General features: G+C 71.1%; 102 protein-coding genes and 2 pseudogenes (1 of these 104 running past the window's edge). 44 read left to right on the forward strand and 60 right to left on the reverse strand.

Annotated features, from left to right (window positions below):
* Positions 1-903: the 3' portion of an NB-ARC domain-containing protein gene (locus ACFYPS_RS04440; protein WP_387322693.1), read on the forward strand. The gene continues 69 nt to the left of window position 1, outside the view; 903 of the gene's 972 nt are visible here — the last part of the coding sequence; its start codon lies off the left edge, out of view; its stop codon occupies positions 901-903.
* Between the two features lie 46 nt (positions 904-949).
* Positions 950-1,819, forward strand: coding sequence for a tetratricopeptide repeat protein (locus tag ACFYPS_RS04445; protein WP_354965313.1), 870 nt, complete (start codon positions 950-952; stop codon positions 1,817-1,819).
* Between the two features lie 645 nt (positions 1,820-2,464).
* Here the strand turns inward: ACFYPS_RS04445 and ACFYPS_RS04450 are convergent.
* Positions 2,465-3,973, reverse strand: a complete 1,509-nt coding sequence (locus tag ACFYPS_RS04450; protein ID WP_354965314.1) for an aminotransferase class I/II-fold pyridoxal phosphate-dependent enzyme — start codon at positions 3,971-3,973, stop codon at positions 2,465-2,467.
* A gap of 144 nt (positions 3,974-4,117) precedes the next feature.
* On the opposite strand from ACFYPS_RS04450, the gene ACFYPS_RS04455 reads away from it, so the two are divergent.
* Entirely contained in the window at positions 4,118-4,777 is a 660-nt protein-coding gene (locus ACFYPS_RS04455; RefSeq protein WP_354965394.1) for a DNA alkylation repair protein, read from the forward strand.
* Between the two features lie 48 nt (positions 4,778-4,825).
* On the opposite strand, the gene ACFYPS_RS04460 is transcribed toward ACFYPS_RS04455, so the two are convergent.
* Entirely contained in the window at positions 4,826-5,638 is an 813-nt protein-coding gene (locus tag ACFYPS_RS04460; protein WP_354965315.1) for a hypothetical protein, read from the reverse strand.
* 37 nt (positions 5,639-5,675) lie between these two features.
* Positions 5,676-6,035 carry a MerR family transcriptional regulator gene (locus ACFYPS_RS04465; protein WP_354965316.1) on the reverse strand — a complete coding sequence of 120 codons (360 nt, stop codon included), beginning with the start codon at positions 6,033-6,035 and terminating at the stop codon, positions 5,676-5,678.
* 58 nt (positions 6,036-6,093) lie between these two features.
* Here ACFYPS_RS04465 and ACFYPS_RS04470 point away from each other — a divergent pair, with 58 nt between their 5' ends.
* Complete coding sequence (locus ACFYPS_RS04470; protein WP_354965317.1) at positions 6,094-7,062, forward strand: NAD(P)-binding domain-containing protein; 969 nt, start codon at positions 6,094-6,096, stop codon at positions 7,060-7,062.
* A gap of 86 nt (positions 7,063-7,148) precedes the next feature.
* On the opposite strand, the gene ACFYPS_RS04475 is transcribed toward ACFYPS_RS04470, so the two are convergent.
* Positions 7,149-8,102: an NAD(P)-dependent alcohol dehydrogenase gene (locus ACFYPS_RS04475; RefSeq protein WP_354965318.1), complete on the reverse strand. Its 954-nt coding sequence runs from the start codon at positions 8,100-8,102 to the stop codon at positions 7,149-7,151.
* 222 nt (positions 8,103-8,324) lie between these two features.
* On the opposite strand from ACFYPS_RS04475, the pseudogene ACFYPS_RS04480 reads away from it, so the two are divergent.
* Positions 8,325-8,504, forward strand: a pseudogene (locus ACFYPS_RS04480) (transposase); the annotation flags it as partial.
* A gap of 15 nt (positions 8,505-8,519) precedes the next feature.
* On the forward strand, positions 8,520-8,819 hold the full coding sequence (locus ACFYPS_RS04485) for a hypothetical protein (RefSeq protein WP_387322843.1): 300 nt from the start codon (positions 8,520-8,522) through the stop codon (positions 8,817-8,819).
* A 30-nt stretch (positions 8,820-8,849) separates the two neighbouring features.
* Here the strand turns inward: ACFYPS_RS04485 and ACFYPS_RS04490 are convergent, their stop codons facing one another.
* Together ACFYPS_RS04490 and ACFYPS_RS04495 are read right to left on the reverse strand one after the other, a co-directional pair.
* Positions 8,850-9,269, reverse strand: a complete 420-nt coding sequence (locus ACFYPS_RS04490; protein WP_354965320.1) for a hypothetical protein — start codon at positions 9,267-9,269, stop codon at positions 8,850-8,852.
* 164 nt (positions 9,270-9,433) lie between these two features.
* On the reverse strand, positions 9,434-9,727 hold the full coding sequence (locus ACFYPS_RS04495) for a hypothetical protein (RefSeq protein WP_354965321.1): 294 nt from the start codon (positions 9,725-9,727) through the stop codon (positions 9,434-9,436).
* Between the two features lie 355 nt (positions 9,728-10,082).
* On the opposite strand from ACFYPS_RS04495, the gene ACFYPS_RS04500 reads away from it, so the two are divergent.
* Both ACFYPS_RS04500 and ACFYPS_RS04505 read left to right on the forward strand, forming a co-directional pair.
* On the forward strand, positions 10,083-10,721 hold the full coding sequence (locus ACFYPS_RS04500) for an HD domain-containing protein (RefSeq protein ID WP_354965322.1): 639 nt from the start codon (positions 10,083-10,085) through the stop codon (positions 10,719-10,721).
* A 160-nt stretch (positions 10,722-10,881) separates the two neighbouring features.
* Positions 10,882-11,742, forward strand: coding sequence for an NADP-dependent oxidoreductase (locus tag ACFYPS_RS04505; protein WP_354965395.1), 861 nt, complete (start codon positions 10,882-10,884; stop codon positions 11,740-11,742).
* A 66-nt stretch (positions 11,743-11,808) separates the two neighbouring features.
* On the opposite strand, the gene ACFYPS_RS04510 is transcribed toward ACFYPS_RS04505, so the two are convergent.
* The 3 genes from ACFYPS_RS04510 to ACFYPS_RS04520 all read right to left on the reverse strand — a co-directional run bounded on the left by ACFYPS_RS04510 (position 11,809) and on the right by ACFYPS_RS04520 (position 15,059).
* Complete coding sequence (locus ACFYPS_RS04510) at positions 11,809-14,163, reverse strand: M48 family metalloprotease (protein ID WP_387322831.1); 2,355 nt, start codon at positions 14,161-14,163, stop codon at positions 11,809-11,811.
* A 12-nt stretch (positions 14,164-14,175) separates the two neighbouring features.
* Positions 14,176-14,322 carry a hypothetical protein gene (locus ACFYPS_RS04515; RefSeq protein WP_387322697.1) on the reverse strand — a complete coding sequence of 49 codons (147 nt, stop codon included), beginning with the start codon at positions 14,320-14,322 and terminating at the stop codon, positions 14,176-14,178.
* A 197-nt stretch (positions 14,323-14,519) separates the two neighbouring features.
* Positions 14,520-15,059 (reverse strand): hypothetical protein, encoded by a 540-nt coding sequence (locus tag ACFYPS_RS04520; RefSeq protein ID WP_354965324.1) that lies wholly within the window; start codon positions 15,057-15,059, stop codon positions 14,520-14,522.
* 232 nt (positions 15,060-15,291) lie between these two features.
* Between ACFYPS_RS04520 and ACFYPS_RS04525 the strand changes: the two genes are divergently transcribed.
* A complete protein-coding gene (locus ACFYPS_RS04525) occupies positions 15,292-15,633 on the forward strand; it encodes a metalloregulator ArsR/SmtB family transcription factor (RefSeq protein ID WP_354965397.1) in 342 nt (113 codons plus the stop codon).
* A gap of 154 nt (positions 15,634-15,787) precedes the next feature.
* Here the strand turns inward: ACFYPS_RS04525 and ACFYPS_RS04530 are convergent, their stop codons facing one another.
* Positions 15,788-17,431 carry an MDR family MFS transporter gene (locus ACFYPS_RS04530; protein ID WP_354965325.1) on the reverse strand — a complete coding sequence of 548 codons (1,644 nt, stop codon included), beginning with the start codon at positions 17,429-17,431 and terminating at the stop codon, positions 15,788-15,790.
* On the reverse strand, positions 17,428-17,895 hold the full coding sequence (locus ACFYPS_RS04535; RefSeq protein WP_354965326.1) for a MarR family winged helix-turn-helix transcriptional regulator: 468 nt from the start codon (positions 17,893-17,895) through the stop codon (positions 17,428-17,430). Before ACFYPS_RS04535 ends, ACFYPS_RS04530 begins: the two co-directional genes overlap by 4 nt.
* Before the next feature lie 110 nt (positions 17,896-18,005).
* Between ACFYPS_RS04535 and ACFYPS_RS04540 the strand changes: the two genes are divergently transcribed.
* The 3 genes from ACFYPS_RS04540 (at position 18,006) to ACFYPS_RS04550 (ending at position 20,534) form a co-directional block, all read left to right on the forward strand.
* Positions 18,006-18,617, forward strand: coding sequence for a TetR family transcriptional regulator (locus tag ACFYPS_RS04540; RefSeq protein WP_354965327.1), 612 nt, complete (start codon positions 18,006-18,008; stop codon positions 18,615-18,617).
* Positions 18,618-18,825: 208 nt separating this feature from the next.
* The gene (locus tag ACFYPS_RS04545) at positions 18,826-19,776 is read left to right on the forward strand and encodes an alpha/beta hydrolase (RefSeq protein WP_354965328.1); all 951 of its coding nucleotides are present in this window, start codon (positions 18,826-18,828) and stop codon (positions 19,774-19,776) included.
* Positions 19,776-20,534, forward strand: a complete 759-nt coding sequence (locus ACFYPS_RS04550) for an HAD family hydrolase (RefSeq protein ID WP_387322701.1) — start codon at positions 19,776-19,778, stop codon at positions 20,532-20,534. Before ACFYPS_RS04545 ends, ACFYPS_RS04550 begins: the two co-directional genes overlap by 1 nt.
* 75 nt (positions 20,535-20,609) lie before the next feature.
* On the opposite strand, the gene ACFYPS_RS04555 is transcribed toward ACFYPS_RS04550, so the two are convergent.
* Positions 20,610-21,221 carry an alpha/beta fold hydrolase gene (locus ACFYPS_RS04555; RefSeq protein WP_387322703.1) on the reverse strand — a complete coding sequence of 204 codons (612 nt, stop codon included), beginning with the start codon at positions 21,219-21,221 and terminating at the stop codon, positions 20,610-20,612.
* Positions 21,222-21,526: 305 nt separating this feature from the next.
* Here ACFYPS_RS04555 and rph point away from each other — a divergent pair, with 305 nt between their 5' ends.
* Positions 21,527-24,124 carry a rifamycin-inactivating phosphotransferase gene (gene rph, locus ACFYPS_RS04560; protein ID WP_387322705.1) on the forward strand — a complete coding sequence of 866 codons (2,598 nt, stop codon included), beginning with the start codon at positions 21,527-21,529 and terminating at the stop codon, positions 24,122-24,124.
* Positions 24,125-24,190: 66 nt separating this feature from the next.
* Here the strand turns inward: rph and ACFYPS_RS04565 are convergent, their stop codons facing one another.
* The 5 genes from ACFYPS_RS04565 to ACFYPS_RS04585 all read right to left on the reverse strand — a co-directional run bounded on the left by ACFYPS_RS04565 (position 24,191) and on the right by ACFYPS_RS04585 (position 29,716).
* Entirely contained in the window at positions 24,191-25,018 is an 828-nt protein-coding gene (locus ACFYPS_RS04565) for an SAM-dependent methyltransferase (RefSeq protein ID WP_354965398.1), read from the reverse strand.
* A 129-nt stretch (positions 25,019-25,147) separates the two neighbouring features.
* On the reverse strand, positions 25,148-26,428 hold the full coding sequence (locus ACFYPS_RS04570; protein ID WP_354965332.1) for an MFS transporter: 1,281 nt from the start codon (positions 26,426-26,428) through the stop codon (positions 25,148-25,150).
* Between the two features lie 100 nt (positions 26,429-26,528).
* Positions 26,529-28,268: a multicopper oxidase family protein gene (locus ACFYPS_RS04575; RefSeq protein ID WP_354965333.1), complete on the reverse strand. Its 1,740-nt coding sequence runs from the start codon at positions 28,266-28,268 to the stop codon at positions 26,529-26,531.
* The gene (locus ACFYPS_RS04580; protein WP_387322708.1) at positions 28,265-28,717 is read right to left on the reverse strand and encodes a DUF6220 domain-containing protein; all 453 of its coding nucleotides are present in this window, start codon (positions 28,715-28,717) and stop codon (positions 28,265-28,267) included. The genes ACFYPS_RS04575 and ACFYPS_RS04580 overlap by 4 nt, the downstream gene beginning before the upstream one ends.
* A 9-nt stretch (positions 28,718-28,726) precedes the next feature.
* Positions 28,727-29,716 carry a carboxymuconolactone decarboxylase family protein gene (locus ACFYPS_RS04585; protein WP_387322709.1) on the reverse strand — a complete coding sequence of 330 codons (990 nt, stop codon included), beginning with the start codon at positions 29,714-29,716 and terminating at the stop codon, positions 28,727-28,729.
* A 143-nt stretch (positions 29,717-29,859) separates the two neighbouring features.
* On the opposite strand from ACFYPS_RS04585, the gene ACFYPS_RS04590 reads away from it, so the two are divergent.
* The 4 genes and pseudogenes from ACFYPS_RS04590 to ACFYPS_RS04605 all read left to right on the forward strand — a co-directional run.
* Complete coding sequence (locus ACFYPS_RS04590; RefSeq protein ID WP_354965336.1) at positions 29,860-30,990, forward strand: sensor histidine kinase; 1,131 nt, start codon at positions 29,860-29,862, stop codon at positions 30,988-30,990.
* On the forward strand, positions 30,987-31,649 hold the full coding sequence (locus tag ACFYPS_RS04595; RefSeq protein WP_354965337.1) for a response regulator transcription factor: 663 nt from the start codon (positions 30,987-30,989) through the stop codon (positions 31,647-31,649). Before ACFYPS_RS04590 ends, ACFYPS_RS04595 begins: the two co-directional genes overlap by 4 nt.
* Positions 31,650-31,919: 270 nt before the next feature.
* On the forward strand, positions 31,920-33,410 hold the full coding sequence (locus ACFYPS_RS04600; RefSeq protein WP_354965338.1) for a SulP family inorganic anion transporter: 1,491 nt from the start codon (positions 31,920-31,922) through the stop codon (positions 33,408-33,410).
* Positions 33,410-33,841: pseudogene (locus ACFYPS_RS04605) on the forward strand (MerR family transcriptional regulator); the annotation flags it as partial. The gene ACFYPS_RS04600 and the pseudogene ACFYPS_RS04605, both read left to right, overlap by 1 nt.
* A 107-nt stretch (positions 33,842-33,948) precedes the next feature.
* Here the strand turns inward: ACFYPS_RS04605 and ACFYPS_RS04610 are convergent.
* The 3 genes from ACFYPS_RS04610 to ACFYPS_RS04620 are packed head-to-tail and all read right to left on the reverse strand — an operon-like array spanning position 33,949 to position 36,550.
* Positions 33,949-34,512, reverse strand: a complete 564-nt coding sequence (locus tag ACFYPS_RS04610) for a GerMN domain-containing protein (RefSeq protein WP_387322712.1) — start codon at positions 34,510-34,512, stop codon at positions 33,949-33,951.
* On the reverse strand, positions 34,509-35,864 hold the full coding sequence (locus tag ACFYPS_RS04615; protein ID WP_387322713.1) for a sensor histidine kinase: 1,356 nt from the start codon (positions 35,862-35,864) through the stop codon (positions 34,509-34,511). The genes ACFYPS_RS04610 and ACFYPS_RS04615 overlap by 4 nt, the downstream gene beginning before the upstream one ends.
* Positions 35,861-36,550, reverse strand: a complete 690-nt coding sequence (locus ACFYPS_RS04620; RefSeq protein ID WP_354965341.1) for a response regulator transcription factor — start codon at positions 36,548-36,550, stop codon at positions 35,861-35,863. The genes ACFYPS_RS04615 and ACFYPS_RS04620 overlap by 4 nt, the downstream gene beginning before the upstream one ends.
* Before the next feature lie 154 nt (positions 36,551-36,704).
* Between ACFYPS_RS04620 and ACFYPS_RS04625 the strand changes: the two genes are divergently transcribed.
* The 4 genes from ACFYPS_RS04625 to ACFYPS_RS04640 all read left to right on the forward strand — a co-directional run bounded on the left by ACFYPS_RS04625 (position 36,705) and on the right by ACFYPS_RS04640 (position 38,529).
* Positions 36,705-37,121 carry an STAS domain-containing protein gene (locus ACFYPS_RS04625; RefSeq protein ID WP_387322715.1) on the forward strand — a complete coding sequence of 139 codons (417 nt, stop codon included), beginning with the start codon at positions 36,705-36,707 and terminating at the stop codon, positions 37,119-37,121.
* Positions 37,122-37,254: 133 nt separating this feature from the next.
* Positions 37,255-37,857 (forward strand): STAS domain-containing protein, encoded by a 603-nt coding sequence (locus ACFYPS_RS04630; RefSeq protein ID WP_387322717.1) that lies wholly within the window; start codon positions 37,255-37,257, stop codon positions 37,855-37,857.
* A gap of 65 nt (positions 37,858-37,922) precedes the next feature.
* Entirely contained in the window at positions 37,923-38,198 is a 276-nt protein-coding gene (locus ACFYPS_RS04635) for a GlsB/YeaQ/YmgE family stress response membrane protein (RefSeq protein ID WP_387322719.1), read from the forward strand.
* Positions 38,199-38,229: 31 nt separating this feature from the next.
* On the forward strand, positions 38,230-38,529 hold the full coding sequence (locus tag ACFYPS_RS04640; RefSeq protein WP_354965345.1) for a BON domain-containing protein: 300 nt from the start codon (positions 38,230-38,232) through the stop codon (positions 38,527-38,529).
* Between the two features lie 27 nt (positions 38,530-38,556).
* Here the strand turns inward: ACFYPS_RS04640 and ACFYPS_RS04645 are convergent, their stop codons facing one another.
* The 4 genes from ACFYPS_RS04645 to ACFYPS_RS04660 all read right to left on the reverse strand — a co-directional run bounded on the left by ACFYPS_RS04645 (position 38,557) and on the right by ACFYPS_RS04660 (position 44,226).
* Positions 38,557-39,918, reverse strand: a complete 1,362-nt coding sequence (locus ACFYPS_RS04645) for a permease prefix domain 1-containing protein (RefSeq protein ID WP_387322721.1) — start codon at positions 39,916-39,918, stop codon at positions 38,557-38,559.
* The gene (locus tag ACFYPS_RS04650; RefSeq protein ID WP_387322722.1) at positions 39,915-40,289 is read right to left on the reverse strand and encodes a PadR family transcriptional regulator; all 375 of its coding nucleotides are present in this window, start codon (positions 40,287-40,289) and stop codon (positions 39,915-39,917) included. The genes ACFYPS_RS04645 and ACFYPS_RS04650 overlap by 4 nt, the downstream gene beginning before the upstream one ends.
* 84 nt (positions 40,290-40,373) lie before the next feature.
* Positions 40,374-41,258: an MHYT domain-containing protein gene (locus ACFYPS_RS04655; protein ID WP_387322724.1), complete on the reverse strand. Its 885-nt coding sequence runs from the start codon at positions 41,256-41,258 to the stop codon at positions 40,374-40,376.
* Between the two features lie 166 nt (positions 41,259-41,424).
* Positions 41,425-44,226 (reverse strand): DEAD/DEAH box helicase, encoded by a 2,802-nt coding sequence (locus tag ACFYPS_RS04660; RefSeq protein WP_387322726.1) that lies wholly within the window; start codon positions 44,224-44,226, stop codon positions 41,425-41,427.
* A gap of 86 nt (positions 44,227-44,312) precedes the next feature.
* Here ACFYPS_RS04660 and ACFYPS_RS04665 point away from each other — a divergent pair, with 86 nt between their 5' ends.
* Positions 44,313-45,083 carry an HAD family hydrolase gene (locus ACFYPS_RS04665; protein WP_387322728.1) on the forward strand — a complete coding sequence of 257 codons (771 nt, stop codon included), beginning with the start codon at positions 44,313-44,315 and terminating at the stop codon, positions 45,081-45,083.
* Between the two features lie 55 nt (positions 45,084-45,138).
* Here the strand turns inward: ACFYPS_RS04665 and ACFYPS_RS04670 are convergent, their stop codons facing one another.
* Complete coding sequence (locus ACFYPS_RS04670; protein ID WP_387322730.1) at positions 45,139-45,537, reverse strand: hypothetical protein; 399 nt, start codon at positions 45,535-45,537, stop codon at positions 45,139-45,141.
* Positions 45,534-45,842 carry a hypothetical protein gene (locus ACFYPS_RS04675; protein ID WP_387322732.1) on the reverse strand — a complete coding sequence of 103 codons (309 nt, stop codon included), beginning with the start codon at positions 45,840-45,842 and terminating at the stop codon, positions 45,534-45,536. The genes ACFYPS_RS04670 and ACFYPS_RS04675 overlap by 4 nt, the downstream gene beginning before the upstream one ends.
* A 115-nt stretch (positions 45,843-45,957) precedes the next feature.
* Here ACFYPS_RS04675 and ACFYPS_RS04680 point away from each other — a divergent pair, with 115 nt between their 5' ends.
* On the forward strand, positions 45,958-46,875 hold the full coding sequence (locus tag ACFYPS_RS04680) for a DMT family transporter (RefSeq protein WP_387322734.1): 918 nt from the start codon (positions 45,958-45,960) through the stop codon (positions 46,873-46,875).
* Here ACFYPS_RS04680 and ACFYPS_RS04685 read toward each other — a convergent pair.
* The 6 genes from ACFYPS_RS04685 to ACFYPS_RS04710 form a co-directional block, all read right to left on the reverse strand.
* Complete coding sequence (locus ACFYPS_RS04685) at positions 46,838-47,776, reverse strand: diacylglycerol kinase family protein (protein WP_387322834.1); 939 nt, start codon at positions 47,774-47,776, stop codon at positions 46,838-46,840. The genes ACFYPS_RS04680 and ACFYPS_RS04685 overlap by 38 nt on opposite strands.
* A gap of 172 nt (positions 47,777-47,948) precedes the next feature.
* Positions 47,949-48,902: a twin-arginine translocase subunit TatC gene (tatC, locus tag ACFYPS_RS04690; RefSeq protein WP_387322736.1), complete on the reverse strand. Its 954-nt coding sequence runs from the start codon at positions 48,900-48,902 to the stop codon at positions 47,949-47,951.
* 18 nt (positions 48,903-48,920) lie between these two features.
* Positions 48,921-49,214, reverse strand: coding sequence for a Sec-independent protein translocase subunit TatA (gene tatA, locus ACFYPS_RS04695; RefSeq protein WP_089021067.1), 294 nt, complete (start codon positions 49,212-49,214; stop codon positions 48,921-48,923).
* 203 nt (positions 49,215-49,417) lie between these two features.
* A complete protein-coding gene (locus tag ACFYPS_RS04700) occupies positions 49,418-49,663 on the reverse strand; it encodes a hypothetical protein (protein WP_354965354.1) in 246 nt (81 codons plus the stop codon).
* A gap of 10 nt (positions 49,664-49,673) precedes the next feature.
* Complete coding sequence (locus tag ACFYPS_RS04705) at positions 49,674-50,738, reverse strand: YafY family protein (RefSeq protein ID WP_354965355.1); 1,065 nt, start codon at positions 50,736-50,738, stop codon at positions 49,674-49,676.
* Positions 50,735-51,733 (reverse strand): helix-turn-helix transcriptional regulator, encoded by a 999-nt coding sequence (locus tag ACFYPS_RS04710; protein WP_387322739.1) that lies wholly within the window; start codon positions 51,731-51,733, stop codon positions 50,735-50,737. Before ACFYPS_RS04710 ends, ACFYPS_RS04705 begins: the two co-directional genes overlap by 4 nt.
* A gap of 126 nt (positions 51,734-51,859) precedes the next feature.
* Here ACFYPS_RS04710 and ACFYPS_RS04715 point away from each other — a divergent pair, with 126 nt between their 5' ends.
* Both ACFYPS_RS04715 and ACFYPS_RS04720 read left to right on the forward strand, forming a co-directional pair.
* Positions 51,860-52,861, forward strand: coding sequence for a cation diffusion facilitator family transporter (locus ACFYPS_RS04715; protein ID WP_354965357.1), 1,002 nt, complete (start codon positions 51,860-51,862; stop codon positions 52,859-52,861).
* Positions 52,862-52,920: 59 nt separating this feature from the next.
* Complete coding sequence (locus tag ACFYPS_RS04720) at positions 52,921-54,006, forward strand: DUF3866 family protein (RefSeq protein ID WP_387322741.1); 1,086 nt, start codon at positions 52,921-52,923, stop codon at positions 54,004-54,006.
* A 24-nt stretch (positions 54,007-54,030) separates the two neighbouring features.
* Here ACFYPS_RS04720 and ACFYPS_RS04725 read toward each other — a convergent pair whose 3' ends face one another.
* The 3 genes from ACFYPS_RS04725 to pafA all read right to left on the reverse strand — a co-directional run bounded on the left by ACFYPS_RS04725 (position 54,031) and on the right by pafA (position 56,950).
* The gene (locus ACFYPS_RS04725; protein WP_387322743.1) at positions 54,031-55,176 is read right to left on the reverse strand and encodes a cupin domain-containing protein; all 1,146 of its coding nucleotides are present in this window, start codon (positions 55,174-55,176) and stop codon (positions 54,031-54,033) included.
* A 153-nt stretch (positions 55,177-55,329) separates the two neighbouring features.
* Positions 55,330-55,524, reverse strand: a complete 195-nt coding sequence (locus tag ACFYPS_RS04730) for a hypothetical protein (protein ID WP_354965360.1) — start codon at positions 55,522-55,524, stop codon at positions 55,330-55,332.
* A gap of 67 nt (positions 55,525-55,591) precedes the next feature.
* The gene (pafA, locus tag ACFYPS_RS04735) at positions 55,592-56,950 is read right to left on the reverse strand and encodes a Pup--protein ligase (RefSeq protein ID WP_354965361.1); all 1,359 of its coding nucleotides are present in this window, start codon (positions 56,948-56,950) and stop codon (positions 55,592-55,594) included.
* Between the two features lie 192 nt (positions 56,951-57,142).
* Between pafA and rfbB the strand changes: the two genes are divergently transcribed.
* Positions 57,143-58,126, forward strand: a complete 984-nt coding sequence (rfbB, locus tag ACFYPS_RS04740; protein ID WP_387322745.1) for a dTDP-glucose 4,6-dehydratase — start codon at positions 57,143-57,145, stop codon at positions 58,124-58,126.
* A 4-nt stretch (positions 58,127-58,130) separates the two neighbouring features.
* On the opposite strand, the gene prcA is transcribed toward rfbB, so the two are convergent.
* The 6 genes from prcA to arc all read right to left on the reverse strand — a co-directional run bounded on the left by prcA (position 58,131) and on the right by arc (position 64,268).
* Entirely contained in the window at positions 58,131-58,955 is an 825-nt protein-coding gene (gene prcA / locus ACFYPS_RS04745; protein WP_387322747.1) for a proteasome subunit alpha, read from the reverse strand.
* A gap of 61 nt (positions 58,956-59,016) precedes the next feature.
* The gene (gene prcB, locus ACFYPS_RS04750) at positions 59,017-59,856 is read right to left on the reverse strand and encodes a proteasome subunit beta (RefSeq protein ID WP_354965364.1); all 840 of its coding nucleotides are present in this window, start codon (positions 59,854-59,856) and stop codon (positions 59,017-59,019) included.
* Positions 59,775-60,065 (reverse strand): endonuclease VII domain-containing protein, encoded by a 291-nt coding sequence (locus tag ACFYPS_RS04755; RefSeq protein ID WP_387322750.1) that lies wholly within the window; start codon positions 60,063-60,065, stop codon positions 59,775-59,777. Before ACFYPS_RS04755 ends, prcB begins: the two co-directional genes overlap by 82 nt.
* 386 nt (positions 60,066-60,451) lie before the next feature.
* Positions 60,452-60,667: a ubiquitin-like protein Pup gene (locus ACFYPS_RS04760; protein WP_067366797.1), complete on the reverse strand. Its 216-nt coding sequence runs from the start codon at positions 60,665-60,667 to the stop codon at positions 60,452-60,454.
* A gap of 117 nt (positions 60,668-60,784) precedes the next feature.
* A complete protein-coding gene (dop, locus tag ACFYPS_RS04765; RefSeq protein WP_387322753.1) occupies positions 60,785-62,302 on the reverse strand; it encodes a depupylase/deamidase Dop in 1,518 nt (505 codons plus the stop codon).
* 184 nt (positions 62,303-62,486) lie between these two features.
* Positions 62,487-64,268 carry a proteasome ATPase gene (gene arc, locus ACFYPS_RS04770; RefSeq protein ID WP_387322754.1) on the reverse strand — a complete coding sequence of 594 codons (1,782 nt, stop codon included), beginning with the start codon at positions 64,266-64,268 and terminating at the stop codon, positions 62,487-62,489.
* 178 nt (positions 64,269-64,446) lie between these two features.
* On the opposite strand from arc, the gene ACFYPS_RS04775 reads away from it, so the two are divergent.
* Positions 64,447-64,737, forward strand: a complete 291-nt coding sequence (locus ACFYPS_RS04775; protein ID WP_074309704.1) for a ferredoxin — start codon at positions 64,447-64,449, stop codon at positions 64,735-64,737.
* Between the two features lie 44 nt (positions 64,738-64,781).
* Here the strand turns inward: ACFYPS_RS04775 and ACFYPS_RS04780 are convergent, their stop codons facing one another.
* Genes ACFYPS_RS04780 through ACFYPS_RS04795 form a run of 4 tightly spaced genes read right to left on the reverse strand, consistent with a single transcriptional unit; the run spans position 64,782 to position 67,654 of the window.
* On the reverse strand, positions 64,782-65,354 hold the full coding sequence (locus tag ACFYPS_RS04780) for a hypothetical protein (protein WP_354965368.1): 573 nt from the start codon (positions 65,352-65,354) through the stop codon (positions 64,782-64,784).
* Positions 65,351-65,479, reverse strand: a complete 129-nt coding sequence (locus ACFYPS_RS04785) for a hypothetical protein (RefSeq protein WP_354965369.1) — start codon at positions 65,477-65,479, stop codon at positions 65,351-65,353. Before ACFYPS_RS04785 ends, ACFYPS_RS04780 begins: the two co-directional genes overlap by 4 nt.
* Before the next feature lie 22 nt (positions 65,480-65,501).
* Positions 65,502-66,503 (reverse strand): tRNA (adenine-N1)-methyltransferase, encoded by a 1,002-nt coding sequence (locus ACFYPS_RS04790; protein ID WP_387322757.1) that lies wholly within the window; start codon positions 66,501-66,503, stop codon positions 65,502-65,504.
* Entirely contained in the window at positions 66,500-67,654 is a 1,155-nt protein-coding gene (locus ACFYPS_RS04795; RefSeq protein ID WP_387322759.1) for a site-2 protease family protein, read from the reverse strand. Before ACFYPS_RS04795 ends, ACFYPS_RS04790 begins: the two co-directional genes overlap by 4 nt.
* A 77-nt stretch (positions 67,655-67,731) precedes the next feature.
* Between ACFYPS_RS04795 and ACFYPS_RS04800 the strand changes: the two genes are divergently transcribed.
* The 4 genes from ACFYPS_RS04800 (at position 67,732) to ACFYPS_RS04815 (ending at position 73,214) form a co-directional block, all read left to right on the forward strand.
* Entirely contained in the window at positions 67,732-68,646 is a 915-nt protein-coding gene (locus tag ACFYPS_RS04800) for a RecB family exonuclease (protein WP_387322761.1), read from the forward strand.
* A gap of 204 nt (positions 68,647-68,850) precedes the next feature.
* Positions 68,851-69,537: a response regulator gene (locus ACFYPS_RS04805; RefSeq protein WP_387322763.1), complete on the forward strand. Its 687-nt coding sequence runs from the start codon at positions 68,851-68,853 to the stop codon at positions 69,535-69,537.
* 354 nt (positions 69,538-69,891) lie between these two features.
* The gene (locus tag ACFYPS_RS04810) at positions 69,892-70,659 is read left to right on the forward strand and encodes an ABC transporter ATP-binding protein (RefSeq protein WP_354965373.1); all 768 of its coding nucleotides are present in this window, start codon (positions 69,892-69,894) and stop codon (positions 70,657-70,659) included.
* Entirely contained in the window at positions 70,659-73,214 is a 2,556-nt protein-coding gene (locus tag ACFYPS_RS04815; RefSeq protein ID WP_354965374.1) for an FtsX-like permease family protein, read from the forward strand. The genes ACFYPS_RS04810 and ACFYPS_RS04815 overlap by 1 nt, the downstream gene beginning before the upstream one ends.
* Before the next feature lie 62 nt (positions 73,215-73,276).
* On the opposite strand, the gene ACFYPS_RS04820 is transcribed toward ACFYPS_RS04815, so the two are convergent.
* Positions 73,277-73,933 (reverse strand): HAD family phosphatase, encoded by a 657-nt coding sequence (locus ACFYPS_RS04820; RefSeq protein ID WP_354965401.1) that lies wholly within the window; start codon positions 73,931-73,933, stop codon positions 73,277-73,279.
* Positions 73,934-74,055: 122 nt separating this feature from the next.
* Positions 74,056-74,799, reverse strand: coding sequence for a neutral zinc metallopeptidase (locus ACFYPS_RS04825; protein ID WP_387322766.1), 744 nt, complete (start codon positions 74,797-74,799; stop codon positions 74,056-74,058).
* Between the two features lie 166 nt (positions 74,800-74,965).
* On the opposite strand from ACFYPS_RS04825, the gene ACFYPS_RS04830 reads away from it, so the two are divergent.
* Positions 74,966-75,343: a hypothetical protein gene (locus ACFYPS_RS04830; RefSeq protein ID WP_387322768.1), complete on the forward strand. Its 378-nt coding sequence runs from the start codon at positions 74,966-74,968 to the stop codon at positions 75,341-75,343.
* A gap of 5 nt (positions 75,344-75,348) precedes the next feature.
* Here ACFYPS_RS04830 and ACFYPS_RS04835 read toward each other — a convergent pair whose 3' ends face one another.
* A complete protein-coding gene (locus tag ACFYPS_RS04835) occupies positions 75,349-75,558 on the reverse strand; it encodes a hypothetical protein (RefSeq protein WP_354965377.1) in 210 nt (69 codons plus the stop codon).
* Positions 75,559-75,804: 246 nt separating this feature from the next.
* On the opposite strand from ACFYPS_RS04835, the gene ACFYPS_RS04840 reads away from it, so the two are divergent.
* Complete coding sequence (locus ACFYPS_RS04840) at positions 75,805-76,197, forward strand: YciI family protein (RefSeq protein ID WP_354965402.1); 393 nt, start codon at positions 75,805-75,807, stop codon at positions 76,195-76,197.
* A gap of 2 nt (positions 76,198-76,199) precedes the next feature.
* The gene (locus ACFYPS_RS04845) at positions 76,200-77,441 is read left to right on the forward strand and encodes an RNA polymerase sigma factor (RefSeq protein ID WP_387322770.1); all 1,242 of its coding nucleotides are present in this window, start codon (positions 76,200-76,202) and stop codon (positions 77,439-77,441) included.
* A 10-nt stretch (positions 77,442-77,451) separates the two neighbouring features.
* Here the strand turns inward: ACFYPS_RS04845 and ACFYPS_RS04850 are convergent, their stop codons facing one another.
* The gene (locus ACFYPS_RS04850; protein ID WP_354965379.1) at positions 77,452-78,549 is read right to left on the reverse strand and encodes an ionic transporter y4hA; all 1,098 of its coding nucleotides are present in this window, start codon (positions 78,547-78,549) and stop codon (positions 77,452-77,454) included.
* A 316-nt stretch (positions 78,550-78,865) separates the two neighbouring features.
* Here ACFYPS_RS04850 and helR point away from each other — a divergent pair, with 316 nt between their 5' ends.
* A complete protein-coding gene (gene helR / locus ACFYPS_RS04855) occupies positions 78,866-81,010 on the forward strand; it encodes an RNA polymerase recycling motor ATPase HelR (RefSeq protein ID WP_387322837.1) in 2,145 nt (714 codons plus the stop codon).
* Positions 81,011-81,016: 6 nt separating this feature from the next.
* Here the strand turns inward: helR and mug are convergent, their stop codons facing one another.
* A complete protein-coding gene (mug, locus tag ACFYPS_RS04860) occupies positions 81,017-81,592 on the reverse strand; it encodes a G/U mismatch-specific DNA glycosylase (protein ID WP_354965380.1) in 576 nt (191 codons plus the stop codon).
* 100 nt (positions 81,593-81,692) lie between these two features.
* Between mug and ACFYPS_RS04865 the strand changes: the two genes are divergently transcribed.
* The 3 genes from ACFYPS_RS04865 to ACFYPS_RS04875 all read left to right on the forward strand — a co-directional run bounded on the left by ACFYPS_RS04865 (position 81,693) and on the right by ACFYPS_RS04875 (position 84,346).
* Complete coding sequence (locus ACFYPS_RS04865) at positions 81,693-82,436, forward strand: SAM-dependent methyltransferase (protein WP_387322772.1); 744 nt, start codon at positions 81,693-81,695, stop codon at positions 82,434-82,436.
* A 37-nt stretch (positions 82,437-82,473) separates the two neighbouring features.
* Complete coding sequence (locus ACFYPS_RS04870; RefSeq protein WP_387322774.1) at positions 82,474-83,316, forward strand: CPBP family intramembrane glutamic endopeptidase; 843 nt, start codon at positions 82,474-82,476, stop codon at positions 83,314-83,316.
* A gap of 109 nt (positions 83,317-83,425) precedes the next feature.
* Positions 83,426-84,346, forward strand: a complete 921-nt coding sequence (locus ACFYPS_RS04875; RefSeq protein ID WP_354965383.1) for an NAD-dependent epimerase/dehydratase family protein — start codon at positions 83,426-83,428, stop codon at positions 84,344-84,346.
* A gap of 9 nt (positions 84,347-84,355) precedes the next feature.
* Here the strand turns inward: ACFYPS_RS04875 and ACFYPS_RS04880 are convergent, their stop codons facing one another.
* Positions 84,356-84,796: a VOC family protein gene (locus tag ACFYPS_RS04880; RefSeq protein WP_354965384.1), complete on the reverse strand. Its 441-nt coding sequence runs from the start codon at positions 84,794-84,796 to the stop codon at positions 84,356-84,358.
* A 199-nt stretch (positions 84,797-84,995) separates the two neighbouring features.
* Here ACFYPS_RS04880 and ACFYPS_RS04885 point away from each other — a divergent pair, with 199 nt between their 5' ends.
* Positions 84,996-85,730 (forward strand): methyltransferase, encoded by a 735-nt coding sequence (locus ACFYPS_RS04885; RefSeq protein WP_387322777.1) that lies wholly within the window; start codon positions 84,996-84,998, stop codon positions 85,728-85,730.
* A gap of 390 nt (positions 85,731-86,120) precedes the next feature.
* Here the strand turns inward: ACFYPS_RS04885 and ACFYPS_RS04890 are convergent, their stop codons facing one another.
* Entirely contained in the window at positions 86,121-87,740 is a 1,620-nt protein-coding gene (locus tag ACFYPS_RS04890) for an IS4 family transposase (RefSeq protein ID WP_387322779.1), read from the reverse strand.
* Between the two features lie 32 nt (positions 87,741-87,772).
* On the opposite strand from ACFYPS_RS04890, the gene ACFYPS_RS04895 reads away from it, so the two are divergent.
* The 3 genes from ACFYPS_RS04895 to ACFYPS_RS04905 all read left to right on the forward strand — a co-directional run bounded on the left by ACFYPS_RS04895 (position 87,773) and on the right by ACFYPS_RS04905 (position 90,251).
* Entirely contained in the window at positions 87,773-88,156 is a 384-nt protein-coding gene (locus tag ACFYPS_RS04895) for a transposase (RefSeq protein WP_387322781.1), read from the forward strand.
* The gene (locus tag ACFYPS_RS04900) at positions 88,153-88,977 is read left to right on the forward strand and encodes an IS3 family transposase (protein ID WP_387322783.1); all 825 of its coding nucleotides are present in this window, start codon (positions 88,153-88,155) and stop codon (positions 88,975-88,977) included. Before ACFYPS_RS04895 ends, ACFYPS_RS04900 begins: the two co-directional genes overlap by 4 nt.
* Before the next feature lie 74 nt (positions 88,978-89,051).
* Positions 89,052-90,251 carry an IS30 family transposase gene (locus ACFYPS_RS04905; protein ID WP_387322785.1) on the forward strand — a complete coding sequence of 400 codons (1,200 nt, stop codon included), beginning with the start codon at positions 89,052-89,054 and terminating at the stop codon, positions 90,249-90,251.
* Between the two features lie 70 nt (positions 90,252-90,321).
* On the opposite strand, the gene ACFYPS_RS04910 is transcribed toward ACFYPS_RS04905, so the two are convergent.
* The 4 genes from ACFYPS_RS04910 to metH all read right to left on the reverse strand — a co-directional run bounded on the left by ACFYPS_RS04910 (position 90,322) and on the right by metH (position 96,219).
* Complete coding sequence (locus ACFYPS_RS04910; RefSeq protein WP_387322787.1) at positions 90,322-90,858, reverse strand: isochorismatase family protein; 537 nt, start codon at positions 90,856-90,858, stop codon at positions 90,322-90,324.
* A gap of 318 nt (positions 90,859-91,176) precedes the next feature.
* Complete coding sequence (locus ACFYPS_RS04915; protein WP_354968740.1) at positions 91,177-91,728, reverse strand: NUDIX hydrolase; 552 nt, start codon at positions 91,726-91,728, stop codon at positions 91,177-91,179.
* A gap of 1 nt (position 91,729) precedes the next feature.
* On the reverse strand, positions 91,730-92,434 hold the full coding sequence (locus tag ACFYPS_RS04920) for a hypothetical protein (protein WP_354968741.1): 705 nt from the start codon (positions 92,432-92,434) through the stop codon (positions 91,730-91,732).
* Between the two features lie 284 nt (positions 92,435-92,718).
* Positions 92,719-96,219, reverse strand: coding sequence for a methionine synthase (gene metH / locus ACFYPS_RS04925; RefSeq protein ID WP_387322839.1), 3,501 nt, complete (start codon positions 96,217-96,219; stop codon positions 92,719-92,721).
* Between the two features lie 276 nt (positions 96,220-96,495).
* On the opposite strand from metH, the gene ACFYPS_RS04930 reads away from it, so the two are divergent.
* Entirely contained in the window at positions 96,496-97,365 is an 870-nt protein-coding gene (locus ACFYPS_RS04930; RefSeq protein WP_354968743.1) for a PAC2 family protein, read from the forward strand.
* 137 nt (positions 97,366-97,502) lie between these two features.
* Positions 97,503-98,294: a GntR family transcriptional regulator gene (locus ACFYPS_RS04935; protein WP_354968744.1), complete on the forward strand. Its 792-nt coding sequence runs from the start codon at positions 97,503-97,505 to the stop codon at positions 98,292-98,294.
* Between the two features lie 237 nt (positions 98,295-98,531).
* Here the strand turns inward: ACFYPS_RS04935 and mshC are convergent, their stop codons facing one another.
* The 4 genes from mshC to ACFYPS_RS04955 form a co-directional block, all read right to left on the reverse strand.
* Positions 98,532-99,770 carry a cysteine--1-D-myo-inosityl 2-amino-2-deoxy-alpha-D-glucopyranoside ligase gene (gene mshC / locus ACFYPS_RS04940; protein WP_354968746.1) on the reverse strand — a complete coding sequence of 413 codons (1,239 nt, stop codon included), beginning with the start codon at positions 99,768-99,770 and terminating at the stop codon, positions 98,532-98,534.
* Positions 99,771-99,836: 66 nt separating this feature from the next.
* Complete coding sequence (locus ACFYPS_RS04945) at positions 99,837-100,655, reverse strand: SCO1664 family protein (protein WP_387322791.1); 819 nt, start codon at positions 100,653-100,655, stop codon at positions 99,837-99,839.
* Positions 100,652-101,230 (reverse strand): DUF3090 domain-containing protein, encoded by a 579-nt coding sequence (locus ACFYPS_RS04950; RefSeq protein ID WP_354968748.1) that lies wholly within the window; start codon positions 101,228-101,230, stop codon positions 100,652-100,654. Before ACFYPS_RS04950 ends, ACFYPS_RS04945 begins: the two co-directional genes overlap by 4 nt.
* A 139-nt stretch (positions 101,231-101,369) precedes the next feature.
* A complete protein-coding gene (locus ACFYPS_RS04955) occupies positions 101,370-102,074 on the reverse strand; it encodes an MSMEG_4193 family putative phosphomutase (protein WP_354968749.1) in 705 nt (234 codons plus the stop codon).
* Positions 102,075-102,321: the final 247 nt, after the last annotated feature.

The following is a 102,321-nucleotide window of genomic DNA, read 5'->3' on the forward strand; positions in this document are numbered from 1 at the left end:
TACCTCGATCTCGACAATGACATCCCGGCGACGGTGGCACTGGCCAGGGCCCTCGTCGATCTCGGCATCGCGCCCGACGACGTGCCACAGCAGGCAGAGACACGCGCCGCGCAGCTGCGCTCGCTGCTGTCCAGCCGCACGGTGCTGATGGTCCTGGACAACGTGAGCAGCGCCCAGCAGGCCCGGCCGTTCTTCCCCGGCGCCGGTGACAGCATGCTGGTGATCATCAGTCGGAACCGGCTTGACGGGCTCATCGCCCGCGAAGGCGCTCACCTCCTGGTGCTGAACCCGCTGCACGGCGAGCCGGCCACCCGTCTGCTCCGGGCGATCGCCGAGATGTCCCACTCCGCGACCGACGACGTCCGTACCCTGGTGGCGCTGTGCCACGGGATGCCGTTGGCCATCCGGATCGTGGGCGCCCACCTGCGGCTGGGAGCCCGGCCGGACGCCCTGGTCGACGCCCTGCACGATGAGCGCACCCGACTCGCCCGGCTCACCACCACCGATGGCGACGCGAGTGTGCGCGCCGTCATCGCGGTGTCGTACCGCCGGCTGGACGCACCGGCACGTCGGCTGTTACGCCGCCTCGGCCTGTTGGACGCCCGTGCGATCCCGCTCGGCGCCATGGCCGCACTGGCCGGCATCTCCTGCGGCACCGTCCTGACGGACCTGGTCGACACGCTCGCCGCGGCCAATCTCGTCACCGTCGAAGCGGACAGCCTGGTCAGCCTCCATCAGCTGACGCGCATGTTCGCCCATCAGCCAGGGCCAGCTCGACGACACCTCGGCCGATCGCGCGGCCGCCGAACGGCAGCTGCTCCGCTGGTATGGGCACGCAACCCGCCAAGCACAGCACAGCATCAGGCCGACCGCAGGCGGAGCCGGCGGTGGTGCCGTCCCTGACGCGCAGCACCTCTTCCTGCCTGACCTGACCGGAACCGTCGCAGCGGTGAGCTGGGTCGACACCGCGGCGGAAACGATCATCGGGCTGATCGACCAGCACGTCCGGATCCACCCTGATCTCGTCTGGCCCCTCGCCGTCAACATACGCGGCTGGCTGCAACGCCGGGCCCCCCGCGACACCTGGATCGCCGTGATCGAGCAGGGCATCCGATCCGCCGCCCTGGTCGGCAGCAGCACCGGCGAGGCCACCCTGCGTGGAAGCCTGGGCGTCGCACACTGCCTCCTGCTGCAACGTACCGAGGCCCGGGCCGCGTACCAGCGCGCCAGCGCACTCTTCGGGCAGAGCGGCGACCATGCCGGCAAGGCCGACGTCGAGGCGAGCCTAGGTGCGATGCTGGCTGACAGCGGGGCACTTGACGAGGCACTCCCACCACTGCTGCGGGCGCGGCATCTCGCGACCCTGCTGAACGACCCCGATCTCATCTTCAAGGTCGAACTCAACCTTGGCTACCTGCATCGACGGGCCGACCGCCAGCAGGAGGCACTCGACGCCTACACGTCGGCGTTGTCGGCCGCGGAGCGGTCCAGCAACCGTGACTGGTTGTCGGCGAGCGTCCACACGAATCTCGGCCGCCTGCATCTCCTTCAGGGCAACCTCGATCAGGCCGGACACCACTACGACACAGCGGTCCGGCTCGCCCGGAGCACCGGCGACCGCATGCGGGGAGCATGGGCACTGCACGGATGCTCCGACATCTCCGCGGCCCGACGAGACCTTCCGGCCGCCGTCGCAGCCCTGCATGAAGCCGTCACGATCCTCGAACCCCTGGGCGATCGTCGCCTCGACGAGATGCGCACCCGGCTGTCCGAGTTGCTCTCCGACGACACCGCCGGGCAGTCACCGCCGCAGGCTTGAGGGCGTGTTTCGCACCCTCGCCGGCGCATCCGGCGCCGTTGGCGTCTCCGCGGTCTGGCCAACATCGAGCCAACATTCTGCTGGAAGACTGCGCCATCAGTAGTCAGCCAAGGCTCGCCGGGAGGGAGACCGTGACATCTGTACGAGCCAAACGGGGGTGCGCGGCCAGGCCCGAGGGCGCCGGCGCGCTCACGCAGACCGATTCACGTCAGAACGGAGCCTGGAAATGTCACCTGGAACGAGAAGCCGGAGGCGCAGCTTCGCCGCCGCGGCGATGGCAACGGTGACGTGCGCCAGCGTCCTGGGGATCGCATCCCCGGCGGCAGCCGCTACGACATCGGGAGGATCGTCCGTCAGTGCCGTCGCCGAGGGCGACATGGTGGCTCAGAGCTGGGCCTTCGTCGCTTCCTACCCGGGCAACTCCATGGGGTTGGCCGCCTGCGCATTCCACGCGAGCTTCCTGCGCTCACAGACGGGTAGAAACTACCTGTGCAGCCGGGCGGGCTCCTACTACCACCTCCTGAAGGAACTCTGACCCGCGGTTCCCCGCTCAGCTGGTCACCATCGTCGGGCCCCACCGTCTCCCCGGGTGGGGCCTACGTCAGTCGGTCGGGGTGCGACACGCCTTCGGTGCCACGCTGCTCTTCAGCGCGTCTCCTCGGTCGCCTGCTCGGCAGCACGGCGTACGTCGTCGAGCAGGATCCGCATGTCGCGTCGGGTGGTGCGGTAGTTGACCACGCAGCCGCGCAGCGCGAAGCGGCCGTTGATGGTCGCGTTCGACAGGTACGAGCTGCCGGCCTGCTGCAGTAACACCATGATTCGTTCGTTGAGTCGGTCGAGTTGCTCCTCATCGGTCTGCGACCGCGAGCCGGCCTGCGCGCTCGGCGGCAGGTAGCGGAAGCAGAAGATGGAGAGTTCGACCGGGGCGAGCAGCTCGAAGTCGACGCTGTCGTCGATGAGCTCGGCCAAGTGGCGGGCGCAGTCGAGGTTGCTCTCGATCGCATCGCTGACAGCTTGCGACCCGGCGTGCGCCAGCGTCATCCAGACCTTGAGCGCCCGGAATCGCCGGGACAGGTCGGGGCCGTAGTCCCAGAACGCGAAGGCCTCGGCCGGCTCGGCCCGCATGACCCGGATGTAGTCGGCGTCCAGGCTGAAGGCGGGCCGTACCGCCTCGGGGTCCCGGTAGATGAGGCAGCCGCAGTCTGCGGGCAGGTAGAGCCACTTGTGTGGGTCGAGGGAGATGGAGTCGGCCTCCGCCAAGCCGTCGAAGAGCGCACGGGCCGACGGGGCGAGCCGCGCGAAGCCGCCGTAGCACGCGTCGACGTGCATCCAGAGCCCGTACTCACGCGCGACCACCGCGATGTCGGCGAGCGGGTCGACCGCGCCGGTGACGACGGTGCCGGCGTTCGCCACCACGCAGAACGGTTCCGCCCCGGCGGCCCGATCCTCCTCGATGGCACGGACTAGTGCGCCGACGTCCATTCGGAAACGGGCGTCCACTGGAATCTCGCGGACGTTCATCCGCCCTATGCCGAGCAGCGCGGCGGCCTTGTGGATCGAGTGGTGGGTGTCGGTGGAGGCGTAGACGCGCAGTTGCGCCGGGTGGGCGGCCATACCCTGGGTGGCGACCGTGTCGCCGCAATGGCGGTGTCGGGCGGCGGCCAGCGCGGTGAGGTTGGCCATCGAGCCGCCACTCATGAACAGGCCTCCGGCGCTCGGATCGCAGCCGATGGCCTCCTTGATCCAGTCGATGGCCACGTGCTCCAGCTCGACGGGAGCCGGTGCGGAGCGCCATGCGGGGAGATTCGCATTCAGCGCCGACGCGAGGAGGTCGGCCACCACGGCGACGGCGGTACCCGGCGCCGAGACGTACCCGAAGAAGCGGGGATGCCCGTTGTGCCGGCTGCCGGGCACGACCACGTCCCGGAAGACCCTCAGCAGGTCGGCGAAGTCGCGGCCCTCGGCGGGCAGCGGCTCGGCGAGTAGCTCCTTCAGCACGGCTGCGGAGGTTCGCGGGCTGATCGGCAGATCCCCGATCGAGTCGTGGTGGGCGGCGATCCACTCGACGGCGCGGCCACCCATGTCCCGGATCTGCTCCGCCGAGGGGTCCAGGGCGGAGTCGACGCCGCGTCCGTCGGATGAGATCGAAGTCATGACCCGGAGGATAGTGTGGATCATGTCCTGGCGTTCGCCCGCGAGTACGAGCGGCAGCAACGAGTGGTCGACTACCGTCGTACGCTGCATCTCGCATGTGACGAGCAGGAGGCTGCGGTGGCCGAGACGACGCCGACCGAGACGATGGTGGCCGAGGTGAGGGCCGAGCTGGCCGAGCTCGAGGACCCGAAGACTCGCGAGGTGAACGAGAGACACGGTGACGATCACGGTGTGCACCTCGGCAGTCTGCGCGCGCTCGCGAAGCGACTGAAGACGCAGCAGGAACTCGCGTGCCAGCTCTGGGCGACGGGTGACACCGCGGCGAGACTGCTGGCGATTCTGATCTGCCGACCGAAGGCGTTCGGACGTGGCGAGTTGGACGTCATGTTGCGCGAGGCGCGCACACCCAAGGTGCACGACTGGCTCGTGAACTATGTGGTGAAGAAGAATCCGCACTCCGAAGAGCTGCGCCTGGCCTGGTCCGCCGATCCGGATCCAGTGGTCGCGAGTGCCGGCTGGGCGCTGACCACCGAACGCGTGACGAAGAAGCCCGAAGCCCTCGACCTACCGGGGCTGCTCGACGTCATCGAGGCGGAGATGAAGGACGCCCCGGATCGCCTCCAGTGGGCCATGAACCACTGCCTGGCTCAGATCGGGATCGAGCACGCCGAGCACCGCGCCCGTGCAATCGGCATCGGTGAGCGCTTGGAGGTGCTCAAGGACTACCCGACTTCCCCGGGCTGCACGTCCCCGTTCGCGCCCATCTGGATCAACGAGATGATGCGCCGCCAGCACGACAGGTAGGACGCACCTCCAGCCGCCATGGTGACACCCGATCGTGGATCAGGCCGGTCAGACGGCCGGTTCCCTGGTGGACGACCGCTGGCCGCCGTGGCACGCGACCAACGCGTCCGCCACGATGTCAGCGTCAGCCTCCGCGACGTCCGCCGGGTACTCCGGCAGCAGGTCGTCCCAGACGACCAGCCACGACCCGTACAACTGGGCCTGCCCCTCGGGCCGGGCGAAGAACCAGACGTGCAGATGGGCGCCACCATCTCCGATGCGGTACACGTGTGCCCGCGAGATGTGCGGCAGTGCCTGCACGTGGCGAACGATGCGAGTGCTCAACAGCCCCAGCTCGGCGGCCAGTTCGTCGGGCAGATCCGCCATGTCGTAGTGATCGCGCGGATACAGCATGAGCACCAGCGGAACGCCCACGCCCGAAATCCGCGCCAGCCGCCAGTGATCGTTGAACCAGATCCCCTCGTCCCGGTCACGACAGGCGCTGCAGTCCGACGGATCCTCGCCGTGCCGCGCGGGTTCCGGGAGCACCGGCGGGCGCAACGGCGCAACGCGGAGCCCATCCGGTTCGAACGGACTGATCTCCCAACCCGTCATGCGTGCCAACGGGAGCCGACGCTCGGCGTCCGCGACGGCGACGGCGTGGTCATAGAACTCGTCCGGTCGCAAGGCCATGCGGCGAAGACTAGTACCCGCAAAAGCAGGAAGCCGCCGGTAGGGGTGAGTGCTCAGCGCAGTTGGGGTTTGTTCTGAGCCGGTCGGATGACCGAGGAAGAGCCCCGGGCCGCGGGTCATGCGAGCTATCAGCGGCAGATGCGCGCACCTGATCTTGGCCAGGTTGGGCTGACTCTCCCTCCGGTTCATGGCATGAGCACGGAAGGTTCAGGTTGCCCGGGTTCGGTCAGCAAGGGTCGGGCGTGCCTCGGATGAGGCGGTCCAGGATGTCACGGGCCGCAGCGAGCGTCTCGATGGACCTGGTGATTCGGGTGCGCTCCTCGGCCAGGGCGTCGAGGAGTTCGGGGCAGGTGGGTGCGAGCACCGTCGTGTCGTCGGGGACGCAGGGCAGGATCTCGGCGATCGCGGTGGTGCCCAAGCCGGCGGAGAGCAGCAGTTGGATGTGCCGCACCGTGCGCACGGCTTGCCCGTCGTAGTCCCGGTAGCCGCTCGCGCGACGGGCGGGCTTCAACAGGCCCTGCTCCTCGTAGTAGCGCAGGGCGCGGGGGGTGGCGCCGGTCTGTCGGGCCAGTTCGCTGATCCGCATGTCCAGAGCACATCAGGACTTGACCTTCACGTCAACGTGAAGGTTTACCGTCACCGCTGTGACAGACAACAACGTTGAGCACGAACAGCGCCCCGCTATTGCCATCCTGGGGCTTGGCCCGATGGGCCGGGCGCTCGCCGCCTCGGCGCTCGCCGCCGGCCACCCCACGGTGGTCTGGAACCGCACGCCGGACAAGGCGGAAGCACTCGTGGCCCATGGTGCCGTGCTCGCGCCCACGGTAGCCGATGCAGCGCGTGGGGCATCGATCACCATCGCGTGCATGATCAACTATGGCGCCGTCCGCGCGAGCGTGGCCGACCTCGCCGAGTGGCCCACGGGCACGCTCGTCAACCTCAGCAGTGGCCACGCCGGAGAAGCACGCGCCATGGCGGGCTGGGCCGCACAGCGCGGCATCAACTACCTGGATGGCGCCATCCTGACGCCGGCCCCCACGATCGGTACACCCGCGGCAACGATCCTCTACAGCGGCCCGCACTCCCCGTTCGATCGCAGCCGCGCCCTTCTGGAGAGCTTCGGCGGCACCAGCGTCTACCTCGGCGACGACATTGGTATCGCGTCGGCGTACGAGATGGCCTTGCTCGACCTGTTCACCATGTCCGTCGGCGGACTCGCGCACGCCTTCGCCCTGGCCATCGCCGAGGGCATCGAGCCTGCCGCGTTCGCCCGCTTCGCCAAGGGGATCGGCGGCCTGCTGCCCGACATGGCCGACCGGTTTGCCGATCAGCTTGCTGCCGGCGGTTTTCCCGCCGACGTCTCCAGTATCGCGTCGGCAGGCTCCGCTGTGGCCCACGTCATCGACGCCGCCGCCGCTCGCGGCATCGACACCACACCGCTGCAAGCCGTACAACGGATCATCGGCCGGGCCGCCGCGGCGGGCTATGGCGGCGACAGCTACGCCCGGCTCGCCCAGCTTCTCGCCGAAGCCGACCACGCGGACGCCTGGGCCGAGCTGGCCACGCCAGAGCCGTCGCAGCCCCACCCGTCGCACCGATCCGCGGACAACTGAACCGGCCAGCGGCGGCAGGCGTCCGTCCGCTCATCGACAGATCCGGTTGTTCGCGGCGCCGATCGCGGAAAATCTGCGGTCGCTGGTCAGTTGACGCTCACGACGACCTTTCCAAGGGCGCGTCCCTTACCCACGTGGGCCAACGCCTCGGGCGTCTCGTCGAGCGTGAAGGCCCGGTCGATGTGGATGACGAGGTCACCCGCCACGCAGAGATCGGCCACCGGTTCGAAGTGGGTCGGCCCTTCCCGGACGGCGAGCACGCCCAGCCGGCGGTGGGTGAGCCGGCCGGCCACCGCGCCGATCGTCAGGACGCGCAGCAGCGCCGAGACCGATCCGCCGACGCACCGGTAGCGGCCGCCGGGGGCCAGTGCCCGGCGGTAGGCGAACACCGATCGGTGCGCGACCAGATCGAGGATGAGATCGTACGGGCCGCTGCGGGTGAAGTCCCGGCTGCGGTAGTCGATCACCTCGTCCGCGCCGACGGACCGCATGAAGTCGAGCTTGCCCGCGCTGTCGACGCCGGTTACCTGGGCGCCGAGTCGTTTGGCTAGCTGGATCGCGAATGCGCCGGATCCTCCGCCGGCGCCGTTGATCAGGACCCGGTTGCCGGCTGCGGCGCCCGCGGTGCCCTGCTGTGCGATCACGCCCGCCTGTGGGATCGCCGACGCCTCGGCGAAGGTCAGGGCGGCGGGCTTGCGGGCCAGGACCGATTCGGGCGCGATCGCGTACTCGGCGAAACCGCCCTTGAGCATGAGGTTGTCGCCATACACCTCGTCACCGGGTCGGAACCGAGTGACGGCGGAGCCCACCGCGTCGACCCATCCGGCGATGTCCGAGCCGAGGGTCCGGCGTGCCGGGGAGCGCAGCCCACCGATGCGCGAATACAGTGGCGAACCTCGCAGAGTCTCCCAATCGCTCAAATTCACCGAGGTCGCCGCAATCTTGACGAGCACCTGTCGGGCAGCGGGGGAGGGCTTGGGGAGATTCTCGATTCGCAACCCATCCGGAGGCCCGTACCGGTCGTACACGACTGCTCTCACCTGGTACCACCAGCCCTTCGGGAAAGTAGGCCAGCCGCAGCACCCGATGCGTTCAGGGCCAGCAGCCTACGCCTCTTACTTAGCACGGCGGGACAAGCGGCTGGTCGACAAGGAGGCTGCACGGAGGGCCGGGGTTCCTTCCACCAGGCGAATGAGGAACAACGCCGTGGCGGGCAGCCTGACTTGAAGAAGTCCTTGAGCACGCCTCTGTTGAGCCACACCATGGACCTGCACGGCATCGGACCCTCCGGCGCCGCCCGGCTGCTGGCCGAAATCAGCGACATCACCCGGTTCCCGAACCGAGCCCACTTCGCCTCCTGAAACGGCACCGCCCCCATCGACGCGTCATCCGGCGAGCAAGTACGCCACCGCCTCTCCCGCGCCGGGAACCGACAGATCAACCGGGTACTGCACATCATGGCCACGGTCCAGCTACACAACCCCACCGAAGGCCGCGCCTACTTCGATCGGAAGAAAGCCTCCGGGAAGACATCAATGGAAGCGATGCGCGCGTTGAAACGACGCCTGTCCGACATCGTCTACCGACAGATGATCAACGACGCCACGACGGCTACGGCGGCGGGCCCGGAAGGACAACGGGAGACGACTACTGACTCCAGCGTGACCAGCTCACATCCCCATGCCGGCTCTTCGGAGAAGTCACTTCCCGGACCCGCCGCCACCCAGGATAGAACCCCGCTCCCCGCGATGGCTTGACACAGAGGGGAGCCAGAAGCGGACGTTCCGTCAGCGACCTCCACGGCGTGCCGTCAGGGTGACGAGGACGAGGACGGCAACGCCGAACATGGCGGCTCCGACAGCCCACCACCAGAAGAATCCCGAAAAGACCGAGGCGATCAGAAGGCCAATGCCGAGGCCGGCCAGCAGGCCGAGTCCGAACAAGGCCCGTGGGGGCAGCGCGAGGTACGGCAGGCGCCGCACCACGAGCACTTCCAGCCAGGTGCCGCCCACCGCTAGCAGTGCCGCGCCCACCCCGTCCACCGCGGACAGTCCGTGACCCTCGCTGATCGGCACGAGGACTCGACCCTCGTCACCGGCGGGAACGAAGAGAATGAGCACGCCGGCGACGACGAGCAGGACCGTGATTGCCACCTGGGTGCGCGGCACACTCCCGACATCGTGCGACATCGCTTCAGTCTTGGTCATCCGCCGGGCTCTCGACAGGAGCCGAATCGCCGAACATCGAAGCACGAAGATCAGGTTGTACGGACGGCCGTCGACCGCCGGCCCAGAGCTCACCACGAAGGATCCGGCGTTCAGCGCGTTGCCGGTGGAATCCGGGTCTCATTCGGCGGGACCGGGAACGGTTTTCACATGGTGACGCGACGGGCCGTGCTGAACCGGCGTTGGTAGGCGGCGGGGCTGATCGACATCCTCCTGGCGAAGAGCGTGTCGAAGGCCGGTTCCGAGGAGACGGCGCCCTCGACCGCGATCCGGACCCCGAGGTTCGATGTGACGTCCGCGCCGGCCGGCGACAGCAGCACGATCCGGTAGTCGGCGCCGAACCGGTTCGCCTCCTTGAACACCTGCGCGGGACCGGCAACGTCCAGCAGCGTCACTCCGTCGTAGACGAGGATCGCGACGCGATGGGGGCCAGCGTTCACCGCTCCGGTCCCTTTGTAGCCGGATCCGCGGGGTCAGCGATCCGTTCCCGCGGCACTGGCCTCAGTCCGGTCGGCGGAACAGAAGGCCCGGGCACCGTCTATTGGTAGCACGCTCCTACCGGAGATGACGGGGATCCTCGTGGGCGGGGTAACTCACGTCACGACTATTGCCGGTAACAAACTCCGCGGAATCTCGTCCCGCAACCGATGCCCGGTTGACCCATGCTCCCAACCCGGCATTCCGGTCCGGATATGAGTGATTCCTGGCCGGACGAGGGCGGCGACGACGACGATCGGTGGGCAGCATGGAGGTCAGACACACGGTCCGCACACATACCGCGGAAGGTCAGAGATCATGTCAGAGGTCATCGCGGGGTTGGAGATTCCTGAGACAGCGGCGGTCGCCGAAGCGACCAGGCGTATCCAGGAGACGACCAGCCCCCTCATCTACCACCACTCCCGACGGGTCTTCTTCTTCGGCCTGATTCACGCTGACCGGCTTGGCGTGAAACCGGACCCGGAACTGCTCTATCTGGCGGCCATGTTCCACGACACCGGCCTGCTGACTCCCTTTTCCGACGTCGAGCAGCGCTTCGAAGTCGATGGCGCCGACCACGCGCGCACGTTCCTCCTGGAACGGGGTTTCTCGACGGCCGCGGCCGAGACCGTGTGGACGGCGATCGCGCTGCACACCACGCCGGGCATCCCCGACCGGATGGCCCCGGAAATCGCGACCACGTACCTCGGTGTCCTGACCGACGTGCTCGGCCTGGGCCTGGACGGACTGGAACACGATCAGCTGGGCGAAATCCTCGCCGTCCATCCGCGAGGGGACTTCAAGAACGAGTTTCTGCGAGCCTACGTCGACGGGCTGAAGAACCGCCCCGAAACCACGAACGGCACCGTGAACTCCGACGTGCTCGAACACTTCATCCCCGGCTTTCAGCGCGTGACGACGGTCGAGCGAATCGTCGGATCGCCCTGGCCGAGCTGATTGGACACCGGCTCACCAGCGCACCGACGACGGGCGATCAGCAAGCCGAGCCCCCCACAACCACTCCATACCGACGAACCTTCCTGGAAAGGAATCGAGCATGCGAGCGATCACCGTGAGAGACCGTGACGCGGGTGTCGGCGGCCTCACCCTGACCGACATGCCCTACCCGCACGCTGCGGAGAACGACGTCATCGTGCGCGTGCACGCCGCAGGCTTCACACCCGGAGAGCTCGACTGGCCTGCAACGTGGTCCGATCGGGCCGGTCGGGACCGGACACCCACCATCCCCGGGCACGAACTGTCCGGAGTCGTGGTCGAGCTCGGCTACGGAACCACCGGCCTCACCGTGGGCCAGCGGGTGTTCGGACTGACCGACTGGGCCCGCAACGGATCGCTGGCCGAATACACCGCGGTGGAGGCTCGCAACCTCGCTCCCCTCGCGGCCGACATCGACCACACCGTGGCCGCCGCGCTGCCCATTTCCGGACTGACCGCATGGCAGGGACTGTTCGACCACGCCCATCTCACGACCGGCCAGACCGTCCTCATTCACGGCGCCGCGGGCGGCGTGGGCTCGATCGCCGTTCAACTTGCGCGGGAGGTGGGCGCCCGCGTGATCGGCACCGGCCGAGCCGACGACCGTGACGTCGCGCTCGGCCTCGGCGCGCAGACCTTCCTCGACCTGCACGCCGACGATCTGCGGCGCGTCGGCGAGGTGGACGTGGTGTTCGACGTCATCGGCGGCGACATCCTCGTGCGATCGACCGAGCTGGTGCGTCCGGGCGGCACCATCGTCACGATCGCCGTGCCACCCACGGTGCAGCCCAAGGACGGGCGAGCCATCTTCTTCGTCGTCGAACCGGATCGCGCCCGGCTGACCGACCTCGCCCAACGCCTCCGTACCGGACGGCTCAACCCCATCGTCGGCGGCGTGCGACCGCTCTCCGAAACGGCGTCCGTGTTCGCGCGCCACCGCCGCATGCCCGGCAAGACGATCATTCAGGTCGCGGACGAGTGACTACGCTCCGGCGGGTCCTCGAACCGACGCCTCGAAAAGCTCACCGGCCGCGAGCACTCCGTGCTGTCAGGCGCTGCTTCGCACGAAGGTCTCCTCGCCCCATGATCCGTCGTCAGCGTCCAGCCGGATGATCAGCCGGTCGCTGGCGCAGCGGTACGACCCCTCCGAATCCGCCATCACCGAGCTGATGTCCAGCTCCCTGGCGCCGACCCGTACCACGTTGACGTCACCTGCCGTCACGCCGTCACGCTGCCGGTACCGGCCGTCTTCGGCCGTCCACCGATACGTCTGTATGCCCCGCCGGACGTTGCGCACGGTGTGGCCGTTGAGGGAGCCCTCGGCGACGGCCAGGTCGAACAGGTCCGTAGCGGTGCCGTCCGTCCGGTAGGCGCTGGCGAAGCCGGTCTCCGGACCGCTGGTGAGGTCCACGCTGGCGTCCTGCCGCAGCCCGGCCATCGTGCCCAGCGGTGAGTCGGCGGGGACCGGCAGGTGGTAGCGACCGGAGGCAAGCCGCCACACCCCGACGAGGCAGCCATCTTGTCCGGTCGCTGCCGCCCGCCCAGGATTCCGGTGTACGGCGGCGGAGGCGCCGAGCAGCGTCAGGACGGCGGCCCCGGAGATCAGCCACCGGCGGTGTCGGGCGCGCCCGACCGCGGACAGCGCCGCCACCGCGGCGCCGAGCGCCGCCGCGACGGTCGCGAACACCGGCGCGACAAGCAGGGCGTGACTGATCGCCCGCACCACGAGGACCTGCTCGGTAGGGCGGACGCAGCCGGGCCCCGCGGCGGTGCCCAGGCAGGGCAGCGCCGCCGTGACGGCCACCAGCACCGGTAGCAGAAGCAGCCCCGCCGCGCCGGCGGCGAGTAGCGCGTGCCACATCGACAGCCGCCGATTGGCCACCGCGACCGTCGCGACCGTCGCCTCGACCAGCGTGACCGGCAGCAGCGTGTGGCCGTCGACCAGACTCCGCAGCGCCGCCGGCCCGAGCCCCGGGTCCCGGGCCCCGACCGCGATGCCGACCACCACCAGAGGCAGCGCCGCCGCGCCGACGGCCCCCGCGACGATGCCGAGCCGCAACGCCCGCCGGGTCGCGTGCCGGTCGGCCAGGACCGGATGCAGCGCGGCGGCCAGTGGCAGCGCGAGCAGGTACGGGGCGTGGTCGGCCAGCATGCGCACGTACCAGCCGAGGGTGTCCACCAGGGTGAGTACCGTGACGTGTTCGGGATGACCCTCGCGTGCGGCGAGCACCCGGAGCATGCTCACCTCGGCGTCCACCGACCACGCGTCCAGAACCAGGATCGACGCCACGAACGCGGCGATGAGCACGGCCGTGGCCGTGGCGGCGCCGGCCCACGCCAGACGGGTACGGCCCGCGTCGGTCACCGGGAGCCGCCGCAGGTGCGCCCGAGCGCCGAGGGCCACCCAGCGGCCGAGCAGGACCCCACCGGCGATCCCGAGCACGGCCCACGCCAGCTCGACCCACCAGGCCGGCCGGTCGCTGGCGTACCGCGCCGACCAGGCCAGCCGGCGGCCCACGAGCAGCCCGGCGGCCAGTGCGGCGCCGAACAGACCGCCCCCGGCCGCCGTGCCGCCACCGTGCCGCGCCCACCAGGCCGACCGCCACAGCGCGCCGGTGGTGACCAGGGCCAGCGGCACGCCGAGCAGCAGCCCCACCAGGAACGCGCCACCGGTGAGCGGATCAGGACCGCCGAGGGTGCGTGGCAGTTGCGACATCAGGTCCGTCAGCGGTGGCGCGGCGATCCCGGCGGCCAGGCCGGCGCCCAACGCCTCGACAGGGCGGGCAGAGACCCGACGCACCGGTCGGTCCAGTTCGTCGGCGCGCGCCCGGGCCAGCGGCTGGAACCGGAACATGGCGGCGAGGCGGGACCAGCGTCCGTCGCGGACGGGTTTGGTCGCGAGCAACGCCCGGATGGTCGCCGCGTCGGCCCCGGTCAGCCGGGCGTCCGCGGCGAACTCCCGGGCCCGCAGCACGGACCAGGCCGAGACCTGCACCACCAGCGCGAACGCCGCCAACCGCCAGGCGTCACCAAGCAGGTGCGTGGCGGGCACGGCGCCCGCGTAGTTGACCGCGACGGGCACGAGCACGGCCAGCGGGAAGGCCCAGGCCAGCGCGATGGTCAGCCGGGTCAGGGTCACGTCCGCGTTGCGTAGGTGGGCCAGTTCGTGCAGTACGACCGCCCGGAACACGCCCGGGGCCACCCGGTGGGCGTGCACGAGTCCCAGGTCGAGCCGGACGTAGCGGACGGGGAACGCGCCGAAGGTGTTGCCGCTGACCCGTGCGGAACGCGACACCACGAACGTCGGCGCGCGGCGCAGCCCCGCCTCGCGTACCAGATCGGACAGGTCCGCCCGCAGCGCTTCCGTGCCCGGCGTCCGGTCCAGGCGGCGCAGGTCGCGCAGCCGGCGTTCGCACTACGGCGCAGCCAGGTAGATCGCGGCTGTCACCACCGCCAGCACGGCCATCCCGACGAGCATCTGACGGACCGCGTCGGCGTGCAGCGTGCCGAGACAGTTTCGCACCGCCGCCGCCGACTCCTCGTTGACCGTGCCGGCCCGCACGTCGATCGGCGGCCGGCAGCCCGCGCAGTCCGTCGATGCACTCGGCCCGCTGGCGGGTGAGCGCCGCGTCGATGAGCACCGTCTGCCAACCGAACACGCTCGTACCGACGACCGCGGTCACCACGGCGACGAACCGGCCGAGGGCCGGTGACGGCAGCGGAGGGGGCACCCCGGCCAGGGCGGGGCCGGCTGTCGTGTCACTCACCGTCGATGTTCCCGCCGTCCACCCCGAACCGGGCGACGAACGCCTCGCGCACCGCGTCGCGCAGCACCGCGACCTGGTCCTCGGTGAGCGCCCAGCGCGGGTCGCGCGCTGCGGCCGTGACCGCCTCCTCGATACGCAGCACCTGACCGGGGCGCAGCCGCACCGTCCGCGGCGGCGCCTCGCCCGGGCGGCTGGCACGCCACCGCCGGCCGAGCCGGCGCAACCCTCCGCGCACCGCGTCCGTGGCCTGCGCCTGCACCGCGTCGCGCAACCCGGCGAGCGCGACGCCGGTCAGCACCATCACGTACGGCAGCAGCGGCTCAACGACCTCCGGGAAGCCCCCGCCGCCGGCCTCGCCGCCCCCCACCCGCAGAAGATCGCGCGGGTCGTCCCGCCACCGCGACGGCCGACGCTGGTACGCCGGTTGCAGAAACACCAGCAGCGGCTCCTCCTGCGGAGCCACCGCCCGGATGGCCAGGCGGACGAGATCCTCCTCGACGCCGCCGCCGGCGGCCTGCCTGGTCGGGCTCATTGCGATCGTGTCTCCTGGCAGGTGGGTCGGGGCGCGGTGCGACGATCACGTTAGGGCCGGGCGCCCGATCAGCGCGATCAGCAATCAGACAGTCACGGTTGGTGAGATGGATGGTTTACCGCCCTCGGACCTCTGGTCAGTTCGGGTAGCCATCGGGGTTTTCGTCCCGATTCATCGACCTGTCGATGGTGTTGATGAAACGATGGGACGCGTGGGAGCTGCGAAAACTGCGATGCCTGCTATCTCGCCACTGGCTGGCGAGCCGATCAAGCGTGCCGATGCCGAGCGGCTCGCGGGGGTGCTGAAGGCATTCGCCGATCCAGCCCGGCTGCGACTGCTCAGTCTGATCCAGTCCGCGCCGGAGGGCGAGGCGTCCGTGAGTGACCTCACCGCGCCGCTGGGGCTCTCCCAGCCGACCGTGAGTCATCACCTCAGGATCCTCACCGAGGCCGGCCTGCTCGAGCGCGAGAAGCGCGGCGTCTGGGCGTACTACCGCCTGGTGCCGTCCGCGATCGCGACGATCGCGGAACTGCTGACGCCCCCTCGCAAGCGGGCGACGAAGAAGACCCGCTGAGCGGCACTGTCGGAGGCCACGCCGTCGTCGAGAGTCGGCGGTGTCGCGGCTCGCCGGTCAGCTCGGTGTTCGTCTGCCCGTCCGGTACGACCAGATGGCGGCGGGGCCGCCGCCGTCCTTGGACGGCAGCGGCCCCGGGTGGTACGGCCCGACGTCAGCGCCGGTCGGTCGTTCCGTTCCGTGCGGCGTCGACGGACACCTGGTCGAAGGCCGGTGCGCCGTCGACCGCGTCGGCGGCGACGGCCGCCGACGTGGCGCTGTCCGGCAGGTCCAGGCTGGTCCGCAGGGTGACCGGCTTGAGCAGGAGCGCGGCGATGACGCCGACCACCGCGATGGCGGCGGAGATGAGGAAGATGTGTCCTGTGGCGTCGCCGTACGCGGCCCGGACGATGTGCTGGATCCCCTCGGGCAGAGCGGTGATGTTGAGATTGCTGCTGCCACCGGCGCTGTCGGAGGCGGGGATCCCGGCGGCGGTGAGGTCGCGGGTGATCTGGTCGGTGACCCGGTGGGCGAGGACGGCGCCGAGCACCGAGACGCCGATGGTGCCGCCGAGCGACCGGAAGAAGGCGACGCTGGAGCTCGCCGCGCCGATGTCCTTGAGGGAAACCGTGTTCTGGACGGCGAGAACCAGGTTCTGCATGGTCATGCCGACGCCGGTGCCGACGATGAACATGGCGGCGCCGACCAGGACGAGCGACGTCTCGTGGTCGATGGTGCCGAGCAGCGCGAACCCGGCGACCAGAATGATCGAACCGGCGACGATGTACGGCTTGATCCTCCCGGTCTTGGTGATCAACCGGCCGGCGATGATCGAGGAGCCTAGGACCCCCGCCATCATCGGGATGGTGAGCAGGCCTGCCTCGGTCGGGCTGTAGCCGCGGCCGATCTGGAAGTACTGGCCGAGGAAGACGGCGCCGCCGAACATGGCCATGCCGACCGCGAGGCTGCCGAGGATGGCCAGCGCGGTGGTGTGCTGGCGCACGATACTGAGCGGGACGACCGGCTCGGCCGCCCGCGACTCGACCCAGACCGCCAGGGCGAGCAGGATGAGCGCGCCGCCGACCATGGCCACGGTCTGCCAGGAGAACCAGGCGAACGAACCGTCGACGAAGGAGATCCAGATCAGCAGCACGCTGACGCCGGCGGCGATCAGGCTGGCACCCAGATAGTCAATCTTGACGTTTTCCCGCCGCAGGGTGGGCAGGTGCAGGGTGGCCTGGAGCAGGATCAGCGCGATGATGGCGACGGGCACGCCGACGAAGAAGCACCAGCGCCAGCCGAGCCAGGACGTGTCGACGATGAGGCCGCCGAGCAGTGGGCCGCCGACCGTCGCGACCGCCATGACGCCGCCGAGGTAGCCGTTGTAGCGCCCCCGCTCGCGCGGCGGGATCATGGCGGCGATCGCCACCTGGACGAGGGCCTGCAGACCGCCAACCCCGATGCCCTGGAACGCGCGGGCGGCGATGAGCTGGCCGGCGCTCTGCGAGAAGCCCGCAACGACGGAGCCGAGCAGGAAGACCACGATGGCGACCTGGATGAGGATCTTCTTGTTGAACAGGTCGGCCAGCTTGCCCCAGATCGGGGTGGTCGCGGTCGCGGTGAGCAGGGTCGCGGTGACCACCCAGGTGTACTGGTTCTGCGAGCCGTTCAGCGCTCCGATGATCTTCGGTAGAGCGGTCGAGACGACGGTGCTGCTCAACATCGCGACGAACAGCACCAACAGCAGGCCGCTGAGCGCCTCGAGCGTCCGCCGATGGGTCATCGGCTCAGCGCCGGTCATGGTGGTGGGTGCGCTCATCGCGCGGCCTCCAGCTTGTCGTGGTTTGCGAGTGCGACCTCGATGTCGCGGGTGAACCGGTCGAGTGCGGCGCTCAGCGCCTCCACCTCGCCGGGAGTCCAGTCGGCGAGTGCCCGCTCGAGCAGCTCGCCGTACCAGCTGTGGGTGTCGGCCAGGGCGATCCGGCCGGCGGGGGTGATCGCCAGGAGGCTCGCCCGCTTGTCGGTCGGATCGGGCCGCCGTTCGATCAGGTCGTGCGCGACGAGCGCGGCGACGGAGCGGCTGACCGTCGACGGGTCGAGCCGGGTGCGCTGAGCCAGTTCATGGGCGTGGCAGCCGCTGGACAGCTGGTCGATATGCCGGAGAATCCCGACCAGGCCCAGTGGAACGGCCGGCCGCTCGTCAGCCCGACGCTGTCTCAGCAACCGGACAGTCCGCACCAGGCCGTGCAGTCGAAGGCCGAACTCACGAACGGCGTTGTCCACGTCTGCTCCCACCCCCGGTTGTTGGTTGCCCCAAGCAAGCATCTACCGATCTTGCACAACAGGCAAGTTTGCCCATTGAGAAGCGCGTCACCCCACGTACGCTGAGGGCGATGGACGAGACCACCGGGCTACGGGAGCGCAAGAAGGCGGCCACCCGCCTCGCCCTGCACGAGGCCGCCCTGCGCCTCGCCGCCGAACAGGGGCCCGACGCCGTGACAGTCGAAGCGATCGCCGACGCGGCGAACGTCTCCCGGCGGACGTTCTCCAACTACTTCTCCAACAAGGAAGAGGCCCTCTTCCACGGCGACACCACGCGCCTGCACAGGCTGTTGCAGCTGATCCGCGAGCGGCCCGCCAGCGAGCCGCCGTGGACAGCACTGAGCCGGGCGGCCGAACGCTTCGCCGAGGAGGCGTTCGGCGATCGCGACCACGCCTGGCTGACCCGACGCCGGCAGCTGCGCGGGCACCCTGGCCTGGCCGCACAGCAGGTCGCGGCGTACACCGCGATCGAGCGCGAGCTGGCCGGCGACCTCGCACACCGGCTCACCGGCGCCGACGTGGCACTGCGTTCCCGCCTCCTGGCCGCGACCTTCCTGGCCATCCTGCGCGTCGCCGTCCAGCACTGGATCAACCACCCGGGCGGCCAACTGCAGCGGACCATCCGGACCGCGCTCGCCGAAGCCACTCCCCCGACAGGTCACCGGACGCTCACGGGCGACTAGGGCGCGTTTCAGACGAGCGCCCGACCGGCGGCATGCCCGGAGGGGTCCTGGGGATCCGGGTACGCCACCGAGGCGGCCACGGCGGCCCTGCGGTTCGGCTTCGTCGACCGCGGCCTGCCGCCGCCGCGTCAGCTCCCGGCTCTCGTGCGGGCCGGGAGCTGACGCCTTCGTCGGCGGCGATCGTCCGATTAGTGGCATTCTTTCCCGCATGGCCGAACGGATCGATCTGCCGCTTGCCGATGCCGAACTGGCCGCCTTCATCGAGGCCGGTCGGCGGAACCCCGGCCCTCCTGCCAGAGCTGTGGGAGCGGCGGAGCTACGGCGCGCGCAACGGCTCCGTGTCGAAGCCCGACCCCCAGGCCCGGAGATCGCCTGGGTTGAGGACCTGACGGTCGGTGCGACGGATGTGCGAACCCGCCTCTACCGGCCATCGGCGGCGACTCGGCCGCTGGTGGTGTTCCTCCACGGCGGGATGTGGACGATCGGCGATCTTGAGTCGCACGACCGGGCGTGCCGCCGTCTGGCGGTCAAGACCGGGACGGCGGTACTGAGCGTGGACTTCCGTCGAGCGCCGGAGCACCCGTGGCCGGCGGCCGTCGATGACTGCGTTGATGTGCTCCGATGGGCCTCGACCAGCGGGGGTTCGAGCGCTGGCATCGGTGGCCCGACAGTCGTCATGGGCGACAGCTCGGGCGGGAACCTCGCCGCGCTCACCTGCCTGCGCCTGCGCGATGAAGGCGGACCACTGCCCGCCGCCCAGATCCTGCTGTATCCCAACACCGATCTGACGCTCTCCTATCCGAGTGTGCGGACGTACGCCACGGGTTGGGGCCTGAACGCCGACGACGTCGCGTGGGGGGCTGAGCAGTGGGTCCCGGACCCCTCTCAGCGCGCCGACCCCGACGTCAGTCCGGTGTTCACCGCCGACCTTCGTGGGCTACCGCCCGCCGTTGTCGTCACCACGGAGCACGATCCGCTTCGAGATGAGGGCGACGCCTACGCGGCTCGGCTGGCGGCCGCCGGCGTTCCGGTCACCCATCGCTGCGAGCCGGCGATGGTGCACGCATTCCTCACCCTCGATACCGTCTCACCCGCCGCGGCGGCGGCCGGAGACCGGGTCTTCGCCGACGTCGCCGATCTGGTCGACCGCCTCCGGTGATGTCGCATCCGGCGGGCCTTGAGACGCTCCACCGAGATGTCGGCGCCTGCGTCGCGGCCGGGATACTGGCCGCTGTGACGATCAAGGCGCTGATCCTCGACTTCGACGGCCTGCTGATGGATACGGAGACCACGCTGCTGGAAAGTTGGCGGTGTGAGTGGCGTCGGCACGGTTTGCAGCTCGACCCGGCAGGCTTCTTCGCCGATCATGGTGGCGACGCGAACGAGACGCGTTACGCCGCGCTCGAAGCGGCGGTCGGGCTGACCTACGACCGCGCGTCCAGCCACGCGCTGCGGATGGCGCACCGCGCAGAACTGAACTCGGCGCTGGAGCCGGCGCCCGGCATCGTCGGATGGCTGGACCGGGCCGCAGAGCTGGGGCTGCGGCTCGCCGTGGCGAGCAGTTCCCCGATCACTCATGTGGGCCCCATGCTGGAAAACGCGGGGCTGCTGGCGCGGTTCGAGGTGGTGGCAACCGGCGAGGAGGTGCCGGCGCACAAGCCGGACCCAGCCGTCTATCTGCTGGCGCTGGATCGGCTCGGGCTGCCCGCGGATGAGGCGGTCGCCTTCGAGGACACCGCGCACGGCGTGGCCGCGGCACATGCCGCTGGGCTTCGCTGTGTCGCGGTGCCGAACCCACACGCGGACCACGCCCGCTTCACGGCCGCGGACCTCCTGCTGCACAGCGCCGCGGACCTGTCCCTGGACGCGCTCCTGGCCAGACTCGCGCGGTGCGCGAGCCGTCCCCCAACAGCGTGAGTCGGCCCACACCAGGGGAATTCGCAGATGCCTCGCTGGTCGCGGTCGCACCGCTTCCGCCAGGACCGCGGCCGTTCATTGGCCGTTGTTCAGCCTGATCACCTTCGCCACCTCGCTCAGATCGTTGTCCAGCTGGTGATCGCGTCGGGGCAGCCGATGCAGCTGCGCCTGCGGGATGACGCGCGCGTACAGGTCGGCATGCGACGGTGGGGCAGTGTCGTCCTGGAGCCCATGGAACACATGTACCGGCACGCCTTGCGGCAGCCTCGCGCCGAGGTTGTGCGGCAGCTCGAACTCGTCGCCGGGCCAGCCGCCCGCGCCGACGAACGGAGCGGCGATCAGCACGATCGCCCTGAGCTTCCGCTCCGGTGGCCGCTCGGCGAGCGCGTTGATGAGGATCGTCCCGCCCACCGAATGGCCCGCGACGACCGCCCCGCCGTCCAAGGCCGCGATCTCCCGCCGGATGGCCGCGCTCCAGGTGGCGTAGCTCGGGTCGTCCTCGTCGGGCATGCGCGGGTAGCGGACCTCGTACCCGTCCCCGAGCTCCCGCCTCAGGCTGTCGACCAGCTCGTTGTCCCATTCGTCGTGCGTGCCGGCGCCGCCGCCCTGGATGAACAAGATCTGCCCGGTCCCCGCCATGACGATCGTCTCCCACACATCCTGCTGTCCGTGCTCGGCGTTGACCACTACTGAGGGTCGACGCGTGCGGCATCCGAGATGGTTCAGCGGCCGGAGTGGGGCATCGCCTGCGGGCAGACCAGCGACCGGCCTCGCGGAGGTGGAGAACTCGCCGCGCCACCGCTTGCCGGGAACGGCATCATCCCACAGCGGCAAGTGGTCCCACTTGAACGTATATCGCACCGCGGGGCTTGCCGCAAGACCCCGGTCCTGCCGCAGAATCGTCGGCCGGAGCCGAGAACGGACGAGGAAATGGGGCACGACGTGGGTCTGACGTTGTCGATGCGGAGGACGGCTGCCTCGGAGGTATCACGATGATCGAGCAGTACGTATTGGGCTTCCAGGAGGTCGACGAGACGCAGGTCGCGATCGTCGGCGGCAAGGGCGCGCACCTGGGAGCGTTGTCGCGGATCGACGGCATCCGCGTACCGGACGGCTTCTGCGTGACGACGGACGCCTTCCGGCGGATCATGGCCGAGGCGCCGTCGATCGACGATCGGCTCGACTGGTTGTCGCGTCTGGACCCGGACGACCGGGCGGCGGTCCGCGAGCTCAGCGCGGAGATCCGCCGGGCCATCGAGGGGGTCGTCCTCCCCGATGATGTGGCGGGGGCGATCACCCGGGCTCTCACTCAGCTCGGTGAGCGAGCTGCCTACGCCGTCCGGTCCAGCGCGACGGCCGAGGACCTGCCGACGGCCTCCTTCGCCGGCCAGCAGGACACGTACCTGAACGTCATGGGGCTGGCGGCGATCCTTCAGCAGGTCAGCCGGTGCTGGGCCTCGCTCTTCACCGAGCGGGCCGTGACCTACCGTCAGCGCAACGGCATCGACCACCGCGGCGTCCACATGGCCGTTGTCGTGCAGAGAATGGCCTTCCCGCAGGCGGCCGGCGTCCTGTTCACGGCCGACCCCGTCACGTCCAACCGGAAGGTCGCCTCCGTGGAGGCCAGCTTCGGCCTCGGCGAGGCACTGGTCTCCGGGCTGGTGAACGCGGACGCCTACCAGGTGCGGGACGGGAAGATCATCGACAGGGCGATCGCCACCAAGCGGCTGGCCATCCACGCCCTGCCGACCGGCGGGACGACGGAGCAGGCGATCGACCCGCAGCGGCAGGAGCAGGCGGCGCTGACGGACGCACAGGTCGTGCGGCTCGTGCAGCTCGGGCGACGGATCGAGGCACACTTCGGCCACCCCCAGGACATCGAGTGGTGCCTGGTCGACGATGACTTCCAGATCGTCCAGAGCCGGCCGATCACCACGCTGTTCCCCGTCCCGGAGACCGGCGACGGAGAGAACCACGTCTACCTCTCCGTTGGTCATCAGCAGATGATGACCGACCCCATGAAGCCACTGGGTGTCTCCATGTGGCAGCTGACGGCCATGGCGCCGATGCAGGAGGTCGGCGGGAGGCTGTTCGTCGACGTCACCCGGCGCCTGGCCTCGCCCGCGAGCCGCGCCGGTTTCCTGGAGATGGCGGGCAGGGACGATCCGCTGACCAGGGACGCGCTGGAGACCGTCCTCGACCGCCACGACTTCGTCCCGGCGCTCCCGGACACCGGCCCCGGCGGGCCGCCGGTCGGCGGCGCGCCCGCGCCGATCGAGACCGACCCGGCCATCGTCACCGAGCTGATCGAATGCAGCCAGGTGTCCATCGCCGCCCTGCGGAGCAACATCCGGGCGAAGACCGGACCGGCGCTGTTCGACTTCCTGTTGGAGGCCCTCGACGAGCAGAAGCGGGTCCTCAGTGATCCATTGAGCATGCAGGCGATCATGGCCGGACTGCAGGCCACCTGGTGGCTCAACGACCGGCTGTGGGAATGGCTGGGCGAGAGGAACGCGGCCGACACCCTGACCCTGTCCGCCCCCGGCAACGTCACGTCGGAGATGGGGCTGGCGCTGCTCGACGTCGCGGACGTGATCCGCCCACATCCGGAGGTGGTGGCGTTCCTGCAGGGTGTCGAGGACGAAGGCTTCCTGGACGAGCTGCCGAAGCTCGCGGGCGGGACCGAAGCGCGCGACGCCATCGAGGCCTACCTTGAGCGGTACGGCATGCGCTGCGTCGGCGAGATCGACATCACGAGGCCGCGTTGGCGCGAACGTCCCAGCACGCTCGTGCCCGTCCTCCTGGACAACGTCCGGAACTTCGAGCCGGGCGCCGCCAGGCGACGCTTCGAGCAGGGACGCCAGGAGGCGGAGAAGAAGACGCAGGAGGTGCTCGAACGTCTCCGGGCACTGCCGGACGGAGAGCGCAAGGCCGACGAGACCAAGCGGATGATCGACCGGGTCCGGACCTTCATCGGCTACCGGGAGTACCCGAAGTACGCCATCATCAGCCGCTACCTCGTCTACAAGCAGGCCCTGCTGGAAGAGGCCGAGCGCCTCGTGCGGGCCAACGTGCTCCGTGCGAGGGAGGACCTCTTCTACCTCACGTTCCAGGAACTTCACGACGTCGTACGCACGAACCAGGCGGATGATCAGCTCATCAACCGGCGGAAGGAGGCGTTCAGGTCGTACCAGACGCTCACGACGCCCCGGGTGCTCACGTCCGAGGGTGAGGGAATCAGCGGGGCGTACCGGCGCGAGGACGTGCCGGCCGGCGCGCTGGTGGGCCTCCCGGTCTCCGGCGGGATCGTCGAGGGGCGGGCTCGCGTCATCCTGGACCTGGCCGAGGCCGCTCTCGAACCAGGCGACATCCTGGTCACCGCCTACACCGACCCGAGCTGGTCGCCCCTGTTCGTCGCGATCGAGGGTTTGGTGACGGAGGTGGGCGGTCTCATGACCCACGGGGCGGTGATCGCCCGCGAGTACGGCCTGCCCGCCGTCGTCGGTGTGGCGAATGCGACCAGGCTGATCCGGGACGGGCAGCGGATCCGCGTGCACGGCACCGACGGGTACGTCGAGATCCTGCCGTGACTGACCACAGACCAAGGAGATCCCACCAGCCCTGGTCGAGGTGACCGGCGGGAAGCTTCTACTCGTTCAGCGCTTGCGGCCTACCCCGCCGAAGGCGTCGATGTCGGCGGGTGTGTCGACCGCGTCGTCGGGTCGCCACTTCGGGCACGGCACGACGCCCGGCTCCACCAGGTCCAGGCCCTCGAAGAACCCGGCGATCTGGTCGGGCGAGCGCAGCGTGTACGGCGTCGCCCCGGTGTCGTTGTAGTCGTCCTGCGCCTGCTGCATCTCGGGGCTGATCAGGCTGGTGCCGTCGTTGAGTGAGAGGTAACTGCCGGCCGGCAGGGCCGCCAGCAGGTGCCGCGTGACCGACCGGGCCGTTTCGTAGTCGGGCACGTGGCCCATGACGCCGCTGAGGATGAGGCCGATCGGCTGCTGGAAGTCGAGCGTCTTGCCGGCCTCGGCGATGACCGCGGCGGGATCGCGCAGGTCGGCGTCGATGTAGGCGGTCCTGCCCTCGGCCGTGCTGACCAGCAGCGCGCGGGCGTGCACCAGCACCAGCGGGTCGCTGTCGACGTAGACGATCCGCGCGTCCGGCACGATCCGCTGGGCCACCTCATGGGTGTTGTTGGCCGTCGGCAGCCCCGTGCCGACGTCGAGGAACTGGCGGATGCCCGCCTCACCGGCGAGGAACGCGATCGAGCGAACCAGGAACTGTCGGGAGGCACGGGCAACATCAACGACGCCGGGAAAGACCTGCCGGTACTGGTCGCCAGCCGCGCGGTCGACCTCGAAGTTGTCCTTGCCGCCAAGCCAGTAGTTCCAGATCCGCGCCGAATGCGGCACCGACGTGTCGATCCTCTGCTGCACGTCGACCTCGCCAACCTCGGGCCGGTCGGTCGCCTGCGAGTCCATGGTCACGACGAACCCCTCATCTCGACTGCGTACGCGAATCGGCGCTATCGGGGAAGTAGCCGCCCGCAATCGTGCCACGGTATAGAAGGCAGGCGATCCGCGCCACCACCCGGCCATTTCCCAGCCCCCTCACCCGGCTTCACGCGAAACGCCTGCTGTCTCTGGTTGGCGACCGGCCGCTGCCAGGTCGAGGTCGGGCACCGGAGCGGAATCGGGGCGGCGGGGCAGCAGCAGCGGGCTGGCGAGGATGAGCACTCCGGCGGCGGCGATGGCCGTACGCGCGCTGGTGACCTCGGCGAGCAGCCCGCCCAGCGCGCTGAGGATGGCGATGGCGGCGCTGCTGCTGATCGACCATGCCGACAGGGTGCGGGCGATGCGGTCGCGGGGCGTGTGTTCAAGGCGATAGGTGGCCAGCACCGGGTTGTACAGGCTCATGCTGATGATGATCGCGAGCTCGACGGCCATCACGGTCGCGAGGCCGACGACACCGGGCTGGACGAAGGCGAGGCCGATCAGCCAGACCGACCGCAGCGTGCCGACCGCGCGGAGGATCCGGTGCTGGCCGTACCGCGCCACGACACCGCGGGCGAGGCGGGAGCCGATGAGCCCGCCGACGCAGGGTACGGCGAAGGCGAGGCCGTACTGCCAGGGCGGGAATCCGAGCTCGCGGAGCAGTAGCACGGCCAGCAGCGGCTCCGTGGCCATGATCAGTCCGCTGACGAGCAGTTGGTTGAGGTAGAGCGCCCGCAGGCCGGGATGGGCAAGGAGGTGTCGCCAGCCGTCGAGCAACTCGTTGGCCCGGACCCGGCGCCTGCCGGTTGGGTGCGGGTGTTCCTCTCGGCCGCGGATCGCCGTGATGCCCAGCGCGGACAACAGATAGCTGAGTGCGTCGGCCATCACGGTGGTGACCGGCCCGAGCAGGCCGATCGCCGCGCCGCCCAGCGGCGGCCCGACCGCGATGGAGCTCCACGTCGTCGACTCGAACCGCGCGTTGGCCACGAGCAGGTCGTCCGGCCTGACGAGGGCCTTGAGGTAGGCGCCGCTGGCCGCGTTGAAGGCAATCTTGGCCGCGGCCACCACGGCCGAGACCACCAGGAGCTGGACGAAACTGAGCATGCCGAAGGCGTAGCCGACCGGGATCGTCATGATGATCGCGAACCGGGCCAGGTCCATCGCGATCATCACCGGTCGCTTGCGGCGAAACTCCACCCACGGCGCGAGGGGCAACGCGATCAGCGCGCCCACCGCCGGCCCCACCGCGGACAACACGGACACCTGGGCGGGGCTGGCATCCAACACCAGCACGGCGATCAGCGGGAACGCACCGAACCCCAGCCCCGAGCCGTAGGCGCTGGCCGCGTAGGCCGCCCACAGCCATCCGAACTGCCGACCCAGGGATCGTCTGACCACGCTCCGCGCCTCCCGTCCGAACAACCGGCCGTTGATCGCTCTGAGCAGACCAGGGCCTGGAAGACGGGTCAAACAACGGCACGGGTGGGTGAGGGGTGGATCACGAGTACATCAGGTGCAGCGTCATCCCGGCGTCGGCGTGCGCCAGGTTGTGGCAGTGGTTGGCCCACATCCCGGGGTTGTCGGCCCGGAACGCCACCTTCCACACGTCGCCGGGGCGTACGTCGAAGGAGTCCAGCCACAATGGGCTCCCGGTCGCCGGCTCACCGTTGCGGGACAGCACCAGGACGTGATGGCCGTGCAGATGCCACGGGTGCACGATCTGGGACCTGTTGACGATCGTGAAGGTGACGATGTCGCCGAAGCGTACGACCTGCGACGGGATGTCCGGGGCGGCCGCGCCGTTGACGGTGTGGGCGTATCGCGGAAGCAGTCCCCGCAGGTCGAGGCCACGGTCGAGAACGAGGGTGAACTCCCGGTCCACCCGGGTCCACGGCACCGGGGAACCGACGCCGTAGGTGAGCGGGTCCAGCACCGGCCACGCGCCGGTCGCCGCCGACACCGGTCCGGTCGAGTGGACCTGCCGTCCGTCGACGAACAGCGCCACCGGCGTGGGGGGCGCGGTGAACGTCAGGTCGTAGCGACCCCCGGCCGGGATCAGCACGGCGGTGTCCACGAGCGGCGTCGGGCCATGCAGATCGGATCCGTCGATCGCGGCGACCCGGAACGGGGTCCCGGCCAGGGCGTAGCGGTGCGTCGTGCTGTCGGTGTTGATCAGCCGCAGCCGTACGGGCACGCCCGCCGCGACCGGCTCCGTTCTCGGCGCGGGCAGCGGAAGGCCGGAAAGGGTGTGCACCGGGATCGTGACGTCGACGCCGGCCACCGGGGCCGGGTGAACGACCAGGACGCCGTACAGGCCCATCCGCACGCCGACGTCGGAGACCGAATGCGTGTGGTACCAGTACGTCCCGGCCTGATCGGCGCGGAACCGATAGACGAACTCCTGTCCCGGCAGCACCGCCGCCTGCGTCACGCCGGGCACTCCGTCCTGACTGTTCGGCACGTCGTACCCGTGCCAGTGCAGCGTGACGCCCCGTTCGATGTCCCGGTTGCGCAGTGTCACCTCCAGGACGTCGCCGACGGTGGCGGTCAGCGCCGGCCCGGGAACCTGCGCGTTGAACGCCCACGCCGCGACCTCCCGGCCGCTCACGCGCACCGTGGCGGTCCCGGCTGTCAGGGCGAACCGCCGGGTCGGTTCGTCGGCGGTCCGCGCGTTCGGATACCCGTGGTCGTGTGGTTCGCGGGGCGCCGCGTCCGGGGCGACGGTCAGCCCGGTTCCGGTCACCAGCGCCGCGACCGCCACCCCGAGGGCCGCCCGGGACACCATCCGGGACGGGGCCGCGCCGAGTGCGCGCCACGAGACCGCGGTCGCCGCGACGACCCCGGCGACGGCGAGCAGTCCCACGCCCGCCGACGCCGGATAGCCGTGCAGGAGCGTCACGAGCAGGGCGCTGCTCTGGGCGTACCCCGCGAAGAGAAGCGGGACCGCGACGGACCGGATGTCGCCCGGCGCCCGCAGCAGCCGCGGCCCGGCGACGACCACCGCCGCGAGCGACAGTGGGGCGGCGATGAGGACCTTCTCCCCCGCGAACCACCAGCCGGCACGGGCGAGCGCGGTGATCGTGATCACGCGGGCGAGCGTGGCGAGCAGCGCGAGCGCAGCGAGTCCCAGCGCGAGGGGACGGCGCCGGGCGGCCGACGCGGCGCCGCCGCCCAGCCACCCGGCAGCCGCGAGGACCGCGATGACGAGGTCGGCCGCGAGCAGCGAGCCGGTGGTCATGCCGGTTCTCCTTCGCGGATGGTCACGGGGGTGGCGTCGGTCGGCGCCGGTTGCGCCAGCTTTCGCGCTGCCCGCAGAACGCCGACCACGACGTGCACCGCGATGATCCCGTTGACCGCGTGCAGCCCGGCGATGGTCAGGCCGAGCGGGGTGCTGGCGCCCGCGGCGTCGGTGGACGCGTTCGCGAGCATGGCGATGAGCGCCTGCACGACGACGAGGCCGATCGGCAGGATCGCCAGCCCGATGAGCCGACCCGGCGCCTTCGCCAGCGTGGCGAACAGGGCGGTGAGCAGGCTGAGAACGGGGATGACCGCCATGCCGTTGACGCTGTGCAGGGCGTACGCGCCGTCACCCGCGGGTTTCGTGAACCCGCCCACGGCGGCGAAGACGAACTGCAGGACGAACGAGATGAGCAACAGGGTGCTGGCGATGATGAATGCCTTGCGCATGGTGACCTCCTAGAGGTGAGCCGACGTCAGTGCCCGGGCGACGTGATCGGTGGCCGTGATCGCCCCGAACGCGACCACCCGCACGAGGTCGGTGTCGGCCGGATGGGAGAGCCGCCAGAGGGCGACGTCGCCCGCGCTGACCGCGCTGGGCGCGAACGCCGCCAGCAACGCGATCCGCGTCCCGATGCGGTCCGCGCCGGGCACGTCCCGGACCAGATCGACGGCCCAGTCCGCGGGTCGGGCCGGGAACCGCCCGTCCTCCCAGCGCACGGTGGCCGTGACGGTCTGGCGCGCCACGTCGCCCAGGAGGTCCCCGCCTCGGTTGGCGGCGTCCCGCAGGGCCGCGTACGCGACGCCGACCGGGCTGTCCCCCGCCCAGGCCGGTGGCGGCGTCGTGCTGGCATCGAGAAGCGCGAGGCTCTGGCCGGGCTCCTTGGGTCCACGGGCCGTCTTGGCGTAGAGCCGACCTCCGACTGACCGCACCAGCGATGAGCGTTGCAGGCCACCGGGGAGCAGATCGGGGTCGAGCAACGCCGAGACGACCCGGTTGATGAAGTGGAAGGCGAGCAGGGTGCCGGTCACCTCGGGGCGGTACGGGCTGGTCCAGCCGGCGGCCCGGGGGCTGCGGCTGGCCTCCGCCCAGCCGACGAGCTCGGCGTGCCTCGGCTCCGCCGGCGTCCCGCCCCGGGCGACGACCTCGCCCAGCTCATGCTCGCCCAGCGCGTGCAGCAGCATCACGTGGGCGTCGACGCAGAACCTGCAGCGGTTGGCCCGGGACACCGCCGACGCGACGAGTTCGCGGTCCACCCTGGACGCGTCCCCGGCGAGCAGGGCCTCGCGCATCAGCGCCCAGGTCGCGGCCTGCAACTCCGGCACGGCCGAGAGCGCCTGGAAGGTGGGCACCGGCCCGAGGAAGTCGTCCCACAGCTGCCGGTACACCTCCGCGGTCAGGCCGGTCGCGGCCTTCGCTGGTTCGGGGGTGAAGAAGCGGTATGTCATGAGCTCGATGCTTGTCGCGGCGGGCCGGGAAAACGTCGTGCCGCCGCAGGCACTTGCCCGGCCACCGATACCGCGTCCGTGGTACGCCCTTCTACCGCGGGCGACGGATGCTCCCCGGTGACGGTCCGTTCTACAGTTCGACCATGCGTCGAGACCTGCCGTACGCCCTCAGCGGCCTCGCCCTCGGCGGCCTCCTGCTCGGCAACGCCGCGCTCGCACCGGACGCCGCGACGATCCGAGCGGTCGACGTCGCCCTGGTCCTGGCCATGGCGGCGGCCCTGGCGGTGTGCCGGCGGTACCCGGTCGTGGCGTTGAGCGTGGTGACCGCCGCCATGCTGGCCCTCCACGTCCGGGTGCATCCCGGGGTGTCCGCCGCGTTCCCCGTCCTCGGCGCCGTCTACGTCACCGCCTGGCGGGGGCACCGAGCGGCCGCCGTCCTGGGCAGCCTGGTCTTCCTCAGCGGCTTCCTGGCCCGCGACATCTCGGTCGCGCCCGCCGACCGGCCCGGCCAGCTGATCGCCGAGCGGACCGCCCTGCTGCTCGGCTGGTTTGTGGCGGCCAACGTCGCCGGGCTCGTCGCGCGGCAGCGCCGGGCGTACCTGGAACAGGTTGAGCAGCGGGCGATCGAGGCCGAACGCACCCGCGAGGAGATGGCGTTGCGTCGCGCCGGGGAGGAGCGTCTGCGCATCGCCCGGGACCTGCACGACTCGCTGACCCACAGCATCTCCGTGATCAAGGTGCAGGCCGGTATCGCGGTGCACCTGGCCCGCAAGCACGGCGAGGAACCGTCGGGCACGCTGCTGGCGATCCAGGAGGCCAGCAGCGCCGCGATGCGGGAACTGCGCACGACGCTGGACGTCCTGCGCTCACCCACCGACGGAGACTGCGTCGGGCTGACCCGCGTGGAGGAACTCGCCGAGCGGACCCGCGCGGCCGGCGTACCGGTGCAGGTGACCGTCAGCGGCGAGCCCCGGGACCTGCCCGCCGAGGTCGACCAGGCCGGGTATCGCGTCGTCCAGGAGGCCCTGACCAACGTGGCCCGCCACGCCGGCCCCGCCACCGCGCAGATCCACCTCGAGTACGCCCGGACACAGCTGACCGTCTCGGTGGCCGACGACGGTCAGGCGTCGCCGATCCGGCCGGTGACACCGGGCGTGGGCCTGCGCGGCATGCGGGAGCGGGTGACCGGACTGGGCGGCACGCTGCGGGCCGCCGCCCGCGACGACGGCGGGTTCGCGGTACGGGCCACGTTCCCGTTGGACGGTCCACTTTGACCCGGGTCCTGCTCGTCGACGACCAGGCTCTGATGCGAGCCGGCTTCCGTGCGTTGCTCGACGCCGAGGACGACCTGGAGGTCGTCGGCGAGGCCGCCGACGGCGCCTCGGCCGTCCATCTGTCGCGAAGCCTGCGGCCGGACGTCGTGCTGATGGACGTGCAGATGCCGGGACTCGACGGCATCGAAGCCACCCGGCGCATCGCCGCCGATCCGGACCTCTGCGCGGTCCGCGTCCTCATCCTCACCAACTACGGGCTCGACTCCTACGTCTTCGCCGCGCTCCGCGCGGGCGCGAGCGGTTTCCTCCTCAAGGACGCCGACCCCGCCGATCTGCTGCAGGCCATCGCCGTGGTGGCTCGCGGCGACGCGCTGCTCGCCCCGGCCGTCACGCGGACGCTCATCAGCGAGTTCGTGGCCGGCCCACCACCGGCCGAGCCGGCGGCCGGGCGCGACGTGCTGACCGCCCGCGAACAGGAGATCGTCGAACTCGTCGCCCGGGGGCTGAGCAACGACGAGATCGCCTCGCGCATGGTGATCAGTCCGTTGACCGCGAAAACCCACGTCAACCGGGCGATGACGAAGCTGCACTGCCGCGACCGCGCCCAGCTGGTCGTGTGGGCGTACGAGTCAGGGTTGATCACGCCGCGCCGCCGGTGACACCACGTCCCCGTTCCGGGGAACCGCCGGGGGCGGGGTCACCGGCGTGATGATCAGCACGTTCAGTCAACTCTCACGTGACGGAAGAGTAGGGTCATCGCCGGTCGTCGAGAGCGGGCAACCCCCTTCGGCGACCCGTTGCGTCTGGGCGACGAGACCCAGAGGCCGGACGCGAGCCGGCTGTCGCTGATCCGTGAGTAGCTGTCCGTGTCCGACCGTGGACACCGGACGTGCGCGCCCGTCGGGCGTGCCCCGAGTGGAAATGGCTGTATGTCTTCCATGCTGTCCCGTCCGCGCCTGTCCCGCCCGTCCTGGCTGTCGCCGAAGGTGTTCCGGACCGAGGTCCTCGCCGGCCTGGTCGTCGCCCTGGCGCTGATCCCCGAGGCGATCTCCTTCTCGATCCTGGCCGGGGTCGACCCCCGGGTGGGCCTGTTCGCGTCGTTCACGATGGCGGTCACCATCGCGATCTGTGGCGGCCGGCCGGCAATGATCTCCGCCGCGACCGGCGCCGTCGCGCTCGTGGTCGCGCCCCTGGTCAAGGCGCACGGCCTGGACTACCTGATCGCGGCGGTGATCCTCGGCGGTGCGATCCAGGTCGTGCTCGCGGTGCTCGGCGTGGCGAAGCTGATGCGCTTCATCCCGCGCAGCGTCATGGTCGGTTTCGTCAACGCCCTGGCGATTCTGATCTTCGCCGCGCAGGTTCCGCACCTGCTCGGCGTGCCGTGGCTGGTCTATCCGCTCGTCGCGGTGGCCTTGGCGATCATGGTCGGCCTGCCCCGGCTCACCAGGGCCGTGCCGGCGCCGCTGGTCGCCATCGTGGTGCTGACGGTGGTCACCGTGTTCGCCGGGGTGACCGTACCGACCGTCGGTGACGAGGGTGCCCTGCCGGACAGCCTGCCCACCCTCGGCCTGCCGCAGATTCCGTGGACCCCGCACACGCTCACCGTGGTCGCCCCCTACGCACTGGGAATCGCGCTGGTCGGGCTGATGGAGTCGCTGATGACCGCCAAGCTGGTCGACGACATCACCGACACCCACTCCAACAAGACGCGCGAGTCCTGGGGTCAGGGCGTCGCCAACATGGTCACCGGATTCTTCGGTGGAATGGGTGGCTGCGCCATGATCGGCCAGACGATGATCAACGTGAAGGCGTCCGGCGCCCGCACCCGGCTGTCGACGTTTCTGGCCGGCGTGTTCCTCCTGGTCCTGGTCGTGGCGCTCGGCGACGTGGTCGCGGTCATTCCGATGGTCGCCCTGGTCGCCGTGATGATCATTGTGGCCGTGTCGACGTTCGACTGGCACTCGATCGCGCCGAAGACGCTGCGGCGGATGCCGTACGGCGAGACCGTCGTCATGGTGGCCACCGTGGCCACCACCCTGGCCACCCACAACCTGGCCGTCGGCGTCGTCGTCGGTGTGCTCACCGCCACGGTCATCTTCGCTCGCCGGGTCGCCCACCTGGTCGAGGTCACCAGCGTCCTGGACCCGGACGGCACCACCCGGATCTACTCCGTGCACGGTGAGCTGTTCTTCGCCTCCAGCAACGACCTGGTCGGCCAGTTCGACTACGCGAACGACCCCGAGCACGTGGTCATCGACATGAGCCACGCCCACGTCTGGGATGCCTCTTCCGTCGCCGCCCTCGACGCGATCACCACCAGGTACGCCACCCGCGGCAAGACCGTCGAGATCGTCGAGCTGAACAAGCCCAGCGCCCACATCCACGACACCCTCGCCGGCCAACTCGGCGTCGGCCACTGATGGCCGCCACCGGCCGGGAGAGCGGGTCGGAGCACACGCGCGCCCCGGCCACCGGCCGTCTCATGCAGATCGGAGAAGTGGCCGAGCGTGTCGGGTTGAGCATCCGGACGATCCGCCACTACGAGGAAGCCGGCCTGATCGTCCCCTCCGCCCGCAGCGAGGGCGGCTTCCGCCTCTACACCGAACCTGACCTCAGCCGACTCGCCGTGGTCAAGCGGATGAAGCCTCTCGGGTTCACCCTCGACGAGATGCGGGACCTGCTCACCGTCCTCGATGCCCTCTACACCGCCACCGGCACCGACCGCACCGCCCTGCTCGACCGCCTCGCCATGTTCCGGACCGCGGCCACCGCCCGCGTCACCGCTCTACGGGACCAACTCGCCATGGCCGAAGCCTTCGCCGGAACGCTCCGCGACAAGCTCGACCACCACAGCGGCCACCGGGAGCGGCGTCAGCAGGCAGCCGCCCCGGACGACGGCATCCTCGGGAACGCCGGGGATGTCGCCGAGCAGGAACTCCCGGGCCCGGCCCAGCCCGGTCAACGTGGGGTGATGAGCGGGGCGTAGTCGGCGCGGGTGAGCGGTTGCTCGGACAGCGAGCCGTCGGCGCGGGGCACGGCGAGTGGTTTGCCGTCGCGCAGGAACACCACGGTGGTGACGTCGTCGCGACCGGTGAGGGTGCAGACGATCTGCCCAAAGGCCAGGACCTCGTCGCTGCGACCGGCGTCGTCGTCGGGTGCGTCGACCGCGACGCGGGCCTGCGTGCCGCTCACTGTCGCACCGGCGGCGTTGACCGCTCCCGGCAGCGCGCTGGTCAGGTCGCTGTCGCGTTCGGCCGTACCTGGTCCGGCGAGCAGGTGCCGCAGTTGGTCCTCGGCCGTGGGGACGCGGTCGACGCGCCGAACGACGGAGACGATGCGGTTGTCGCGGACGAGGCAGACTGTCTCGTCCGCACGGCCGGCCGGTGCCGTGGTATCGGCGGGGGCGGCACTGTGGAACGGACCCCGCGGGGCCCGCACCGTCCGGGGGGCGTCGTCGGTGGGGACGCCGCAGCCGGTCAGCAGCGCGACGAGTGCCAGTGGGGCCAGGCGGCGGTGGTTCATGGCAGGCTTTCCGGCAGGGTGACGCGGAAGCGGGCGCCTCCGCCGGGGCGGTCGGTGACGGCGGCGTGCCCACGGTGCGCGGCGGCGTGCTGGGCGACCAGCGCGAGTCCGAGACCGGTGCCGTCGCCGGCGCCGCGGGTGTGGGCGGCTCGCCCGCGGACGAAGCGGTCGAAAATCGCCCGCCGGTCCTCGACGGACACACCCGGGCCGTCGTCCTCGACCTCGATGACGCCGGCGTCGCCGTCGCGGCTCAACCGGACACTCGCCGGGCCGCCCCCGTAGGTCACGGCGTTGTCGAGCAGGTTCGCCAGGATCTGTGCGATACGCCGCCGCTCGACCTGCCACGTCGCGGGTGCGTCCGCCGCGAGGTGGACGAGCGAGGCCGGCAGGTCGAGGGCATGGCAGGCGTCCCGGGCCAGCGCCACCACGTCCACGGCTCCCCGATGGGCGGGCTGGTCGCTGCGCGCCAGGTCGATCAGGTCGTTGACGAGCCGTTGGAACCGGTCGATCTCGTCGGCGACGAGCCCGGCGGCGGTGGCGGTCCGCTCGTCCAGGTGCTCCCGGCGACGCGCCAGGACGCTGGCCGCCGCGGCGAGGGTCTGCAGAGGTGAGCGCAGTTCGTGGCTGACGTCGGCGGCGAAGCGGCGGTCCCGCTCGATGCGATGGGCGAGCTGGTCGACCATCTGGTTGAACGAGGAGGACAGACGGGTCAGGTCGGGGTCGGTGGCCGGGTCGAGGCGGGCGGTGAAGTCGCCGGCGGCGATCTTCTCGGCGGCGTCGGCGACCGCCGTCAGCGGGCGGAGCCCGTGCCGGGTCGCGTACCAGCCGAGGGCCGCGCCGGATCCGGCGACCATGATCGCGACGGTGGTCAGCGCGAGTGCCAGGACCTGGAAGGTCTGCTCCAGCTCGCGCAGAGAGTTGACCTCGAAGTACGTCGCCGTCGCGGACAGGGGCACCGCGACCACCAGGGCGGGTTGGCCGTCAACGCGTACGCGCTGCATCGCCGGTTCACCGGAGGCGACAGCCCGTCGCAGGTCGACGGGTATGGCGGTGGTGGTGCCGGGGTCGGCGGTCCGGGCGTACCACTCGCCGTCCAGGTGCAGCACGGGCCGCCGGCCGCCGCCCGTGTCCAGTGACCGAAGGACCTCCACCACGTCGGGGGTGCCGGTGTTCAGCCCGGCACGGACGACGGCAGCGTCGAAGTACGCGGCGCGCAGGGCGGTGCGTTCCCGCTCGTCGATCAGCGAACGACGGGTCAGCTCGTACGAGACCAGGGCCATCGACGCGGCGAGCAGGAGCGCTCCGACGGCGAACGCGGCGGTGACCCGGGTGCGCAGTCCGAGGCGTCTCATCGCTGCAGCTTGTAGCCCAGGCCCCGCAGCGTGACCAGGTGTCGGGGGGTCGCCGGGTCCGACTCGATCTTCTGCCGCAGCCGACCGACATGCACGTCGACCAGCCTCTCGTCGCCGCTGTCGTAGCCCCAGACCCGTTGCAGCAACTGCTGGCGGGACAGCACCCGGCCGGCGTGTTCGGCAAGCTCGCACAGAAGCCGGAACTCGGTACGCGTGACCGGTACGGGCTGACCGGCGCGACGTACCTCTCCCCCGTCGGGACTGATCTCGAGCTCGCCGAACGCGAGCACGGGCACGGGCTCCGGCGCCGGTCCCGCGGCACCGGTCCGGGCGCGGCGGCGCAGGGCGCGCAGCCGAGCGGTCAGTTCCTTGATCGCCACCGGCTTGACGACGTAGTCGTCGGCGCCGGCTTCGAGGGCGGCGACGATGTCGTGCGTGTCGTCGCGGGCGCTGACCACCACGACCGGCACGTCGTCGTCCCGGCGCAGGTGCCGGATGCACTCGAAGCCGTCGAGGCCGGGCAGCATCAGATCGACCAGCACGTAGTCTGCCGGATCGCGGCGCTGCACGCGCAGGCCCTCCTCGGCCGTGGCGGCGCCCACCGCGTCGTAGCCCTCGTCCTCGAGTGCGAGCAGCAGCGCCAGGCGGATGCGGTCGTCGTCCTCGATCACCAGTACGGCCGTCATACCCGGCATCATCCCCAGGCCACCGGCCACGCGGCCAACCGTGCCGGCCGGCTGGCGGATTTGTCACGCAACTGTCATAGATCCGCGCGGTGACCGCCAAGCCGGCACGGCACGGTCATAGGCGACCGGGTCCACAATGGGAAGGGGCACGCCCGTGACAGGACCACCCGCATCCACCTCATGCACGCTGCAGCTGGTCGAGGTGCGCGTCACCGAACTCGACCTGGCCTGCCTGCCGGCGGCCGGCGCCGTGTTCGACCGGCTCATGGCCCTGTCTCCCGCGCAGGTCGTGGTCGACCTGTCCGGGTGCCGGCACATCGACGCCGCTGCCATCGGCCTGCTGCTCGACGTGCACCGGCGGCTGGCCCGTACCGCCGGGGCCCTCACCATTCGCGACCCGAACCCCCGCATCCGGCGCATCCTGCACACCGCCCGCCTGGACCAGGTCCTGCCGATCGTCACCGGTCCCCCGCCGTCGATCCCGGGCGCCCCGGCGACGGGACCGGAACCCGCATCGGCGCAGCCGGCTCTGGTCGCCTACGGCCGAGCATCCGTGACCACCTCTCAGTGAGGAGCCGGCAGGCCCACCGCCCCAGCGGTGCCTGAACCGTCAAGCGCGGGACCCGGACCACCCGTTCGGTCCCGCCCCGAACGCCGTGCCCCGCCCGAACCGGCGGGACACCGGCCCAGGAAGGACCAGCGGTATGACCGTCGTCCCGGACGATCACCTGATGACACTGATCTGCGACACCTGCGGCGACTCCATCACGTCCACCGCGTGCGTGCTCCCCGACGCCGAAGTCGTCTGGACCCTGGTGCTCGAACACGGATGGAGTGGTTCCCCGTTCGCCACCGGCCCGCATCGCTGCCCGCACTGCAGCCTGCTGCCAGTCTCCGGTGGCGGTCAGGCGTCGAGCGACCTCCACGGTCCCGGGGGCATCCTCGGCATCGACCATCTCGACGACGTGACGGTCCTGGCCGCCACCGGTGACGTCGACGTCGACAGCGGCGACAGCATGCGCGCCGCCCTGCGCCACGCGAGCGAGCTGGAAGGACACGTCGTGGTCGACCTGGGCCGAGTGCACCTCATCGACTCCGTCGGCCTCGGCCTGCTCGTCCGCGCCCACCGCGAAGCCCGCGACCGCGGCGTCACGCTGTGCCTGGCCGCGCCGTCGCGGTTCGTCCGCACCGTCCTGCACACGATGCGCCTGGACCAGGCCTTCCCCATGTTCGAAAGCCGCGACGAGGCCATCGACCAGCTGTCCCAGGGTCTGGAGTCCGCCGCGACGACGGCCGCCCATTCCTGACCGACCGACGTGGACCCCCGCCCTGATCCCTCCCCGTCACCGGCAGCGACACCTGAGGAGAGCCCATGACCGTCACCGGTCTCGTCACCGCGCTCCTCGTCGGCGTCACCATCGGCCTGTTCGGCAGGCTCGTCATCCCAGGACGCCGGGAGGCCCCGATCTGGTTGACCGTGGCCGTCGGGGTCGTCGCGGCCCTGGCGGGCACCATCGTCGCCCGTCTCGCGGGCGTCGACACCCGCGCGCCCAACGTCCTGGCCGTGCTCATCCAGGTCGGTCTCGCCGGCATCGGCGTGGTGCTGGTCGTCGCCTCCGCCAGGTCCGAACGGTCCGACGCCGCGTGAACCCAGCACCGGCACGATCGAGGAGCTCCCCGTGTACATGCCTTGGCCACTACCCGACGAGAACTGGTTCGCCGACGCCTCGAACCAACCTGAGCAGGACCGCGAGGACGTGCGGCTCGAGGCGCTGGTCGCGCAGCGACTGAGCATCGACTGGACGACGCGGCGCCAGCAGATCCGTGTCTCCGTGCAGAACCGGGTCGTCATCCTCGCCGGCGTGGTGAGCGACACCGAAACGCGACAGGCCGCGGCCGAACTCGCCTGGGACGTGCCCGGTGTCTTCGACGTCTGCAACACACTGCGGCTCAGCGCCCGGCGGCGCGGTCACCGGTGACCGCAGATCACCACCCTTCGTGACGGCTCAGGCGACGTCGAACAGGAGCGGGAAGGCGAGGACGACAGCCCAGGCCCACCCGAAGTACACGATCACGTATCGGGTCTGCCACCGTTCCAGGCGGGCGAAGGGCATGCGGCCACGCACGAAGCCGAGGTACAGCCATGCCGACCACGCCAGGTTGGCGAGCAGGACGAGGTTCTCGCCCAGTGCCGCCGTCTTGTTGGGGCTGAAGCCCCATTCGGTGATCCGGCCCGTGATCGCCGCCAGCACCAGCACGTCGATGATGAGAGCGCTGACGATGAGCGCGAGTTGCAGGCGGTCGAACAGACCGGGTCGGGCCGTGAGGTCACGGGCGGAGATGGCGTACAGCAGCATGCCCAGCACGATGACGAGCAGCACGTCGAAGAGAATGAGCGCGTCGCGCTCGACGTCGATGCCGTTGGTGGTCCAGACGACGGCGACCAGGAAGGCCAGCAGGGTGGCGGTGAAGAGCGGCGTGAAGACCCGGGTCAGCACCGGCGCCATGTTCTCGATGACGCTCTGCTTGGCCTCCACCAGCCAGGCCGACACGATGACCGCGGCCACGGCGCCGCACGGCAGCAGCCACGACTGGACGAATCCCTCGACGTTCAGCCCGATGGCTGCGAAGGCGTTCACCGTGATGGCCGTGAGGACGCCGCCACCCAGCCCGATGAGGACGAAGTAGATCAGCCACTCCCCGGTGAACCGGATGAAGTCCATTCGTCGCCGGTCCGAACGCCAGTCGCCGCCCGCGTAGGCGACGCCGACAACCAGCCACAGCGCTATCGGCAGGTGGATCGCGGTGAGCACCATGGTCTGCGAGCCGTCGGCCAGCGGGTACGCGTTGGCGGCGACCGCGCCGAGAACGAACAGCGACGCGAGCGCCCCGATGACGCGGGGACCGACGCGGCGTTGCCAGGCGAAGTAGGCCGCGAGCACCGGCAGCGCGAAGAAGCTGGCGTTTCGCGCGTAGAAGCCGCCGTCGTCGCCCAGGTCGAGCCCGAACCAGGACGGCACCTTGATGGCGAGCGCCGCGACGGCCGCACAGAGCACCATGACGGGCAGTTCCCGCCGGGAACGGGCGGCGGCCGGCGCGTCCGGCTCCCCAGGCAGCACCAGTTGTTTCCATAAGCGCTCGGAGTGCTCGCGAGCGAACTCCCGCGACAGTTCGTCGAGGCTGCCCATGCGTTTGACGGCGATGAGGAACGACTCGTCGGCGTGCAGGCCCGCCTCGGTCAGCTCGGTGATCCGGCTGCGGAGGTGGTCCTCCAGTTCCTCGACATCGGTGTGGTGCAGCTCGCGGCGGCGGTGGATGTAGGCCCGCCACTCGGCGATCTGGCCCTCCAAGTCGTTGTCGACGGTCATAGCCCCGCCCCCCACGCCGGTGCCGTGATCGGCTTGATGGACTGTGCCGTGCTCCACACGCCCCGCAGGGCGTCGACGACAGCGGCCCACTGGCGGCGCTGCTCGGCGAGCTCGGCTCGGCCCCGGTCGGTGATGCGGTAGTACTTCCGGCGTCGTCCCCCCGGCGGGGTCTCCCAGGCCGACTCGACGTGGCCGAGCCGCTCCAGGCGGTGCAGCAGCGGGTAGAGCAGGCCGTCGGTCCACTCCAGCTGCCCGCCGGAGAGGTCGTTGACCTGCTTGAGGATGGCGTAGCCGTAGCTCTCGCCCTCGGCGAGAATCCCCAGCACGAGTGGCGTCGCCGAGGCCGCGACGAGGTCTTTGGTGATATGCATGGCACCGCCTATACCTAGATCTGCAATGCATAGTAGTTCTAGGTATGACGCCAGCGCAATCAGAATGAGCGGCCCGTGCCGCCGTCAGCGGGGCGGCATCTCCCGCCGGGACGGGAACGGGGTGCCCGGCTGGCCGAGCGTGGAACGGGCGCGCAGCCCGACCGGGTCCGGGGCGACGACGGGTGCCGCGGCGGCCGGCTCCGGGACCCGCCGGGCATCCAGGTACGCGGCGGCGGCCCGGTCGTCCTCGGTCGGCGCCGCGAGCAGGGCGTAGAGCAGGCCGACCACCCCGAAGATCACCGCCAGCACGATCGGCACCAGGAGCGCGCCCATGCCGGTGCCGGTCACCTCGCCCCGGCCCTCGTGCTGGTGCACCGAGAGGGCGCTCATGCCGGTGAAGTGCATGCCGTTCACGGCGACGCCCATGACGAGCGCGGAGGCGAAGATCGCCAGCGGCCGGCGAACGGTCATCGCGAGCCACAGCGCCACGGTGGCCGCCACGACCGCGATCACCACCGAGAGGGCGACGCGGACCGTGTCGTAGCCGAGGGTGCCGTTCAGGCGCATCGCCGCCATCCCGGTGTAGTGCATGGCGGCCACGCCGGCACCGGTGAAGATCCCGCCGGCGACCAGCCGTACCGGGTTCAGCCGGCCGGTGCCCACGATGGCCAGGCCGATGCCGACCGCCACGACGGCGATGGCCGTGCTGGCAGCGGTGAGCGGCACGTCGTACCGGATCCGGGTGCCGGCGACGGCGAAGCCGAGCATGGCCATGAAGTGCATCGCCCAGATGGCGGTGCCGCCGAGGGCCCAGGCGGCCAGCAGCCCCCACCACGCGCGCAGGCCGGCGGTGCGGGCGGTGCGGATACGACCGGCGCAGATCAGCCCGAGGACCGAACCGAGCACGGACAGCGCGTAGCTCAGCCCGGGCGTGATCCACCCGTACTCAAAGTGATTGATCTCGGCCACGGCGGTCTTCTCCCCATTCGTTACCGGCGCGTAAAGGTGGTGCCCGGGCAATGATCAGGGGTGCCCCGAACAGGCGCGACAGCACCCCCCGGGGCTATCCGGGGGGTGCTGTCGCAGTGACCGTCCGATGCGTCGGTTCACCGACGACGGTGACCGAAAGTGATGATCAGGCGGAGGTGTGGTACGCCAGCACACCTCGGTTGATGGCCGCGATCGCCTGCCGGGCGGTGGAGCGCAGGTCGGGTGACGCGCCGCCGGAATCGGCCAGCTGGCCCAGCAGGTCGACCACCTGACGCGCCCAGCGGACGAAGTCGCCGGCCGGCATCTCACCCTCGATCTCGTGGCCACTGCCGAGCACCTTGGCCAGCGCGTCACCACGGGCCCACCGGTAGACCGGCCAGGCGAAGCCGAGATCCGGCTCCCGGGTCGCGGTCAGCCCCCGTGCCGCCTCGTCGGCCTCGATCTCGCCCCACAGCTTCAGCGTCTCGTCGACCGCGTCGGCGACCGGCCCGCGTGGCAGCGACGCCCGCTCGTCGACGTCGCGGCGCGCCTCGAAGACCACCACGGACACGGCGGCGGCCAGCTCGGCCGGGGACAGCCCGTCCCACACCCCCCGACGCAGGCACTCGGCGACCAGCAGGTCCGCTTCGGTCCAGATCCGGCCGAGCATCCGACCGGCGTCGGTGACCGCCCCATCGCGGCTGAGGTAGCCGCGGTCGGTCAGCAGCGCGACGATCCGGTCGAACGTCCGCGCGAGGGAGCCGGTACGGCCGGAGACCCGCTCGCGCAGCTCCTCGGTGTCGCGCTCCAACCGCCGGCGCCGCTCGGCCCAGCGGGCGTGTTCCTCCCGCTCCGGGCAGGCGTGGCAGGGGTGGTGACGCAGCTCGGTGCGGAGCTGGGTGAGCCGGTGGTCCTCGCCGGTCGCCTGCCGGGAACGGCCACCCCGGCGGCCGCCGTGCCGGTCCAGGCCGGTGCCGCTGACCTCGGCGGCGAGGTCGCGCCGGGCGGCCGGTGAGCGGTGGTTGAAGTGCTTGGGCACCCGGATCCGGGCCAGCACCTCGGCCGGGGTGGTGAAGTCGCCCGGGCTGACCCGCCCCGCCCAGCGGTCCTGGGTGAGCACCAGCGGCCGGGGCTCGCCGAACCCGCCGGTCGCCGGGTCCAGCACCACGGCCAGCCCGGCCCGCCGGCCGGCCGGCACCCGGATCACGTCGCCGATCCGCAGCCGCTCCAGCGAGGCCACCGCGGCGGCCTTGCGCTGGGTCTGCCCCTGCCGGGCGATGGCCTTCTCCCGGTCGGCGATCGCCACCCGCAGCGCGAAGTACTCGTCGAAGTCGCCGTGGTGGCAGGCGGCCTCCGCGCCGTACGCCTCGATGGTCTCGGTGTTGCGCTGCACCTGCCGGGCCAGGCCGACCACCGACCGGTCCGCCTGGAACTGGGCGAACGAGGACTCCAGCAGGGCCCGGGCTGGGTCCGCGCCGACCGTGCCGACGAGGTTCACCGCCATGTTGTACGAGGGCCGGAAGCTGGACCGCAGCGGGTACGTGCGGGTGGAGGCGAGCCCGGCCACGTGCCGCGGGTCGGTCTCCGGGGACCACACCACCACGGCGTGCCCCTCCACGTCGATGCCGCGCCGGCCAGCCCGCCCGGTGAGCTGCGTGTACTCCCCCGGGGTCAGGTCGACGTGGGCTTCGCCGTTGTACTTGACCAGCCGCTCCAGGACCACGCAGCGGGCCGGCATGTTGATGCCCAGCGCGAGGGTCTCGGTGGCGAAGACCGCCTTGACCAGGCCCCGGACGAACAGCTCCTCGACGATCTCCTTGAACACCGGGAGCATGCCGGCGTGGTGGGCGGCCAGGCCACGCTCCAACCCGTCGAGCCACTCCCAGTAGCCCAGCACCGTCAGGTCCTCACCGGGGATGGCGGTGACCCGGGACTCGACCACCCGGCGGATCTCGGCCCGCTCCTCGGGAGAGGTGAGCCGCAGCCCGGCGGCGAGGCACTGCTGCACCGCCGCGGCGCAGCCGGCCCTGCTGAAGATGAACAGGATCGCCGGGAGCAGACCCTCCCGGTCCAGCCGGTCGACGATGTCCGGGCGCATCGGGCCGCGCCAGCGTGGGCCGCGCCGGCCGGAGCCGGGCCCGGCGCTGCGGCCCTCGCCCAGCTCCAGGCGGCGCATGGTGTCGCGGGTGTAGCGCAGCAGCTCCGGGTGCACGTCGTGCTTGCGGGCGGCGTCGGCGTCGTGGAACAGGTCGAACATCCGCTTGCCGACCAGCATGTGCTGCCACAGCGGCACCGGCCGGTGCTCGCTGACCACCACCGCGGTCTCACCGCGCACGGTGACCAGCCAGTCCGCGAACTCCTCGGCGTTGGAGACGGTCGCCGACAGGGAGACCAGGGTGACCGAGGCGGGCAGGTGGATGATCACCTCTTCCCACACGCCGCCGCGGAACCGGTCGGCCAGGTAGTGGACCTCGTCCATCACCACGTAGGCCAGCCCCTGCAGGGTGCTGGAGCCCGCGTAGAGCATGTTTCGCAGCACCTCGGTGGTCATCACCACCACCGGCGCGTCGCCGTTGATGGCGTTGTCGCCGGTGAGCAGGCCGACCTGCTCAGCGCCGTAGCGGTTGACCAGGTCGTGGTATTTCTGGTTGGACAGTGCCTTGATCGGTGTGGTGTAGAAGCACTTGCGCCGGACCGGAGGGGCGCCCGCGTCGTCGGCCGCCGCCGGGTCGCCGGGCCGCCCGCGCAGCGCCAGGTGTACGGCGAACTCACCGACCACGGTCTTGCCGGCGCCGGTGGGGGCGCAGACCAGCACCCCGCTGCCCCGCTCCAAGGACTGGCACGCCTCCCGCTGGAAGTCGTCGAGGTCGAACCCCAGGTCAAGGGCGAACTCGTCCAGCGCCGGGAACTGTGAGGCCTGCGCGGCCCGGCGGCGCGCCGCGACGTACCGCTCGGCGGGGCTCGACATGTCACCAAGATTAGTGCGTGCCGGGACACGACACCCGACAAGGCCGTCCGGAGGGGCCGTCGGCGGCGGTCGGTAGGGTGCACGGCGTGCCGGACCATGCCGAACCGCCCCAGACAAGTCCGCCGGGCAGCGCCGAGGACGCCGCCGCCCCCCGGGCGTCCCGACGGCCCGTCAAGGCGGTGCTCTTCGACTTCCACGGCACCCTGGCCCAGGTGGAGGAGCCGCGGCAGTGGGTGCTGGCGGCCGCGGCGACGTGCGGGGTCACTTTGGATCGGGTCCGGGCCACCTCGCTGGCCGACCGGCTGCTGACCGCCGGGCGGGCCGGCGGGCCACTGCCGGCCCGGGTGCCGCCCCGGCTGGCCGAGCTGTGGGCCGACCGGGACCTCTACCCGCACGCCCACCGGGGTGCGTACACCGGGCTGGCCGAGACGGTCGACGCGGGCATCGAGGGCTTCGCCGACGCCCTCTACGAGCGGCTGCTGATCGCCGAGGGCTGGCTGCCGTACCCGGACACCGCCCCCACCCTGACCGCGCTGCGCGAGGCCGGAGTGCGGGTGGCGGTGGTCAGCAACATCGGCTTCGACCTGCGGCCGCTTTTCGACGCCTGGGGGCTGACCGGGCTGGTCGACGCGTTCGTGCTCTCCTACGAGGTGGGGCGGTGCAAGCCCGACCCGGCGATCTTCCTGCGCGCCTGCGGGATGCTCGGCGTGGATCCGGAGCAGACCCTGATGGTCGGTGATTCGCCGGCCGACGCGGGCGCCGTGGCGGCCGGCTGCTCGGTGCTGGTGCTGCCGGCAGCCGAACCCGGCCGGGAGAACGGGCTGGGCGCCGTCCTGGACCTGGCCCTGCCGGCCTGACCGGCACCAGCGGGACGGGGCAGGGGTGGCACCCCGCCGGCTGGCTCCGGCATCGTCAGTCCGGGATGCGAATCACCGGCAGATCGCCGTCGCCGTACCTGTCCTCCCCGCTGAGGATCGAGGCGTCGTGTTCGAGGCAGGCGAGCACGGTGGTGGCGAGATCGGCACGGCCCGTCAACGTGCGCCAGAAGCTGAGTTCGTGCCAGGAGCGTCCCTCGGTAGCAAGCACCTTGCAGGCGTCCAGGGTCAGCAGCCGGTGAAGGGTCGCGCGTTCTTTAGGGTCGCTGACCATCGCCAGGGCCTCCGCCGCGGTCACGGCGGTGACACCGAACCTGTTGCGGTCCTGAATGACCTCGTGCAGCGGCTCTCCGACATGCACCGAGCCCGCCAGATAGGCCAGCAGTGCCGACCGGTCCAGCACAAGCCGGACTGGCCGGTCGTCCTCGGGAGTCACGCAGCCGGCTGCTCAAGAGTGCCGGCGGCGGCGTCCAGCGCATGCTGGCGTGCCCGCTCCCGAAGGGCATTTCGGCGCTCCGGCGACCACTCGGCCTCAACGGCGGCGCGGCGGGCGCGCGCCTCTGCCACACCCTGCTCGGTGATGTGGATGCCCTGGTGGGCCAACTCCGCGTCCAGGGCGTCCAGACGCATACGGTCACGGACAGCCTGCGCGACGTAGGCGCTGGCGTTGGACTCGTGCTCCAGGCGCTCAGCCACGTCGGGTGGAACGGAGATCGACAATTTTCGCATCGCGCCGGTCATACCTCGGAAGGTACTCCGGTAGCACTGCGGTGGCGACCGTAAACGGTCGTGTCGGCAAAAGCGGCCGGTTTGGTGGACACCGCCGGAGGGCGGCCGAGGCAGACCGCCTAGCGTCATGGCCGTGACCGAGACCCTGCTACCCGCACCCAGCCCGGCCGGCGCGCCACCGGCCCGGCGCGGTGGCGTCGCCGCCGTGGGCATGGTGCTCGGCGGGGCGCTGTCGGTGCAGTTCGGCTCCGCCGTGGCCGCCCTACTCTTCCCGCGTACCGGGGTGGCCGGCGCGGTGACCCTGCGACTGACGATCTCGGCCGTGCTGCTGCTCGTCGTGTGCCGGCCCCGACTGCGCGGGTACGGTCGGGCCGACTGGGCCGCGGCGGGCGCGTTCGGGCTGGCGCTGGCCGGCATGAACTCGCTGTTCTACCAGGCCATCGAGCGGATACCGCTGGGCCCCGCGGTGACCCTGGAGGTGGTCGGCCCGCTGGCGCTGTCGGTGTTCACCGCCCGCCGGCTGGCCAGCTGGTGCTGGGCGGGGCTGGCGCTGGCCGGGGTGGCGCTGCTCGGGCAGGGCGGCTTCGACCGGCTCAACCCCTCCGGGGTGGCCTTCGCGTTCGGCGCGGGCGCCATGTGGGCCGCGTACATCGTGCTCAGCGCCCGGGTCGGCGGCCGGTTCCCGGGCGCGGACGGGCTTGCCCTGGCACTCACCCTCGCCGCGCTGGTCACCCTGCCGCTCGGCGTCATCGACGGCGGTGCGGTGCTGCTCGACCCGGCCGTGCTGGCGCTCGGCACGGCCCTCGCGGTGCTCGCCTCCGGACTGCCGTACACCCTGGAGCTGCTGGCGTTGCGCCGGATGCCCACCGCCACCTTCGCGGTGCTGATGAGCCTCGGCCCGGCCATCGCCACGCTGGCCGGTTGGCTGGTGCTGCGGCAGGCGCTGACGCTACTGGAGTGCGCCGCCATCGTGCTGGTCATCGCGGCCAGCATCGGCGCGGTACGGGTCAGCGCAGCAGCCGCAGCGCGCCCGGAACCACGCTGACCGTCACCGGCAGGTCCAGCGAGCGCTCACCGTCGGCGTACGTGGTGATGCCCTCGGCGCTCAGCTCCACCGTCCGCGCCCGGTAGCTGCGCACGAGCGGGTGCTCGACGTGGGTGCCCTGGTAGATGCGCGGCTTGATCCGGATCAGGGTGCGCCGGTCGATCCGGCCGCCCACCACCACGTCCAGCAGACCGTCGGTGGGGTCGGCGTCGGGACAGATCCGCATCCCGCCCCCGTAGCTCGGGCAGTTGCCCACCGCCACCAGCACCGCGTCCACCTCGTGCGGCACCCCGTCGAGGCGCAACGTGTACCGCCGGGGCCGCAGCCGGGCCAGCTCGACGAGGATCGCCAGGTCGTACCGGCGGGGGCCGCGCGGCCAGCGCATCCGGTTGGCCCGCTCGTTGACGATCGCGTCGAACCCGGCCGCGAGGACCGCCCCGTACCAGCGCTCGGCGCCGTCAACGCCGGTCATCCGGGCCAGGTCGACGAGACGGGTCCGGCCGGCGCGCAGCGCGTCAACGATCACCCCCATCGCCGCCACCGGGTCGGCCGAGAAGCCGGTGTCGACGGCGAAGTCGTTGCCGGTACCCGCCGGCACGGCGCCGAACGGCACGTCGGTGCCGGCGACGGCCTGCATCGCCCGGTGCACGGTGCCGTCCCCGCCGATCGCGACCAGCGCGCTGGCACCGTCGGTGACCGCGGCCCGGCACGCCGCCTCCGCCTCGGCGGGACTCGCCGCCGACAGCAGCCGGACCGGTCGGCCGGCGGCGGCCAGCCCGTCCAGCAGCCGGGGAAGCAGGCCGCGGTGCCGCCCCCGGCCGGCCGTCGGGTTGGCGAGCACGGCGACGGGGCCACCGGCGAGCGGGCAGGGCGGGTGATCGTCTGCGGTCACGGGCAGCACCGTAACCGGTCGGACGCCGGTCGTACACCGGGCGGTGGCCACCTCACCAGGGGTCCGGGTCTCGGCGCTCACGGTGAGCTGTCGGGCGGTGTCAGTGACCCGAGCCTGGAACGCGGCGACGCCGCCCCCGGCAGGCGGGGACGGCGTCGGCGGACCAGGCGGCGCGGGGCCGTCAGGTCATGTCGTCGTAGCGACGTTCGATCGGTGCCGGTGGGGCGATCGGGTCCGGCGCGCCGACCGGCGCGGTCGCGTCCACCCGCTGCCCCGCCTCGACCGGCTCGGGGTCGTGCTCCAGCGGCGACACCTCGTCGTCGTCGAGGCCGGCGTAGACCTCCTTGCCCCGTCCGCGCCGCCGGTCGTTGATGAACGCCACCCCGACCGCAGCGAAGTAGAGCGCGGAGAGGCAGACGGCCAGGGCGGTCATCCCGAACGGGTCCGGGGTGGGGGTGACCACGGCGGAGAAGGCGAAGAACACGAAGATCGCCACCCGCCACCAGCTGAGCAGCCGCTTCGCGCTGGCCAGGCCCACGAAGTTGAGCATCAGCACGATCAGCGGGAACTCGAACGCCACCCCGAACAGCAGAATCAGATTGGTGACGAACGAGATGTACCGGGTGACCTCCAGGTTAGTGGAGATGTCGTCGCCCGACACGTTCAGCAGGAACTCGAGGCCCTTGGTGGTGACGAAGAACGCCAGCACCGCGCCGGCGGCGAAGAGCGGCGCCGCCAGGGCCGTGAAGATGTAGGCGTAGCGCCGCTCGTTGCGGTGCAGCCCGGGCGCGATGAACGCCCAGAGCTGGTAGAGCCAGATGGGCGCCGCGACGATCAGACCGACCCACAGGCCGATCTTCAGGTTCAACAGGAAGACGTCCGCCACGCCGAGCTGGACGAACAGGCACTTCCCGGTGTCCGGGTCGATCGACTGCGGTAGGTCGCAGTACGGCTTCGACAACAGCACCCGGACCGGCTCCGCCAGCCAGATGCCGACGCCGAAGCCGATCAGGATCGCCAGCGAGGCACGGAACAGGCGGTTGCGCAGCTCGCGGACGTGCTCGATGAGCGTCATCGAGCCGTCGGCGGCGCGCTCGAAGGCGCGCGGGCCGCTTTTACGCAGTGCGAAGGCCACGGTGCTCGGGCCTCTCGGTCAGTTGTCGCGGACGCGGTGCACCGGGTCGGCGACCGGCTGCTGCGGCGGCGCCTGCTGGTACGGCGCCTGCTGCGGCTGCCCGACCTGCGGCGGCAGCGGCTGGTAGCCGGCCTGCGCGTCGGCCTTCTCGGCGAGGTCGCGGTCGTCGTCCTGCAGGCTCTTGGTCTCGGCCTTGATGATCCGCAGCGAACGACCCAGCGAGCGGGCCGCGTCGGGAAGCCGCTTCGCACCGAAGAGCAGGATCAGCACAACCACGAGAACCGCGATGTGCCAGGGCTTGAGGGCACCCATGAGAAGCTCCAGTCGCTCTGTGTGTCCGGGGGCGGTACGCAGCCCATCGTACGTGCGGATCGGCCGGTTGCCACCTGCCGGGGGCGGTCGGCGCGGCCCGGCCGGTGAAGTCTTGACCAACCGCGATGATCAGTCAACCATCGCCGAGCCGTCGCCACCGCGGCGGCCCGTCGCCAGCGGGACGGCGCGGCGACGGGGATCAATCAGCCGCGCCTGGCCTTGATCACGGCGAGACGTCGCTGAGCGGTGTCGAGCTGGCGCTGAACACCCTCGGCACGCTGCTGCAACGCCTCGGCGGTGTCCCGCAGCGCCTCCGCCTCGGCGGCCCGGCGCTGCAGCGCCGCCGCGGCGCGGCGCAGCCGGGGCAGCCGGGCCAGCACCGGACGCACGGCCAGCGCGAGCGCCACGAGCGGGAGCAGCACCACCGCGAGCACGATCCAGATCAGCACGGCGGTCAGCCTACTGGGTGCGGCCGGCCACCGCCGGGTCGCCCGAGGGCGCGCCGGGCGTCGCCGGGTCGGCCTCGGGCCGCCGGGGGGCGGCGGTGGGAGCGGGCACGGCGTACGCGTCCAGCGCGGCGGCCGCCGTCGCCCGGACCTGCTCGGCCAGCTCGACCGGGGCGACCACGGTGACGTCCGGGCCGAGACCGAGCACGAACCGGCGGGCCCAGCCCAGATCGGTCACCCGCAGCGACACCAGCCACTGGTCGCCGTCGCCGGCCTCCACCCGCTCACACGGGTAGTACTCGGTGATCCACCGCTCGCCCCGACCGACCCGCAGGGTGATCAGCGGCAGGTCGGGTGTGGGACGGAAGACGCCCTCGGTCAGGTCGTGCGGGACGGCCTGCGGCGGGACGGTGGCCGGCTCGTCCAGCTCGCTGATCGCGTCGATCCGGTCGGCGCGGAACAGCCGGACCGCCTCGGCGCGGCGACACCACGCCTCCACGTACGCCAGGCCGCCCACCATCAGCATCCGCAGCGGGTCGATGACGCGGTCGGTGGTCTCGTCCCGGGTGGCCGTGTAGTAGGTGATCCGCAGCGCCCGACCGCCCTCCACGGCGGCGCGCAGCGCCTCCACCCGCCGGGTGTCCCCGGGCAGCCGCACCGCCACCGGCGCGCCCACCAGATCACCGGCGGCGTCCTCGATCTTCGCGAGGGCCCGCTCGACGGCCTCCCGATTGGCCACCCCGGGCGTCTCGGCGAGCATCCGCAGCGCCACCACGAGGGCGAGCGCCTCGTCGGGGGTGAGCCGCAGCGGGCGGTCGATGCCGGCGTCGTAGGTGATGGTCACCCGGTCGCCGTCGAAGGCCATGTCGATCAGGTCACCGGGGCCGTAGCCAGGCAGCCCGCACACCCAGAGCAGCTCCAGGTCCTCGCGCAGCTGTCGCTCGGTGACGCCCAGGTCACCGGCCGCCTCGGCGATCTCGATGCCCGGCCGGGCCAGCAGGTAGGGCACCAGGTTGAGCAGCCGGGCCAGGCGGTCGGCGGAGGCCCGGGAGCCGCCGCGCGCGGCGGGCCGGGTCATCGGGCATCACCGGTGACGACCAGCTCGTCGTGCCGGGCGGCGATCTCCTTGAGCCGCTGGATGACCGCCTCGCGGACTTCCGGCGGGTCGAGCACGCGCACGTCCGGGCCGTAACGGACGAGCTGACCGGCCAGCCCGTCCGGATCCGCGTACGGCAGGACCAGCCGGTCGCCGTCCGGGCCGGCGGTCACCTCGACCGCCCAGCGGCGCAGACCGGCGGCCCGGCCGGGTGCGGCCAGCACGGTGGCCCGACCGGTGCGCTCCACCGGGCCGGACCAGCGGGCCACGTGGCTGATCAGGTCGACGCCGGCCGGCGGCTCGTAGGCGCCGGGCGCGCCGGTCACCCGGACCGCGCCGACCACCCGGGACAGCCGGAAGCAGCGCGTCGCCGCGCGGTCCAGGTCGTGGCCGACCACATACCACCGGCCACGCCAGCAGACCACGCCCCACGGCTGCAGCCGCCGACGGCTGGGCGCGTCCCGGTCGGGCACCCGGTAGTCGAACCCGACCTCCCGGCGGTCGCGGGCGGCGGCGGTCAGCGGCGCGAACGCCGGGTCGACGGTGACCATCGGCTCCAGGCCCAGGGTGGCCTGCGGGTCCACGTCCACCCCGGCGGCGCGCAGTTTGGCCAGCCCCGACGAGGCGGCGGCGGCGAGACCGGCGTGCTGCCACAGCCGCGCGGCGATGCCCACGGCGGCGGCCTCGTCCGGTTCGAGGGGGATGTCGGGCAACGCGTACTCGCGGTGGGCGATCCGGTAGCCGGGCTCGGCGTCGAAGACACTGGCCGTCCCGGTCTCCAGCGGCACGCCCAGCTCGCGCAGCTCGGCCTTGTCCCGCTCGAACTTGCGCTGGAACGCCTCGTGGTCACGCGCGTCGTCCGGATCGTGCTCGTAACCGGGCACGGTCGCGGCGATCTGCGCGGCGGTCAGGAACCGTCGCGTGGACAGCAGGCAGATCACCAGGTTGACCAGGCGTTCGGTGCGGGTCCGCGACACGGGTAGACGCTAGCAGCCGACGCGCCCGAGACCTGCACCCGCGCTGGCGTGCCGCACATCTGTTCGGATCGGCGGGTCCCGGCCACTCGCCGAGCGCCGGGCCGCCACCGGTCATAGGGTGCCTTCATGGCGCAAGCGGGGGTCAAGACCGAGAGCGTCAGCACCGTGGTCGTCGCCGGGGCGGCCAACCTCGCCATCGCGGTGGCGAAGCTGATCGCCGGGCTGATCTCCGGCTCCGCCGCGATGCTCTCCGAGGCGGCGCACTCGGTCGCCGACACGACCACCGAGGTGCTGCTCTACCAGGCGCTGCGCCGTGGCGCGCGACCAGCGGACGCCCGGCACCCCTTCGGGTACGGCAAGGAGAGCTACGTCTGGGCGTTCTTCGCCGCCATGTTCACCTTCGTCGCCGGCGCCGGTTTCGCCGTCACCCACGGCGTGACCACCATCCTGTTGCACCAGCACAGCGACGACTACCTCATCTCGTACATCGTGCTGGGGGTGTCCTTCGTCATCGAGTCGATCTCGCTGGGCCGGGCCGTCCGGCAGGTCCGCCGCGAGTCCCGGCGGTGGCGGACCACTCCCCGACACTTCCTGCGGCTGACCGCCGACACCACCGTCAAGGCGGTCTTCCTGGAGGACAGCGCCGCCCTGATCGGTCTGCTGCTGGCCGGGCTCGGGGTCGGCCTGTCCGAGGCCACCGGCGACGAGGTGTGGGACGGCGTCGCGTCGATCCTGATCGGGCTGCTGCTCCTGACCGTCGCCGGGATCCTGGCCAGCAACAACCTGTCGCTGCTGGTCGGTCGGGCGGCCCCGGAGCGACTGCGCCGCGAGATCGAGCAGGAGCTGGCCGGGCTACCCGAGGTGGAACGGATCGATACCCTGCTGACCATGCAGCTCGGCCCGGACGACCTGCTGGTCGCCGCGAAGGTCGATTTCCGCGACGAGGCCACCGGCGCGGCCATCGAGGCCAGCGCCGACGAGGCCGAACGGCGGCTCACCGGGCGGTACCCGGAGATCCGCTACGTCTTCCTCGATCCCACCCGGTCCCTGCCCGGCGCCGTCGGCAAGGCCCGCAACACCCAGGCCCGGCCGAGCCCGGACTCCGGCGGCGAACCAGACCCGAGCTGAACCACGCGCCGGACCACCCGGGCGCGGGGCGCCGGGTCCGCGCCGCTAGCGTGCCCGTCATGGTGCGATGGCGGGCAGGGACGGTGGCGGCGCTGCGACGGCAGTGGACCGGGGCGGTGGAGCTGGACGTCGACCTGCCCGACGGCACCCGGATGCGGGCGCTGGCCTACCCGGAGCTGGTCGGCACTCCCGAGCCCGGCGACCGGGTGCTGCTCAACGCCGGGGCGCTGCTGATGGGGCTGGGCACCGGCGGGTACGCCCTGGTGGTGGCTCTGCCGGACCGGCTGCCGCCGGACCCGCCGGACGCCGGCGACACCCGCGACGCCGGGCACCTCGTCAAGGCCCGCTACACCCCACTGCAACCGATCCTGCTCGGCGTCGACGAGGAGGCGTCCCCGCACCGGGACGTGCTGGCCGACGCCGACGACCTGGGCGGGCTGCCGGTCGTCACCGCCGACCTGCACTCGGCCCTGCCGGCGATCCTCGCTGGTATCCGGGCCGCGGCCCCGGACGCCCGGGTGGCGTACCTGCTCACCGACGGCGGGGCGTTGCCGGCCTGGTTCTCCCGTACCCTCGCCGGGCTGCGCGCCGAACTGGCCGGCACGATCACCGTCGGGCAGGCGTTCGGCGGCGACCTGGAGGCCACCACCCTGCACGGCGGCCTGCTCGCCGCCCGGTACGTGCTGCGCGCCGACGTGGCCGTGGTCGCGCAGGGTCCGGGCAACCTCGGCACCGGCACCCGGTGGGGCTTCTCCGGGGTGGCCGTCGGCGAGGCGGTCAACGCGATCGCCACGCTGGGCGGTCGACCCGTCGGGTCACTGCGGATCTCCGCCGCCGATCCCCGCCCCCGGCACCGGGGCGTGTCGCACCACAGCCTCACCGCGTACGGGCGGGTGGCGCTCGCCCCGGCGGAGCTGGTGGTGCCCGACGACCTGGACCCGGCGTTGGCCGCCGAGGTGGACGCGGCGCTGGCCCCGCTGGCCGCCCGGCACCGCATCGTCCGGGTGCCCACCGCCGGCCTCGACGCCGCGCTGCGGGCCAGCGTCGTGCCACTGTCCACGATGGGACGTGGCCTCGACGCCGACCACGCCTACTTCCTCGCGGCGGCGGCGGCCGGCCGCCACGCCACCACCCTGCTCCCCTGACAGTGCGGCGGAGGGCGACCCGGGTCAGCGGATCACGGGGCGCTTGTCCCGGGGTAGGGCTTCGATCAACTCCCGAGGCAGGTTGAGGGTCTCCGCGATGACCTGGGGTGGCGTGTTCGCCATCCACTGGGTCAGGGAGATGTCCTCGAAGAGGGGCTTGCGGAACATCTCCAGGAAGACCAGCGGCTCCTCGCCGAGGTTCTCGATGTAGTGGCCGTAGGCGAACGGCACGTACCCGACGTCCCCGGAGCGCATGTCGAAGGTGCCCGCCACACCACTGCTGGCGAACACGCCCATCCGGCCGTGCCCGGAGAGGTAGTACTGCCACTCGTCGTCGGTGGGATGCCAGTGCAGCTCCCGCATCCCACCCGGGTCGACCTCCACCAGAGCGGCGCAGATGGTGGTGGCCGCGGCGAACTGGGACACGTCGGCGATGCGTACCTGCCCACCGGCGAACCGCTGCGGCTGCTGGGCGAGCAGCCGATGGCTCAGCGTGCGGGGCACATCCCCGGTCGGGCTCACCACCCGGTCCCGATCCAGCCGCGGCGGCACCTCTCCGGCGAAGATGTACTTCTCCCGATCCGGGATCGAGTCGAGCTGCTCGGGCCGCCAGCCGAAGTTCTTCGCCAACACGTCCTTCGGGGTGTGCGCGAAGAAGTCGCTGATCAGGAACGTGCCGTTCTCGGTGAACGCCCCGTCGTCGAAGACCAGCAGGAACTCGACGCCCTCGTCGAGGGCCTGGATGTGGTGCGGCACCCCTTGCGGGAAGAACCACAGGTCACCGGCGCGCACGTCGTCGAGGAAGTTCCGGCCCTCCTGGTCGACGGCGCTGATCCGGGCGCTGCCGCGCGACACGTACGCCCACTCGGACTGCTTGTGCCAGTGCAGCTCCCGGTACGCGCCCGGCTCCAACGCCATGTCCACGCCGCACAGCTCGGTGGCGACCGGCAGCTCCCGCACGGTGACCTCGCGGGTCCAGCCGCCCCGTTGGATGCGGGTGTGCGCGTCGGAGAAGGAGAACCGCAGGTTGGGCAGGGTGCCCGCGTCCGTGCTCGGTGGCGTCAACAGATCGGGGTTCTGCCGGTCCTGGACCACGTCGCGCGGCCCGGGGTCCCGCCAGCCGGCCTGTCCCCTCTGGGGTTGTGGCGTCGCCCTGTCCCCGCCCGTCATCGCTCGCTCCCTCCGTCGGCCAGCCCGATGCCACCGCGGCGCCGCGTGCGGGCGTCCGGTGACCGGCGACGGGTACCCGGCCCCGAGACCCGGGCGGGCCAGCGGTGGCCCGGCCGGGCCAGCCACCGCCGACGGGCGGCGAAGACCCGGGGATCAGGCGAGGAAGATGAGGGCGAGCCAGCCGCCCACGATGAGCACCAGCGCTAGGGCCAGCACCCAGGTCGGCACGGTGTACTCGCCGCGGCGGTTGCGGTCGATCTCGGCGCGGATCTTGTCCCGCCGGCGTTCGACCCAGTTCTGCCGCTCGGCGCCGCGCTCGGAGCGGTCGGAAGGTCCAGAAGTCGTCATGGCGCGCCCAGCCTACCGGGCCGGCCGGCCCCGCCGGCGGACACCACCGCCGGGGCCGGCACACCCGTCACATGCTGGCGATCAGCCGCTCCACCCGTTCGTCGTACGCCCGGAACGGGTCCTTGCAGAGCACGGTGCGCTGCGCCTGGTCGTTGAGCTTCAGGTGCACCCAGTCGACGGTGAAGTCCCGCCGCTTCTCCTGGGCGTGCCGGATGAACTCGCCGCGCAGCCGCGCCCGGGTGGTCTGCGGCGGGGTCTCCTTGGCCTCGAAGATCTCCGGATCGGTGGCCACCCGGTCCACGTCGCCGCGGCGCTCCAGCAGCCCGTAGAGGCCGCGACCACGACGCACGTCGTGGTAGGCCAGGTCCATCTGCGCCACCCGGGGGTGCGACAGTGGCAGGTCGTGCTTGCGCTGGTAGCGCTCGATCAGCCGCAGTTTGCTGACCCAGTCGATCTCGCGGGAGACCGGCTCCAGGTCCCCGGTCTCCACCGCGCTCAGCACCCGGCCCCACAGCTCGACCACCCGCTTGGCCGCCTGGTCGCCCCCGCGGCGCTCCACGAACTCGGTGGCCTTGGCCAGGTATTCCTGCTGGATGTCCAGCGCGCTGACCTCCTTGCCGGAGGCCAGCCGGACCTTGCGCCGGCCCGTGATGTCGTGCGAGACCTCACGGATCGCCCGGATCGGGTTCTCCAGCGACAGGTCGCGCATCACCACCCCGGCCTCGATCATCCGCAGCACGATGTCGGCCGTGCCGACCTTGAGCAGCGTGGTGACCTCGTTCATGTTGGAGTCGCCGACGATCACGTGCAGCCGCCGGTAGCGCTCGGCGTCGGCGTGCGGCTCGTCGCGGGTGTTGATGATCGGGCGGCTGCGGGTGGTCGCCGAGGAGACGCCCTCCCAGATGTGCTCGGCCCGCTGTGACAGGCAGTAGACCGCGCCACGCGGGGTTTGCAGGACCTTGCCGGCCCCGCAGATCAACTGCCGGGTGACCAGGAAGGGGATGAGGACGTCGGCGAGTCGGCCGAACTCGCCGTGCCTGGAGACCAGGTAATTCTCGTGGCAGCCGTACGAGTTGCCGGCCGAGTCGGTGTTGTTCTTGAACAGGTAGATCTCACCCGCGATGCCCTCGTCGTGCAGTCGCTTCTCCGCGTCGACGAGCAGGCCCTCCAGGATCCGCTCGCCGGCCCGGTCGTGGGCGACCAGGTCGGTCACCGAGTCGCACTCCGGTGTGGCGTACTCCGGGTGCGACCCGACGTCCAGGTAGAGCCGGGCCCCGTTACGCAGGAACACGTTGCTCGACCGACCCCAGGACACGACGCGACGGAACAGATACCGCGCGACCTCGTCCGGGGACAGCCGCCGCTGCCCGCGATAGGTGCAGGTGACGCCGTACTCGGTCTCGAGGCCGAAGATTCGCCGCTCCATGGTGTGACATTAGCCGTCCGGAGGGCCCGTTCGTCACTGTCAGACCACAGGTCGTGCCCGGGGGGCGGTCACATACCGGTTGAGTGCGACATTCCGTCCGGCCCGCGCGCGCCGGCTGCGCCCCGCCCCGGATGCGCCGGCAACGGCGCGACGGCCCTCTCGGGATGCCGGCTCGCGTAGAGTGCTGAACCCGTGAGGATCCTCGTCACCGGCGGAGCGGGATTTATCGGCTCGGCGTACGTGCGCATGCTGCTCGGCGCGCCGGGCGGCGACGCGGGACTCCCGGTGAGCGAGCCGGACGTGGTGACCGTGCTGGACAAGCTGACCTACTCGGGCAACCTGACCAACCTCGACCCGGTGCGCGACGACCCCCGGCTGCGGTTCGTGCAGGGTGACATCTGCGACCCGGCCCTGGTCGACGAGGTTGTCGCCGGGCACGACGTGATCGTGCACCTCGCCGCCGAATCGCACGTCGACCGGTCCATCGCTGGCGCCGCCCCGTTCGTCACCACCAACGTGCTCGGCACCCAGACGCTGCTGGACGCCGCGCTGCGCCACGGCACCGGGCGGTTCGTGCACGTCTCCACCGGCGAGGTCTACGGCTCGATCGACGAAGGTTCCTGGACCGAGACCTGGCCGTTGGCGCCCACCTCGCCGTACTCGGCCTCGAAGGCCGGCGCCGACCTGCTCGCCCTGGCCTACCACCGCACCCACGGCATGGACGTGGTGGTCACCCGCTGCTCCAACAACTACGGGCCGTACCAGTTCCCGGAGAAGGTCATCCCGCTGTTCGTCACGAACCTGCTCGACGGCGGCACCGTCCCGCTCTACGGCGACGGCGGCAACGTCCGGGACTGGCTGCACGTGCACGACCACTGCCGGGGCATCGCCCTCGTGCAGCACAAGGGCCGCCCCGGCGAGGTCTACCACATCGGCGGCGGCACCGAACTGACCAACCGGGAACTCACCGGCCGGCTGCTGGAAGCCTGCGGCGCCGGCTGGGACCGGGTGGTCCCGGTCCCGGACCGCAAGGGCCACGACCGCCGCTACTCGCTCGACACCATCAAGATCAGCGAAGAGCTGGGGTACGCCCCGAGCATCGACCTGGAACACGGTCTGGCCGCGACGGTCCGGTGGTACCGCGACAACCGGGCCTGGTGGGAGCCGCTGCGGTAGGGATTTACTCGGCCGTCTGCGTGCCCGACTTGTCCTCGAGATCGGCCGACCCGGCGGACGACGTGGGCTTGTGCGCCTCCTCGGTCGGCGACGTCGGCGCCTCGGCACGGTCCCCGGCCGGCGGCTCGGCGCCCCCGTCCAGCAGCGAGGTCAACGCCGCGCCGGTGATCCGGCGGAAGGTCCGCCCGACGCGCCGGCGGTCCAGCACCGCGACCTCAAGCTGGTTCGCGGCGATCGTCCGGGCGGCGCCGCCCTCCCCGCCGACGGTGCTCAACGCCTGCACCGCGACGTTCACCGCCTCCCCGAGCGACATGTCCGCCCGGTGGTTCGACTTCAGCACGCCGGTGATCGCCTCGGCCTGCCCACCCATCGCCATCCGCCCCGGCTCGTCGTTGACCGAACCGTCGTAGGTCAGTCGGTACAGCTCATCGTCGTCGGGAGTGGCACCGACCTCCGCCACGCAGATCTCCACCTCGAACGGCTTCGACTGCTCGGTGAAGATCGCGCCCAGCGTCTGCGCGAACGCGTTCGCCAGGGCCCGACCGGTGACGTCCCGCCGGTCGTAGCTGAGCCCGTTCAGGTCCGCCATCCGCACGCCGGCCCGGCGCAGGTTCTCGAACTCGTTGTACCGGCCGACGGCGGCGAAGCCGATCCGGTCGTAAATCTCACTGACCTTGTGCAGGGCGCTGGAGAGGTTCTCCGCGACGAAGAGCACCCCGCCGGCATAGCTGAGGACCACCGCGCTACGACCCCGGGCGATGCCCTTGCGGGCCAACTCGGAGCGGTCGCGCATGATCTGTTCGGGCGAGGCGTAGAACTGCATGGCCACGGCGGCGGTTCTCCTTACGGCGCTGAGCTGACGACTGCTGACTGGTGGGGGTGGGCGAGAGTCAACCGCCCGGGTTCTCCATCCGGCCGGAAACCACACCCTCGGCAATCGCCGCCGTCTCGGCGTCGGTCAGCCGGCGGGTGCCGTCGGCCGTCGCGGTCATCACCACCGGGTAGATCCGTCGGGTCAGGTCCGGTCCGCCGGTCGCGGTGTCGTCGTCCGCGGCATCGTAGAGCGCCTCGACCGCCAGCCGGGTCGCGTCGTCGACGGACAGGCCGGCCCGGAAGCGCTTCTTCAACGCGGACTTGGCGAAGAGCGAGCCGGAGCCGATCGCGTCGTAGCCGGTCTCCTCGTACGGGCCGCCGGTCACGTCGAAGCTGAAGATCCGGCCAGCCCGCGCCGGGTCCGCGCAGGCGAGGTCGAAGCCGGCGAAGAGTGGCACCACCGCCAGCCCCTGCATGGCGGCGCCCAGGTTGCCCCGGATCATCGAGGCCAGCCGGTTTGCCTTGCCGTCCAGCGAGAGCATGGCGCCCTCGATCTTCTCGTAGTGCTCCAACTCCACCTGGAACAGTCGCATCAGCTCGATGCCGATGCCCGCGGTGCCCGCGATGCCGACCAGCGAGTACGCGTCCGCCGGGTGCACCTTCTCGATGTCGCGCTGGGCGATCAGGTTGCCCATGGTGGCCCGTCGGTCGCCGGCCATCACCACACCGTCAGCGGCCGCGATGGCCACGATGGTGGTCGCGTGCGGCGCCAGGTCGGCGGCCATGCCCGGTGGCAGCGGCCGTCGACCGGGCAGCATCTCGGGCGCCACCCGGCTCAGGAACGTGGTGAAGGAGGACGTCCCCGCGTTGGTGAACACATCTGGTAGACGCCCGGATGGATCAAAGCCCGCTGCCACGTGGTTCCTCTCAGGTACGTGATCGCCCTGGCCAGCCTCATGGGACTGTCACGGAACTGGCCAAGACCACCGTTGCAGTTGAAGCAGAGTATCCCGCGCACCCATCCGGTGCGATGATCGTGGTCCAGATGTTCCGGATCGGGGCGCTCACAGATGGCGCACACGCCGCCCTGCTCGGCCAGGAGCTCGTCGAACTCCTTCTGCCCCACGCCGTAGCGCCGCCGCAGGTGGTATTCGCGCGTGCCGCCGTATAGCCGCTGCGCGGTCTCCTTGCTCCGGTCATTATGGCAGGGTTTGCAGTAGCTGTGCCGACCACTGGCCTTAGCCCTGGTAGTGGGAAAATCCCCCAGCGGCTTGATCTGCTCGCAATCCGGGCACCACTTGAGACCCTGACCGACCGGCGTCGCCGACCGTCGCTGCAGCGAGACGCCTCGCTTGCGGCGACTGACCTCCGACCGGGCGTTCGCGCACGACTTGCAGTAGAAGGCGAGCCCGTCCGTCCGTCGACGGTCGCTGTGGAACTCAGTGCGTGGCAGTAACCGCTTTCAGTCCGGGCATATCTTGTCCGATCGGCCTGACAAACCGGACATATGCCTCATTGGCCCCCTTTTTGGACGTAACCCCTCACGAATTCTTCTGCATTCTCTTCAAGAACGGAGTCGATCTCGTCGAGCAGGTCGTCGACGTCCTCGGTGATCTCGGCGTGCCGCTCCGCCACCTCAGGGTTGGCCTCGGTGGTGACGTCCTCGATCTCCTCGCCCTGCCGGGACTTGCCGGACTGCGACTGACCGCCGCTGTCACGAGTGGCCATAGCTGCCTCCTCTAGATCGCCTGGCATGAAATCTACCCCGTGGAAGCGACGGAAAGCCCCCGCGTCAGCCGTGTTCGGGTGGCACCGATCGCCGATCCCCGACGGGCGCGGCGTCGCTCACCGGCCGGTCAGCGTCTCCAGGAGGTCCTTGGCGCTGGCGCAGCGGTCGAACAACGCCCCGACGTGCGCGCGGGTGCCCCGTTCCGGCTCCATCATCGGCACCCGGACCAGCGACTCCCGGCCGACGTCGAAGATCACCGAATCCCAGCTGGCGGCGACCACCTCGGAGGCGTACTGCGCCAGGCAGCGACCGCGGAAGTAGGCCCGGGTGTCCTCGGGCGGCTCGGTCATCGCGGTGCGCGTCTCCTCGTCGGTGAGCAGCGTCTTCATCGCCCCCCGGGAAACCAGCCGGTGGTAGAGGCCCTTCTCCGGCCGGACGTCGGAGTATTGCAGGTCGACGAGCTGGAGCTTGTGCGCGCCCCAGCCGAGCTTCTCCCGCTCCCGGTAGCCCTCCAGCAGCCGCTGCTTCGCGACCCAGTCCAACTCGTCGGCGCAGAGCATCGGATCGCGACCCAGCCGGTCCAGCACGCTCTCCCAGCGGTCGAGGACGTCGGTGGTCTGCTCGTCCACGTCCGTGCCGTAGCGGTCGTCGACAAAGGACCGGACGCGCTCCAGGTAGGCCCACTGCACGTCCAGCGCGGTGAGCCGGCGGCCGTCGCGCAGCCGCATCCGGTGGGTCAGGGACGGGTCGTGGCTGACCGCACGCAGCTCGCTGACCGGGTCGGCGATGCCGAGGTCCGAGCCGAGCGCCTTCTCCTCGATCATGGTGAGGATCAGCGCGGTGGTGCCGACCTTGAGGTAGGTGGAGATCTCCGAGAGGTTGGCGTCGCCGATGATGACGTGCAGCCGGCGGTACTTGTCGGCGTCGGCGTGCGGCTCGTCCCGGGTGTTGATGATGGGGCGCTTGAGGGTGGTCTCCAGACCCACCTCGACCTCGAAGAAGTCGGCGCGTTGGGAGATCTGGAAGCCGCTCTGGCCGCCGTCCTGGCCGATGCCGACGCGGCCGGCGCCGCAGACGATCTGCCGGGTGACGAAGAAGGGCGTCAGGTACGCCACGATGTCGGCGAACGGGGTCTGTCGGCGCATCAGGTAGTTCTCGTGCGCGCCGTAGCTGGCGCCCTTGTTGTCGGTGTTGTTCTTGTAGAGGTGGATCGGCTGGCTGCCGGGGATGGTGGCGGCCCGGCGGGACGCCTCGGCCATCACCCGCTCGCCGGCCTTGTCCCAGCGCACCACGTCGCGCGGGTTGGTCACCTCGGGGGTGGAGTATTCCGGGTGGGCGTGGTCGACGTAGAGCCGGGCGCCGTTGGTGAGTATCACGTTGGCCAGGCCGAGGTCCTCGTCGGCGAGGGCCTCGGCGGGGTCGTAGGCGGCCCCGGAGTAGGTGAAGCCGCGCGCGTCGCGCAGCGGCGATTCCTCCTCGTAGTCCCACCGGGCCCGCCCACCCCGGTTGAGCTCGGGGCGGGCTCCGTATGCGTTGACCACCTGGGACGAGGTGACCATCGGGTTGGCTCCGGCCTGGCCGGGCACGGAGATGCCGTACTCGATCTCGGTGCCCATGATCCGTCTTACGCTCATCGACCTACCCGCTTCGCTCGCCCGACCCGGTCCCCCGTCACGTCGAGCGTAGTCCGACAGATCGGGGACGGGGGCACGCCGGTGCAGCCGTGTCACCGGTGTCGTCGCCGCGCCCGGGTCCACAGGAAACGGCCGGGGCCCGGGACGCGTCGCGTCCCGGGCCCCGGCCGTTGCTAGCTGTGGCTCAGAGGTACTGGCCGGTGTTGCTGGCGGTTTCGATGGACCGCCCGGCCTCGGCGCCCTTGCCGCCGGAGACCAGCGTGCGGATGTAGACGATCCGCTCGCCCTTCTTGCCGGATATCCGGGCCCAGTCGTCGGGGTTGGTGGTGTTGGGCAGGTCCTCGTTCTCCCGGAACTCGTCGACGCAGGCGTCGAGCAGGTGCTGCAGGCGCAGCCCCTTGCGCCCGGAGGTGAGGAACTCCTTGATGGCCATCTTCTTGCTGCGGTCGACGATGTTCTGGATCATCGCGCCGGAGTTGAAGTCCTTGAAGTAGAGGACTTCCTTGTCACCGTTGGCGTAGGTGACCTCGAGGAAGCGGTTCTCCTCGGTCTCCGAGTACATCCGCAGCACCACGGCGTCGATCATGGCCGCGACGGTGGCCTGGGGGTCGGCGCCGTGCTCGGCCAGGTCGTCCGGGTGCAGGGGCAGCCCGGAGAGGATGTACTTGGAGAAGATGTCCTTCGCCGCTTCGGCGTCCGGCCGCTCGATTTTGATCTTCACGTCGAGCCGACCCGGACGCAGGATCGCCGGGTCGATCATGTCTTCCCGGTTGGAAGCGCCGATGACGATGACGTTCTCCAGCCCCTCCACGCCGTCGATCTCGCTGAGCAGCTGCGGGACGATCGTGTTCTCCACGTCGGAGGAGACACCGGAGCCACGGGTCCGGAAGATCGAGTCCATCTCGTCGAAGAACACGATCACCGGGGTGCCCTCGCCGGCCTTCTCCCGGGCCCGCTGGAAGATCAGCCGAATGTGCCGCTCGGTCTCGCCGACGTACTTGTTGAGCAGCTCCGGGCCCTTGATGTTGAGGAAGAAGCTGGTGTGCTTCTCCTTGCCCTGCCGCTCGGCGATCTTCTTGGCCAGCGAGTTGGCCACCGCTTTGGCGATCAGCGTCTTGCCGCAGCCGGGCGGGCCGTAGAGCAGGATGCCCTTGGGCGGGCGGAGCTGGTGCTCACGGAACAGGTCCGCGTGCAGGAAGGGCAGCTCCACCGCGTCGCGGATCTGCTCGATCTGCGACTGGAGGCCACCGATGTCGGTGTAGCCGACGTCGGGCACCTCCTCCAGGACCAGCTCCTCGACCTCGCTCTTCGGGATCCGCTCGTACGCGTACGAGGAGCGGGGCTCGATCATGAGCGAGTCGCCGGCCCGGATCGCCGAGCCGATGAGCGTCTCGGCGAGGTGCACGATGCGCTCCTCGTCGGAGTGGGAGACCACCAGTGCCCGGTCACCCGGCGCACCGCCCGGCCCCTCCAGGATCTCCTTGAGCATCACCACCTCGCCGACCCGCTCGTAGCCGAACGCGTCGACGATGTTGAGCGCGTCGTTGAGCAGGACCTCCTGGCCCCGGCGCAGCTCGGCCACGTCGAGCGAGGGCGAGACGGCGACCCGCAGCTTGCGACCGCCGGTGAAGACGTCCACCGTGCCGTCGTCGTGCTTGGCCAGGAAGACGCCGTAGCCACTCGGCGGTTGTGCGAGGCGGTCGATCTCCTCCTTGAGCGTCACAATCTGCGTGCGAGCCTCCTTGAGGGTGCTCACCAGCCGGTCGTTGTTCTCGGTCAGCCGCGCCAACTGTGCCTGGGTGGCCGCCAGCCGCTCTTCGAGCTGCCGGACGTGTCGGGGGCTTTCGGTCAACTTGCGCCGCACCAGGGCGAGTTCCTCTTGAAGGAACGCGACCTGCGTGGAGAGATCGTGGGCTTCCTTCTCCCACCGTGCGGCGCGCGAGTCCGCGTCGTCGCTGCGTGCCACGTCCCACCTCCCCGGGGGGCTTGAACGTTCTGCCCTAACACTAGCCGCTATGAGGCCGATTCGGTCCCACGCAACACCCTCGTCACCGAACCTTGATCGCCAAGGGTGGCCTGGCGGGCCGGTACTGGCGTTCGGGTACCGTCGGACCGTACGACGGGAGAACATGGGGGGTGCTCCGGTGGCCGAGGTCGCGACCGACCAGTTGCAGGTCTGGGTGGACCAGGATCTCTGCACGGGCGATGGGCTCTGTGTGCAGTACGCGCCGGAGGTGTTCGAGTTCGACATCGACGGCCTGGCGTATGTCAAGGGCGCCGACGGTGAGCTGCGGATGGCGCCGGGCAGCCGGGTGGACGTGCCCGAGCACCTGCGGCTCGAGGTGATCGACTCCGCGAAGGAGTGCCCGGGCGACTGCATCCACGTCGTGCGGGGCGACGGTGTCGAGGTCGCCGGCCCGGACGCCGAGGACTGAGCCACCCGCCAACCGGCGCGGCCCCCGGCACGAGGGGGTAGGGCTCAGAGCAGCGGGCGGCCGACCACCGAGGCGACCAGCCGGGCGAACTCTTCCAACCGGGCGATCTGCCCGGCGCCGCCGTCGTCGAGGGTCTTGCCGAAGCGCAGCGCGTCGTGCCGTGGCGTGCCGACGATCTCCTCGCTCGGCGGCGCCTCGTCCAGCGAGGTGAGCAGCAGATACACGTCGATGCTGTCGACACGGATCTCGCCGCTGTCGGTGCGGTTGAGCCGGCGACGGCAGCCGACCTCGGTGACGGTGGAGACCGGCACCACCCGCAGCGACGACGTCATCGACCCCGGCGGGCCCTCCGTCGGCGGCACGTCCTCGCCGTGCCAGAGGATCAGCCGGCTGCCGTCGCAGACCACGACCTCCTGCCACACGCCGTTGACCTCGTTGACGAAGCGTTCCAGGGTGAAGCCGAGCACCGACGCGCCGCGCAGCACCCCGCCGAGCGCCTCCAGGGCCACGTCCGGGTCGCGCAGGTAGGCGCGCGCCGCCGACTCCAGGTCCTGGTAGGGCGACCAGTCCGGAAACACCGCGGGCAGATCGCCGCCGCCGTAGCCCGGTCGGCTCATGCCGCCGCCTCCCCCCGCTCGGCGACGCCGTCGCCCGGGCGCGGGCCGACCCGGTCGACCCGCGCACCCACACCGACCTGCCTGCTCGCACCGGCCCGGACGCCCGCACCCCCACGCGTGCTCACGCCGGCCCGCCCAGCTCGATGGTCACGGCCTGTCCATCTCCCCCGTCGCGTCGGGCTCCACACCCGCCACCTGCGCGGCGGCCGCCTGTCGGGCCGCCTCCGCCTCGCGCAGCACCTGCCGGCGCTGCACGTACGCCTCGGTGCCCTTGCTGGGCTTGCGGCGGCGGGGCGGCGCGGTGACCCCGGGGGCCAGCTTGCGGGCGGAGACCAGGAACGCGGTGTGCGCGATCATCCGGTGGTCCGGCCGGACGGCGAGGCCCTCGGCGTGCCAGTCCCGCACCAGCGACTCCCAGGCCCGCGGCTCGGTCCAGCCGCCGCGCTCGCGCAGCGCCTCCACCAGCTCGGAGAGCTGGGGCGTGGTGGCCACGTAGCCGATGAAGACGCCGCCGGGCACCAGCGCCCGCTCGACCATGTCGAGCGTCTCCCACGGGGTGAGCATGTCCAGGATGATCCGGTCGAAGCCGGTCTCCTGGCACTGCGCGACGTCGCCGACGTGCAGGTTCCAGGCCGGGTGCGGCCCGTCGAAGAACGACTCGACGTTGCGCCGCGCGATCTGGGCGAAGTCGTCCCGCAGCTCGAACGAGTGCAGGTCCCCCTCGGTGCCGACCGCGCGCAGCAGTGAGCAGCTCAGCGCGCCGGAGCCGGCGCCGGCCTCCAGGACCTTCGCGCCGGGAAAGATATCGCCCATCGCGACGATCTGCGCCGAGTCCTTCGGGTAGATCACCTGCGCGCCGCGCGGCATGGACAGCACGTAGTCCGACAGCAGCGGCCGCAGCGCCAGGAAGGCCGTGCCGCCGCCGGTGGTGGTGACCACGCTGCCGTCGGGCAGGCCGATCAGCGCGTCGTGCGCCAGGATGCCGCGGTGGGTGTGGAACTCCTTGCCGGGCTCCAGCGTCACGGTGTGCATCCGCCCCTTGGGGTCGGTCAGCTGCACCCGGTCGCCGGGCCGGAACGGCCCCCGGTGCACGGGTGTCAGCGCCGGGGAGGCGGCGTCGGCCGGGACGGTGGAGGGAGTTGCGGTCACGATGTCATCTTCCGGTCGGGTTCGAGGACCTGCGCGAGGTCCGCGATGTGCAGAATGCCGACGACATCTTCGCCTGCCGTCACCACGTACTGCGCGCCCGGGTGGCTCTGCACGGCCTCCATCACCCGCTCGCCGTCCAGCCCGACCGGCAGCGCGGGGAGCGCGCCCAGCGACCGGGCGACGGCGTCCACGGCCAGCCACGGGCGGCGATCGACGGGTACCGCCTCGGCGGCGGCCGGGTCGACCAGCGCGACCGGCCGGCCGGTGGAGTCCGTGACCAGCAGCGCGGCGGCGGGCTGCCCACCCTCGGCGCGCCGGCGCTGGGCCTCGGACAGCGGTGTGCCGGTGGTCACCGGCCAGACCGGCCGGGCCAGGCGGGACAGGTCGATCAGCGGGAACCGGCGGCTGACCCGGGCGGCCCGGATCGACTGCCCGGCGCCGCGCCAGAGGGTGACGGCGACCAGCAGCATCAGCGGCAGCGCCAGTGGCGCCAGGAAGCCGCCGACGGTGAGCAGGAGGACCAGGATCGTGGTGCCGACGGCGACGACGCGGCCGGCCCAGCCGGCGACCTCGGTGCCGCGGTGCCGGTCGCCGGTCAGCCCCCACACCGCGGCGCGCAGCGCCCGGCCGCCGTCGAGTGGCAGCCCGGGCAGGCTGTTGAACAGCGCGACGATGACGTTGCTCACCGCGAGCTGGAAGGCGAGCTGGTGGGCCACGCCGCCCCCCGGCAGGGCGAGCGTGGCGGCGACCGCGACGACGGCCAGCACCGCGGAGACCGCCGGGCCGGCCAGTGACACCAGCAGGTCGACGCGGGGAGACGGGGCGTCCCGGTCCATCTCGGTGTAGCCGCCGAGCAGTTCCAGAGTGATCCCGCGCACACCGATGCCGTAGCGGCGGGCGGTGAGCGCGTGGCCCAGCTCGTGCAGCAGCACCGAGCCGAGCAGCGACACCACGAACCCGAAGCCGATCAGATAGCCGCTGATCTGCGGCAGGTCCAGCTGCCGGCGGGCGAACTCCGCGTACAGCACGGCGACCAGCGCGGCGAGCAGGAGCATCGAGGCGTTGAGGTGCAACGGCACTCCGAACACCCGGCCCACGTTCAGGCCGGTGCGCCGGTCGGGTCGCCGCGGCGGTCGGGATGTCTGCTCCATCGGGACGATGCTACGGACCGGGGGTGTCCGGGCCGGGTGGCGGTCGGTGTCACACCGGTGCCCTAACCTTTGCCGACATGACGGCGGAACCGGTCACCACCCACCAGTCCCCCTCCCCGGCGCAGTTGCCGCCGACGGTGCGGGCCTCGCTGTCCCCGTCGCGGGCGGCGGATTTCAAGACCTGCCCGCTGCTCTACCGGTTCCGCAGCATCGACCGGCTGCCCGAGCGGACCACCATTGAGCAAGCCCGGGGCACCCTGGTGCACGCGGTGCTGGAGCGCCTGTTCGACCTGCCCGCCCAGAGCCGCACACCGGCCGCGGCAGGTGACCTGGTGGCCCCGCAGTGGGACCGGATGGTCACCGAGCAGCCGGAGCTGGCCGGGATCTTCGACGGCGCGGAGCCGGCCGGCCCCGTGGAGTTCCTGCGCTCCGCCGCCGGGCTGCTGGAGGGCTACTTCGCGGTGGAGGACCCCACCCGGTTGGAGCCGGCCGAGCGGGAGAGCCTGATCTCGGCGGTGGTCGACGAGGAGCTGCTGATCCGGGGTTACCTCGACCGGCTCGACGTGGCCCCGGACGGCGCGCTGCGGGTGGTCGACTACAAGACCGGCGGCGCCCCCCGGGAGGCGTTCGAGGCGCGGGCGCTGTTCCAGCTGAAGTTCTACGCGCTGGTGCTGTGGCGCACCCGAGGGGTGGTGCCCAGGGTGCTGCGACTGCTCTACCTGCGCGACGCCGAGGTGTTGGACTACACGCCGGACGCCGAGGAGCTGGTCCGCTTCGAGCGCACGGTGGTGGCGCTGTGGCGGGCGATCGAGCAGGCCACCGCCCGGCAGGATTTCCGGCCCCGCCCGAGCCGTCTCTGCGACTGGTGCAGCCACCAGGCGCTGTGCCCCAGTTTCGGCGGCACCCCGCCACCGTTCCCGGTCGGTGTGGCCGGCGCCGATCCCCTGCGCGATGCCCGGTCCGGTCCGGCGGCGCCGGGCGCCGACGACTGACCTCCGGTGCGCGCACGCCCGTCACCGCGCCTCCTGACCCCTCGCGCCGCGCCACCTCGGGGGCCTCAGGCCGACCGGACAGGTGCCGCGCCGATCGGGACGCGGCGGCTGGCCGAGCTCTACGGTGGTCCGCGGCGCATCGGTAGGCATGCGCGAGGATGACCGGTGCGGCAGCACGGCGTCGGCGCGGGACAGGGAGACGAGATGACCGAACGGGTGGCCTCGGCGCGGCCGGTGCGGATCCTGCTCGCCGACGACCAACCGCTGCTGCGCACCGGGTTCCGGATGGTGCTGGGCGCCGAGGGTGACCTCCACGTGGTGGCGGAGGCCGGCGACGGCCTGGAGGCGGTGGAGCTGTCCCGCCGGCTGCTGCCCGACGTCGTGCTGATGGACATCCGGATGCCCCGGATGGACGGGGTGGCCGCGACCCGGGCGATCGTCGACGCCCGACTGCCGGTGCGGGTGCTGGTGCTGACCACGTTCGATCTGGACGAGTACGTCGTGGGCGCGCTGCGCGCCGGAGCCAGCGGATTCCTGGCCAAGGACGTCCCGGCCGAGGAGCTGATCGCCGCGATCCGCACGGTGGCCGGCGGGGACGCGGTGGTGGCGCCACGGATCCTGCGGCGGCTGCTGGACCGCTTCGCCGACCTGCTGCCCGACCCGGCGGCGACGCCGTCGGCCGTGCTCAGCACGCTCACCGACCGGGAGCGCGAGGTGCTGGTGCAGGTGGCCCGGGGGCTGTCCAACGCCGAGATCGCGGCGGTGCTGTCGGTCAGCGAGACCACCATCAAGACCCACGTCGGGCACGTGCTGACCAAGCTGCGGCTGCGTGACCGGGTGCAGGCGGTGGTGCTGGCGTACGAGTCGGGGCTGGTCCGTCCCCGGGCGTAGGTCCCTGGCGGCAGCTACCTCACTCGGCGTACCCGCAGATCCCTCCCAGGGGCGACGCCCCCGGTTGCCGCGCTCACCTACCGTGACCGGAGATGGCTCGGCGCGGTTGACCCTCTCGTGGGGTCAGCTCCTAGCGTGCGGCCTGGAAGCGTTCCGCCGGTCAGAAAACACGTGGACCGGCCGTCGGGTCAGGGGCAACCCTGAGCCGGCATGGGGGTGCACCCGCAGCGTGAAATCCGCGCCGGATCACCCCGTGGGCGGACGGGACGGGCGCGTGCAGCGCCGATGATGGAAACGGTCGTGCCGGACCAGCGGGGGCGGCGCGTATTGGCAGAGACGGAAGAGGTAGATGACGTGACCGCGACGGTAGGCCAGCAGGCGCAGGCCGCGGCCAGGGCGAACGACGTGTGGAAGGTGTACGGCAGCGGCGAGGCGCAGGTCATCGCGCTGCGCGGGGTGAGCGCGGAGTTCGAACGCGGCCGGTTCACCGCGATCATGGGCCCGTCGGGTTCCGGCAAGTCGACTCTGATGCACTGCCTGGCCGGCCTGGACTCGGTGACCCGGGGGACGGTGGCGATCGGTGAGACGACCGTCACAGGGCTGGGCGACTCCGGGCTGACGAAGCTGCGCCGGGACAAGGTGGGCTTCATCTTCCAGCAGTTCAACCTGCTGCCCACGCTGACCGCGAAGGAGAACATCCTGCTGCCGCTGTCGATCGCCGGGCGCAAGCCGGACCCGGCCTGGTACGACACGGTGATCGACACGGTCGGTCTGCGGGACCGGCTGGACCACCGGCCGGCGCAGCTCTCCGGCGGGCAGCAGCAGCGGGTGGCGTGCGCGCGGGCGTTGGTGTCCCGCCCCGAGGTGATCTTCGCGGACGAGCCGACCGGCAACCTGGACTCCCGCTCCGGCGCGGAGGTGCTCAACTTCCTGCGCAACTCGGTGCGTGAGCACGGCCAGACGATCGTGATGGTCACCCACGACCCGACCGCCGCCGCGTACGCCGACCGGGTGGTCTTCCTCGCCGACGGGGAGATCGTCTCGGAGCTGATCGAGCCGACCGCCGACACGGTGCTGGACACCATGAAGAAGCTGGACACCCCGACCGAGGTGGGCAACTGATGTTCCGGGCGACACTGAAGAGTCTGCTGGCCCGCAAGGTCCGGCTGATCCTGTCCGGGCTGGCGGTGGTGCTCGGAGTGATGTTCGTCTCCGGCGCCTTCGTGCTCACCGACACCCTGGGCCGCTCCTTCGACTCGGTCTTCGCCGACGGCTTCTCCGACATCGACGTGAACGTCGCGGCGAAGCCGAAGGTGGAGGTCAGCGAGGTCCAGGGCGAGCAGACCGCCAACCCGGTGCCCGCCGCGGTGGTGGACCGGGTGAAGCAGGTGCCGGGGGTGGCCTCGGCGACCGGCATCGTCAACGCCGACGGCGCCCGCGTGATCGGCAGCAACGGCAAGGTGGTCACCTCGTTCGGTCCGCCGCAGTTGGGCGAGAACTGGACCGGGGAGAGCGAACTGCTGCAACTGCGCGAGGGCCGCGGGCCACAGGCCGAGGACGAGATCGTCATCAACAAGTCGCTCGCCACGGCGGCGAAGCTGCAGGTCGGCCAGAAGGTCGGGGTGCTCACCGCGTTCGAGTCGAAGAAGCGCGACTTCACGCTCGTCGGCATCCTCGGTTACAGCGGCGACCGGGACTCGATCGGTGGGGTCAACGAGGTCTTCTTCACCACCCCGGTGGCGCAGCGGTTGATGCTCGGCGCGCCGGACGCGTTCAGCAGCATCACCGTACGCGCCGCCGACGGAGTCTCCGACGAGGCGCTGCGCGACGACGTGGCCCGCACCCTGGGCGCGCAGTACGAGGTGAAGACCGGTGAGCAGGTGGCCGCGGACGCCGCGGCCAGCCTCAAGGAGGGCCTCTCCTTCTTCAACAAGATCCTGCTCGGCTTCGCCGCGGTGGCGCTGCTGGTGGGCACCTTCCTGATCCTGAACACCTTCTCGATCATCGTCGCCCAGCGCACCCGGGAGTTGGCGCTGATGCGGGCCATCGGGGCCAGCGGCCGGCAGATCATCGGCTCGGTGGTGCTGGAGGCCATCGCGGTGGGGCTGATCGCCTCGGTGCTCGGCCTGGCGGCCGGCATCGGCGTGGGCGCGCTGCTGGCGTTCCTGTTCGGCAAGCTGGCCGGTGGGCTCACCCTGGCCGGGATCGGCGTGCCGGCGGCTGCGGTGATCGGCTCGTTCGCCGTCGGACTGGTGATCACCGTGGTGGCGGCGCTGCTGCCGGCGCTGCGGGCGTCCCGGATCCCGCCGATCGCCGCCATGCAGGACGTGGCCACCCCGGACCGGCCATTGACCAAAATCACGGTCGCCGGGTCGGTGGTCACCGGCATCGGCGCGGTGCTGCTCTTCCTCGGGCTCAGCGGCAACGCCAGCGGCCAGACGCTGCCCACCATCCTCGGTGGGGTGCTGTTCGCCTTCATCGGCGTGGCGCTACTGACGCCACTGATCAGCCGGCCGGTGGTGAGCCTGCTCGGGGCGATCTTCTCCTGGTCGGTGCCGGGCAAGCTGGGCCGGCTGAACTCGGGCCGCAACCCGCGCCGTACCGCGATCACCGCCGCCGCCCTGATGGTCGGCATCGCGTTGGTCACCGGCGTCACGGTGATCCTCGACTCGGCCAAGGGCAGCATCAGCGCTCTCGCCGAGGACACCATCAAGGCCGAGCTGGTGATCTCCGGTGTGCAGGGCGGCCCGCGGCCGCCGAGCTTCGACCCGGGGGTGCTGGACCAGGCCAAGGCCCTGCCCGGCGTGCAGATGGTCGACGGCGAGTACGGCGACATGGCGAAGCTCAACGGCGAGAGCACCTGGGTCGCGGCGAGCAGCGACGTCGCGTCGCTGCGGCAGATCTTCGGTGCCAAGCCCACCGCCGGTGACATCGACCGACTCAGCCCGACCCAGATGCTGGTCAGCTCGGACACCGCCGACTCCCGCGGCCTGTCGGTGGGCTCGACGGTGAACGTGCAGCTGACCCGGGGCGAGGCGCGGACGTACACGGTCAGCGGCATCTACGAGTCGTCCCAGCTGACCAACCCGGTGATGCTGCCGGTGACGGCGGCGAAGGACTTCGCCATCCCGCAGCCCATCCAGGGCTTCATCCAGCTGGCCCCCGGCACTCGGGTCGCCGACGTGCAGCCGCAGGTGGAGACGCTGCTCGCGGACAGCCCCGAGGTGTCGGTGGCCGATCGGCAAGCGTTCATCAAGCAGCAGACCGGTCAGCTCGACGCGCTGCTCACGATGATCCAGATTCTGCTGGCGCTGGCCATCGTGATCGCCGTGCTGGGCATCATCAACACCCTGGCGCTGTCGGTGCTGGAGCGGACCCGCGAGCTGGGTCTGCTGCGGGCGATCGGCCTGCGCCGCGGGCAGACCATGGGCATGATCACCGTGGAGGCCGTGGTGATCTCCGTGTTCGGCGCGCTGCTCGGCGTGGTGGTCGGCAGCGGCCTCGGCGCCGCGGTGGTCGAGGCACTCAAGGACGAGGGAATCACCGACCTGATCCTGCCGTGGGGGCAGATGGGTGTCTTCCTCGGTCTCGCCGCGATCATCGGGGTGGTGGCCGCGGTGCTCCCGGCGGTCCGGGCGGCCCGGATCAACGTCCTGGGCGCGATCGCCCACGACTGACCGCTCACCACGGGACCCCGGCGCCGCTCGCGGCGTCGGGGTTCCGTGCCATCAGCCCCCGGTCAGCCGGTCGCGCCGGCCCGGTCGACCAGCAGCGCGGCAAGCAGATCCAGGTCCGCGCCGGTCAGGCTCTCCAACTGGTGTACGCCGGGCATGCTCGGCAACGGCGCCTCCGCGGGTACGGCCAGCACCGCCGCGCCGGCGGCGAGCGCGCTGGCCACCCCGGTCGGCGAGTCCTCGATCGCCACGCAGCGGCCGATCGGCACATCCAGCAGCCGGGCGGCGGTCAGGTACGGCTCCGGGTGCGGCTTGACCGCGACCACCTCGTCGCCGCAGACGACCACGTCGAAGCTGTCCCGGCCGAGGGTGTCCAGGGCGATCTCGACCAGCGGCCGGCCGCTGGAGGTGACCAGCGCGGTGGGGATGCCCGCCGCCCGGACCGCGCGCAGCAGGGCGAACGCGCCCGGACGCCAGCGCAGCCCGCTGCGGAACAGCTCCAGGATCCGGGCGTTGATCCACGCCGCGCTGGCCCCCGGGTCCCGTTCGGGCTGGCCCAGGTCGTCGTGCAGGATGCGCATCGACTCGGCCATGCTGGTGCCGACGATCGTCTGGCGGGCGGCGACGGAGAGTTCACCGCCGTACTCCCGCGCCAGTTCCTGCAGTGCGACGTCCCACAGCTTCTCGCTGTCGACCAGCGTGCCGTCCATGTCGAAGAGCACGGCGGCGGGGTGATGGCTGCTCAGCGGATCCTCCAGGGTCGTGGCCGACACACCGGCGATCCTGCCAGGGCCTGCCGCCGCAGATGGCGGCGGCGGGCGCCGGGGTGACGCGGGCAACCCGGTCAGCCCAGGTCGCAGGCCTTCAGAGAGCGCTCGTAGCCGCGGAAGAACGACTCGGTGCGCTGCTCGGAGGTGCCGTGCGAACCCTCGGCGAACCACGGCTGGTCCGGGTCGTCGCCTACGGCCGCCACCCCCTCTCGGAACTCCTCCAGGTCACCCTCGGCCAGGTTCAGGTCGCCGGAGCGCACCGAGTCGCCGAGGTACGCCCCGGCCATGCAGTCGGCCTGCAACTCCTGCTGGATGGTGAAGCTGTAGTTGATGCCGAGCCGCACCTGGATGCCGTGGGCGTACTCGTGCCCGAGCAGGTAGAACACGAACGCGTCACCGACCTGCCGGAACGCCGCCACCGACCAGGCGATGTCGTAGGCGATGAAGTCGCCCCGTGAGCAGTAGACCGCGTTGTTGCGTGGCAGCGGCTGGCCGCCGCAGGACACCTCACCCGCCCGCTGGTACGAGGTGATCCGCCGGATGGGCTGGAAGCCCTGCCCGGACGCCTTGAACTGGGCCGCCCAGTACGGCTCGGCGACCGCCTGGGCGTCGGCGACGTCCTGCTTGAACTCGGCGACGCTGGTGGTGCTGTCGGCCCGGGTGGTGCTGGGCCCCGGCGAGGCCGCCGACCGGTCCGGCGTCGGGCGCTCACCCTCGGGCTCGGCCAGCCCGCCGCCGGCGCACGCGGCCGACACCAGCGCGGCGATCAGCAGCCCCACCAGTGGACCCCGGGCGTCGCGCCCCGATCGTGCCCCCACGGTGCCTCCCCTGGCGTCGGTGCTGAGCTACGCAGTACCCCGACGATACGGTCACCACGCCCACCACCTCATTCACGTGCGTGGCCGCCGGGTGGTTCACGGTTCAGGCGCGGTTCACGGCGCCGGCGTTCAACCGCCACAATGGGCCGGGGCGGGCCACCGTCCGGTGAGGAGGGTCGTCGTGCACGTGCTGGGCAGCCGCCGGCGCAGCCAGCCAGCCCCGCCGCACATCGTGTGGCGGTCGCTGCGCGACCCGTACGAGGCCGGCAGCCGGCCCTGGCTGGAGCTTCGCGACGACGAGGTGGCGCCCCGGGTGGTGGCGGGCTACGCGCCGGTGCTGCTGATCTGGTCGTCGCTGTGGCCGCACCGGCCCCTCGACCGGATCCGCTTCGACCTGGCTCCCGAGCCGCCCGGCTCGGACTGCGCGCTGCGCTGGACGCTCACCACCGACGGGGAACTGCCGGGCGAGAGCACCCTCGGATACCTGCGACACCGGCTCAACTACCTGATCAACAACCGGCTGCGGCTCTCCTACGGTCAGTAGACCGGTCAGCCCGTGCCCTCGCGACTCCGCTGCCACGTGTCGCCCTGGTCGCCGTGCCGCTCGGCCTCGTACCGCTGCTGCCTGGCCCGGGCGTCCCGCCCGGCGGCATCGTCGTCGGCGGAGCGCAACCGCGCCCGATCACGCCACGCCACCACCCCGAACGCCCCAGCCGCCACCGCGGCAAAGACCCCGACCACCACCCACACCGTCGTCATCCCGCCACGCTAACCATTTCCCACCACCCACCCGCCCCGGCGCCGCCCCGGCCCCCGCCCGGTGACCATGAAGTTATTGCCGGGTGGCACGGCGTGTCGTGACAACAACTTCATGATCGACGCGCGGTGAGAGGTGGGGGTTGGAAATGGGGGGTCGTAGCGTGTCCGGGTGGGGTGGGTGGCTTCGACGTCTCTGGTGAAGCGGCGCCGTCGCGGCGCCGGAACAGGAGGACCACCGTGAAGTACATGATCCTGCTCTACGGCTCGCAGCAGGACTACGACGTGCTGACCGGCCGGGCGACCGACCGGCCGGCCATGTCGGCCGAGCAGATCGCGGCCATGCACAAGCACATGGAGACGTTCCACCAGGCGCTCGCCGAGTCCGGGGAACTGGTCGACGCCCGGGGGCTCAGCGAACCGGTGCACGCCCGCCGCGTGCAGGTGCGTGACGGCGCGCCGGTGGTCACCGACGGTCCGTACCCGGAGACGCAGGAGGTGCTGGCCGGCTACACGATCGTGGAGTGCGCCAGCTTCGACCGGGCCACGGAGATCGCCGCCGGTCTGGTCGACCCGGACTCCCCCGGCGGGTACGTGGACGTGCGGCCGGTGCTGGACGGCGTCGAGGACCTGGCCGGCTGACGATGCCGAAGCCCGTCGAGGACCTGCTGCGCGAACTGGCGCCGCAGGTCCTCGGCGCGCTGGTGCGTCGCTACGGGCACTTCGACACCGCCGAGGACGCCGTCCAGGAGGCGCTGATCGCCGCGGCGAGCGGTTGGCCGCGCGACGGCGTACCGGAGAATCCCCGGGGCTGGCTGATCACCGTCGCGTCCCGCCGGCTGACCGACCTGCTGCGCGGCGAGCAGGCCCGGATGCGGCGGGAGGACGCCGTGGCGCGGCGGGTGCTCCCCGAGCAGTGGCAGGCGCCCGCCGCCGACCGGCCGCCGGCGGACGCCGACGACACGCTCATCCTGCTGTTCCTGTGCTGCCATCCGGCGCTCTCGCCGGCCTCGCAGATCGCGCTCACGCTGCGCGCGGTGGGCGGGTTGAGCACCGCCGAGGTGGCCAGGGCCTTCCTGGTGCCGGAGGCGACGATGACCCGGCGGATCAGTCGGGGCAAACAGCGGATCCGGGCCAGCGGGCTGCGGTTCGCGCCGCCCACCGGCGCGGAGCGCGCCGACCGGCTCGCCGCCGTGCTGCACGTGCTGTACCTGATCTTCACCGAGGGGTACGCGCGGACCGCCGGGCCGGGGCTGCTGCGCGGCGACCTGACCGCCGAGGCGATCCGGCTGACCCGGCTGGTGCACCGGCTGCTGCCGGACGATCCCGAGGTGACCGGGCTGCTCGCGCTGATGCTGCTCACCGACGCCCGCGCCCCGGCCCGAATCGGTCCACACGGCGAGCTGGTGCCGATGGCCGAGCAGGACCGGGACCGGTGGCGGGCCGACCAGATCACCGAGGGCGTCGCACTGATCACCGCGGCGCTGCCGCGCGGGGTCGTCGGGCCGTACCAGCTCCAGGCAGCCATCGCGGCCGTGCACGACGAGGCGACCAGCGCGGAGGCCACCGACTGGGCCCAGATCACCGCCCTGTACGAGGTGCTGCTGGCCATCTCCGACAACCCGGTCGTGGCGCTCAACCACGCCGTGGCGGTGGCGATGAGCCGGGGCGCGCCGGCCGGGCTGGCGCTGCTCGCCGAGCTGGCCGACGACACCCGGCTGGCCGACGATCCCCGCCTCCCGGCCGCCCGCGCCCACCTGTGGGAGCTGACCGGTGAACGGGTCGCGGCGCGGGAGGCGTACCGAACGGCGGCGGCGCGGTCGACGAACCTGGCCCAGCAGCGCTACCTGAACGCCCGCGCGGACCGGCTGGCAGACGGTCGGTGAAGGCGGCGGGTCAGGGGCTGGCGGCCAGGAAGACGAAGGCGGCCAGCAACACCAGGTGTACGCCGCCCTGAAGCACGTTGGCCCGGCCCGGCACCACCGTCAGGACCGCGGTCACCGCGGTGAGCGCGAGCAGCGCGAGCTGGGTGCCACCGAGGCCGAGCAGCAGCGGGCCGTCCAGCCAGATCGAGGCGATCGCTATGGCCGGGATCGTCAGGCCGATGCTGGCCATGGCTGAGCCGAGCGCGAGGTTCAGGCTGATCTGCACCCGGTCGCGGCGGGCGGCGCGGGCTGCGGCCAGGGTCTCGGGCAGCAGCACCAGCAGCGCGATGATGACACCGACGAACGCGTGGGGCAGGTTCGCCGCCGCCACCCCGGCCTCGATCGTCGGGGAGACGGTCTTGGCGTCGCCGACCACGGCGACCAGCGCCACCAGCAGCAGTCCCAGACTGACCAGCGCCGCTCGCGTCGTCGGCGGCTTCGCGTGCTCCTCGGCGTCGATGACCCGGCCCTGGCTGTCGACCGGCAGGAAGTAGTCGCGGTGCCGGCCGGTCTGCACCAGCACGAACAACCCGTACAGCGCCAGCGACGCGACGGCGGCGAACGTGAGCTGGGCCGGGCTGAACTGCGGGCCGGGCCGGGTCGTGAAGGTCGGGATGACCAGGCTCAGGGTGGCCAGGGTGATCACGGTGGCCAGCGCCCCGCCGGTGCCCTCCGGATTGAACACCGCCACCCGCCGCCGCAGCGCCCCGAGCAGCAGGGACAGGCCGAGGATCCCGTTACAGGTGATCATCACGGCGGCGAAGACCGTGTCCCGGGCGAGCGACTGGGTCTTCTCCGGTCCGCTTATCATCAGCGTGACGATCAGGGCGACCTCGATCACCGTGACCGCGACGGCGAGCACCAGGGAGCCGTACGGCTCGCCCACCCGGTGGGCGACCACCTCGGCGTGGTGCACGGCCGCGAGCACCGCGCCACCCAGCAGCGCCGCGACGACCACGACGACGGGTGCGGGTAGGTCCCGCCCCCACGTCAGGATCAATACCAGCACGGCGAGCACGGGTACGGCGACGGTCCAGTCGGTCATTCGGGATCGAAGCAGGGCGGCCATGCCCTAAAGAGTGCCAGGTCAGGTGATCATGTGCCCACCATCGACGCAGCCGTGCCGCGGTGGGGGCACTCTCCACTACGGTCGAAAACCCTGATTTCCGGCGGGCCATCGCATCGCGCGGAAAGTGTCTGTCACAGCGGACGATCAAGGGAAAGGAGGGCGCACCCACTCCCCGCCACTTCTAACGTATAGCGCACCGGGGGGCTTGCGGCAAGACCCGGGTCGTGCCGCAGAATCGCCGACCGAGGCCAGGACCTGCGGAAATCCGAGCAACGGTTGCCCGCGGCCTCAGATCGGAGCCAATGACGTGAGCCCTCTGACCACCAGTGTGTTCGACCTTCCCGACCACCTCTCCCCCAAGGCCGACCCGGCGCTGGTCGGCCGCGACGAGCGGCACTTCGCGGCCCTCGCGGAGAGCCTCGAGGAGTTGTTCGCCGAGCTGTCCGCCCGGCTTGACGCCGCGCGCAAGGCGCCCGGTGGCAAGGGCCGGCAGGCGGTGGACCGCGACATGGAGGTCCGCCGGTTGACCGCTCGCCTGCGCGCACTGCGCCGCTTCGGTCTGGACCTGTGCATCGGACGCGTGGTCGGCGCGGACGACCCGGAGCCCGTGTACGTCGGACGACGCGGCCTCACCGACAGCACGGGTCGTCGGCTGCTGCTCGACTGGCGCTCCCCCGCGGCTGAGCCGTTCTTCGGCGCGACCCACGGCAACCCGATGGGTCTGGCGAGCCGCCGCAGGTATCGCTGGACCCGCGGCCGGATCAGCGATTACTGGGACGAGGTGTTCACCCCGGACGGGTTGGAGGGGCACGCCGCGCTCGACGACCAGTCCGCCTTCATCGCCAGCCTGGGCAGCAGCCGGTCCAGCCAGATGCGGGACGTGCTCGGCACCATCCAGGCCGACCAGGACGCCATCATCCGCGCCGGGTCCCGCGGCGCTCTCGTCGTCGACGGCGGTCCCGGTACGGGGAAGACCGTCGTCGCGCTGCACCGCACCGCCTATCTCCTCTACTCGGATCCTCGCCTCGGTCACCGTCGGGGCGGCGTGCTGTTCGTCGGGCCGCACCAGCCGTACCTGGCCTACGTCGGCGACGTCCTGCCCAGCCTCGGCGAGGAGGACGTGCAGACCTGCACGCTGCGGGACCTCGTGCCCGAGGGCGCCGCGGCAACCGTCGAGACCGACCCGGACGTGGCCCGCCTGAAGTCGTCCGCGAACCTGGTGCACGCGATCGAGGCGGCCGTCCGGTTCTACGAGGAGCCGCCGGCCGAACCGATGACGGTCACGGCCGGCGACGCCGACATCCGGCTCAGCGCCGACGACTGGGCCGAGGCGTTCAGGGCGCCGGGGCCCGGCACCCCGCACAACGAGGCGCGTGACGAGATCTGGGAGGAACTGCTCACGATCCTGCTGGAAAGGTACGACGGCGACGAGCCGGAGGACCTGGTCCGTGGGTCGCTGCTGCGGAACAGGGAACTGCTCGCGACCGTCAACCGCGCCTGGCCGCTGCTCGAGGCGACCGACCTCGTCGGTGACCTGTGGTCGGTGCCCGCCTATCTGCGCAGGTGCGCGCCCTGGCTCAGCCCCGAGGAGATTCGCAAGCTCCAGCGAGGTGACGCCCAGGCCTGGACGGTGTCCGACCTGCCGTACCTGGACGCGGCACGGCAGCGGCTCGGCGACCCGGAGGCGTCCGGGCGCAAGCGTCGGCAGGAGGCCATCGTCGCCGTCGAACGCGAGCGCATGGCCACGGTCGTCGACGAACTGATCGAGGCCCACGCCTATGACGACGGTGAGGGCGTGCTGTCGAGCCTGCGCCAACTGGATCTCCAGGACGCCCTGGTCGACGAGTCCGCCCTGCCCGGCGCCGACCCGGACCAGCTCGCCGGCCCGTTCGCGCACATCGTCGTGGACGAGGCTCAGGAACTGACCGACGCGGAGTGGCAGATGTTGCTGCTTCGCTGCCCGTCCAGGAGCTTCACCATCGTCGGCGACCGCGCCCAGGCGCGGCACGGGTTCACCGAGTCGTGGCAGGAGCGGCTCGAACGGATCGGGCTCGACCGGGTCGACCTGGCCTCCCTGAGCATCAACTACCGGACGCCGAAGGAGGTCATGGCGGAGGCCGAGCCGGTCATCCGGGCCGTGCTGCCCGACGCCAACGTGCCGACGTCCATCCGCGGCAGCGACGTCCCCGTCGTACACGGATCCGCTTGCGACCTGGGCTCGATCCTCGACACCTGGCTCGCCGCGCACGCCGACGGAATCGCCTGCGTCATCGGTGACCCCACCTTCCCGACGACGTCCCGCGTCCGGTCGCTGACCCCGGAGCTGTCGAAGGGGCTCGAGTTCGACCTGGTCGTCCTGGTCGACCCCGAGGCGTTCGGCACCGGCATCGAGGGAGCGGTCGACCGCTATGTGGCGATGACCCGAGCGACCCAGCAACTCGTCGTCCTCACGAGCTCCTGACGGTTCTCACCGGCGGAGCGTCTCCTCGTGCAGCGCCGCGAACTGGGCGGTCAACGCCGGCAGCGGGAAATGCGCGTTCAGGCCGCTGGGGTTGGGCAACACCCAGACCCGGGCTGGGCCCAGTCGATCCGGCTGCGGGCCCAGCCCGGCTCCGGGCCTGGCAAAGGCGATCCGGTACGCGGTCACCCCGAGGATGGCCACCCACCGCGGCCGATGCCGCTCGGTCTTCACCGCCAGCCCCGCCACCCCGGCCACCAGCTCGGCCGGCGTCAGCTCGTCCGCGCGGGCGGTGGCCCGGTTGCTCAGGCTGGTGATCCCCAGGCCCTGCCGCAACAGCTCGTCGCGTTCCCACGGGCGCAGCTCCCGGTCGGTGAAGCCGGAGCGGTGCAGGGCCGGCCAGAAGCGGCTGCCCCGCCGGGCGAAGTGCTCTCCCACCGCGGCGGAGTAGAGGCCCGGGTTGAAGCCGCAGAACAGCACCCGCAGGCCGGGACCGATCACATCCACCAACCCCCGGCCGGCGGCCGCCGCGACCTCCTGCGGGGTCGGCCGCCGCCGGAAATGCCCCGGCTCGCCGGTGTCCACCCCACCGATCCTGCCGTACGGCCCGCCACCCGATCACGGCTTCCGGCGCACGGGGCGGCCCGGCCGCGCACCGTCGATCATGACTTGACACCCTCAACGGATGCAGTCAATCGACCACCTCGCCTCCAGCCGCTACGCCCGGATGCGCTGGAACACTCCGCTGTCGGAGGAGCACGCGTCCCTGCTGCTCCAGCGGCTCGACGTCCGTCCCGGCTCGCGCGTGCTCGACCTCGGCTGCGGCTGGGGTGAGCTGCTGCTCAGGGCGGTCGCCGCGGGCGGTGTCGGCGGCCCGGTCGCGACGAGGGGCGTCGGCGTCGACACCGACGATGCCGCACTGGCCCGAGGGCGGAGGCAGGCCGCCGGCCGGTCACTGAACCGGCATGTCGCGTTCGTGATGGGAGAGGCGGCGGCCTGGCAGGAGCCGGCCGACCGGGTCCTGTGCGTCGGTTCCGCCCACGCCTTCGGCGGCACCGGCGCCGCCCTCGACGCGCTCGCCGCGGTGGTCCGGCCCGGTGGACGGCTGCTGTTCGGCGAGGGGTACTGGGACCGTCCCCCCGGCAGGGAGGCCGAGCAGATCTTCGGGACGGAGGTCACCGACCTGCCAGGCCTCGTCGAGGCCGCACGCGAACGCGGCTGGCGGGTCCTGCACCTGAGCACCGCCGACCAGCGCGAGTGGGACGACTTCGAGTCCACCTGGCTCGCCGGCCGGCAGGAGTGGCTGCTGACGTACCCGGAGGATCCGCGCGCGGCGGAGGTCCGCGCCGAACTCGACGAGCGGCTGCGCCAGTACGTCTCGGTCTATCGCGGAATCCTCGGCCTCGCGTATCTCGTCCTGGGTCGCTGACGGCCCGTCCTTGACCTCGGGGCCTACGGTGAGCGCGGTGAGCGGTCGACCTCGCGAGCCCCGGGCAACCCGCGACGCTCGCCTCGCCACGCACTGGCGAATCCTCATCGTGTTCGCCGGCACCGTGCTGGTGTGGCTGTTCGTCTACCACGGTGCCCTGCTCGGCCGTGACTACGACCGCCCGACCCATGTCACCAGGGCCGTCCTTACGACGCTGCTCGTCGTACCCCTGGTGGTTGCCGCCCGCCGCCTGCTGGATCGGCGACCCTGGACCGGCCTCGGGTTGCCCTCGCTGCGCGTCGGCTGGCGGCGTCTGCTGCTCGGCATGGCCTGCTGGCTCGTGCCCGCCGCCCTGGGGTTCGCGCTCTGGCTCGGCTTCGGCTGGGTCGAGATCAGCCTGCGCACCTCCGCCGCCGACGCCCTGCGGGTGGCGGCGCTCCTGGTCGTGCTCGTCTTGCTCTACGAGGCGCTGCCGGAGGAACTCGTCTTCCGCGGCTACCTGCAACGCAACCTCGCCACCCGGTTGCCGGCCTGGCAGGCCGTCATCGGCCAGGCCGTGTCGTTCACCCTGTTCGGGTTCCTCGTCGGCGCCGCCACCTCCCCCGACCGACTCCTGCTCTTCGTCGTCTTCGCGCTCCTGCTCGGCGCCTTCCGCGTCGCCACGGGTGACATCTGGGCGGGCATCGGCTTCCACCTCGCCTTCCAGACCGTCGCCCAGTTGTTCGGAGACGTGGGGGCCGTCTTCGACGTGGTCGGAGCTGACGTCCTGGGGCTGGTCGCCCTGGGCGGGCTGCCGTTCGCTCTCGGCTGGATGGCCATGGAACGTCGCTACCGAAACAACCTGAACTGGCGGGCCCGGGAACCGGACCCGATCCGTTGACGAACACGCGAGAGGACGTGGGCGCCACGGCAACGTCGGGACCGTCCGGAGCCGGCGGCACCCGGGTCGCGACTTGACAAGCAACGGGCTCCAGAGTGGACGATTCAGCGTGCGAATACTTGTGGTGGGTGGAAGTGGTCTGATCGGTGCCCATGTCGTGGACGTGTTGCGCGAGCGAGGCCATGCCGCGACGACGGTGGCGCGTACCGCCCACCCGGGTGTTGATCATTTGATCGATGTCGGGTCTGCCTCCGTCGACGAACTGCGGGCACTGCTCGCCGGTCACGACGGCGTGGTGTACGCCACCCGCACGGACGAACAGCGACCGCTGCGCAAGCCGATCTATCCGACGTTTCGTCGGGACAACGTCGAGCCGGTGGTGCGCCTGTTCACGGCCGCCCGCCTGGAAGGTCTCACGCGCGGTGTCGTCATGGGCTCGTACTACACCTATTTCGACCGGCTGCGTCCGCAGTGGCGACTCGCGGCCCGCCACACGTACATCCGGTGCCGGGTGGAGCAGGCCCGGGAGGGACGGGCGGCCGCCGGCCGGGATCTACCGGTTGCCGTGCTCGAGTTGCCGTTCGTCTTCGGCCGGGCCGGCGACCGGCTGCCGAACTGGTCCGCTCCGTTGGACCGTTGGGCACGGTCACGCACACCCCTGGCCGTCCCCGTTGGCGGGACCGCCGCGGCCTCGGCGCGCAGCGTGGGCGAGGTGGCGGTGGACGCTCTTGAGCGGGCTCGCGGTGAGGACATTCCGGTCGCTGACGAGAACCTCACGTGGAACGACATGCTCGCGCGCATCGCCGAGGCGGTCGGGCGACGTCGCCGGGTCGCTCGCCTGCCGGCCGGCGCGGTCAAGGCCTCCCTACGGCTCGGCGGCGCGCTGCAGGCCCTGAGCCGCAAGGAGTCGGGCGTCAACCCGACCCACCTCACCGACCTCCTGCTCGCCGAGCTGTTCATCGAGCCGACGACCGGCCGGTCGCTGGATCCGGCGCTCCGCGAAACCTTCGCCGACACGGCGACCGCATAGCATCGGCCGTCAGCTGAGCTGTTGGGCCAGTCCGACGATGATGCCCTCGGGGCCGCGGACGTAGCAGAGTCGATAGCTGTCCTCGTACTGCGCCAGCTCGCCGACGAGTTCGGCGCCGTGGGTGCGCAGGCGGGCAACGACGTCCTCGATGTCGTCGACGGCGAACATGATGCGACGAATGCCCAGCGTGTTCGCCGGCGCGTCCTTCGGCTCGGCGCTGATCGCCTTCGGCGCGTGGAACATCGCCAGCTCGATCCGGCCGTGGCCGTCCGGGGTCCGCAGCATGGCGACCTCCTGTCGGACGTCGTCGATCCCGATGACACGCTCCACCCAACGCCCCTCGATCGGCCCCCTGCCCTCCAGCTCCATGCCAAGTTCGACGAAGAACGAAATCGTCGCGTCAAGGTCGTCGACAACGATGAGAACGTTGTCCATCCGCTGGATCGTCATGCTGAGTCTCCCTGGTGTGGTACGGCCACGGTGGCCGCATCCACCTCTGAGACGGAGCCGCCGGGCCGTTCTCGACATCCTCTGCAGCATCCTCTTCCGGACCTGCCCTCTCGATGATCCAACGGTGGCGGCCCAGTCGGGTGGCGCGAAGGCAAGGAATCGACTGTCGGGTTAGGTCGGCGGTGGCTACGGTATCCGGATGACCGACACCAGCCAGCCATCGGCGACCGCTGAGACGGGCTACCAGCCGACGGTCACCGCAGCACATGCCAAGCAGATCCACCGGTGGCACGAGGACGCCTATCAATCCCTGCGAGAGGCAGCCGGGGCGGGGCAGACGTTCGACTACCTAGGGTTGACACTGGACGTGCCGCCGGAGGTTATGCCGATCACCCCGGTGTCCGATCTCCTCGGTGAAGCCGTGCTGGCCGAGGTGAAGACCGGTGACCGGGTGTTGGACATGGGCACGGGCAGCGGCGTGAACGCCATCCTCGCGGCGTCCAGGGCGACCGATGTGGTCGCGGTCGACATCAATCCGCGGGCCGTAGAGGCCGCCCGACACAACGCGGCACGCAACGGTGTCTCGGAGCGGGTCGACGTCCGACGAAGCGACGTGTTCAGCGCGGTCGACGGTGACTTTGATCTGATCATCTTCGACCCGCCGTTCCGGTGGTTCGCCCCGCGTGACCTGTTGGAGATGGCTGCCACCGACGCCAACTACGGCACGCTGACCACGTTCGTCCGCGCTGCCGGCCGGCAACTCCGCGCCAACGGCCGCATGCTGATCTTCTTCGGCACCTCTGGTGACATCGGTTATCTGCGGCAGTTGCTCGCCGAGGAGGGCTTTACGCCCGAGGTTGTGGCGACCCGGGACGTGATGAAGGACGGGATGCGGGTGGACTACTACACGTACCGAGTGACCCGAACCGCCTGAACGTCTCACCGGAAGGCTGTGTTGCTGCGCCCTCGTGCACGCCTGTTCTCACTCAGCCGGGCTCGCCTGGCCGCCCCGGTCAGACGGCCTTGGCGCAGGTGCCGGAATCGGGTCCAGGGTACTGGCAGCCACTGGACCCAGGACCCGAAAGTGGGGCCACCCCCTCGGGGCTCCGCCCCGGACGCCACCAAATCTGACTTGCAAGAATGCATCCGCAGCAAGCCAGCATCGCCCATAGGAAGGACCCCACTCATCAAGGAAGTCCCGCTGAGCCACCCCCGCTTTTATGGAGCTTCTTGATCATGGTCTGATGGCCGTGGGGAGGAAGTCGTCCGTGGCAGCACCGAAGAAGTACCCCAAGACCACGAAGTTAAGGCGCTGATACGTCTGTCAACTCGGTATGGACGGTTGCTGTCTGGGCTGTTCGGGGTGGGCCCATTCGTGGGTGAGGGCGTAGGTGCCGGGGGCTGTTCGCGAGAGCATGTTCTCTTTGACCCAGCGACTGAGCTCGGCGGTCAGGCCTCGGTGATGGATCAGACCGAGGCCGGCGGCGATTTCCCGTGCGGTCCATGGTCGGTGTGGGTCAGTGCGCATGAGTTGCAACGTTCGATCGCGTCGCCCGTCGGGGTGAAGTGTCGAGGCGGGCAGCACGGTGATCGTGATGTTCGTGATTGATGCCGCTCCGTCGATCAGGCGCTGTGCTGGTGGTGCCGCGTATCGGGAGATAGGGCACTTCACGCGGCGCGCGGAGATTCGTGGACGGCGTGGAGGCAGCAGATTGGTGAGGACGGCATGCGCGATCCGGCCGGGCGTTGACTTGATCACGGTGGGAAGTATCCCGTCCGCAGCGACGACTTGATCTCGGGCTGTCTCGAGCGCGACGGTGAACGCGGCGCGATCGGGGTCGGTGCCGGGAACGGACTCGACGGCTTCTGCCACCGCGCGGCGCAGGGCCTGGTAGAGCGTGAGCTGGGCCCAGATTTCCTGTTCAATGCCGTAGGCATCCTGTGAGCGCAGGACGAGCCCTTGCAGGAGGGTGTGGCGTAGTGAGTAGAAGGCCGACTCGACTTCCCATCGCTCGTGGTAGAGCGCAATGAGTTCTTGCGCGGGATATCGCCGATGATCGGTCAGGGTGGTGGCCAGGCGGTAGTCGCCGCCCAGTTGGAGTCCTTTGCCGGTGGTCACGCTGATGTGAGCGTCGATGATGCGAAGAGCCACCCCGTTGATCCGGGTGAGGTAGGTGCCGTCGGGAAGGCACGATTGCCTGGCCGGGGTTCGGCGGCCTTTGAGACGAACCAGCAACTGAGCGCCGGTGCGAGCCGCCTTGGCGAGAAAGTCGTCAGCGTCGAAGCCCCGGTCATTGAGCAGCAGCATTCCGTCATCGAGCAGCGGGAGTAGCTGCTCGGCATACGCGTTCTCGCTGACGTCAACGGGCCCGAACACCGCCCCCAATAGTGAACGGGTGCCCGTCTCGCACAAGGCCACGATCCGCAGCATCGGGTATCCGTCCTGACCGAAGCGGTGCTTGATCTTCCCCAGCCAGGCGGCCGCTCGTGGTCGGTCCGGTGCCTTGGTTGAGCTACATCCATCGAACGCGACGGTTCGCCAGCGCCGGTAGCGCACACCCGGAACGTTCGGCCGGGCAACTGGCCCGGCGAGAGTCTCGAACAGCAGCTTGATCGGGGCTGGACCCAGCCTGCGGCGGACATCTCGCAGTGCCTTCTCCGATGGCCGGCGCAGGGACAACCCGTCGAGGCCGGCGACCAGCTTGTCCCATACCCGTGCATGGCCCAGCATCGGGAACATCGCCAGAGCCAGGGTGAAATAGACCCCCACCCGTGAGGGCAGCAGCCGTACCCGGCGTTGCGTCGTGCGGGTGCGCTCCAGCAGGTCGTCCACCGGCTCGAACGGGATTTGTCTGGTCAGCTCCCCCAGGTGGCCAGGGGCGAAGACGCCTTCGGCCACCGTGACGGTGCGGGAAAGGACGACGGTAGGGCTTCGGTGGGACAACAGGCTCCTCAAAGACGATCTTTGCGGACGTCTTGTCCTATCAGGAGCTAAACCGTCTCAAGCCCAGAGGTCCCAACCTGCTTGACACGTCAGCGACAACCTTAACTTCGTGGTCTTGGAAGTACCCCGATGAGCTACGTCAGCGCGCTGTGCGTTTGTACCGCGAGTCGGACCCGAAGCCCGTGATCCGGCGGCTGGCTGAGCAGTTGGGCGTGCATCACGAGGCGCTCAGGAACTGGATCCGTCAAGCCGAGGCAGACGCCGACGAGCGTCATGACCGGCCGACCAGCGTGATGGCGCAGGAGAACCGCCGGCTGCGTAGGGAAGTCACGGAGCTGCGCTGGGCGAATGAGATCTTGAAAGCGGCGAGCGCGTATTTCGCGGCGGAGCTCGACCCGATCCGGCGACGGTCATGACGTTCATTTATGAACACCGTGACCAGTTCGCGGTCGCGCTCCTGCTACGGGTCCTCAACATCGGCGCCTCGAGGTACTACGCGTGGGCCAAGCAGGCCGAGCAGCCCTGCGACCGGGGCATGGTTGACCTGGGCCTGATCTCGAACATCCACGAGATTTGGGAGGCGTCCGGGTATACCTACGGCGCGGACCGGGTGCACCGGCAGCTACGCCGCGACGGCATCCGCGTCGGCCGCAAGCGCGTCGAGCGGCTGATGGCGGCCCAGGGCTGGCAGGGGGCGTTCCTGCGTCGAGGCTGGCGCGGCGGCTCCACGCGACAGGACCCGCGGCACACGCCGGCGCCGGACTTGGTCAACCGGCAGTTCACCGCGACCGGGCCGAACCGGCTCTGGGTCGCTGACGCCACCCGCATCCCCTGCGGTCAGGGCGTGTTCTGGCTGGCCGCGGTCCGCGATGTGTTCTCCCGCCGGATCGTCGGGTGGAAGACCTCCGACCGCTGCGACACCGACCTGATCCTCGCCGCCCTCGAATACGGCATCTGGTCCCGCGACGTCCGCTGGTCCCGCGACGTCCGCGACGGCCAGTTGATCCACCACTCGGACAGGGGGTCGAAGGGTGGATTCAACTGGTCGTCGCAACACCTTGATCACGGAGGTTTGCGATGGGGCGCGGCAAGAGGCAGATACCTGAGGTGCCGGCTGGTGCGCGGCGCCAGTGGGCGTCGGATCGGGCATTGCGACCGTCGATGCGTTCACCGGGCCGGCCGGAGCCGTCTCGTGCGGTGCGGCGGGACTTTTGGCGGCGGATCGCGTCGGGAGTAACGACGGTAGAGGCCGCGGAGGCTGTGGGTGTGTCATGGCCGGTCGGGTCCCGGTGGTTTCGTCACGCTGGCGGCATGCCGCCGATCAGCCTGGACGAGCCCACGGGCCGTTACCTGTCATTCGCCGAGCGCGAGGAGATCGCGCTGTTGCGCGCTCAGGGGGTCGGAGTGCGCGAGATCGCCCGCAGGATCGGACGCGACCCGGGAACGATCTCACGCGAGCTGCGCCGTAATGCGGCGACCAGGGGCGGTAGACCGGTCTACCGGGCTCTGGTGGGGCAGTGCAAGGCGCAGCAGGCCGCGAAGCGCCCGAAGACCGCGAAGCTCGTGAGCAATGGCAGGTTACGCGAGTACGTACAGGACCGGCTCGCCGGCGGCGTCCGCCGACCCGACGGCACGATCGTCACCGGGCCTGAGCCGCCCGCGTGGAAAGGGCTGAACAAGCCGCATCGGCAGGACCGCCGCTGGGCGACGGCGTGGAGCCCGGAGCAGATCTCGCACCGGCTCCGTGTCGACTTCCCCGATGATGAGTCCATGCGCATCAGCCACGAGGCGATCTACCAGTCACTGTTCATTCAGGGACGTGGAGCGCTCAAGCGTGAGCTGGTTGCGTGTCTGCGCACCGGCCGGGCGCTGCGGGTTCCCAGAGCGCGGTCCCAGAACAAGCCGCAAGGGCATGTCACTGCCGATGTCGTCATCTCCGAGCGCCCCGCCGAAGCCGCGGACCGCGCGGTCCCCGGGCACTGGGAAGGGGATCTGATCATCGGGACGGGCCGCTCCGCGATCGGCACGCTCGTCGAGCGCGCCAGCCGCTGCACGCTTCTCGTGCATCTGCCTCGGTTGGAGGGCTGGGGCGAGAAACCACCGGTGAAGAACGGTCCCTCGCTCGGCGGCTACGGCGCTGTCGCGATGAACACCGCGCTTACGGCATCGATGACGAAGTTGCCCGCGCAGTTGCGCAAGACCCTCACTTGGGACCGCGGGAAGGAGCTCTCCGGTCATGCGCAGTTCACCCTCGATACCGGCACGACGGTGTTCTTCGCCGATCCGCACTCGCCCTGGCAGCGGCCGACGAACGAGAACACGAACGGGCTGCTGCGTCAGTACTTTCCGAAGGGCACCGACCTGTCGAGGTGGTCCGACGAGGACCTCGAGGCCGTCGCCCTCGCGGTCAACAACCGGCCCCGCAAGATCCTTGGCTGGAAGACCCCGGCCGAGGTCTTCGCCGAGCAGATACGCTCACTACAACAGCCCCGTGTTGCAACGACCGATTGAACTCGCCCAATACACGTCGTTCCGCTTCGCGCAACGCTTGCATCCGGCAGTCCAGTACGGGTGACAGGCGTCAACTGAGCCGATCGAGCACCTCGTCAGTGGTGACGACTTCGCCGAACCGCGGCATGACCACCGTCAGCGCGTGGTCATGCTCCGCCGCCGTCATGCCGCTCATCGCATCGGCCGTGAAGATGACCTCAAACCCGTGATCGGACGCAGCGCGCGCGGTCGACTCGACGCCCATCGTCGTGGCAATGCCGGCCATGACCACTGTGTTCACGCCGCGGTCCCGCAGCTGGTCGGCCAAGCCTGTGCCATAGAACGCGCCGATAGTCCGCTTCACCACAGCGATGTCGCCGGGCTGCGGCTGCATCTCCGGGACGAACCCGCTGCCAGGCGGCTGCTCGGCGACGCCCGGCCGATCCACCCGGACCAGGACCACGGTGCCGCCTGCCCGGCGGAACGCTGTCACCAGACGGCTTGCCCGGGCCACCACGTCGGCGCCCTTGTGGGGACCCAAGTCCTGCTCGACGATACGCGGCATCAGGTCCACAACGATCAGCGCAGTGCGTCCGGCGAGGAGCGGCTCGGTAAGGGGTGAGGGCATCTCGCGACCCTAACACCCCGGCAGGCACGGCATAACCGCCGTCAACAGCAGCCGCCGCAGGCGAGTGTGCGTCATCGCTACGTGACCAACGGGAACACCCTCCACACCGGCTGGCGCGGACACCTCACCGACTTCCTTAGAGACTACGGGGCGTCACCGGACTCGGGATCTACCGCACCTGGCGATAAGCCCTTCTGAATAGCGCTCCTGGACTACTCAGACAAGATCGTCTAGCCGGACGTGTCACCCACGTCCCGAGACTGATCTGTCACGGACGTCCTGAGACCCGACATCGCCGGCAGCCGGCCGCCCGCTTGGCTACTGGGAACGGCCGAACTCGGCGTACTGCGAATGGTCATCGTCGAGTGCGTCGAGCGCAGCTCGCACCCTGCGTGCCATGGACGGCCGGAGAAGCGGCACCGCGTCGTCGTAGGCCAGGAACCGTAGATCTTTGAGTTCGTCGTCGGTCGGCTTAAGGGCAACGGCCTGGTCCTCGTCGAGCTGCCCGCCGTCAAAGATGAACATGATGCCGTCGGGCCAGACACCGTGAGCCGGAATCCAGTCGACGACCAGCAGCCGGTTGACAGGCAGGTCGAGACCGATCTCCTCGCGGATTTCCCGGCGACACGCGGCCAGCGGTGATTCACCGGCGTCGGCCACACCTCCCGGGATGTCGAGGAATAGCTTGTAAGCCGGCACCACGAACAGCACCCTGCCAGCGGGATCACGGATCAGGGCGCCGCCGGCCACCCGCTTGCGGGGCAGCCGCCCAGCAATGCCTGGGTTGAACTCGCGTTCCGGCTCGCCCTCAGCGAGGAGATCCTCGGCCAACGTCACGGCCTTACCGTACTGAACTCCGAGCAGGGTCACCTCATACACCTCGGCTGGCCAGGAGCAGATCAGCGCGCCGCTGAAAGTCCCTGACGACGGCTTGCCGCTCGTGCGGTGCGAGCTGCTTCCGAAGCTGTGTCAGATGCTCTCGGGATCGATGAGACGTCAGTCCGGTGGCCGATTCAACTGCCGTCGTGGCGAAGGCTGTTGACTGCTCGATGTCCCCGTCAAGGAGTGCCACGCGAGCCAGCTGGACGGCACCGTAAACGCGGCGGCGGGCTTGGACCCTCCTGTTGTCCCAGACCAGTTGCAGCATGGGCCGCGCTTCCTTAGCCTTGCCGAGCTCGACCCAGCAGCACGTGCCCGCGTGGCTGGCGAACAGCACATCGCCCCAGTGCGTGCTCCACTCCGGACGTTCTTCTGGGACGACCTGGTTGAAGCTCTGCTCTGCGCGAAGCAGCGCCGCGGTGCAGCCCGCTTCGTCGCCTTGGGCGGCAAAGGCTCGTGCTTCGAAGATGCATGCTTCGGTAACTGCGACCGGCGTGCCGGCCCGGGTGCTTGTGTCCCGGGCTACCTGGGCGAGTCGGAGTGCCTGGTCGGGTCGGCGAAGGTACAGGGCCTGGTCAGCCATGCTCGTCAGTACGTAGGCAGCATAAGCCTGCTCGCCAGTGGCCTCCGCGAAACGCAGCGCCTGAATGAAGTACCGCGGCGCCAAAGAGTGCCGTACGTGTCGTAGGCCATCCATCCGATCAGCTCACAAAGCACTGCGGTCGCCTTGAATAGCTCGGGGAGAGCATCAAGGGCCTGTCGACCTACCTCGCCCACGCCGACCCGGGGTTCGCCCTGCGGACCTACACGCATCTCCTGCCGACCAGCGAGGACCGCACTCGCCGAGCCATCGACACCGCGTTCGGTGAGGACCAGGCCGCCGAGGACGGCTCGGAAGCCGTCGACGGCCTGGAGACGGCATGATCATGGCTCAGTGGCCTTCCGGACGGCCAGAATTGCAGGTCAGGGAACCTGCGCCCGTCACTTGGCGTTGAAGTAGCTCGCCTCCGCGTGGTGGACCACGATGGCGTCGGTGGCCTGCTCGGGCATCAGCTGGAACTCCTCGGACAGCTCCACGCCGATCCGCTCCGACCCGAGCAGCTGCACGATCTTCGCCCGGTCCTCCAGGTCGGGGCAGGCCGGGTAGCCGAACGCGTACCGGCAGCCCCGGTAGTCGTTGCGCAGCAGGCCGGCCAGGTCCGCCGGGTCGTCGGCGGCGAGCGGGCGGCCGTCGGGCAGGGTCAGCTCGGCGCGGATGCGCCGGTGCCAGTACTCGGCGAGGGCCTCGGTGAGCTGCACCGAGAGGCCGTGCACCTCCAGGTAGTCGCGGTACTCGTTGCGGGCGAACAGCTTCGCCGCGTACTCGCTGACCGGCTGGCCGACCGTGACCAGCTGCAACGCGACCACATCGAGCTGGTCGCCCTTGGGCCGGAAGAAGTCCGCGAGGCAGAGCCGTCGCTCCTGCCGCTGCCGGGGGAAGGAGAACCGGGCGCGCTCCGCGTGCCCGTTCTCGTCGAGCACCACCAGGTCATTGCCTTCGGAGTACGCGGGGAAGTAGCCGTACACGACGGCTGCCTCCAGCACCTGGTCGGCGATCAGCCGGTCCAGCCAGTAGCGCAGGCGTGGCCTGCCCTCGGTCTCCACCAGCTCCTCGTAGGACGGTCCGCTGCCGCCCCGTGCGCCGTTCAGCCCCCACTGCCCCCGGAAGGTGGCCCGTTCGTCGAGCAGCGCCGCGTAGTCGGCCATCGGCACACCCTTGACCACCCGGGTGCCGAAGAACGGCGGGGTGGGCACCGCCACGTCCGCGGCCACGTCGGAGCGGACCGAGGAGTCGTGCAGCTCCGGCAGCGACTCGCTGACCATCGACCGCTGCCGTTCGCGGCGGGCTCGACGGGCCGCGAGAGCCGCCTCCCGCTCCGGGTCGATCACCGGCGCGCCGCCGCGCTTGGCGGTCATCACCTTGTCCATGAGGGACAGCCCCTCGAACGCGTCCCGCGCGTAGTGCACCTGCCCGGGGAACGTCGACCGCAGGTCGTCCTCGACGTAGGCCCGGGTGAGCGCCGCCCCGCCCAGCAGCACCGGCCAGCGCTCCGCGACCCCGCGGGTGGCCATCTCGGCCAGGTTTTCCTTCATGATCACTGTGCTCTTGACCAGCAGCCCGGACATGCCGATCGCGTCGGCGCGGTGCTGCTCGGCGGCGTCCAGGATGGCGCTGATCGGCTGCTTGATGCCGATGTTCACCACCTCGTAGCCGTTGTTGGACAGGATGATGTCGACCAGGTTCTTGCCGATGTCGTGCACGTCGCCGCGCACGGTAGCCAGCACGATGCGGCCCTTGCCGCCGTCCTCGGTGGTCTCCATGTGCGGCTCCAGGTAGGCCACCGCGGTCTTCATCACCTCGGCGGACTGGAGCACGAACGGCAGCTGCATCTGCCCGGAGCCGAACAGCTCGCCGACCACCTTCATCCCGTCCAGCAGGATGTCGTTGATGATCGACAGCGGGGCCCGGCCGCCGGCCATCGCGGCGTCCAGGTCCGCCTCCAGGCCGTTGCGCTCGCCGTCGATGATCCGCCGCTTGAGCCGCTCGTCCAGCGGCAGCGCCGCCAACTCCTGCGCCCGGCTGGCCCGGGCACTGGTCACGTCGACGCCCTCGAAGAGCTCGAGGAAGCGCTGCACCGGGTCGTACCCCTCGCGGCGCCGGTCGTAGACCAGGTCCAGTGCGACCTCGCGCTGCGCCTCGGGGATCTTCGACATCGGCAGGATCTTGCTGGCGTGCACGATCGCCGAGGTCAGGCCGGCCTGCACGCACTCGTGCAGGAACACCGAGTTGAGCACCTGCCGGGCTGCCGGGTTGAGCCCGAAGGAGATGTTCGAGATGCCCAGCGTGAAATTGACCCCCGGATAGCGGCGGGCGATCTCCCGGATCGCCTCGATCGTCTCGATGCCGTCGCGGCGGGTCTCCTCCTGACCGGTGGCGATCGGGAAGGTCAGCGCGTCGATCAGGATGTCGCCGCGGTCCAACCCCCAGCGGCCGGTCAGATCGTCGATCAGCCGCGCCGCGACCCGGACCTTCCAGTCCCGGGTACGCGCCTGCCCCTCCTCGTCGATGAGCAGCGCGACAACCGCCGCACCGTGTTCCCGCACGACTGGCATCACCCGCGCGTACCGGGAGTCGGGGCCGTCACCGTCCTCGAAGTTCACCGAGTTGACCACGCACCGGCCGCCGAGCATCTCCAGCCCGGCCTCGACGACGGCTGGCTCGGTGGAGTCCAGCATGATCGGCAGCGTCGACGCGGTGGCGAACCGGCCGGCCAACTCCCGCATGTCCTGGGTGCCGTCGCGGCCGACGTAGTCCACGCAGAGGTCGAGCAGGTGCGAGCCGTCGCGCGCCTGACTGCGGGCGATCTCCACACAGGCCCGCCAGTCGCCGGCCAGCATCGCCTCCCGGAACGCCTTGGAACCGTTGGCGTTGGTCCGCTCCCCCACCATCAGCACCGAGGCGTCCTGGGCGAACGGCACCGGGTGGTACACCGACGAGACGCCGGCTTCGTGCCGGGGCTCACGCGACGCGGCCGTGACGCCGTGCAGCCGCTCGGCCAGCACCCGGATGTGCTCCGGCGTGGTGCCGCAACAGCCACCGACCAGGCCCACGCCGTACTCGCTGCTGAACCGCTCCAGCGCGTCGGCCAGCTCCACGGGAGTGAGCGGGAAGTACGCGCCGTCGGCGGTCAGCACCGGCAGGCCGGCGTTCGGCATCACCGACAGGGGGATGCGGGAGTGCTGCGACAGGTACCGCAGGTGCTCGCTCATCTCCGCCGGGCCGGTGGAGCAGTTCAACCCGATCAGGTCCACCCCGAGCGGCTCGATCGCCGCCAGCGCCGCGCCGATCTCGCTGCCCACCAGCATCGTGCCGGTGGTCTCCACGGCGACGTGGCAGATGATCGGCACCGGCTGGCCCAGCTCGGCCATCGCCCGCTTCGACCCGACCACCGCCGCCTTGACCTGGAGCAGGTCCTGGCAGGTCTCGATGATCAGCGCGTCCGCCCCGCCGACGATCAGCCCGGCGGCGTTCTCCTGGTACGCGTCGCGCAGGGTGGCGTAGTCGGCGTGCCCGAGGGTGGGCAGCTTGGTGCCCGGCCCGATCGAGCCGAGCACGAACCGGGGCCGCTGCGGGGTGCTGGCCGCGTCGGCGGCCTCCCGGGCGATCCGGGCCCCCGCCTCGGACAGCTCCCGGATGCGGTGCGGGATGTCGTACTCGCCGAGGTTGGCCAGGTTGGCGCCGAACGTGTTGGTCTCCACGCAGTCCGCGCCGGCGGCCAGGTAGGCGTCGTGCACTCCCCGCACCACGTCCGGCCGGGTGACGTTGAGGATCTCGTTGCATCCCTCCAGCCCGTCGAAGTCGTCGAGCGTGAGGTCCGCGGCCTGCAGCATCGTGCCCATCGCCCCGTCGGCGATGAGGATCCGGTCGGCCAGCACATCCATCAACGAAGTCCGCACCCGTTCAGGTTAGTGCGGTCGCCATCGCACCCCACGCCGTCCGCGCCCGATCCCATATTGTGTCAGCGGGATCACCCTGTCCGATTCGTCGTCGTATGCCCGGTCGTGGGTCCGGCCGACCGGCGCGGCCGACGGGCCGCACCCCGGCCCGGCACGTAGGCTGACGGACGTGAAGGACAACAGGGACGCCACCGTGCCCCACGGCCCGACGACCGGGCACGGTCCCGGCGTCGGCCGCGACAAGCAGGGTGAGGTGACGGCGTGACCGAGTTCGACGGACTGCCGGTGCTGCGGTCCCCGGTGGCCATCGCCGCGTTCGAGGGCTGGAACGACGCGGCCGACGCGTCCACCGCCGCGGTCGAGCACCTGGAGCAGGTGTGGAACGCCCGGCCGGTCACCGAGCTGGATCCGGAGGACTTCTACGACTTCCAGGTCAGCCGGCCGACCATCACGATGGCCGACGGGGAGACCCGCCGGGTGGAGTGGCCGACGACCCGCTTCATGGTGGCCAGTCCGGAGGGCACCGAGCGGGACGTGGTGCTGATCCGGGGCATCGAGCCGAGCATGCGCTGGCGGACGTTCTGCGAGCAGGTGCTGGAGATCTGCCACAGCCTCGAGGTGGAGCGGGTGGTGCTTCTCGGCGCGCTGCTCGCCGACGTGCCGTACACCCGACCGCTGCCGATCAGCGGCAGCGCCTCCGACGCGCAGGCCGCCGAGCGCTACCAGCTCACCCCCACCCGGTACGACGGGCCGACCGGCATCGTGGGCGTGCTGCACGACGCGTGCAGCCGCGCCGAGGTGGACGCCGTGTCGTTCTGGGTGCACGTGCCGCACTACGCCAACAACCCGCCCTGCCCCAAGGCCACCCTCGCCCTGCTGCACCGGGTCGAGGAGGTCGTCGACCTGCCGGTGCCGATGGCCGACCTGGCCGAGGAGTCCGCCGAGTGGGAGCAGCGTGTGCGCAGCGCCGCCGAGCAGGACGCCGAGCTCGGCGAGTACGTCCGCGAGCTGGAGGAGCGGGTCGGCGACGAGGGGATCACCCCGTTGACCGGTGACGAGATCGCTCAGGAGTTCGAGAAGTACCTGCGGCGTCGGGGCGGTTCGGCGGGCCCCACCGCGGGCTCCTGGTAGCGCCTCTCCCCCGTTTACGTTCGGGCCCTGGACCTTCTGGTCCGGGGCCTGTTTTCGTCTTCTCCCGCGTGTCCGGGGTAGCGAGGTCACACCCTCTAGGGCATCCTAGGAACCTAGCTGTGATCAAGGAGGCGGGTATGCAGATCAACCCCGGGGCCGCGGAGTTCCCGCACCGGCAGATCGCCGCGCAGCTCAAGGCCCAGGTCCGCCGCGGTGACTGGGCGCCCGGCGAGCGGCTGCCGTCCATCCCGGCCATCGCCGAGATGTTCGGCGTCGCCAAGCAGACCGTGCAACGCGCCGTCGACCAGCTGCGGGTCGAGGGCATCCTGATCACCAAACCCGGTTCCGGTACGTACGTCCGGGGCACCCGCCGCCGGCTCAACCGGCTCTCCCGCGGCCGGTACGGCGGCTTCCGCGGCTACCACACCGACCTGGCCGCCCGGTACCGGCAACAACTCGTCTCGGTCGGCCGCTCCCCCGCCCCGGCCGAGGTCGCCGACGCGTTCGGGGTGCCCGACGGCACCGACCTGCTCTGCCGCCGACACCTCGTGCGCACCGACGACTCCCCCGTCGAGGTGGGCGCCTCCTGGTTCCTGCCCGCCGACACCGCCGGCACCTCGCTGGAGCGCGCCGAGGCGTTCGGCCGGCCGCTCTACCAGGAGGCCGAGGAGGCCACCGGACGGCGGTACGGCTCAGCCACCGACACGATCAGCGCGCGCCAGCCCAGCCGGGAGGAGGCCGAGACCCTTCAGATCCGGCCCGACACGCCGGTGCTGCACCTGCTGCACGTCGCGTACGACGCCCACCACAAGCCGATCGAGGTGGCCCAGGCCACCTGGCCCGGCCCGATGACCACCCTCACCGAGGAGTACAAGATCCCCGCCCCAACCCCAGACCCAACCCTCGACCCGGGCCTGGTCCTGGGCTGAACCGGACCCCCAGCTCAGCGCCTGCCCGCTGCTCACTCCTGTCGACCATGAGGTTGACGGGTCCAGCAGAGATCGAATCGCCCGCCAACGTCATGATCGACTCGACGTTGCGCGGTGATCGACTCGGCTTCCTGGAAATCGGTGCGTCGCACCGGCCCGGACACCGCGCCTTCATGGAAACCGAGTCGATCACGACGCGACGCAGCGCAGCGCAGCGCGGAGCGGCGGCGCTGGTGGTTAGAGGTGGATGCCGAGTAGGGCGTCCACCGTCTTGGCGAAGAGGGCTGGGGCCTCCGGGTCGTCCTTCGCGCCGGCGAGGGTTGCGTTGGCCCAGTTGTCGGCGACGGCCAGGGCGCCGGGGGTGTCGAGGTCGTCGGCCAGGCGTTCGCGTACCCCGGCCAGCAGCTCGGCCCCGGACGGCCCGGCGGGCGCGGCGGCGGCTCGGCGCCAGCGCGCCAGCCGCTCCTGAGCGGCGGTCAGCAGCTCGTCGGTCCACGTGCGGTCGCTGCGGTAATGCCCGGACATCAGGGCCAGCCGGACCGCCATCGGGTCGACCTTGTCGGCGCGCAGCCGGGAGACGAAGACCAGGTTGCCGCGGGACTTGGACATCTTCTCGCCGTCCAGGCCGATCATTCCGGCGTGCACGTAGTGCTCCGCGAACGGCGCCTGACCGGTGAGCCGCTCGGCGTGCGCGGCGGACGCTTCGTGGTGCGGGAACAGCAGGTCGTTGCCGCCGCCCTGCACGTCGATCCGGTCGCCGAGCAGGTTCAGCGCGATCACCGCGCACTCGATGTGCCAACCGGGGCGGCCCGGGCCCAGCTCCCCGCCCGGCCAGGACGGCTCGCCCTCGCGGGCGCCACGCCACAGCAGCGGGTCCAGTGGGTCGCGTTTGCCGGCCCGGTCCGGGTCACCGCCACGCTCCGGGAATATCTCCAGCATCTGCTCCCGGGTCAGGTTGGACTCGTAGCCGTACCGGCCGGTGGCGGAGACGTCGAAGTAGACGTCGCCGGTGCCGTCGTCGAGCTGGTACGCGGCCCCGTCCTTGAGCAGCACCTCGACCTTGTCGGCGATGTCCGGGATCGACTCGACCGCGCCCACGTAGTGCTCCGGCGGGATGATCCGCAGCGCCTCCATGTCCTCCCGGAACAGCGCCGTCTCGCGCATCGCCAGGACCACCCAGTCCTCGCCGTCACGGGCGGCACGCTCCAGCAGCGGGTCGTCGATGTCGGTGACGTTCTGCACGTACCGCACCGGACGGCCGGCGTCGCGCCACACCCGCTGCACCAGGTCGAAGGTGATCATGGTGGCGGCGTGACCCAGGTGCGTGGCGTCGTACGGGGTGATGCCGCAGACGTACATGCTCCCCGCGTCGGCCGGCTCACTCGGGTGGACACCCTGCCGCGCCGAGTCGTACAACGCCAACGGCTCGCCCCTGCCCGGCAGCCGTGGCACCTCGTGTCCCGCCCAAGACTCCATGGCCTCAGCCTAGCCAGCCCCACGACCGCCCCGGGCCGCCCCACGGGTGATCAAAATGACAGTGGATCACATGGGCGGCCAGGGCACCGCCGGCCAGTCCTCGGACGGCTGCGGGAAACGGCCGGTCTGCCGCAACACGTCGATCCGGGCGGCCAACTCGGCGATCTCGCTGATCGTCAGGTGGTCGGCCAGCTCCGCGCCGAGCGCCCCGGAGACCTGCCCGGCGAGCCCGTCGAGCATCTCCACGGCATCCGGTGGCAGCTGCTTCCCGGACCAGCCCCAGAGGACCGTACGCAGCTTGTCCTCGACGTGGAAGCTCACCCCGTGGTCCACGCCGTAGATCCGGTCGTCGGCGCCGACCAGCACGTGGCCACCCTTGCGGTCGGCATTGTTGATCACCGCGTCGAGCACCGCGAGCCGGGCCAGCCGCGGATCGTCGGCATGTGCCAGCGCGTACGCGGCGCCGTCGTCGTCACGGGCGGCGGCGATCGGAAACCAGCGCGGCGGCAGCTCCCCGGCGGGCACGAACCCGACCAGCGGCTCGGCGTCCTCCGGCTCGTCGATCCAGAGCTGGCAGGAGCCCGGCCCGAACGGGCCGTCCCGGAGCACGGTGGGCGGCACCAGGTCCCAGCCGCTGTCCCGGGAGACCAGGTACGCCGAGACCTCCCGGCCCGCGAGGGTGCCGTCGGGGAAGTCCCAGAGGGGGCGCTCGCCACGGACCGGCTTGTAGACACAGCGCGCAGAGAGGTCGTCCAGCGTCAGGATGCCGCGCAGGGTGGTGTTCGACGCGTCGACCAGCCGACCCTCCAGGTCGAGCGCGCCGTCACGCAACAGCCGCAGCGCGGCGTCGCCGTCCTGGCGGGGCTGGAGGCCGGACGACGTCACCGGTGGTAACCGTTATGCCGCGGGCAGAGGTGCCCGGCGGGGTCCAACGGCTGGCCGCACAGCGGGCACGGCGGCCGTCCCGCGTTCACCACTCGCCGGGCCCGCTCGATGAACTGGCGGGTTGCGTGCGGGGTGAGCCGGACCCGGAGCCGGTCCAGGTCCTCGTCCGGCTCGTCGTCCTCGTCGTCGTCCTCGTCGTCCTCGTCGTCCAGCTCGACCTCGGCTTCCACCTCGCCGGCGGCGATCGCTTCGATCACCACGGTCGCGGTGTCCACGTCGAAGGCCAGCCCGAGTGTCCCGACCCGGAACTCCTCGTCGACCGGAGTGTCCAGCGGCTCGTTGTCGCCCACCACCGGCGCCAGCTCGGGCAGGTCCACGCCGAAGCGCCGCTGCGCCTCGGTGAGCAGCTCTTCCAGCTTCTCGGCGAGCAGGGACACCTGGACCTTCTCCAGCGCGACGCTGACCAGCCGGCCGCCGCCGCGAGCCTGCAGGAAGAACGCGCGCTCCCCCGGCGGGCCGACGGTCCCGGCGACGAACCGCTCCGGCGGCTCGAAGGCGTGCACCTGGTGGGTCATACCCACGACCCTATCCGGCCCGCCATGGCATCGCGCACCCCACCGACCCGAATCGCCCTGGCGGCGGCGCGCCCGGCGTACCGGTGGCTGCAGCCGGGCGTGGCGACCTCTCGGCCGCCTGCCGGCACCCGACACGGCGTCATCGCGGCGCACCAGCCCCACCGCCGACGGCCGCGTCGGAATCACCCGCGCGGGTCGCCCGCCGACGCCGCTTGCGCGGCGGCGGCACCAGGGCGGCGAGATCGCCGCCGGTGTCGTTGAGCCGGACCAGAAAGGGCCGCAGCGGCGTGAACCGGATCGCGGTCACCGACGCCGGGTCGGCCACGATCCGCTGAAAAAGATCCAGGTGTACGCCGAGCGCGTCCGCCACGATGGCCTTGATCACATCACCGTGGCTGCACGCCAGCCAGACCGCCTCGGGCCCGTGCTCGGCGCTCACCCGGGCGTCCCACGAGCGCACCGCCGCCACCGCACGCGCTGCCATCGCGGCCATCGCCTCCCCGTCCGGGAAGACCACCGCGCTGGGGTGCTGCTGGACCACCGGCCAGAGCGGCTCCTTGGCGAGCTTCTTCAGCGGCTGCCCCTCCCAGCTGCCGTAGTCACACTCGATCAACCCCTCCTCAACCACCGGAGCGGCCTGCGGAAGCGCCAGTTCCAGGGTCTGCCGGCAGCGGATGAGCGGACTGGTCACCACCTCCGCGAGCGGAACCCCCCGCAGCCGCTCGCCCACCGCGGTCGCCTGGGCCCGGCCCGTCTCGTCCAACTCGACGGGCTGGCGGCCGGCCAGCCCACCGTCCGCGTTCGCGGTGGTCCGGCCGTGTCGCAGAAGCAGAAGGGTCGCCACGGGACCACCCTATGACCTGTTCCAGGCCTTCGACGGTCGCGGGGTTCCTGGGTGGGGCGTGGTCGGATGTCGTGTTTGCGTCGGGGTTGCCTCGCGGGATCCGCCACCGCCCATCCTGGGTCAGGCGCACCGAGGTGCGTGTAACTCTGGCCTTGGCCGGTGTGCCGGGTTGGTGCGGGGTGGGGCCCGCCGTGCCCGGCTCCGGGCGGTCAGGCTTGATCCCTGCGCCGGGCACGGCGGGCCCCAC

It is taken from the genome of Micromonospora sp. NPDC005087 (genome assembly GCF_042872965.1).
In the GTDB taxonomy this organism is placed as follows: Bacteria; Actinomycetota; Actinomycetes; order Mycobacteriales; family Micromonosporaceae; genus Micromonospora.

What these genes read in the sequence shown, in the direction of transcription:
- ACFYPS_RS04715 (WP_354965357.1), top strand. Translation starts at nt 51,860, where the DNA reads ATGGCGCAAGCGGGGGTCAAGACCGAGAGCGTCAGCACCGTGGTCGTC.
- ACFYPS_RS04675 (WP_387322732.1), bottom strand. Translation starts at nt 45,842, where the DNA reads ATGACCGGCGCGATGCGAAAATTGTCGATCTCCGTTCCACCCGACGTG.
- ACFYPS_RS04585 (WP_387322709.1), bottom strand. Translation starts at nt 29,716, where the DNA reads ATGACATACCGCTTCTTCACCCCCGAACCAGCGAAGGCCGCGACCGGC.
- mshC (WP_354968746.1), bottom strand. Translation starts at nt 99,770, where the DNA reads ATGGAGTCTTGGGCGGGACACGAGGTGCCACGGCTGCCGGGCAGGGGC.
- ACFYPS_RS04725 (WP_387322743.1), bottom strand. Translation starts at nt 55,176, where the DNA reads ATGACGGGCGGGGACAGGGCGACGCCACAACCCCAGAGGGGACAGGCC.
- ACFYPS_RS04805 (WP_387322763.1), top strand. Translation starts at nt 68,851, where the DNA reads ATGACCGAACGGGTGGCCTCGGCGCGGCCGGTGCGGATCCTGCTCGCC.
- ACFYPS_RS04950 (WP_354968748.1), bottom strand. Translation starts at nt 101,230, where the DNA reads ATGACCCACCAGGTGCACGCCTTCGAGCCGCCGGAGCGGTTCGTCGCC.
- ACFYPS_RS04565 (WP_354965398.1), bottom strand. Translation starts at nt 25,018, where the DNA reads ATGGACTCGCAGGCGACCGACCGGCCCGAGGTTGGCGAGGTCGACGTG.
- ACFYPS_RS04845 (WP_387322770.1), top strand. Translation starts at nt 76,200, where the DNA reads ATGCCGAAGCCCGTCGAGGACCTGCTGCGCGAACTGGCGCCGCAGGTC.
- ACFYPS_RS04540 (WP_354965327.1), top strand. Translation starts at nt 18,006, where the DNA reads ATGGACGAGACCACCGGGCTACGGGAGCGCAAGAAGGCGGCCACCCGC.
- rph (WP_387322705.1), top strand. Translation starts at nt 21,527, where the DNA reads ATGATCGAGCAGTACGTATTGGGCTTCCAGGAGGTCGACGAGACGCAG.
- ACFYPS_RS04545 (WP_354965328.1), top strand. Translation starts at nt 18,826, where the DNA reads ATGGCCGAACGGATCGATCTGCCGCTTGCCGATGCCGAACTGGCCGCC.
- ACFYPS_RS04455 (WP_354965394.1), top strand. Translation starts at nt 4,118, where the DNA reads ATGGTGGCCGAGGTGAGGGCCGAGCTGGCCGAGCTCGAGGACCCGAAG.
- ACFYPS_RS04705 (WP_354965355.1), bottom strand. Translation starts at nt 50,738, where the DNA reads ATGACCCGGCCCGCCGCGCGCGGCGGCTCCCGGGCCTCCGCCGACCGC.
- ACFYPS_RS04905 (WP_387322785.1), top strand. Translation starts at nt 89,052, where the DNA reads ATGCCGCCGATCAGCCTGGACGAGCCCACGGGCCGTTACCTGTCATTC.
- ACFYPS_RS04885 (WP_387322777.1), top strand. Translation starts at nt 84,996, where the DNA reads ATGACCGACACCAGCCAGCCATCGGCGACCGCTGAGACGGGCTACCAG.
- ACFYPS_RS04900 (WP_387322783.1), top strand. Translation starts at nt 88,153, where the DNA reads ATGACGTTCATTTATGAACACCGTGACCAGTTCGCGGTCGCGCTCCTG.
- ACFYPS_RS04590 (WP_354965336.1), top strand. Translation starts at nt 29,860, where the DNA reads ATGCGTCGAGACCTGCCGTACGCCCTCAGCGGCCTCGCCCTCGGCGGC.
- ACFYPS_RS04840 (WP_354965402.1), top strand. Translation starts at nt 75,805, where the DNA reads ATGATCCTGCTCTACGGCTCGCAGCAGGACTACGACGTGCTGACCGGC.
- ACFYPS_RS04610 (WP_387322712.1), bottom strand. Translation starts at nt 34,512, where the DNA reads ATGAACCACCGCCGCCTGGCCCCACTGGCACTCGTCGCGCTGCTGACC.
- ACFYPS_RS04645 (WP_387322721.1), bottom strand. Translation starts at nt 39,918, where the DNA reads ATGACCGTCGACAACGACTTGGAGGGCCAGATCGCCGAGTGGCGGGCC.
- ACFYPS_RS04525 (WP_354965397.1), top strand. Translation starts at nt 15,292, where the DNA reads ATGCCTGCTATCTCGCCACTGGCTGGCGAGCCGATCAAGCGTGCCGAT.
- ACFYPS_RS04580 (WP_387322708.1), bottom strand. Translation starts at nt 28,717, where the DNA reads ATGCGCAAGGCATTCATCATCGCCAGCACCCTGTTGCTCATCTCGTTC.
- ACFYPS_RS04780 (WP_354965368.1), bottom strand. Translation starts at nt 65,354, where the DNA reads ATGAGCCGACCGGGCTACGGCGGCGGCGATCTGCCCGCGGTGTTTCCG.
- ACFYPS_RS04460 (WP_354965315.1), bottom strand. Translation starts at nt 5,638, where the DNA reads ATGAACCGGAGGGAGAGTCAGCCCAACCTGGCCAAGATCAGGTGCGCG.
- ACFYPS_RS04500 (WP_354965322.1), top strand. Translation starts at nt 10,083, where the DNA reads ATGTCAGAGGTCATCGCGGGGTTGGAGATTCCTGAGACAGCGGCGGTC.
- ACFYPS_RS04935 (WP_354968744.1), top strand. Translation starts at nt 97,503, where the DNA reads ATGCAGATCAACCCCGGGGCCGCGGAGTTCCCGCACCGGCAGATCGCC.
- dop (WP_387322753.1), bottom strand. Translation starts at nt 62,302, where the DNA reads ATGAGCGTAAGACGGATCATGGGCACCGAGATCGAGTACGGCATCTCC.
- ACFYPS_RS04530 (WP_354965325.1), bottom strand. Translation starts at nt 17,431, where the DNA reads ATGAGCGCACCCACCACCATGACCGGCGCTGAGCCGATGACCCATCGG.
- ACFYPS_RS04720 (WP_387322741.1), top strand. Translation starts at nt 52,921, where the DNA reads ATGGTGCGATGGCGGGCAGGGACGGTGGCGGCGCTGCGACGGCAGTGG.
- ACFYPS_RS04660 (WP_387322726.1), bottom strand. Translation starts at nt 44,226, where the DNA reads ATGTCGAGCCCCGCCGAGCGGTACGTCGCGGCGCGCCGCCGGGCCGCG.
- ACFYPS_RS04575 (WP_354965333.1), bottom strand. Translation starts at nt 28,268, where the DNA reads ATGACCACCGGCTCGCTGCTCGCGGCCGACCTCGTCATCGCGGTCCTC.
- ACFYPS_RS04800 (WP_387322761.1), top strand. Translation starts at nt 67,732, where the DNA reads ATGACGGCGGAACCGGTCACCACCCACCAGTCCCCCTCCCCGGCGCAG.
- ACFYPS_RS04650 (WP_387322722.1), bottom strand. Translation starts at nt 40,289, where the DNA reads ATGCATATCACCAAAGACCTCGTCGCGGCCTCGGCGACGCCACTCGTG.
- ACFYPS_RS04630 (WP_387322717.1), top strand. Translation starts at nt 37,255, where the DNA reads ATGACCGTCGTCCCGGACGATCACCTGATGACACTGATCTGCGACACC.
- ACFYPS_RS04760 (WP_067366797.1), bottom strand. Translation starts at nt 60,667, where the DNA reads ATGGCCACTCGTGACAGCGGCGGTCAGTCGCAGTCCGGCAAGTCCCGG.
- ACFYPS_RS04730 (WP_354965360.1), bottom strand. Translation starts at nt 55,524, where the DNA reads ATGACGACTTCTGGACCTTCCGACCGCTCCGAGCGCGGCGCCGAGCGG.
- ACFYPS_RS04465 (WP_354965316.1), bottom strand. Translation starts at nt 6,035, where the DNA reads ATGCGGATCAGCGAACTGGCCCGACAGACCGGCGCCACCCCCCGCGCC.
- ACFYPS_RS04620 (WP_354965341.1), bottom strand. Translation starts at nt 36,550, where the DNA reads ATGACGGCCGTACTGGTGATCGAGGACGACGACCGCATCCGCCTGGCG.
- ACFYPS_RS04505 (WP_354965395.1), top strand. Translation starts at nt 10,882, where the DNA reads ATGCCCTACCCGCACGCTGCGGAGAACGACGTCATCGTGCGCGTGCAC.
- ACFYPS_RS04795 (WP_387322759.1), bottom strand. Translation starts at nt 67,654, where the DNA reads ATGGAGCAGACATCCCGACCGCCGCGGCGACCCGACCGGCGCACCGGC.
- ACFYPS_RS04865 (WP_387322772.1), top strand. Translation starts at nt 81,693, where the DNA reads ATGCAGTCAATCGACCACCTCGCCTCCAGCCGCTACGCCCGGATGCGC.
- ACFYPS_RS04550 (WP_387322701.1), top strand. Translation starts at nt 19,776, where the DNA reads ATGTCGCATCCGGCGGGCCTTGAGACGCTCCACCGAGATGTCGGCGCC.
- tatA (WP_089021067.1), bottom strand. Translation starts at nt 49,214, where the DNA reads ATGGGTGCCCTCAAGCCCTGGCACATCGCGGTTCTCGTGGTTGTGCTG.
- ACFYPS_RS04850 (WP_354965379.1), bottom strand. Translation starts at nt 78,549, where the DNA reads ATGGCCGCCCTGCTTCGATCCCGAATGACCGACTGGACCGTCGCCGTA.
- ACFYPS_RS04880 (WP_354965384.1), bottom strand. Translation starts at nt 84,796, where the DNA reads ATGACGATCCAGCGGATGGACAACGTTCTCATCGTTGTCGACGACCTT.
- ACFYPS_RS04920 (WP_354968741.1), bottom strand. Translation starts at nt 92,434, where the DNA reads ATGGATGGCCTACGACACGTACGGCACTCTTTGGCGCCGCGGTACTTC.
- ACFYPS_RS04450 (WP_354965314.1), bottom strand. Translation starts at nt 3,973, where the DNA reads ATGACTTCGATCTCATCCGACGGACGCGGCGTCGACTCCGCCCTGGAC.
- ACFYPS_RS04485 (WP_387322843.1), top strand. Translation starts at nt 8,520, where the DNA reads ATGGCCACGGTCCAGCTACACAACCCCACCGAAGGCCGCGCCTACTTC.
- ACFYPS_RS04910 (WP_387322787.1), bottom strand. Translation starts at nt 90,858, where the DNA reads ATGCCCTCACCCCTTACCGAGCCGCTCCTCGCCGGACGCACTGCGCTG.
- ACFYPS_RS04490 (WP_354965320.1), bottom strand. Translation starts at nt 9,269, where the DNA reads ATGACCAAGACTGAAGCGATGTCGCACGATGTCGGGAGTGTGCCGCGC.
- ACFYPS_RS04615 (WP_387322713.1), bottom strand. Translation starts at nt 35,864, where the DNA reads ATGAGACGCCTCGGACTGCGCACCCGGGTCACCGCCGCGTTCGCCGTC.
- ACFYPS_RS04520 (WP_354965324.1), bottom strand. Translation starts at nt 15,059, where the DNA reads ATGAGCCCGACCAGGCAGGCCGCCGGCGGCGGCGTCGAGGAGGATCTC.
- ACFYPS_RS04815 (WP_354965374.1), top strand. Translation starts at nt 70,659, where the DNA reads ATGTTCCGGGCGACACTGAAGAGTCTGCTGGCCCGCAAGGTCCGGCTG.
- ACFYPS_RS04600 (WP_354965338.1), top strand. Translation starts at nt 31,920, where the DNA reads ATGTCTTCCATGCTGTCCCGTCCGCGCCTGTCCCGCCCGTCCTGGCTG.
- ACFYPS_RS04835 (WP_354965377.1), bottom strand. Translation starts at nt 75,558, where the DNA reads ATGACGACGGTGTGGGTGGTGGTCGGGGTCTTTGCCGCGGTGGCGGCT.
- metH (WP_387322839.1), bottom strand. Translation starts at nt 96,219, where the DNA reads ATGGATGTGCTGGCCGACCGGATCCTCATCGCCGACGGGGCGATGGGC.
- ACFYPS_RS04635 (WP_387322719.1), top strand. Translation starts at nt 37,923, where the DNA reads ATGACCGTCACCGGTCTCGTCACCGCGCTCCTCGTCGGCGTCACCATC.
- pafA (WP_354965361.1), bottom strand. Translation starts at nt 56,950, where the DNA reads ATGGAGCGGCGAATCTTCGGCCTCGAGACCGAGTACGGCGTCACCTGC.
- ACFYPS_RS04680 (WP_387322734.1), top strand. Translation starts at nt 45,958, where the DNA reads ATGGCCGTGACCGAGACCCTGCTACCCGCACCCAGCCCGGCCGGCGCG.